Origin of the sequence: Microbacterium aurantiacum, assembly GCF_031625015.1 — a bacterium.
Lineage (GTDB): Bacteria > Actinomycetota > Actinomycetes > Actinomycetales > Microbacteriaceae > Microbacterium > Microbacterium aurantiacum.
Genome location: NZ_JAHWXH010000001.1, coordinates 907,401 through 1,020,439, shown reverse-complemented (window position 1 = coordinate 1,020,439; position 113,039 = coordinate 907,401). Strand labels below are relative to the sequence as shown.

At 70.2% G+C, this 113,039-nt stretch carries 115 protein-coding genes and 2 pseudogenes (2 of these 117 cut by a window edge); 45 read left to right on the top strand and 72 right to left on the bottom strand.

Features of this window, described 5'->3' with window-relative positions; translation table 11 throughout:
• Together KZC50_RS04865 and KZC50_RS04860 are read right to left on the bottom strand one after the other, a co-directional pair.
• Positions 1-1,930 carry the 5' portion of a bifunctional copper resistance protein CopD/cytochrome c oxidase assembly protein gene (locus KZC50_RS04865; protein ID WP_310891531.1) on the bottom strand. 47 nt of this gene lie to the left of the window's left edge, so only the first 1,930 of its 1,977 coding nucleotides appear in the window; it begins with the start codon at positions 1,928-1,930; its stop codon lies off the left edge, out of view.
• 134 nt (positions 1,931-2,064) lie between these two features.
• Positions 2,065-2,352 carry an HU family DNA-binding protein gene (locus tag KZC50_RS04860; protein WP_053546899.1) on the bottom strand — a complete coding sequence of 96 codons (288 nt, stop codon included), beginning with the start codon at positions 2,350-2,352 and terminating at the stop codon, positions 2,065-2,067.
• Between the two features lie 310 nt (positions 2,353-2,662).
• Between KZC50_RS04860 and KZC50_RS04855 the strand changes: the two genes are divergently transcribed.
• Positions 2,663-4,432, top strand: a complete 1,770-nt coding sequence (locus KZC50_RS04855; protein WP_310890809.1) for a M20/M25/M40 family metallo-hydrolase — start codon at positions 2,663-2,665, stop codon at positions 4,430-4,432.
• 78 nt (positions 4,433-4,510) lie between these two features.
• On the opposite strand, the gene rpsN is transcribed toward KZC50_RS04855, so the two are convergent.
• The 5 genes from rpsN to KZC50_RS04830 form a co-directional block, all read right to left on the bottom strand.
• Complete coding sequence (gene rpsN / locus KZC50_RS04850; protein ID WP_053546897.1) at positions 4,511-4,816, bottom strand: 30S ribosomal protein S14; 306 nt, start codon at positions 4,814-4,816, stop codon at positions 4,511-4,513.
• A gap of 4 nt (positions 4,817-4,820) precedes the next feature.
• Positions 4,821-4,991 (bottom strand): 50S ribosomal protein L33, encoded by a 171-nt coding sequence (rpmG, locus tag KZC50_RS04845; protein ID WP_005051772.1) that lies wholly within the window; start codon positions 4,989-4,991, stop codon positions 4,821-4,823.
• Positions 4,991-5,227, bottom strand: a complete 237-nt coding sequence (gene rpmB, locus KZC50_RS04840; protein WP_053546896.1) for a 50S ribosomal protein L28 — start codon at positions 5,225-5,227, stop codon at positions 4,991-4,993. The genes rpmG and rpmB overlap by 1 nt, the downstream gene beginning before the upstream one ends.
• 178 nt (positions 5,228-5,405) lie before the next feature.
• Positions 5,406-6,425 carry an HNH endonuclease gene (locus tag KZC50_RS04835; RefSeq protein WP_310890808.1) on the bottom strand — a complete coding sequence of 340 codons (1,020 nt, stop codon included), beginning with the start codon at positions 6,423-6,425 and terminating at the stop codon, positions 5,406-5,408.
• A gap of 141 nt (positions 6,426-6,566) precedes the next feature.
• A complete protein-coding gene (locus tag KZC50_RS04830) occupies positions 6,567-7,247 on the bottom strand; it encodes a DNA-3-methyladenine glycosylase (protein WP_310890807.1) in 681 nt (226 codons plus the stop codon).
• Positions 7,248-7,332: 85 nt separating this feature from the next.
• On the opposite strand from KZC50_RS04830, the gene KZC50_RS04825 reads away from it, so the two are divergent.
• Positions 7,333-8,952 (top strand): MFS transporter, encoded by a 1,620-nt coding sequence (locus tag KZC50_RS04825; protein WP_310890806.1) that lies wholly within the window; start codon positions 7,333-7,335, stop codon positions 8,950-8,952.
• Here the strand turns inward: KZC50_RS04825 and KZC50_RS04820 are convergent.
• The 11 genes from KZC50_RS04820 to KZC50_RS04770 form a co-directional block, all read right to left on the bottom strand.
• On the bottom strand, positions 8,934-10,340 hold the full coding sequence (locus KZC50_RS04820; RefSeq protein ID WP_310890805.1) for a hypothetical protein: 1,407 nt from the start codon (positions 10,338-10,340) through the stop codon (positions 8,934-8,936). The genes KZC50_RS04825 and KZC50_RS04820 overlap by 19 nt on opposite strands.
• Before the next feature lie 5 nt (positions 10,341-10,345).
• On the bottom strand, positions 10,346-11,152 hold the full coding sequence (locus tag KZC50_RS04815; RefSeq protein WP_310890804.1) for a TIGR03943 family putative permease subunit: 807 nt from the start codon (positions 11,150-11,152) through the stop codon (positions 10,346-10,348).
• The gene (locus tag KZC50_RS04810; RefSeq protein WP_310890803.1) at positions 11,145-12,167 is read right to left on the bottom strand and encodes a permease; all 1,023 of its coding nucleotides are present in this window, start codon (positions 12,165-12,167) and stop codon (positions 11,145-11,147) included. Before KZC50_RS04810 ends, KZC50_RS04815 begins: the two co-directional genes overlap by 8 nt.
• Entirely contained in the window at positions 12,154-12,567 is a 414-nt protein-coding gene (locus tag KZC50_RS04805; RefSeq protein WP_053546886.1) for a Fur family transcriptional regulator, read from the bottom strand. Before KZC50_RS04805 ends, KZC50_RS04810 begins: the two co-directional genes overlap by 14 nt.
• A 45-nt stretch (positions 12,568-12,612) precedes the next feature.
• A complete protein-coding gene (locus KZC50_RS04800) occupies positions 12,613-13,503 on the bottom strand; it encodes a metal ABC transporter permease (protein WP_310890802.1) in 891 nt (296 codons plus the stop codon).
• Complete coding sequence (locus tag KZC50_RS04795) at positions 13,500-14,330, bottom strand: metal ABC transporter ATP-binding protein (protein ID WP_310890801.1); 831 nt, start codon at positions 14,328-14,330, stop codon at positions 13,500-13,502. Before KZC50_RS04795 ends, KZC50_RS04800 begins: the two co-directional genes overlap by 4 nt.
• A complete protein-coding gene (locus KZC50_RS04790) occupies positions 14,327-15,412 on the bottom strand; it encodes a metal ABC transporter solute-binding protein, Zn/Mn family (RefSeq protein WP_310890800.1) in 1,086 nt (361 codons plus the stop codon). Before KZC50_RS04790 ends, KZC50_RS04795 begins: the two co-directional genes overlap by 4 nt.
• Before the next feature lie 154 nt (positions 15,413-15,566).
• The gene (locus KZC50_RS04785) at positions 15,567-16,937 is read right to left on the bottom strand and encodes a dihydrolipoamide acetyltransferase family protein (protein WP_236967052.1); all 1,371 of its coding nucleotides are present in this window, start codon (positions 16,935-16,937) and stop codon (positions 15,567-15,569) included.
• Positions 16,938-16,975: 38 nt separating this feature from the next.
• The gene (locus KZC50_RS04780) at positions 16,976-17,941 is read right to left on the bottom strand and encodes an alpha-ketoacid dehydrogenase subunit beta (RefSeq protein WP_310891530.1); all 966 of its coding nucleotides are present in this window, start codon (positions 17,939-17,941) and stop codon (positions 16,976-16,978) included.
• A 59-nt stretch (positions 17,942-18,000) separates the two neighbouring features.
• Entirely contained in the window at positions 18,001-19,158 is a 1,158-nt protein-coding gene (locus tag KZC50_RS04775; RefSeq protein WP_310890799.1) for a thiamine pyrophosphate-dependent dehydrogenase E1 component subunit alpha, read from the bottom strand.
• A 4-nt stretch (positions 19,159-19,162) separates the two neighbouring features.
• Positions 19,163-20,275, bottom strand: coding sequence for a histidinol-phosphate transaminase (locus KZC50_RS04770; protein ID WP_310890798.1), 1,113 nt, complete (start codon positions 20,273-20,275; stop codon positions 19,163-19,165).
• Positions 20,276-20,343: 68 nt separating this feature from the next.
• Here KZC50_RS04770 and KZC50_RS04765 point away from each other — a divergent pair, with 68 nt between their 5' ends.
• Entirely contained in the window at positions 20,344-20,733 is a 390-nt protein-coding gene (locus KZC50_RS04765) for a phage holin family protein (protein ID WP_310890797.1), read from the top strand.
• Here KZC50_RS04765 and KZC50_RS04760 read toward each other — a convergent pair.
• Complete coding sequence (locus tag KZC50_RS04760; protein ID WP_310890796.1) at positions 20,708-22,093, bottom strand: hypothetical protein; 1,386 nt, start codon at positions 22,091-22,093, stop codon at positions 20,708-20,710. The genes KZC50_RS04765 and KZC50_RS04760 overlap by 26 nt on opposite strands.
• A complete protein-coding gene (locus KZC50_RS04755; protein WP_236967047.1) occupies positions 22,090-22,413 on the bottom strand; it encodes a hypothetical protein in 324 nt (107 codons plus the stop codon). The genes KZC50_RS04760 and KZC50_RS04755 overlap by 4 nt, the downstream gene beginning before the upstream one ends.
• 111 nt (positions 22,414-22,524) lie before the next feature.
• Here KZC50_RS04755 and KZC50_RS04750 point away from each other — a divergent pair, with 111 nt between their 5' ends.
• Both KZC50_RS04750 and purB read left to right on the top strand, forming a co-directional pair.
• The gene (locus tag KZC50_RS04750; protein WP_310890795.1) at positions 22,525-23,031 is read left to right on the top strand and encodes a low molecular weight protein-tyrosine-phosphatase; all 507 of its coding nucleotides are present in this window, start codon (positions 22,525-22,527) and stop codon (positions 23,029-23,031) included.
• Positions 23,032-23,087: 56 nt separating this feature from the next.
• On the top strand, positions 23,088-24,467 hold the full coding sequence (purB, locus tag KZC50_RS04745) for an adenylosuccinate lyase (RefSeq protein WP_310890794.1): 1,380 nt from the start codon (positions 23,088-23,090) through the stop codon (positions 24,465-24,467).
• 24 nt (positions 24,468-24,491) lie between these two features.
• On the opposite strand, the gene KZC50_RS04740 is transcribed toward purB, so the two are convergent.
• The 4 genes from KZC50_RS04740 to chrA all read right to left on the bottom strand — a co-directional run bounded on the left by KZC50_RS04740 (position 24,492) and on the right by chrA (position 28,350).
• Positions 24,492-24,815: a hypothetical protein gene (locus KZC50_RS04740; RefSeq protein WP_053546875.1), complete on the bottom strand. Its 324-nt coding sequence runs from the start codon at positions 24,813-24,815 to the stop codon at positions 24,492-24,494.
• On the bottom strand, positions 24,812-25,609 hold the full coding sequence (locus KZC50_RS04735; protein ID WP_310890793.1) for an acyl-CoA synthetase: 798 nt from the start codon (positions 25,607-25,609) through the stop codon (positions 24,812-24,814). Before KZC50_RS04735 ends, KZC50_RS04740 begins: the two co-directional genes overlap by 4 nt.
• 82 nt (positions 25,610-25,691) lie before the next feature.
• Complete coding sequence (locus KZC50_RS04730) at positions 25,692-27,068, bottom strand: pyridoxal phosphate-dependent decarboxylase family protein (protein WP_310891529.1); 1,377 nt, start codon at positions 27,066-27,068, stop codon at positions 25,692-25,694.
• Positions 27,069-27,150: 82 nt separating this feature from the next.
• Positions 27,151-28,350 carry a chromate efflux transporter gene (gene chrA / locus KZC50_RS04725; protein WP_310890792.1) on the bottom strand — a complete coding sequence of 400 codons (1,200 nt, stop codon included), beginning with the start codon at positions 28,348-28,350 and terminating at the stop codon, positions 27,151-27,153.
• Positions 28,351-28,530: 180 nt separating this feature from the next.
• Here chrA and KZC50_RS04720 point away from each other — a divergent pair, with 180 nt between their 5' ends.
• Both KZC50_RS04720 and KZC50_RS04715 read left to right on the top strand, forming a co-directional pair.
• Positions 28,531-29,949, top strand: a complete 1,419-nt coding sequence (locus tag KZC50_RS04720; protein ID WP_310890791.1) for a hemolysin family protein — start codon at positions 28,531-28,533, stop codon at positions 29,947-29,949.
• Complete coding sequence (locus KZC50_RS04715; protein ID WP_310890790.1) at positions 29,946-30,968, top strand: CNNM domain-containing protein; 1,023 nt, start codon at positions 29,946-29,948, stop codon at positions 30,966-30,968. The genes KZC50_RS04720 and KZC50_RS04715 overlap by 4 nt, the downstream gene beginning before the upstream one ends.
• Positions 30,969-30,977: 9 nt before the next feature.
• Here KZC50_RS04715 and KZC50_RS04710 read toward each other — a convergent pair whose 3' ends face one another.
• Together KZC50_RS04710 and KZC50_RS04705 are read right to left on the bottom strand one after the other, a co-directional pair.
• Entirely contained in the window at positions 30,978-32,711 is a 1,734-nt protein-coding gene (locus KZC50_RS04710; RefSeq protein ID WP_310890789.1) for an alpha-glucosidase, read from the bottom strand.
• 68 nt (positions 32,712-32,779) lie between these two features.
• Entirely contained in the window at positions 32,780-32,965 is a 186-nt protein-coding gene (locus KZC50_RS04705) for a hypothetical protein (RefSeq protein WP_310890788.1), read from the bottom strand.
• Between the two features lie 14 nt (positions 32,966-32,979).
• Between KZC50_RS04705 and KZC50_RS04700 the strand changes: the two genes are divergently transcribed.
• The 3 genes from KZC50_RS04700 to KZC50_RS04690 all read left to right on the top strand — a co-directional run bounded on the left by KZC50_RS04700 (position 32,980) and on the right by KZC50_RS04690 (position 34,103).
• Positions 32,980-33,288 (top strand): RNA polymerase sigma factor, encoded by a 309-nt coding sequence (locus KZC50_RS04700; RefSeq protein ID WP_310891528.1) that lies wholly within the window; start codon positions 32,980-32,982, stop codon positions 33,286-33,288.
• A gap of 100 nt (positions 33,289-33,388) precedes the next feature.
• Entirely contained in the window at positions 33,389-33,700 is a 312-nt protein-coding gene (locus KZC50_RS04695; RefSeq protein ID WP_310890787.1) for a hypothetical protein, read from the top strand.
• A gap of 7 nt (positions 33,701-33,707) precedes the next feature.
• Positions 33,708-34,103: a DUF2256 and DUF3253 domain-containing protein gene (locus tag KZC50_RS04690; RefSeq protein ID WP_310890786.1), complete on the top strand. Its 396-nt coding sequence runs from the start codon at positions 33,708-33,710 to the stop codon at positions 34,101-34,103.
• Between the two features lie 20 nt (positions 34,104-34,123).
• Here KZC50_RS04690 and KZC50_RS04685 read toward each other — a convergent pair whose 3' ends face one another.
• From KZC50_RS04685 to KZC50_RS04670, 4 genes are all read right to left on the bottom strand, one after another.
• A complete protein-coding gene (locus tag KZC50_RS04685; protein ID WP_236967035.1) occupies positions 34,124-34,870 on the bottom strand; it encodes a YqjF family protein in 747 nt (248 codons plus the stop codon).
• A 58-nt stretch (positions 34,871-34,928) separates the two neighbouring features.
• A complete protein-coding gene (locus tag KZC50_RS04680; protein WP_310890785.1) occupies positions 34,929-36,212 on the bottom strand; it encodes a hemolysin family protein in 1,284 nt (427 codons plus the stop codon).
• Between the two features lie 138 nt (positions 36,213-36,350).
• Positions 36,351-37,373: a TerC family protein gene (locus KZC50_RS04675; RefSeq protein ID WP_310890784.1), complete on the bottom strand. Its 1,023-nt coding sequence runs from the start codon at positions 37,371-37,373 to the stop codon at positions 36,351-36,353.
• A gap of 204 nt (positions 37,374-37,577) precedes the next feature.
• Entirely contained in the window at positions 37,578-38,462 is an 885-nt protein-coding gene (locus KZC50_RS04670) for an SDR family oxidoreductase (protein WP_310890783.1), read from the bottom strand.
• 76 nt (positions 38,463-38,538) lie between these two features.
• Here KZC50_RS04670 and KZC50_RS04665 point away from each other — a divergent pair, with 76 nt between their 5' ends.
• Positions 38,539-39,318, top strand: a complete 780-nt coding sequence (locus tag KZC50_RS04665) for a RibD family protein (RefSeq protein WP_310890782.1) — start codon at positions 38,539-38,541, stop codon at positions 39,316-39,318.
• A gap of 117 nt (positions 39,319-39,435) precedes the next feature.
• Here KZC50_RS04665 and KZC50_RS15725 read toward each other — a convergent pair.
• The 7 genes and pseudogenes from KZC50_RS15725 to KZC50_RS04630 all read right to left on the bottom strand — a co-directional run.
• Positions 39,436-40,245: pseudogene (locus KZC50_RS15725) on the bottom strand (lysylphosphatidylglycerol synthase domain-containing protein); the annotation flags it as partial.
• A gap of 14 nt (positions 40,246-40,259) precedes the next feature.
• Complete coding sequence (locus KZC50_RS04655; protein ID WP_310890781.1) at positions 40,260-41,117, bottom strand: small ribosomal subunit Rsm22 family protein; 858 nt, start codon at positions 41,115-41,117, stop codon at positions 40,260-40,262.
• Positions 41,072-42,130, bottom strand: coding sequence for a glycosyltransferase family 4 protein (locus KZC50_RS04650; protein WP_310890780.1), 1,059 nt, complete (start codon positions 42,128-42,130; stop codon positions 41,072-41,074). The genes KZC50_RS04655 and KZC50_RS04650 overlap by 46 nt, the downstream gene beginning before the upstream one ends.
• A complete protein-coding gene (locus tag KZC50_RS04645; RefSeq protein WP_053547136.1) occupies positions 42,105-42,494 on the bottom strand; it encodes a 6-pyruvoyl trahydropterin synthase family protein in 390 nt (129 codons plus the stop codon). Before KZC50_RS04645 ends, KZC50_RS04650 begins: the two co-directional genes overlap by 26 nt.
• Before the next feature lie 32 nt (positions 42,495-42,526).
• Positions 42,527-43,543, bottom strand: a complete 1,017-nt coding sequence (locus KZC50_RS04640) for a zinc-dependent alcohol dehydrogenase (protein WP_310890779.1) — start codon at positions 43,541-43,543, stop codon at positions 42,527-42,529.
• On the bottom strand, positions 43,540-44,010 hold the full coding sequence (locus KZC50_RS04635; protein WP_310890778.1) for a DUF2231 domain-containing protein: 471 nt from the start codon (positions 44,008-44,010) through the stop codon (positions 43,540-43,542). The genes KZC50_RS04640 and KZC50_RS04635 overlap by 4 nt, the downstream gene beginning before the upstream one ends.
• Before the next feature lie 33 nt (positions 44,011-44,043).
• A complete protein-coding gene (locus tag KZC50_RS04630) occupies positions 44,044-44,781 on the bottom strand; it encodes a CDP-alcohol phosphatidyltransferase family protein (RefSeq protein WP_310890777.1) in 738 nt (245 codons plus the stop codon).
• Positions 44,782-44,859: 78 nt separating this feature from the next.
• Between KZC50_RS04630 and KZC50_RS04625 the strand changes: the two genes are divergently transcribed.
• Entirely contained in the window at positions 44,860-45,393 is a 534-nt protein-coding gene (locus tag KZC50_RS04625) for a hypothetical protein (RefSeq protein WP_310890776.1), read from the top strand.
• On the opposite strand, the gene KZC50_RS04620 is transcribed toward KZC50_RS04625, so the two are convergent.
• Positions 45,350-46,432, bottom strand: coding sequence for an ATP-binding protein (locus KZC50_RS04620; protein ID WP_310890775.1), 1,083 nt, complete (start codon positions 46,430-46,432; stop codon positions 45,350-45,352). The genes KZC50_RS04625 and KZC50_RS04620 overlap by 44 nt on opposite strands.
• Positions 46,433-46,535: 103 nt before the next feature.
• Here KZC50_RS04620 and KZC50_RS04615 point away from each other — a divergent pair, with 103 nt between their 5' ends.
• Positions 46,536-46,868 (top strand): hypothetical protein, encoded by a 333-nt coding sequence (locus KZC50_RS04615; RefSeq protein ID WP_310890774.1) that lies wholly within the window; start codon positions 46,536-46,538, stop codon positions 46,866-46,868.
• A gap of 108 nt (positions 46,869-46,976) precedes the next feature.
• Here KZC50_RS04615 and KZC50_RS04610 read toward each other — a convergent pair whose 3' ends face one another.
• The 4 genes from KZC50_RS04610 to KZC50_RS04595 are packed head-to-tail and all read right to left on the bottom strand — an operon-like array spanning position 46,977 to position 50,355.
• The gene (locus KZC50_RS04610) at positions 46,977-47,267 is read right to left on the bottom strand and encodes a DUF2277 domain-containing protein (protein ID WP_310890773.1); all 291 of its coding nucleotides are present in this window, start codon (positions 47,265-47,267) and stop codon (positions 46,977-46,979) included.
• Positions 47,268-47,277: 10 nt separating this feature from the next.
• A complete protein-coding gene (locus tag KZC50_RS04605; protein WP_310890772.1) occupies positions 47,278-48,162 on the bottom strand; it encodes an endonuclease/exonuclease/phosphatase family protein in 885 nt (294 codons plus the stop codon).
• Entirely contained in the window at positions 48,162-49,325 is a 1,164-nt protein-coding gene (locus tag KZC50_RS04600) for a PQQ-dependent sugar dehydrogenase (protein WP_310890771.1), read from the bottom strand. The genes KZC50_RS04605 and KZC50_RS04600 overlap by 1 nt, the downstream gene beginning before the upstream one ends.
• A gap of 10 nt (positions 49,326-49,335) precedes the next feature.
• Positions 49,336-50,355, bottom strand: coding sequence for a zinc-dependent alcohol dehydrogenase family protein (locus tag KZC50_RS04595; protein ID WP_310890770.1), 1,020 nt, complete (start codon positions 50,353-50,355; stop codon positions 49,336-49,338).
• Positions 50,356-50,474: 119 nt separating this feature from the next.
• Between KZC50_RS04595 and KZC50_RS04590 the strand changes: the two genes are divergently transcribed.
• The 7 genes from KZC50_RS04590 to KZC50_RS04560 all read left to right on the top strand — a co-directional run bounded on the left by KZC50_RS04590 (position 50,475) and on the right by KZC50_RS04560 (position 59,943).
• Positions 50,475-52,151 carry an FAD-binding dehydrogenase gene (locus KZC50_RS04590; protein WP_310890769.1) on the top strand — a complete coding sequence of 559 codons (1,677 nt, stop codon included), beginning with the start codon at positions 50,475-50,477 and terminating at the stop codon, positions 52,149-52,151.
• A 219-nt stretch (positions 52,152-52,370) separates the two neighbouring features.
• The gene (locus KZC50_RS04585; RefSeq protein WP_310890768.1) at positions 52,371-54,014 is read left to right on the top strand and encodes an ABC transporter substrate-binding protein; all 1,644 of its coding nucleotides are present in this window, start codon (positions 52,371-52,373) and stop codon (positions 54,012-54,014) included.
• Entirely contained in the window at positions 53,992-55,008 is a 1,017-nt protein-coding gene (locus KZC50_RS04580) for an ABC transporter permease (RefSeq protein ID WP_310890767.1), read from the top strand. Before KZC50_RS04585 ends, KZC50_RS04580 begins: the two co-directional genes overlap by 23 nt.
• Positions 55,005-55,868 (top strand): ABC transporter permease, encoded by an 864-nt coding sequence (locus KZC50_RS04575; protein ID WP_310890766.1) that lies wholly within the window; start codon positions 55,005-55,007, stop codon positions 55,866-55,868. Before KZC50_RS04580 ends, KZC50_RS04575 begins: the two co-directional genes overlap by 4 nt.
• A 1-nt stretch (position 55,869) precedes the next feature.
• The gene (locus tag KZC50_RS04570; protein WP_310890765.1) at positions 55,870-57,576 is read left to right on the top strand and encodes a dipeptide ABC transporter ATP-binding protein; all 1,707 of its coding nucleotides are present in this window, start codon (positions 55,870-55,872) and stop codon (positions 57,574-57,576) included.
• Complete coding sequence (locus KZC50_RS04565) at positions 57,573-58,970, top strand: NtaA/DmoA family FMN-dependent monooxygenase (protein ID WP_310890764.1); 1,398 nt, start codon at positions 57,573-57,575, stop codon at positions 58,968-58,970. The genes KZC50_RS04570 and KZC50_RS04565 overlap by 4 nt, the downstream gene beginning before the upstream one ends.
• A 130-nt stretch (positions 58,971-59,100) precedes the next feature.
• Entirely contained in the window at positions 59,101-59,943 is an 843-nt protein-coding gene (locus KZC50_RS04560; protein ID WP_310890763.1) for a GNAT family N-acetyltransferase, read from the top strand.
• Here KZC50_RS04560 and KZC50_RS04555 read toward each other — a convergent pair.
• Positions 59,921-60,604 (bottom strand): tyrosine-protein phosphatase, encoded by a 684-nt coding sequence (locus KZC50_RS04555; RefSeq protein WP_375294585.1) that lies wholly within the window; start codon positions 60,602-60,604, stop codon positions 59,921-59,923. The two genes, KZC50_RS04560 and KZC50_RS04555, sit on opposite strands and share 23 nt — an antisense overlap.
• A 290-nt stretch (positions 60,605-60,894) precedes the next feature.
• Between KZC50_RS04555 and KZC50_RS04550 the strand changes: the two genes are divergently transcribed.
• A complete protein-coding gene (locus tag KZC50_RS04550) occupies positions 60,895-61,947 on the top strand; it encodes an IS110 family RNA-guided transposase (RefSeq protein ID WP_310890761.1) in 1,053 nt (350 codons plus the stop codon).
• Here the strand turns inward: KZC50_RS04550 and KZC50_RS04545 are convergent.
• A pseudogene (locus KZC50_RS04545) lies at positions 61,948-62,651 on the bottom strand (IS3 family transposase); the annotation flags it as partial.
• Between the two features lie 254 nt (positions 62,652-62,905).
• Here KZC50_RS04545 and KZC50_RS04540 point away from each other — a divergent pair.
• Complete coding sequence (locus KZC50_RS04540; protein WP_310890760.1) at positions 62,906-63,952, top strand: IS110 family RNA-guided transposase; 1,047 nt, start codon at positions 62,906-62,908, stop codon at positions 63,950-63,952.
• Here KZC50_RS04540 and KZC50_RS04535 read toward each other — a convergent pair.
• Positions 63,922-64,263 carry a transposase gene (locus KZC50_RS04535; RefSeq protein WP_310890759.1) on the bottom strand — a complete coding sequence of 114 codons (342 nt, stop codon included), beginning with the start codon at positions 64,261-64,263 and terminating at the stop codon, positions 63,922-63,924. The genes KZC50_RS04540 and KZC50_RS04535 overlap by 31 nt on opposite strands.
• Positions 64,264-64,543: 280 nt before the next feature.
• Here KZC50_RS04535 and KZC50_RS04530 point away from each other — a divergent pair, with 280 nt between their 5' ends.
• Positions 64,544-64,744, top strand: a complete 201-nt coding sequence (locus tag KZC50_RS04530; RefSeq protein WP_310890758.1) for a hypothetical protein — start codon at positions 64,544-64,546, stop codon at positions 64,742-64,744.
• Between the two features lie 2 nt (positions 64,745-64,746).
• On the opposite strand, the gene KZC50_RS04525 is transcribed toward KZC50_RS04530, so the two are convergent.
• The 6 genes from KZC50_RS04525 to KZC50_RS04500 are packed head-to-tail and all read right to left on the bottom strand — an operon-like array spanning position 64,747 to position 70,545.
• A complete protein-coding gene (locus KZC50_RS04525; protein WP_310890757.1) occupies positions 64,747-65,481 on the bottom strand; it encodes a GntR family transcriptional regulator in 735 nt (244 codons plus the stop codon).
• A 20-nt stretch (positions 65,482-65,501) separates the two neighbouring features.
• Positions 65,502-66,584: an SIS domain-containing protein gene (locus KZC50_RS04520; protein ID WP_310890756.1), complete on the bottom strand. Its 1,083-nt coding sequence runs from the start codon at positions 66,582-66,584 to the stop codon at positions 65,502-65,504.
• Positions 66,544-67,458: an N-acetylglucosamine kinase gene (locus KZC50_RS04515; protein WP_310890755.1), complete on the bottom strand. Its 915-nt coding sequence runs from the start codon at positions 67,456-67,458 to the stop codon at positions 66,544-66,546. Before KZC50_RS04515 ends, KZC50_RS04520 begins: the two co-directional genes overlap by 41 nt.
• 8 nt (positions 67,459-67,466) lie before the next feature.
• Positions 67,467-68,303: a carbohydrate ABC transporter permease gene (locus tag KZC50_RS04510; protein WP_310890754.1), complete on the bottom strand. Its 837-nt coding sequence runs from the start codon at positions 68,301-68,303 to the stop codon at positions 67,467-67,469.
• Positions 68,300-69,217 (bottom strand): carbohydrate ABC transporter permease, encoded by a 918-nt coding sequence (locus KZC50_RS04505; protein WP_310890753.1) that lies wholly within the window; start codon positions 69,215-69,217, stop codon positions 68,300-68,302. The genes KZC50_RS04510 and KZC50_RS04505 overlap by 4 nt, the downstream gene beginning before the upstream one ends.
• A 29-nt stretch (positions 69,218-69,246) precedes the next feature.
• Positions 69,247-70,545, bottom strand: coding sequence for an ABC transporter substrate-binding protein (locus tag KZC50_RS04500; protein ID WP_310890752.1), 1,299 nt, complete (start codon positions 70,543-70,545; stop codon positions 69,247-69,249).
• Between the two features lie 209 nt (positions 70,546-70,754).
• Between KZC50_RS04500 and KZC50_RS04495 the strand changes: the two genes are divergently transcribed.
• The 5 genes from KZC50_RS04495 (at position 70,755) to KZC50_RS04475 (ending at position 75,629) form a co-directional block, all read left to right on the top strand.
• Complete coding sequence (locus KZC50_RS04495) at positions 70,755-71,768, top strand: SIS domain-containing protein (protein WP_310890751.1); 1,014 nt, start codon at positions 70,755-70,757, stop codon at positions 71,766-71,768.
• Between the two features lie 124 nt (positions 71,769-71,892).
• Positions 71,893-72,609 (top strand): PfkB family carbohydrate kinase, encoded by a 717-nt coding sequence (locus KZC50_RS04490; RefSeq protein ID WP_310890750.1) that lies wholly within the window; start codon positions 71,893-71,895, stop codon positions 72,607-72,609.
• A gap of 39 nt (positions 72,610-72,648) precedes the next feature.
• Positions 72,649-73,827, top strand: a complete 1,179-nt coding sequence (gene manA / locus KZC50_RS04485) for a mannose-6-phosphate isomerase, class I (RefSeq protein WP_310890749.1) — start codon at positions 72,649-72,651, stop codon at positions 73,825-73,827.
• Entirely contained in the window at positions 73,824-74,852 is a 1,029-nt protein-coding gene (locus KZC50_RS04480; RefSeq protein ID WP_310890748.1) for a 6-phosphofructokinase, read from the top strand. Before manA ends, KZC50_RS04480 begins: the two co-directional genes overlap by 4 nt.
• 24 nt (positions 74,853-74,876) lie before the next feature.
• Positions 74,877-75,629, top strand: a complete 753-nt coding sequence (locus KZC50_RS04475) for an HAD family hydrolase (protein ID WP_310890747.1) — start codon at positions 74,877-74,879, stop codon at positions 75,627-75,629.
• A 719-nt stretch (positions 75,630-76,348) separates the two neighbouring features.
• On the opposite strand, the gene KZC50_RS04470 is transcribed toward KZC50_RS04475, so the two are convergent.
• Positions 76,349-76,642: a hypothetical protein gene (locus KZC50_RS04470; protein ID WP_310890746.1), complete on the bottom strand. Its 294-nt coding sequence runs from the start codon at positions 76,640-76,642 to the stop codon at positions 76,349-76,351.
• 135 nt (positions 76,643-76,777) lie between these two features.
• Here KZC50_RS04470 and KZC50_RS04465 point away from each other — a divergent pair, with 135 nt between their 5' ends.
• Entirely contained in the window at positions 76,778-77,614 is an 837-nt protein-coding gene (locus KZC50_RS04465; protein ID WP_375294565.1) for a UbiA family prenyltransferase, read from the top strand.
• Positions 77,611-79,023: a phytoene desaturase family protein gene (locus KZC50_RS04460; protein WP_310890745.1), complete on the top strand. Its 1,413-nt coding sequence runs from the start codon at positions 77,611-77,613 to the stop codon at positions 79,021-79,023. Before KZC50_RS04465 ends, KZC50_RS04460 begins: the two co-directional genes overlap by 4 nt.
• A 36-nt stretch (positions 79,024-79,059) precedes the next feature.
• Here KZC50_RS04460 and KZC50_RS04455 read toward each other — a convergent pair whose 3' ends face one another.
• From KZC50_RS04455 to KZC50_RS04445, 3 genes are read right to left on the bottom strand one after another with little or no spacing between them, the layout of a single operon-like run.
• The gene (locus KZC50_RS04455; RefSeq protein ID WP_310890744.1) at positions 79,060-79,665 is read right to left on the bottom strand and encodes a flavin reductase family protein; all 606 of its coding nucleotides are present in this window, start codon (positions 79,663-79,665) and stop codon (positions 79,060-79,062) included.
• Entirely contained in the window at positions 79,652-80,689 is a 1,038-nt protein-coding gene (locus KZC50_RS04450; RefSeq protein WP_310890743.1) for a methionine synthase, read from the bottom strand. Before KZC50_RS04450 ends, KZC50_RS04455 begins: the two co-directional genes overlap by 14 nt.
• 31 nt (positions 80,690-80,720) lie before the next feature.
• A complete protein-coding gene (locus KZC50_RS04445; RefSeq protein WP_310890742.1) occupies positions 80,721-81,713 on the bottom strand; it encodes a putative oxygenase MesX in 993 nt (330 codons plus the stop codon).
• A 122-nt stretch (positions 81,714-81,835) separates the two neighbouring features.
• Here KZC50_RS04445 and KZC50_RS04440 point away from each other — a divergent pair, with 122 nt between their 5' ends.
• The 4 genes from KZC50_RS04440 to KZC50_RS04430 all read left to right on the top strand — a co-directional run bounded on the left by KZC50_RS04440 (position 81,836) and on the right by KZC50_RS04430 (position 84,241).
• Positions 81,836-82,777: a LysR family transcriptional regulator gene (locus KZC50_RS04440; protein ID WP_310890741.1), complete on the top strand. Its 942-nt coding sequence runs from the start codon at positions 81,836-81,838 to the stop codon at positions 82,775-82,777.
• A gap of 87 nt (positions 82,778-82,864) precedes the next feature.
• Complete coding sequence (locus KZC50_RS04435; RefSeq protein ID WP_310890740.1) at positions 82,865-83,674, top strand: SDR family oxidoreductase; 810 nt, start codon at positions 82,865-82,867, stop codon at positions 83,672-83,674.
• Positions 83,675-83,753: 79 nt separating this feature from the next.
• Positions 83,754-83,873, top strand: coding sequence for a DUF8730 family Cys-rich protein (locus tag KZC50_RS15720; protein WP_490390908.1), 120 nt, complete (start codon positions 83,754-83,756; stop codon positions 83,871-83,873).
• Complete coding sequence (locus KZC50_RS04430; RefSeq protein WP_310890739.1) at positions 83,873-84,241, top strand: rhodanese-like domain-containing protein; 369 nt, start codon at positions 83,873-83,875, stop codon at positions 84,239-84,241. The genes KZC50_RS15720 and KZC50_RS04430 overlap by 1 nt, the downstream gene beginning before the upstream one ends.
• A 28-nt stretch (positions 84,242-84,269) precedes the next feature.
• Here KZC50_RS04430 and KZC50_RS04425 read toward each other — a convergent pair whose 3' ends face one another.
• The 4 genes from KZC50_RS04425 to KZC50_RS04410 all read right to left on the bottom strand — a co-directional run bounded on the left by KZC50_RS04425 (position 84,270) and on the right by KZC50_RS04410 (position 88,278).
• Positions 84,270-85,205 (bottom strand): NAD(P)/FAD-dependent oxidoreductase, encoded by a 936-nt coding sequence (locus KZC50_RS04425; RefSeq protein WP_310890738.1) that lies wholly within the window; start codon positions 85,203-85,205, stop codon positions 84,270-84,272.
• 69 nt (positions 85,206-85,274) lie between these two features.
• Positions 85,275-86,081, bottom strand: a complete 807-nt coding sequence (locus tag KZC50_RS04420) for an alpha/beta fold hydrolase (protein ID WP_053546841.1) — start codon at positions 86,079-86,081, stop codon at positions 85,275-85,277.
• A gap of 227 nt (positions 86,082-86,308) precedes the next feature.
• A complete protein-coding gene (locus tag KZC50_RS04415; protein WP_310890737.1) occupies positions 86,309-87,295 on the bottom strand; it encodes an aldo/keto reductase in 987 nt (328 codons plus the stop codon).
• Between the two features lie 92 nt (positions 87,296-87,387).
• Positions 87,388-88,278 carry a helix-turn-helix domain-containing protein gene (locus KZC50_RS04410; RefSeq protein ID WP_310890736.1) on the bottom strand — a complete coding sequence of 297 codons (891 nt, stop codon included), beginning with the start codon at positions 88,276-88,278 and terminating at the stop codon, positions 87,388-87,390.
• Positions 88,279-88,422: 144 nt separating this feature from the next.
• Between KZC50_RS04410 and KZC50_RS04405 the strand changes: the two genes are divergently transcribed.
• Together KZC50_RS04405 and KZC50_RS04400 are read left to right on the top strand one after the other, a co-directional pair.
• On the top strand, positions 88,423-89,277 hold the full coding sequence (locus KZC50_RS04405; protein ID WP_310890735.1) for an aldo/keto reductase: 855 nt from the start codon (positions 88,423-88,425) through the stop codon (positions 89,275-89,277).
• Positions 89,278-89,279: 2 nt separating this feature from the next.
• Entirely contained in the window at positions 89,280-89,960 is a 681-nt protein-coding gene (locus KZC50_RS04400; RefSeq protein ID WP_310890734.1) for a flavodoxin, read from the top strand.
• Positions 89,961-90,041: 81 nt separating this feature from the next.
• Here the strand turns inward: KZC50_RS04400 and dnaB are convergent, their stop codons facing one another.
• Entirely contained in the window at positions 90,042-91,415 is a 1,374-nt protein-coding gene (dnaB, locus tag KZC50_RS04395) for a replicative DNA helicase (RefSeq protein ID WP_236966994.1), read from the bottom strand.
• Between the two features lie 557 nt (positions 91,416-91,972).
• On the opposite strand from dnaB, the gene KZC50_RS04390 reads away from it, so the two are divergent.
• From KZC50_RS04390 to KZC50_RS04380, 3 genes are all read left to right on the top strand, one after another.
• Positions 91,973-92,977: a hypothetical protein gene (locus tag KZC50_RS04390; protein ID WP_310890733.1), complete on the top strand. Its 1,005-nt coding sequence runs from the start codon at positions 91,973-91,975 to the stop codon at positions 92,975-92,977.
• Positions 92,978-93,063: 86 nt separating this feature from the next.
• Positions 93,064-94,422: a hypothetical protein gene (locus KZC50_RS04385; protein ID WP_310890732.1), complete on the top strand. Its 1,359-nt coding sequence runs from the start codon at positions 93,064-93,066 to the stop codon at positions 94,420-94,422.
• A 143-nt stretch (positions 94,423-94,565) separates the two neighbouring features.
• On the top strand, positions 94,566-95,984 hold the full coding sequence (locus KZC50_RS04380) for a serine/threonine-protein kinase (RefSeq protein ID WP_310890731.1): 1,419 nt from the start codon (positions 94,566-94,568) through the stop codon (positions 95,982-95,984).
• 70 nt (positions 95,985-96,054) lie between these two features.
• Here the strand turns inward: KZC50_RS04380 and rplI are convergent, their stop codons facing one another.
• From rplI to rpsF, 4 genes are all read right to left on the bottom strand, one after another.
• Positions 96,055-96,507, bottom strand: coding sequence for a 50S ribosomal protein L9 (gene rplI, locus KZC50_RS04375; RefSeq protein ID WP_053546747.1), 453 nt, complete (start codon positions 96,505-96,507; stop codon positions 96,055-96,057).
• Between the two features lie 11 nt (positions 96,508-96,518).
• A complete protein-coding gene (gene rpsR, locus KZC50_RS04370) occupies positions 96,519-96,773 on the bottom strand; it encodes a 30S ribosomal protein S18 (RefSeq protein ID WP_005054609.1) in 255 nt (84 codons plus the stop codon).
• 81 nt (positions 96,774-96,854) lie between these two features.
• Positions 96,855-97,367 (bottom strand): single-stranded DNA-binding protein, encoded by a 513-nt coding sequence (locus KZC50_RS04365; protein WP_053546746.1) that lies wholly within the window; start codon positions 97,365-97,367, stop codon positions 96,855-96,857.
• Positions 97,368-97,372: 5 nt separating this feature from the next.
• Positions 97,373-97,729, bottom strand: a complete 357-nt coding sequence (rpsF, locus tag KZC50_RS04360; protein WP_053546836.1) for a 30S ribosomal protein S6 — start codon at positions 97,727-97,729, stop codon at positions 97,373-97,375.
• Positions 97,730-97,911: 182 nt separating this feature from the next.
• Here rpsF and KZC50_RS04355 point away from each other — a divergent pair, with 182 nt between their 5' ends.
• On the top strand, positions 97,912-99,075 hold the full coding sequence (locus KZC50_RS04355; RefSeq protein ID WP_310890730.1) for a hypothetical protein: 1,164 nt from the start codon (positions 97,912-97,914) through the stop codon (positions 99,073-99,075).
• 18 nt (positions 99,076-99,093) lie between these two features.
• Here KZC50_RS04355 and KZC50_RS04350 read toward each other — a convergent pair whose 3' ends face one another.
• From KZC50_RS04350 to KZC50_RS04330, 5 genes are all read right to left on the bottom strand, one after another.
• Positions 99,094-100,194 (bottom strand): mechanosensitive ion channel family protein, encoded by a 1,101-nt coding sequence (locus KZC50_RS04350; RefSeq protein ID WP_310890729.1) that lies wholly within the window; start codon positions 100,192-100,194, stop codon positions 99,094-99,096.
• A 121-nt stretch (positions 100,195-100,315) separates the two neighbouring features.
• Complete coding sequence (locus tag KZC50_RS04345) at positions 100,316-101,149, bottom strand: galactosyltransferase-related protein (protein ID WP_310890728.1); 834 nt, start codon at positions 101,147-101,149, stop codon at positions 100,316-100,318.
• Positions 101,146-102,135: a glycosyltransferase gene (locus tag KZC50_RS04340; RefSeq protein WP_310890727.1), complete on the bottom strand. Its 990-nt coding sequence runs from the start codon at positions 102,133-102,135 to the stop codon at positions 101,146-101,148. Before KZC50_RS04340 ends, KZC50_RS04345 begins: the two co-directional genes overlap by 4 nt.
• Before the next feature lie 35 nt (positions 102,136-102,170).
• Entirely contained in the window at positions 102,171-103,316 is a 1,146-nt protein-coding gene (locus KZC50_RS04335; RefSeq protein ID WP_310890726.1) for a glycosyltransferase, read from the bottom strand.
• Positions 103,313-104,389: a glycosyltransferase gene (locus KZC50_RS04330; protein WP_301134237.1), complete on the bottom strand. Its 1,077-nt coding sequence runs from the start codon at positions 104,387-104,389 to the stop codon at positions 103,313-103,315. The genes KZC50_RS04335 and KZC50_RS04330 overlap by 4 nt, the downstream gene beginning before the upstream one ends.
• 149 nt (positions 104,390-104,538) lie before the next feature.
• On the opposite strand from KZC50_RS04330, the gene KZC50_RS04325 reads away from it, so the two are divergent.
• The 5 genes from KZC50_RS04325 (at position 104,539) to KZC50_RS04305 (ending at position 109,812) form a co-directional block, all read left to right on the top strand.
• Positions 104,539-105,474, top strand: coding sequence for a WcbI family polysaccharide biosynthesis putative acetyltransferase (locus KZC50_RS04325; protein WP_310890725.1), 936 nt, complete (start codon positions 104,539-104,541; stop codon positions 105,472-105,474).
• Positions 105,471-106,463, top strand: coding sequence for a hypothetical protein (locus KZC50_RS04320; protein ID WP_310890724.1), 993 nt, complete (start codon positions 105,471-105,473; stop codon positions 106,461-106,463). The genes KZC50_RS04325 and KZC50_RS04320 overlap by 4 nt, the downstream gene beginning before the upstream one ends.
• A complete protein-coding gene (locus KZC50_RS04315; protein WP_310890723.1) occupies positions 106,460-107,788 on the top strand; it encodes a glycosyltransferase family 2 protein in 1,329 nt (442 codons plus the stop codon). The genes KZC50_RS04320 and KZC50_RS04315 overlap by 4 nt, the downstream gene beginning before the upstream one ends.
• A 132-nt stretch (positions 107,789-107,920) precedes the next feature.
• Positions 107,921-109,261 (top strand): HNH endonuclease signature motif containing protein, encoded by a 1,341-nt coding sequence (locus tag KZC50_RS04310; protein ID WP_310890722.1) that lies wholly within the window; start codon positions 107,921-107,923, stop codon positions 109,259-109,261.
• A 62-nt stretch (positions 109,262-109,323) separates the two neighbouring features.
• Complete coding sequence (locus tag KZC50_RS04305; protein ID WP_310890721.1) at positions 109,324-109,812, top strand: hypothetical protein; 489 nt, start codon at positions 109,324-109,326, stop codon at positions 109,810-109,812.
• A 30-nt stretch (positions 109,813-109,842) separates the two neighbouring features.
• On the opposite strand, the gene KZC50_RS04300 is transcribed toward KZC50_RS04305, so the two are convergent.
• From KZC50_RS04300 to KZC50_RS04290, 3 genes are all read right to left on the bottom strand, one after another.
• A complete protein-coding gene (locus KZC50_RS04300) occupies positions 109,843-110,262 on the bottom strand; it encodes a DUF779 domain-containing protein (RefSeq protein WP_310890720.1) in 420 nt (139 codons plus the stop codon).
• Complete coding sequence (gene exaC, locus KZC50_RS04295; protein WP_053546732.1) at positions 110,259-111,806, bottom strand: acetaldehyde dehydrogenase ExaC; 1,548 nt, start codon at positions 111,804-111,806, stop codon at positions 110,259-110,261. Before exaC ends, KZC50_RS04300 begins: the two co-directional genes overlap by 4 nt.
• A 110-nt stretch (positions 111,807-111,916) precedes the next feature.
• On the bottom strand, positions 111,917-113,039 hold the 3' portion of the coding sequence (locus KZC50_RS04290; RefSeq protein ID WP_310890719.1) for a transcriptional regulator. Its footprint extends 242 nt past the window's final position; only the last 1,123 of its 1,365 coding nucleotides appear in the window; its start codon lies beyond the right edge, outside the window — the gene reads right to left on this strand; its stop codon occupies positions 111,917-111,919.

Below are 113,039 nucleotides of genomic sequence, written 5' to 3'. Positions count from 1 at the left end.
CGTTGTACTCCTCGAGCTCCGCGTCACCGGTGCGGTCGGCGTGCCGGTCGCTGCGCTTCTGATCGCGCGCGTCGCTGCGGCTCCACTGGATCGCCACCGTCACGGCGAGGATCAGGGTGGGGATCTCGCCGACCGACCAGGCGACACCACCGCCGATGTACTGATCCTCGAGCGGGGTCGGACCCCAGGTGCGACCCATCGAGCCGTACCATTCGGCGACCATGAGGCCTGTCTGCATCATGATCGCGATGCCGAAGAAGGCGTGCATCGCCATGACGCCGATGAGCAGCAGCAGCCGCCCGGCGTACGGCAGGCGCCACGGGACCGGGTCGACCCCGACGAGGGTGAGGGCGAACAGGTATCCGGTCAGGAGGAAGTGCGCGACCATCCACTCGTGGCCGAGGTGGTCGTAGAGGGTCCAGCGGAAGAGGTCGGTGAAGTAGAAGACCCACAGCGACCCGATGAACAGCCCCGCCGCGACGAAGGGGTTGGTGAGGACCCGGGCGACCGGTGAGTGCACGGCCCACAGGATCCACTCGCGTCCGCCGCGCGTGCCGTCGTCGCGCTTGCGGATCGCCCGCGCGGCGAGGGTGACCGGAGCGCCGACGACCAGGAGGACCGGGATCGCCATGCTCAGCAGCATGTGCGCGATCATGTGCATGCTGAACAGGTAGTGCCCGTAGACGTTGACCGAGCCGTTGGTGACCCAGACCAGCAGCAGGAGACCGGCCATCCACAGGATCGTGCGGTGGATCGGCCAGCGGTCGCCGCGACGACGCATCCGCACGACCCCGGCGAGATAGAAGAACGCCAGGAAGCCGGCGAGCATCACCCAGAGCAGGTCGATGCTCCACGCCGTGATCCAGCGCTCGGGGGTGAGCTCGGGCGGAAGCGGCGATTCCGACAGGATCTGCGCGGCGCTCAGCTCGGCGGGAAGGAGCGCACCTCCCGGGGTCGGCGTGCGTGCGAGGGCCGCCGCCGCACCGCTGGCGGCACCCATGAGCGCCAGCTCGCAGGCGATCAGCAGCCAGAAGACACGGGAGGCCGCTTCCTCGCGGAGACGCCCGATGAGCCGGGTGCGGTACCAGGCGCCGAGAGCACCGAGCGCGATGAGGGCGACGACCTTCACCATCAGGATCGCGCCGTAGGGCGAGAGGAGCGCCTCCCAGTCGAGCAGGCCGATCGCCGCCCGTACGGTCCCCGACACCGCGACGATGACGAAGGCCGCCAGCGCGATGCTCGAGTACCGCGCCAGCACCGTCGCGAGCTGCGGCTTCGGCAGAAGCGGTCGGATGAGGACCATCAGGATCAGCCCGCCGAGCCAGATGGCGGCGCCGATGATGTGCAGGATCAGCGCGGTCATCGCCTCGTGGTGGAAGGCCTCGTCTCCGGAGTGCCCCTGCGTTCCCATCGGGACGAGCGAGGCCATCGCGAGGATCGCGACGAAGAACGTCGGCGTCCACGACCGCACGGCGAAGGTGAGGATCGTCAGGACCGCACCGGCGATGGTCGTGATGAGCCACGTGCGCCCGAGCTCCGTCTCGACCAGGTAGCGGCCGAGCTGCGCGCCGAACTCCGGACCCGGTCCCACCTGCGGGTTGAAGGCGTCGACGAAGGTGAGGAATCCGGTCGCCGCCGACGCGACGGTGAACACCGCGGCGGAGACGGATGCGGCATCCAGCGCCGCCTCGAACGGACGCTCGCCGGCGCGGAGGGTGAACAGCGCGGTGATGAGGATGCCGACCATCCCGGCCGCGGCGAGGTTCACCGTCAGCTTGACGACGGGGACGCTCCAGCGGACGAACGGCCCGGGGTCGCCGATCGCGAGCGGCGCCACCGCACCGCCGTAGATCAGAGCCCAGACGAGGACGATCAGCGACGAGACGATGAGGATCGCCGGGCCCGCCAGGCGCAGCGCGCGCGGTCCGATCCCGCGGTCAGCGGGACGACGCGGCGCGGGGGCGCGCAGGGTGGGGGCGGAGGTCACCGTTCAAGCCTACGGCGGCATGCAGAAGGGGGATGCCGTGCGAGCACGGCATCCCCCTTCTGGAGGTCAGGGCGTCGTTACTTGACGGCGGCCTTCAGCTTGGAGCCGGCGGTGACCTTGACGCGCTTGCCCGCGGGGATCTTGATCTCCTCGCCGGTCTGGGGGTTGCGGCCCGTGCGCGCCGACGTCTCGACCTGCTCGAAGGCGATCCAGCCGGGGATCGAAACCTTGCTGCCCTTGGCGACCGCCTCGGAGACGGTGGAGAAGAGGGCGTCGAGCACGCCCGACACCGCGGACTGGCTCTGTCCGGTGGCGCTTGCGATGCTCGCGACGAGCTCGGTCTTGGTGATGGACTTGTCGGCCATGTGGTTGTCCTCCAGGCGACGGACGTCGCCTCTCGTTACTGCGGACGAAGGATTCGCACCTCCGTTGGTCGGATGGACCGCCTCGACAGTACCAACCACCCCCGTGTTTCCGCGGATTCACGGGCATTTCGGGCTCAATCGCCCGGCGTGTCGCCCTCATGCCGAGACTCATGTGACGCGAGTGACGGCCGCGCGGATCATTACGCTCACGTGAAAAGTGCAGGATCTGCTTTGGATTTCCTGTCTATAGACGCAGGATGTGTCGGGTGCGCACCGGAGCGCACCTCACCCCTGAAAGGCGAACTCCCCGTTGCATAAGACGCATACGACGAACACCCCGTCCTCCCTCTCCTCCCGCCGCGCGCGGACGCTCGCGGTCGTCACCGCCGTCGGCCTCCTCGGCGGCGGCGCCCTGGCGCAGCCCGCATGGGCCGCCGTGCCGGAGGGCCCGACCGAACACACGACCCTCGGCCTCACGGGCGCGCAGGTGATGACCCACCTCGCCGAGCTGGCGGAGATCAGCGAGTCCTACGCCGACGAGGGCTACCGGACCTGGAACGGCCCCGGCTACGAGGCCTCCGCCGCCTACGTCGAGCAGGCGCTCGAGGCGACCGGCGCTTTCACGGTCGAGCGCCAGGTGTTCACCGTCGACGACGTGATCGAGGGCCCCGTCACCGTGACCGTCGGCGGCGTCGCGCTCGTCGGTGGACACATGATCAACGCCGAGGGGACCGCGGAGCCCCTCGTCGGTGTGCCGCTCGCCGCCCCCGCGGAGGAGGAGGGCGGCCGGCTCGGCTGCGACCCGGCATCCTTCACCGACATTCCGGCGGGATCGGTGGTCGTGGTTCAGCGCGGCGTGTGCGCCTTCGGCGACAAGGTCGCGAACGCCACCGCCGTCGACGCCGCCGCGGTGCTCATCGCGAACAATGCCCCCGGGCTGGTCGAGAACGGCACCGTCGGCGACCGGAACACCTCTTCCGCTCCCGCGGCGTCGCTGACGCCGGAGGACGGCGCCGTCCTGTTCGATCTCATCGCGGCGGCCCAGGGTGCGGAACAGCCCGCACCGACCGCCGATGTCGTGATCGAGAAGGAGTTCGTCGCGGTCCCCACGTTCAACGTGATCGCGGAGTCCATCGCCGGCGACCCGGAGGATGTCGTCGTGATCGGCGCGCACCTCGACGGCGTCGACGCGGGCCCGGGCGTCAACGACAACGCCTCCGGGTCGGCGGCGCTGCTCGCCCTCGCCGATCAGGTGGCGGCGTACGAGTTCCCGAACGACCGCAAGATCCGCCTCGCCTTCTGGGGCGCGGAGGAGATCGGCCTGCTCGGCTCGACCCACTACGTCACCGACCTCGCCGAGAACGATCCCGCGGCGCTCGAGCGCATCTCGGCGTACCTGAACTACGACATGATCGGCTCGGACAACTACACCGTCGGTGTCTACGACGCCGACCAGTCGACCTTCGAGGCGCCCGTGACGGTGCCCGAGGGCTCCATCGCCCTCGAGGCGATCTTCACGGACTTCTTCGACGGCGTGGAGCAGCCGTGGGTCGACAGCGAGTTCTCGGGACGCTCGGACTACCAGGCGTTCATCGAGGCCGGCATCCCGGCGGGAGGACTCTTCTCGGGCGCCGACACCGTCAAGACCGAAGAGGAGGCGGCGATCTTCGGCGGCACCGCCGGGGAGCCCCTGGACAGCAACTACCACCGCCCGACCGACACCCTTGAGAACGTCAACCGGGAGTCGGTGGATGCCTTCGCCCCGGCCATCGGGTGGGCCGCACACGTGCTGGCGTGGGAACTCGTCGACGCGCAGCCTCCGGTGAGTCCCGAGCCGACCGACCCGGCGGTGCCGTCGCCGGAGCCGGAGCCGACCGGTCCGGGTGCCGAGCCGACGACCGAACCCGTCGAGACGATGACTCCCGCTCCGGCGGCAGGCGCTGGTCGCGGTGATCTGGCAACGACCGGTGGAAGCTCGGTGGCGCCGTTCGCTCTCGCGGCCGGCGTGCTCCTCATGGGCGGCGTCGTCGTGAGCGCCTTGGCCGCCTCGCGTCACCGTCGCTCCCGCACGGGGTCGTGACGCGCACGGTCGCGTCGTAGGAACGACGAAGGGCGGGTCTCCCTCGGGAGGCCCGCCCTTCGCTGTGGCGTCTGGTGCTTACCAGGACGACTTGGTCACACCGGGGAGTTCTCCACGGTGGGCCATGTCGCGGAAGCGCACACGGGAGATGCCGAACTTCGTCAGCACGCCACGGGGGCGGCCGTCGATGACGTCGCGCGAGCGCAGACGCACCGGCGAGGCGTTGCGGGGCAGCTTCTGCAGGCCCAGGCGAGCGGCTTCACGCTGCTCGTCGGTCGACGTGGGGTCGACGAGGGCCTTCTTCAGCTCGGCGCGCTTGGCGGCGTAGCGGTCGACGACCTCCTGGCGCTGCTGGTTGCGCGCGATCTTGCTCTTCTTAGCCATGTGATCAGCGCTCCTCTCGGAATTCGACGTGCTTGCGGATGACCGGGTCGTACTTCTTCAGCACGATGCGGTCGGGGTTGTTGCGGCGGTTCTTGCGCGTCACGTAGGTGTACCCCGTGCCGGCGGTCGAACGCAGCTTGATGATCGGACGGACGTCCTGTGCCTTCTTGGCCATCAGAGCTTCACACCCTTCGCGATCAGGTCCTTCGCGACCGACTCGATGCCGCGGGCGTCAATGACCTTGATGCCCTTGGCCGAGACGTTCAGCGTGATCTTGCGACCAAGCGAGGGAACGAAGTAGGTCTTCTTCTGCACGTTCGGGTCGAAGCGGCGCTTCGTCCGGCGGTGCGAGTGCGAGATGTTGTGACCGAAGCCGGGAACCGCTCCAGTCACCTGGCACACTGCTGCCATGGTGATGTCTCCTTCTGTACCGTGACACCGGACGGTGCCACCCAAGATCCCTTGTCTGCACCCCGCGAGACACCGCCGTTTCCGGCGGGGATTCGAGGAGGGGTGCGAACTGTCCCGCTGGAGTGCGGGCAGACAAACGAGGAGTCTAGCACGCGCGCACGGCGAGCCTTGATCCGCCTCAGGCGGTGAGGGTGTATCTGCGGGTGCCGGTGGGGCGTGGGGTGCGGTGGGGGTCGATCCAGGGTGGGGGGATGAGCCAGACGGTGGCGTGGATGCCGGGTCCGTCGATGTGGATGTCCCATCCGTCGGCGTGGAGGCGGTGGTGGCATCCGGTGCACAGCAGCACCCCGTTGTCGAGATCGGTCGATCCTCCGTCGCGTTTCCACCAGTTGACGTGGTGGACGTGGCACCACGCCGGGGGTGCCCCGCAGGACACGCACCCCCCGTCCCGTTCAACAAGGGCGAGTTTCTGCGCCGGACTGAACAGGCGTCTTGTGCGTCCCCAGTCGAGGATCTCGCTGCCACCGCCGAGGACGCACGGGATGATCTGGCCGTCGGCGGCGAGGCGCCGCACGGCCCCGGCAGGGATCGGTTGAGTCACACCGTCGATGGTGGCGACCCCGGTGCCGGCTTCCAGGTCGGCCAGGTCGACGCGCACCACGATCGTGGCCTGCGGGCCGGTGGGAACCTCGGTGCAGCCGATCGCGTGACGGCACAGGTCCGCGAGCGCATCGGCCTGGACCTGTCTCACCGACCGGGGGTCCCGTTCCCCGGCGTCGGTGTCGGCATCCAGCTTCCCCGTGAGGTGCAGCATCCCGGCGCGTTCCTGGAGGGTGAACGACCGGTCGGCGACACAGTCATCGTGGCGGGGGGCGACACCGTCGGGGTCCAGGTGCGCTTCCGCACGCGCGAGGAGCTTCGCGACCTGATCCGGACGAAGACCCGGCACCAACCCCACCAGCTCTTCCTCCGCCCGTTCGAGGCGTTCCGGATCCACCCGGACGGCGACCCGGTCTAACAGGGCGGTGATCGCCGCAGCCCCCGTCATCCCGAGGACACCGTCTGCGACCGCGCGCGCCACATGCGGATGCTCCGCGGGAAGCTCCTCCCCGGTCAGGGCGATGCGGGGTGCGGTCGCTTCCCCGACCTGCACCCACCGCACCGCTTCCCCCACCGTCGTCCCCACGGTGCTCGCCACCCCGGCGTCAACGCCGTCACCGGCCGGTCACCACCCGCCGCGACCAACCCCGCCAACGCCCCCGCGATGCCCTCGAGCCTTGAACTATCCATACCCGAATACTAGAACAGATCTACGACATTCGAGCGACGCAACATCTCTTCATCGTCGTTCTTCTGTATCTCCGACCTCCCGGGCTCCGCGGCCCCAGCGGAAGGGCGAGACCGTCTCGTCGCCGGGGATCCAGAAGCGCCACGGGAAGGCGGCCGTCCCCGCGACGCCGGCGACGCCCACGCGCGGCCCCGACGCCACGCCGTCGAGCGGCGCGGCGGTGAGTTCCAGCCGCGCGATCGCCCCGTTCAGCTCGGCCCCGGCGAGCGCGTCGATGCCGTCGTGCAGCGCGTGGCGCAGGCCAACCGTCGAGCCGAGGCGCCCGGGACCGCGCGCCAGGTCGCGTCCAACGCGGGCGGCCGGGCGACGCGCCCACGCGACATCCGCTCCGGCGATCACCTCGCCCGCGCGGAGGAGCACACCACCGGCGACTCCCTCGGGGCCGCAGACGACGTTCACGCACGAATGTATGCCGTGGCTGAGGTACACGTACAGGTGACCGGGCGGACCCCACATCGTCGCGTTGCGCAGCGTCGGCCCCATGCGCGCGTGTGACCCGGGGTCGGGCTCGTCGCCCGTTCCGCGGCCGTGGTACGCCTCGACCTCGGTGATCCGAACGGTCACCGCCTCGCCCGCGACCACCGTCGTCAGGTGCGCACCCAGCAGACGGGGCGCGACCTCGAGCGGCAGCGCGACGAGATCGTCAGCGAGCGCGGGTCGGACGGGAACCATCCGCCCAGGCTAGGCGAGCGGCCGCGCCCGATCTCATCCGCCGCGGGGGATGCCCTCGGCCCGGCGCGGTCGTAGCGTCCCGCGCATGGGTCGATGGTCGGTGCTCCTGCTCCTGTGCGTGTCGCAGTTCGTGATGATCCTCGACAGCACGGTGATGAACGTGTCGATCTCGACGGTCGCGTCCGACCTCGGCACCACGATCACCGGCATGCAGGCGGCGATCACCTTCTACGCCCTCACGATGGCGGCCTTCATGCTCACCGGCGGCAAGCTCGGCGACCGCTGGGGACGCGCCCGCGCCTTCCGCATCGGCGCCGTCGTCTACGGCCTCGGGTCGCTCACGACCGCGCTCAGCCCCAACCTGACCGTGCTGATGCTCGGCTGGTCGCTCGTCGAAGGACTCGGCGCGGTCCTGGTCATCCCCGCGATCGCCGCTCTCGCCGCCGTGAACTACTCCGGTCGCGAGCGCGTCGTCGCCTTCTCGGCCCTCGGCGCCGCGACCGGCATCGCCGCCGCCGCGGGTCCGCTCATCGGCGGGCTCGTCACCACATACGCGTCGTGGCGGTTCGTCTTCGCCGCCGAGACGATCGTGATGATCGTCGTGCTGCTCCTCTCCGGACGGATCAAGGATGCCGCTCGCGAGGACGCCGTCCGCATCGACCTCGGCAGCGTCATCCTGTCGGCGGGCGGCATGGCCCTGCTGGTCTTCGCCGTCCTTCAGAGCAAGAGCTGGGGCTGGATCGTACCCCTGGACCCGCCCGTCATCGGCGGGGTGACGATCGCTCCGTTCGGCGTCTCGCCGGTGGCGTACCTGATCCTCCTCGCGATCGTGGTGCTGTGGCTGTTCGTCCGCCGCCAGCGCCACCTCGAGCGCACCGGCGGAAGCCCCCTCCTGAAGGTCGGCCTGCTCGGCATCCCCGCGCTCCGCAGTGGCCTGGCGATGTTCCTGTCGCAGTACTTCGCGATCGCCGCACTGTTCTTCGTCGTCCCCGTCTACCTGCAGACGATCCAGGGCTACGACGCCCTGCAGACAGGCCTGCGGATCCTCCCGCTCTCGCTCGGGCTGATCCTCTTCTCGGTGGTCGGCTCGCGTCTGTCGACGGTGCGATCGCCGCGCCAGATCGCGCGATGGGGCCAGGGGGTGCTCGCGCTCGGCGTGCTCCTGGTGTTCGCCGCGGTGCAGCCCGACCTCGCCGGCGTGATCTTCGCGATCGGCATGTTCATCGTGGGCTCCGGCTTCGGCCTCCTCGCCTCCCAGCTCGGGAACGTCAACATGTCGGCCGTCAGCGCCGCCGACACCTCCGAGGTCGGCGGCCTGCAGGGGACGTTCCAGAACCTCGGCTCCTCGTTCGGCACGGCCCTGGTCGGATCGGTGTTCATCCTGCTGCTCACCTCAGGCTTCACCGGCGCGATCGAGAGCAGCGACCTGCCCTCCAGCATCCGTCAGCAGGTGGTCGCCGCCACCGAGACGGGCACGCCGATCCTGTCGCAGGCCGAGGCCGAGCAGGCGCTCGAGGCGGGCGGGGCGACCCCCGGCGAAGCCGCCCAGATCGCACAGACCTATGCCGAGACCCAGGTCGCCTCGCTACGGCAGGCGCTGTTCCTCGTGTTCGCCCTCGCCGTGGTCGCGCTGATGCTGTCGCGCGGCCTCCCCCGCGAGGTCGCGGCCGCCGCCGAACCGGAGCCTCAGGCGCGCGGGGTCTGACACCACGCGACCGACGATCCGATCAGCGCGACGGCCTCCGCGCCGTCGGCGATCTCGATCACGCGCGTCTCCACCCGCTCGGGGAGGGGGAGGCCGTAGGTGTCGTAGCGGTTGTCGACGGCATCCGGTGCCACCATCACCGCCAGGTACCGGGCGCTCGGCGAGACGCAGGTCTGCAGCACGGCATCCGTCGCGGCGATCTCGGCCAGCTCGGTGGCCCCTCCGTCGACCCCGACGAGGGAGACGGCCGTCCGGCCCGTCGGAGCGCCGTCCTCGAGCACCGCGCCGGTGCGGATGGTCGAGCCGTCCGGGAGAGGGGTGACCGTGGTCGCTCCGCCGAGATCGGGGTCGGGCTCGACCAGCGGCGACTCGGACGCGTCGGTCAGGTCGATCTCGACGAGCCCCTCGACCCGCTCGACGACCGCGACGGACGAGCCGCGCGCGATCCCCTCGATGTCGAGCGCCGAACCGAGAGCGGTGGCGCCGTCGCCTCCCGAACCGGTGAGGAGCAGCGTCCCGTCGAACGAGATCATCAGGATGCTGTCGGTGTCGGGCACGAACCGCCATGCCGCTACGCGCGGATCGGCGCCGGTCACCTCGACAGGAGCGGCGACGGGGTCGGTGCCGCGCGCGGACGCGATGTACAGCCGGCTCTCGCGCCCGCCGTCGGCGCCGAGATCGCGGTCCGAGAAGGTGAACCCGATGAGGTCGCCTCGGTCGGCGCTCTGCAGGTTCGACACGTAGCCGACGTCGGGAAGCGCGATCTCGCGGAGGTTCTCGCCGTCGAGGTCGGTCACGAGCAGCTCGGAGGTGCCGTCCTCGCCCTGCACCGAGATGACCAGGTGCGTGGTGGTCGCACGGAAGTCCTCGATGTGCGGATGCCGGAACACCGCCGATCCGGTGCCCTCGAGGTCGGTGCGGGCGATGACGTCCTCGTCGTCGCCGCGCTGCAGGAGGTAGGTCTGCAGCGGCGGCGTGCGGAAGGTCTCGGTGACGCTAGCGGTCGGTCCTCCACCGATGCCCTCGACGTCGTCGATCGTGACGGTGTACTCGGTGTCGTCGTAGAGGGGCAGCGTGAAGCGGACCCCGACGCTCCGCCCCGACGTGTCGACGGCGAAGGGGGTCGCGGGGGTGATGGTGATCTGCGACGGATCGACCTCGGCGAGCGACTGCGTGGTCGTGACGATCATGCGCGAGCCCGAGGTGGTCGTCGCCGCCTCGGGATCGACCTGCACCGACGTGACGCGCGGCCCCTGCATGACGGTGACCGCAGCGCCGACCACACCGAACACCGCGAGGACGCCGACGACCGCGAGCACCCCCGCGACGAACGACCGCGAACGTCGCCGGTGAGCGCGGGCGCGGCGGGAGACGGGCTCAGCACTCATGAGGCTCAGTACTCATACGGGTCAGCGGGCTCGGGGATCTCCTCGATCGACGCCGCCGCGATCTCGAGGCGCCCGTCGGATGTCGAGCGGACGGTGCCGGTGATGCTCACCCACTGCCCCGTCTCGGGGGTGTCGACCTCGACGACGGGGATGCTCGCCGGCTGCGCATCGATGACGCAGTGGGTGATGACCAGGCGGGTGAGGGAGAAGTCGCCCGACTCGCTCGGCGTCGCGAATCCCACCAGCTCCACCTCGTCGCCGGCGAACGCGTCGGGATTGGTGGACGTGGCGAACACCGCCGCCCACTCGCCTACGCCGAACGAGGCGGTGTCGCCGGTCGTGGCGAGGGTGACGGCATCCGATCCGGCGAAGAGGGGCGCGGCGCCGGTGTCGCGCGACATCGCCAGCTCCGCCGAGAGCGTCGCGGGTGCGAGGACGAGGCTCAGGACGACGACGCCGGATGCCGCGACCCCGCCGACCGCGGTCCCCACCGCACCCACCGTCGTGAGCGGGGCGGCCGGGGTAGGCGCGTGATCGTGATCGTGGTCGAGGCCATGCGGGACCGGAGCGGCCGCGTCGCCGTGGTCATGACCGTGATCAGCCTCGGCGCCGAGCGGAAGGGCGAAGGTGCCGATCGTGCCGATCAGGATGACCACCGACATCCCCGCGGCGAACCAGGCCGAGTCGGGGTTGATGTACAGCGAGATGCGCCCGGTGAACACGAGCGACAGGGTGACGACGGAGAGGATCGCGGCGAGGCCGACCCCGAGCCATCGGGTCAGGAGCGACTGGCGTCGGATGAGATCAGGCAACGAGGTTCACCCCCGTTCCGATGGCGAAAGCGGCGAGGACGACGACGACGGTGATCACCGCGAGCGTTCGAGTGGTGAAGGTGGTGCGCAGGAGCGCCAGCATCTTCACGTCGACGATCGGGCCGACCAGCAGGAAGGCGACGATCGACCCGGGCGTGAAGGTCGAGGCGAACGACAGCGCGAAGAACGAGTCGACGTTCGAGCAGATCGACACGACCATCGCCAGCGCGATCATCGCCGCGATCGACAGCGCGGGGTTGGACCCGATCGCCAGCAGCGCCTCGCGCGGCACGAGCACCTGGATCGCGCCGGCCACCGCCGAGCCGATGATGAGCGCCGGCATGACGGCGCGGAGCTCGACGACGAACTGGGCGAGGCTCCGCTGCGCACGACCGCTGGTGTCGTGGGCCGCGAGCTCGCACGTCGCACGGAAGCGATCGGTGAGCACGGCATCCGGATCCGGGTGGCGCGAGTACAGCCAGCCGATGAGGTTGGCGATGAGGTAGCCGCCGACGAGGCGGACGATCAGGATGCCGTCGTCGAAGCCGAACGCCTGGTGCGTGGTGATGATGACGATGGGGTTCACGATCGGCGCGGCAATGAGGAAGGTCATCGTCTCGGACACGCTGAATCCGCGCATGAGGAGCCCGCGGGCGAACGGGACGTTGCCGCACTCGCAGACCGGAACGACCATGCCGAGGAGCGACAGCACCGCGCGGCGCGCCCACGCCCGGCGCGGCATCCACCGCTCGATGACCCCCGGCGGCACCCAGACCTGCACCGCGATCGAGAGCACGACGCCGAGCGCGACGAACGGCAGCGACTCGATCAGGACGCTCAGGGCGAGGGTCAGTCCGTCCTCGGCGCGGGTCGGCAGGGAGGCGGAGAAGAGCGCGGGCGCGAACAGATCGATGACGAAGAGCGCGGCGACGACCAGGGCGCCGATCCCGAGCGCGACGAAGGTCTTCGTCGGGCGCGCGGGCGGCGCCGTGCGGGCCCGCTCAGTCGCCCGCACGCTCGTTCTCGGCGGCGGCCGTGCACACCGCGCACACGCCGAAGATGTCGACGACGTGCTCGGCGCGGGTGAATCCGTGCTTCTCGGCGGTGTCGTGCGCCCACTGCTCGACGTCGGTCGCCTCGATCTCGACCGTGCGTCCGCAGGAGCGGCAGATCAGGTGGTGGTGATGCCCGGTGCTGGTGCAGGCACGGTAGAGCGCCTCGCCATCCGGACTCTGGAGCGAATCGGCGTCGCCCTGGGCGGCGAGCCCGGCCAGCGCGCGGTACACCGTGGCCAGGCCGATGCCGGTGTTCTCGTCGCGCAGGAGCGCATGGAGCGCCTGGGCACTGACGAATCCGGGGGCGTCGGCGAGCGCCTCGCGGACGCGCTCGCGCTGCCAGGTATTGCGCTGAGCCATGGCGGGAAGTCTACCGGCGGGCCTTCCGAGCCGCCTGGGAGCGGCTCACGCGGCGGCCACCGCGGCGCGCGCGGCCTCGCGTCGACGCGTCACACGCCCCCGGCGTCCGCCGACGAGACGGCAGACGAGGTAGATGAGGAATGAGATCGTCGTGATGTACGGGCTCACCGGGAGCGTGCCGGCGATCGCCAGCAGGATGCCGCCCACCGCCGAGACGAACCCGAACACCGCCGCGAGCACGGGCACCGCGATGGGTCCCGTGGCGATGCGCATCGCCGCGGCCGCCGGGGTGACGAGAAGCGCCATCACCAGGAGTGCCCCGATGATGTGGACCGCGACGGCGACGATGAGCCCGAGCAGCAGCATGAACCCGAGCGAGACGACGGTGTTCGGCACCCCGCGGGCGGCGGCGGACTGCGGGTCGAGCGAATCGAACCGCAGCGGACGCCAGATCATCAGCAGCGCGACGAGGACGAGCGCGCTGATGACGATCAGCATGCCGAGCTGACCCGACGGCACCGAGACGATCTGGCCGGTGAGGAGGCTGAAGCGGTTGGCGGAGCGCCCCTGGTAGAGCGCGAGGAACAGGATGCCGAGCCCCAGCCCGAAGGGCATGAGGACGCCGATGATCGAGTTGCGCTCCCGCGCGCGAGCCCCGAGCCACCCGATGAGGGCGGCGGCGATGAGGGATCCGACGATCGATCCGGTGACGACATCCCACCCGATGAGAAGGAAGGCCGCGGCCCCCGCGAACGACAGCTCGCTGATGCCGTGGACGGCGAAAGCCATGTCGCGCTGCATCACGAAGACCCCGATGAGGCCGCCGACGAGCCCGAGGATCGCTCCCGCCCACACCGAGTTCGACACGAGCGCGAGGATCTGCCCGTACACCTCGACCCCGCCGAAGAGGGCTTCGGAGATCTCGTCCCAGTTCATCGGTGGTCCTCGTCGTGGTGGTGGTGGCTCTCCTCGGCATCCGGCGCTCCGACGACCACGAGCCGGTCGCCGGCCTGGAGGACGAACACCGGGGCGCCGTAGAGGTCGGTGAGGACCTCCGAGCGCAGGACCTCTTCGGGGGCGCCGAGGGTGAACCGTCCGCCCACGATGTAGAGGATGCGGTCGACGCGGTCGAGCACGGGGTTGATGTCGTGGGTGACCAGTAGCACCGCGGCGTTGCGCTCCTGGCGCTGGCGGTCGATGAGGGCGACGACGGCCTGCTGGTTGGCGAGGTCGAGGCTCGTGAGCGGCTCGTCGCAGAGGAGGAGGCCTGGGTCGTCGGCGAGCGCCTGTCCGACGCGCAGGCGCTGCTGCTCGCCGCCGGAGAGGAGACCCACGGGGCGGTCGGCGAACGCGGTCGCCCCGACCTCGGCGAGGAGGGCGTCGACCTTCTCGCGATCCGCGCGACGCGGGATGGGCGGACCGAACCGGTGCCCGCTGACGCCGAGGGTGACGAGGTCGCGGCCGCGGAGGGAGGTCTCGGGCGGGAGGGGTCGCGACTGCGGGATGTACCCGATGCGTCGATTGCCGCCGCGGCGGACGGGACTCCCGAGCACCTCGATCGAGCCGGTACTCAGCTGCTCGAGGCCGAGGATCGCCCGCAGGAGGGTGGTCTTCCCTGACCCGCTGGGGCCGAGGACGGCGATGAACTCGCCGGGCTGCACGTCGAGGTCCAGTCCGCCCCACAGCTCGCGCTCGGCACGCCGCAGCCCCGCACCGCGGATGCGCAGTGCGGGGCTCGAGGCCTGTTCGTGCTCGGTGCTCACTCCGACAGAGCGTCCGAGAGCGCCGTGATGTTCTCCTGCATCCACGAAAGGTAAGTCTGGCCCTCCGGGAGCGTTTCGGAGAACTCGATCACCGGGATGCCCTGCCCCTCGGCATCCGAGATGATCTGCGTGGTCTCGGCACCGCCGGTCTGGGCGTTCGCGATGACGACACGCACGTCACCGTCGGCGAGGAGGTTCATGGCCTCGAGCAGGGTGGCGGGCGGGACGTCCTGCCCCTCTTCGACCGCCTCGCTGAAGGCCTCGGGGGTGACGTTCTCGAGACCCGCGGCGGTGGCGAGGTAGACCGGGATGGGCTCGGTGACGAACACGGCGTCGCCGGCGTGGGCAGCGTCGATCTCGGCGAGCGAGTCCTCGAGGCCGGCGATGCCGTCGATGAAGGCCGCGGCGTTGGCCTCGAAGGCGTCGGCGTCTTCCGGGCGCAGCTCGGCGAACTCCTCGGCGAGCGCCTCGGCGAGGTACTCCATGGTGTGGGGGTCGTACCAGACGTGCTCGTTGAAGCCCTCGACGTGGTCGTGACCCGAGTGATCGTCGCCCTCTTCCGCGTGCTCCTCGCCCTCCGCGTGCTCCTCGCCCTCGTGGTCGTGGTCGTGGTCGTCGGCCTCGGCGGTCGCCTCGGGCTCGGCGGTCGCCTCCTCCTCCGCGTGGTCGTGGGCGGTACCCTCCTCGCCCGGCCAGTCGTGCGAGAACTCCGCGACCGTGATGACGTGCGCGTCCGAGCCGCTCGCCTCGAGCAGACCGTCGATGAACGAGTCGTAGCCTCCGCCGTTCTCGACGACGATGTCGGCATCCGCCACTGTCAGCTGGTCCTGCGCAGAGGCCTCGTACGAGTGCGGGTCCTGCGTGCCGGACGTGACGATCGAGGTGACCTCGACGAACTCGCCGCCGATCTCCTGAGTGATCTGGCCGTAGACGTTCGTCGAGGTGACGACGATGATCGGGTCCGCGACCGTGGACTCGGCCGCAGGAGTCGCGGCGGGGGCCTCACCGGAGGCGCAGCCCGCCAGCGCGAGGACGGACACGGCGCCGAGCGCGGCGGGAACGAGAAGACGTCGGGTGGTCACTCCTCGATGATAAGCATCCTGATAATCGTTATCAACTCGAGGTGGGGCCGACTCAGGACATGTTCAGGTGGGCACGCGTTCAGGTGTCACCACGCGCCGCCTCCCGCGCGCCGAGGCGGCCACACCTGCCACCCGAGCCCGCGTCACGCCGACCTCAGTCGAGGAGGAGGGCGGGTTCCTCGAGGATCGAGGCGACGTCGGCGATGAAGCGCGACATGCCGTCGCCGTCGATGACGCGGTGGTCGAAGGAGCCGGCGACCGTGGTGACCCAGCGCGGGCGCACCTCGCCGTCGACGACCCAGGGCTTCTGGCGGATCGTGCCGAGCGCGACGATGCCGGACTCGCCGGGGTTGATGATCGGAGTGCCGGCATCCATCCCGAAGACCCCGATGTTCGTGATCGTGATCGTGCCGTTCTGCTGATCGGCGGGCGAGGTCTTTCCCTCTCGCGCGGTCAGCGTGAGCTTCTCCAGCGCCCGCGCGAGTTCGCGTAGCGACAGGTCCTGCGCGTCCTTGACGTTCGGCACGAGCAGGCCGCGCGGCGTCGCCGCGGCGATGCCGAGGTTCACGAAACGACGGACGCGGATCTCGGCCCCGTTCTCACCGTCGACCCACGCGGCGTTGACCATCGGCGTCCGCTGCACGGCCCAGATCACGGCGCGCGCCATGATCAGCAGCGGCGAGACCTTGATGTCGGCGAAGTCGGGCGAGGCCTTCAGGCGCTTGACGAGTTCCATCGTGCGCGTGGCGTCGACGTCGGTCCACACCGACACGTGCGGCGCCGAGTACGCCGACTGCACCATCGCCGACGACGTGGCCTTGCGTACGCCCTTGACCGCGATCGTCTCCTCGCGGTCGCCCGCGGGTGCGGGCGCGGCGACCGGAGCGGGAACGGATGCCGGGGCGGTGCGCGCCGGGATCGACTCCTCCCGCACATCGCCCCACGCGGGCGTCTCGATGTTGCGGAATACGCTGGCCTGCGAAGCGTGCTTCACGACGTCCTCGCGCGTGACCTCTCCAGCGGGACCGGAGGCCGCCACCGCACCGAGGTCGACGCCGAGGTCACGGGCGAGCTTGCGGATCGGAGGCTTCGCGATGACGCCGACCGACGACGCGACGCGCTCGCGCGCGCTCGGCGCGGGCTTCTTCCGCCGGGACTGCACCTGTCCGCCCGTGCCGTAGCCGACGAGCACCGCGCCCTCACCCTCGGCGGCCGGCGCCTCGGCCGGGGCCCCGTGCTCGCTCTGGCCGACCGTCGCCGGCGCCGCGGGGGATGCGGCATCCGTCGCGGCGGTCACCGTGATGATCGGCGCACCGACGTCGACCGTGTCCCCCTCGGCGACGAGGAGCTCGCCGACGGTGCCGGCGAAGGGCGAGGGGAGCTCGACGAGCGACTTCGCCGTCTCGATCTCGACCAGGACGTCGTTGACGGCGACGGTGTCGCCGGGGCCGACCCGCCACGAGACGATCTCGGCCTCGGTGAGGCCTTCCCCGACGTCGGGGAGGACGAAGGTCTGCGTGCTCATACGTGCTCCTGTGTGATCGAACCGGGGCTCATGCGGTGTCAGTAGGCGAGGGACCGGTCGACGGCCTCGAGGATGCGGTCGGCGTCGGGGAGGTACGCGCCCTCGAGCTTCGCGGGCGGGAAGGGCACGTCGAAGCCGGAGACGCGGATCACCGGCGCCTCGAGCGCGTAGAAGGCGCGCTCCATGACGGTCGCCGCCACTTCGCTTCCGAGCGAGGTGAACCCGGGCGCCTCCTGCGCGTAGACCATGCGCCCGGTCTTGCGGATCGAGTCCAGCAGCGGTCCGTAGTCCACCGGCGAGAGCGAGCGGAGGTCGACGACCTCGCAGCTCGTGCCCTCGGACTCGGCGAGCGCCGCGGCCTGGAGGAGGGTCGTGACCATCGCGCCGTGCCCGACGAGGGTGACGTCGGTGCCGCGACGGACGACGCGCGAGGCGTGCAGCTCAGCGGCGCGGGCGGTGGTGTCGACCTCGCCCTTCATCCAGTACTTCGCCTTGGGCTCGAGGAAGATCACCGGGTCGTCCGACGCGATGGCGTCCTGGATCATCCAGTACGCGTCGTTCGGCGTCGACGGGCTGACCACGCGCAATCCCGGCGTGTGCGCGAAGTAGGTCTCCGGGCTCTCCTGGTGGTGCTCGACGGCGCCGATGTGACCGCCGTAGGGGATGCGGATGACGATGGGCATCGACAGCGCCCCCTCGTGACGGTTGGTGAGCTTCGCCAGCTGCGTGGTGATCTGGTCGAAGGCGGGGAAGACGAATCCGTCGAACTGGATCTCGATCACGGGACGGAATCCCGCCATCGCAAGGCCGATCGCGGTGCCGACGATGCCGGACTCCGCGAGCGGGGTGTCGAGCACGCGGCGATCGCCGAACTCGGCGATGAGGCCCTCGGTGACGCGGAAGACGCCGCCGAGGCGCCCGATGTCCTCGCCCATGAGCAGCACCCGGTCGCTGTCGGTCATCGCGGCGCGGAGGCCCGCGTTCAGCGCGCGGCTCATCGGCATCGTCGTCGGAGCAGCGGATGCGGATGCCGGGGCGGCCGAGGCCGCCGTGGTGGTGTCGGTCACGCCGTTCCCTCCTCGTAGGACGCCTCGTACGTCGCGAGCCACGCGGCCTGCTCGGCCACCAGCGGGTGCGGCTCGGAGTAGACGTGCGCGAACATCGACGACGCCTCGATCGTGCCGAGCGCGTTCGTGCGGGTGCGGACGTCGTCGGCGAGCGCCGCGCCCTCGGCGGTGACGTCGGCGAAGAACGCCTCGCTCGCCCCGCGTCCACGCAGGTAGGCCTCCATGCGCGCGAGCGGGTCGCGGCGGCGCCACGATTCCTCCTCGTCGCGGGTGCGGTACTTCGTCGGGTCGTCGCTCGTGGTGTGCGCGCCCATGCGGTAGGTGAGCGCCTCGATCGCGCGGGGGCCCTCGCCCGCGCGCGCCTCGTCGAGCGCACGGCGGGTGACGGCGTAGCTCGCGAGCACGTCGTTGCCGTCGATCGGGATGCTCGGCATCCCGTATCCGGACGCGCGCTGATGCAGAGGCACCGGCGACTGCGTGGCCACCGGGACGGAGATCGCCCACTGGTTGTTCTGCAGGAAGAAGACCTCGGGCGTGCGGTAGCTCGCCGCGAACACCATCGCCTCGTGGACGTCGCCCTGGCTCGATGCGCCGTCGCCGTAGTAGACGATGACGGCCTCATCCCGCGTGGGATCGCCGGTGCCGCAGCGCCCGTCGAAGACGAGACCCATGCCGAAGCCGGTGGCGTGGAGGGTCTGGGCGCCGAGGACCAGCGTGTAGATGTGGGTGTTGCCGTTGCGCGGATCGAACGGGTTCCAGCCGCCGTGCGTCAGGCCGCGCATGAGCCGGATGATGTCGATCGGGTCGACGCCCCGGATGCGCGTGACGGCGTGCTCGCGGTACGACGGGAAGAGGTGGTCCTGAGCGCGGGCGGCGCGGGCCGATCCGACCTGCGCGGCTTCCTGACCGAAGCTCGGCGGCCAGAGCGCCAGCTGCCCCTGACGCTGCAGGTTCGTAGCCTGCACGTCGAAGGCGCGGATGACGGACATGTCGCGGTACAGACCCTCGAGCGTCAGGTCGTCGATCGCATCGATCAGGTCGAGGTAGGGCTCTGCGGCGGGCGTCGGGGCGAAGACGCCGTCGGCGTCGAGCACGCGGACGAGGTCCGCAGGATCGTTCGCCGCCGACGCGGCCGCGTTCTCAGGCGGAGTCACCGTTCTACGCTATCCGTCGTCCGGAATGCCCCGTTGGGAGGTCTCTCACAACGGATGCCGCGATCTCTAGGACTTTGGCGACAGATTCGTGCTCTCCTACGGAGATGCGGATGCCGTCCCCGTCGAACGGGCGGACGATCAGGCCCGCCGCGTCGAAGGCCGCGGCCACGGCGAGCGACTCCGCACCGGTGGGCAGCCACACGAAGTTCCCTTGCGCCTGCGGGACCTCCCACCCGGCCTCGCGGAGTCCGTCGGCGAGCCGGTCGCGCCGGTCGGCGATCTCGCGGACACGGGTGAGGAGCTCGTCCTCGGCGTCGAGGCTCGCCAGCGCCGCGGCTTCGGCGGCGGCGGTGACGGAGAGCGGGATCGTGGTGCTGCGCGCGGCGTCCAGGATCCGCGGGTGGCCGATCGCGTAGCCGACCCGGAGGCCGGCGAGCCCGAACGCCTTGGAGAAGGTGCGGAGGACCACGACGTTCGGGAACTCCTCACCCCCGAGGACCCGCAGGCCGTCGACGGCGTCGGGGTCGGTGACGAACTCGGCGTAGGCCTCATCGAGGATGACCAGGACGTCGCTCGGCACCGCGCGGACGAAGGCGTCGAAGTCGTCGTGCCGGACGACAGGGCCGGTGGGATTGTTCGGGCTGCAGACGATGACCGCGCGGGTGCGCGGGGTGACCGCGGCCGCCATCGCGTCGAGATCGTGGCGTGCGCCGTCGGTCAGCGGCACGGTGACCGCCGTCGCGCCGGCGACGACCGCGAGCCAGGGGTAGGCCTCGAACGACCGCCACGCGTAGATGATCTCGTCGCCGGGGCCGGAGACGGCCTGCACCAGCTGCGCGAGGATCGACACGCTCCCGGCGCCGACGTGCACCTCGTTGACGGTCCGGTCGAAACGCGCGGCGAGACGCTCGCGGAGGGCCGTTGCCGTGGCATCCGGGTAGCGGTTGAACTCCACCGCGGCGGCCACTGCCTCCTGGACACCGGGGAGCGGCGTGTACGGGTTCTCGTTGCTGGAGAGCTTGAACGCCTCGGCGCCGGCCTGCCGACCCTGACGGTAGGCGGGGAGGGCGGCGATCTCCGGGCGCACGCGGACGGGGATGTCGGGGGCGTCGGTCACCCGTGCAGTCTACGAGCGCGACGCCGCACGGCGACAGGAATCGACGCCCGCGTGGAAGACTGACCGCCATGGGATTCCTCATCCGAGTCGTCGTCAATGCCTTCGCGATCTGGGTCGTGACCCTGATCCCCGCACTCCAGGTGACGGTGATCGCCTTCCCGCCGGGCGAGACGCTGCAGCTCGTGCTGACGCTGCTGCTGGTCGCGGCGATCTTCGCGCTGGTGAACACCATCATCGGAACGGTCATCAAGATCCTCGCGTTCCCGCTGTACATCCTGACGCTCGGCCTCATCGGCCTGCTGATCAACGCCTTCCTCCTGTGGCTGACGGCGGCGATCACGTCGCTGTGGAACTTCGGCCTCCGTGTCGAGGATTTCTGGTGGGGCCTGGTCGCCGCCATCCTGATCTCGCTCATCAACTGGGTGTTCGGCATCATCCTCCGCCCGAAGAAGGACTGACCGGGCCCTCCGCCCGTTCCGCGGCGTACTCGGTCGCACGGATGTCGGTGGCCGCGGCCAGCTCGTCGAAGACGTCGCGCACCGTGTCGATGCGCGGATCGGTCGACGCGTCGATGAGGGCCGCCGTCTCGGCGTAAGCGGTGAGTCGGTGCGCGGGCACCGTCGTGTCGTGGGGACCGGTGTTCGGATCGGCGCCCCGCTCGACCAGGACGCTCCCCGCCGCCCCCGTCGCCGCGATCGCGCCCCCGCCGGAGAGGGCGACCGCGGGATCGTCGGTGTGCCGCACCGACATGCTCCACGTGTCGGCGCCGACGTCCATCTCGCGGGGCGTCCCGAACGACACCAGCGTCTCGGTCGTGTACGGGCCCTCCATCGCCAGATGGCCCGTGATCATGGCGCCCTGCGAGTGCCCGAACGCGTGCACGACGTCGCCGGGTTCGGCTCCGGCATCCTCCAGCGCCTGCAGGGTCGCGGCGTACGACGCCGACGTATGACCGGTGTACAGCTCGACGTTCGAGCGGTTGTCCCACGGGTTCTTCCCACCCACCGCCGCCGTGGAGGTGCCGGCGACGTAGACGGCGAACTGCCGCGAGCCGTCGGGCATCGTGTACTTCTCCACGCGCACCCGCGCCTCGCCAGGACCCGGGATGCGGGAGGCGGCGTCGGCGAGATTCCGCGGCGGAACGGATGCCGCGCCCGCCCCGGTCGGCAGTGCGCGCACGACGACCGGCGGTGTCGCGCCGTCGAGGCGGGTTCCGGCCGGGACGCGACCCATCCCCGTCGTCCCGATGACGGACGCCAGGAGGACCGTCGACAGCCCGAGCGCCGCGCCGCCCATCACCCCCGCCTGCCAGCTGTAGTCGCTGCCGACGAGGAGACCCAGCTCCGTCGCCTGACGGACCAGCTCCCCGGGCCACATCGCGGTCCGCTCCGCCTCGGCCCCCCACGCCGCGAGGATCAGGGCGCCGTCTTCCGCACGGAGGTCGCTGATCCGCGCCGCGAGGATGCGGGCGGCGTCCGCGTCACCGGCCAGCACGGCGGCGCGATGCGCGACGACGGTCTCGACGAGCTCGTAGAGCGTCGCCGCATCACAGAGTGCCGTCGCCACCCGTTCGCCCTCGGTGACGGCATCCCGCATCCGGGACGCGAGGTCGGCCGCCTCGGCGGCCGCCGACCAGGCTTCGGCCCGCTCGGTGAACAGCATGTTCTGCAGCGGACCGAGGTCGCCCACGAGCGCCTCCAGCTCCCCGATCGCCCCGTCGAAATCCGCCGCCGTGCGCCGCAGCGTCTCGGTGTCGACGGCCACGGCGCCGCCCCCGCGGATCTCCAGCTCGCCGGCCGGGGGCGTCGCCGCGCTCACGCGCAGTCCGTCTCGGCCCGCCACCGCTGCAGCTGCAGGGCCGCTCCCGCGCTGAAGCGCACCTGCGCGAGCGTGCACGCCAGCGCGCCGACCCGGCCCGCCCACGCCGTCGCGGCCGTGTGGAACTCGCGCGCGGCCTCCGCCTGCCAATCGGTGCGCTCGCCGAGGGTCCGGGTCCGCGCGATGAGGTCGTCGAGACGCACGGCGAGGGCGTCGAGCTCGCGCACCACGATCTCGAGCGTGACGGTGGAGGGCGGGGTGCACAGCAGCGGCGGCATGCGCCCATCGTCGGCCTCGCCGCGCCCCCGCGGGTACGGCATCCGTACGACTGTGCAGACTCGGTGCGTCGAGCGCGTGTCACCGCGCCTGTGCAGGAGGGCCCCGGCGCGACGCGCGTGCGCGACCGACGCCGGCGGGACAGAATGGAGCCCATGTCCGACCCCCGCGTGGAGCCCTTCCGCGTCGTCTTCGTCTGCACGGGCAACATCTGCCGCTCCCCGATGGCGGAGGTCGTGTTCCGGTCCCTGGCGTCATCGACCGGCCTGTCGGCCCGCGTGGTGTCCTCCAGTGCCGGCACCGGAGACTGGCACGTCGGCGAGCGCGCCGATGAGCGCACGATCGACGCGCTCGCGCGCCACGGGTACGACGGCGAGCGACACCGGGCCCGCCAGTTCTCGCCCGCGGACTTCACGCAGAACGACCTGGTGGTGGCCCTGGACCGGTCGCACGAGCGGATCCTGCGCGGCTGGGCGCGCTCCGAGACGGATACCGACAAGATCGCCCTGCTGCTGTCGTTCGACCCCGCCGCCCCCTCGCTCGACGTGCCCGATCCGTACTACGCCGGCCCCCGGATGTTCGATCAGGTGCTCGGTATGATCGAGAGCGCGAGCCGGGCGCTCTTCCGGCAACTCGAACCCGCGATCCGACCGCACGTGTGAGCACGACCCGTGCGCGCTCGGTGCCGCGGGAAGAGCCTCGTCCCGACGGGAGTACCGTGACCTCTCTGCCGCCGCAGCCGCTCAGCCCCCTCGACGGTCGCTACCGCGCCGCCGTGGCCCCTCTGGCCGACTACCTCTCGGAGGCGGGCCTGAACCGCGCCCGCGTCGAGGTGGAGGTCGAGTGGATCATCACGCTCACCGATCGCTCCCTGTTCGGCACGACGCCGCTCGGCGACGACGACAAGACGCGCCTGCGGGCCCTCTACGTCGACTTCGGCGCGGACGAGATCGCGTGGCTGGCGGAGAAGGAGGCGGTCACCCGCCACGACGTCAAGGCGATCGAGTACCTCGTCCGCGACCGGCTGGACGCCCTCGGCCTCTCGGGACTCGCCGAGCTCACGCACTTCGCCTGCACGAGCGAGGACATCAACTCCGCCTCCTACGCCCTGACCGTGCACCGGGCCGTGGAACGGGTGTGGCTCCCGGCCCTGCACCGGGTCATCGACGCCCTCGCCGGCCTCGCCGACGCCCACCGCGATGCGCCGATGCTCTCGCGCACCCACGGTCAACCCGCGACGCCCACCACGATGGGCAAGGAGCTGGCGGTGTTCGTCTGGCGCCTCCGCCGGGTCGCCGCCCAGGTCGCGGGCGGAGAGTACCTCGCGAAGTTCTCCGGCGCCACCGGCACCTGGTCGGCGCACGTCGCCGCAGCTCCCGACGTCGACTGGCCCGAGGTCTCCCGCGGATTCATCGAGGGCCTCGGCATCGGATTCAACCCGGTGACGACCCAGATCGAGTCCCACGACTGGCAGGTCGAGCTGTACGACCGGATCCGTCACGCCGGCGGCATCCTGCACAACCTCGCCACGGATGTGTGGACCTACATCTCCCTCGGCTTCTTCGCGCAGATCCCCGTCGCCGGCGCGACCGGATCCTCGACGATGCCCCACAAGATCAACCCGATCCGGTTCGAGAACGCCGAGGCGAACCTCGAGATCTCCGCAGGGCTCCTGCAGACCCTGTCGCAGACGCTCGTGACCTCTCGCCTCCAGCGCGACCTGACCGACTCCACGACCCAGCGCAACATCGGCGTCGCCCTCGGCCACTCCCTCCTGGCGCTGGACAACCTCACTCGCGGGCTCGGCGAGATCTCGCTGTCGCAGCACGTGCTGGATGCCGACCTCGACGCGAACTGGGAGGTGCTCGCCGAGGCGATCCAGACCGTCGTGCGCGCGGAGATCGCCGCGGGACGCTCGGAGATCACCGACCCGTACGCCCTGCTGAAGGACCTCACCCGCGGACGCCGTGTCGGCGCGGTCGAGCTGGCGGAGTTCGTCGACGGCCTCGACATCGGCGATGACGCGAAGGCGCGCCTGCGGGCACTGACCCCGGCCGGGTACACCGGCCTGGCGGCACGCGTGGTCGACCTGGCCTGAGCGAGGCGACGCCGCGCGCGGGCCTCAGCGGGCGGGCGGGGTCTCCGGTCCGTCGGTCGCGTCCGGTTCGGGGTCGTAGAGCACCGGGCGGTCGACCGGTGTCGCCACCTGCGCCGGGTCGACGACCAGGAGCAGCAGCGAGACGATCAGCAGCGTCGCGATGAAGACGATCCCGGCGACGATGAGGGCCAGCACCAGGGCGCCCTGCGCCTCCTCGGCGGGCTTGGACTGGAAGAAGCCCATCGACACCAGCGTGACGCCGCCGGCGAACAGCGCCGCGACGAAGGCGAGCCCGACCAGCTGGAGGGGCTTCATGAGGTCACGGCGGGAGGGCTGGTTCTCGGTCACGCGGAATCCTTCGGGTCGGCCGGCGTCGGGGCGCCGGTCGCGGTGACGCCGAGAGCGGCGGCATCCGCCGTCTCGGGCGATGCGGATGCGGTCGCGGGCCGCGGGGAGAAGCCGGCGATGGCGAGGTAGACCGCCACGATCGCGGCGTAGGCGCCGAAGATGCCGACGGCGATGATGATGCCGGTGAGCGTGAAGGTCTGTCCGGCCTCTTCGATCGTGTACCGGAGGGCGTAGCCGGTGGGGACCAGCAGCATGCCGACGGCGAGGAGGATGCCGAGCACGCCGACGACGACGGCGTCGCGCGCGTCGCCGCGGGAGAGCGGGGCCACGGGGGTCGCGCCGTCGCGCGGAGTCCACGGGGCGACGGATCCTGCGCGACGCGGTGCGGCATCCGCGTCCGACGCGTCCGTGCGGGCGGCCTTCCGCGCGCGGAGGAGGGCACGCGCGCCCACGGCCAGTTCGACGGCTCCGGCGATGACGGCCCAGGCGATCACGACGATGAAGAAGCCGGCCACCGAGCGGACCGGCGGGAGGCTCGCGACGATACCCGCCACGACCGTGACGGCGCCGAGGGCGATCGCCGCACCGCGCCCGCCGGTCGGCGAGACGAGCCACGCCGCCAGGAGGAAGACGAGCCCGGTGGCGATCGCGAACCCGCTGAAGACCGCTGCGCCGACGGCGGCGGAGTGGTCCGGGGAGAAGGTGATCATCAGCGCCGCGAGCGCCGCGAAGCCGGCGCGCGCGAGCTGCACGTGGCGCACCTCGAACGTGCGGACGGAAGAAGAAGGGGTCACGGGGGCATTCCTGTGGCGGCGGAACGAACCCTTCCAGTGTAGATCGTGCGCCCGAGACGCGGCCGGCGGGCGGGAGAGAGGCTCAGCGCAGCGAATCGAGGACGTCGACGAGGAGCTCGTAGGTCGTCAGAGGCGAGATGATCGCGAAGCGGAGCACCGGCTCCCCCGCGTGCGAGCTCGGCACGACGAAGGCGCGCTGGTCATCGAGGAGGCGATCCGACCACGCCTTGTAGTCGGCCATCGTCCAGCCGTGCCTGCGGAAGACCACCACCGACAGCTGCGGGTCTCGCACGAGCGACACCTCGTCGCGGGCGCGGATGTCGTCGGCGATCCGTGCGGCGACGTCGATCCCGTACGCGATCGCGGCGCGGTAGTGCTCGGTGCCGTGGGTCGCCAGCGAGAACCACAGCGGGAGGCCCCGCGCCCGGCGGGTGAGCTGGATGCCGAGGTCCGACGGGTTCCAGTCGGGGGTGTCGGTCAAGGTGTCGAGGTACTCGGCCTTCTGCGTGTGCGCGGCCAGGGCGAGCGAGGGATCGCGGTAGATCAGCGCGCACGCGTCGAACGGGGCGAACAGCCACTTGTGCGGGTCGACGATGACCGAGTCGGCGTGCTCGACCCCGGCGAACGCGCCGCGCGCCTCCGGGACGAGCATCGCCGCGAGGCCGTACGCGCCGTCGACGTGCAGCCAGACTCCGCGGGCGGCGGTGACGTCGGCGATCGAGGCGATGTCGTCGACGATGCCGAAGTTGGTGGTGCCCCCGGTGGCGACGACCGCGAAGACGGCGTCACCGTGCTCGTCGAGCGCACGGGCGACGGCGTCCCCGTGGAGCCGCCCGGCGTCGTCGACGGGCACCGGGAGGACGTCGACGTCCATGACCGCCGCGGCGGAGGCGATCGATGAGTGCGCCTCGGCGCTGCAGACGACGAGCCAGCGCGCAGGCATCGGGCGGTCGGCCGCGCGCAGGCGCCGGCGTGCGGCATCCCGTGCCGTGACGAGCGCGGACAGATTGCCGATGGTGCCGCCCTGGACGAAGACACCGCCGGCACCCTCGGGCAGGCCGAACTCGCGCGCGAGCCAGTGCAGCACCTCGTTCTCGGCGAACACGGCGCCGGCGCCCTCCATCCACGATCCGGCGTAGACGGCGGATGCCGAGACCACGACGTCGAAGGCGAGCGCCGCCTTGCTGGGCGCCGAGGGGATGAAGGAGAGGTAGCCGGGGTGGTCGGTGGAGATGCAGGCCGGAGCGAGGACGTTCTCGAACAGGGCGATCGCCCGGCGCGCCCCGATGCCCTCCGGCGTCACCGTACGCGGGGCGAGGCGCGCGAGATCGCTCGGCCGCAGCGGCTTGTCGAGCGGGATGTCCTCGTAGAGGGCGCGGCGTCGGGCGTACTCCAGCACGTCGTCGACGACCGCACGCGTCTCGGGGGAGATCGCGTGCATGCGGTCGGGCGGGGTCATCTCGGTCATGGCGGCTCCGGTCCTCGCGACCCGGTTCGGGTCGGATCCACGGTAGCCGTGTACGGGCGGGCGAGGGAGGCGTTCAGAGGAACGCGAGTCCGACGCCGCCGACGGCACCGACGATCACCACCACCCACGGCGGCACACGCCACGAGATCAGCAGCACGAAGCAGACGAGGGCGAGCGCGAAGGACGCGGGCCCCGTCACCGCGGTGACGAAGACCGGGTCGTAGAGGGCGGCGGCGAGGATGCCGACGACGGCGGCGTTCGCGCCGCGCAGGAGCGCTTGGGCCGCGGGTCGCGTCCGCAGGGCGTTCCAGAACGGCAGCACACCGACGAGGAGGAGGAGGCCCGGAACGAACACCGCCACCAGAGCGATCGCCGCCGTCGCGAGGCCCGCGGCCCCCGGGGCGGCGAGCGCCCCGAGATAGGCCGCGAAGGTGAACAGCGGACCCGGGACCGCCTGGGCGACGCCGTACCCGGCGAGGAACTGCTCGGCGTCCACCCACCCGCCGGTGACGACCTCGGCCTCCAGCAGCGGCAGGACGACGTGGCCACCGCCGAAGACGAGCGCACCGGCGCGGTAGAACGCGTCCGCGACGCCGAGGGCCGTCCCTCCGAGGGTCGCGACGGCGATCGGGAGCCCGACGAGGAGCACCGCGAACACCGCGAGGGAGGTCGCGCCGACCCGCCGCGAGACGCCGAAGTCCAGGTCCGGTCCCGGCGTCTCCCCCGGCATCCGGCAGAGGAGAAGGCCGGCGAGCGCGCCGAGGACGATCGCGGCGACCTGGCCGAGAGTCCCCGCCACGACCAGGACCAGCACCGCCGCGCCGACGGCGATCGACGCGCGTCGGGCATCCGGGGTGAGCGACCGGGCCATGCCCCAGACCGCCTGGGCGACGATCGCGACCGCGACGATCTTCAGCCCGTCCAGGATGCCGGAGCCGATCGTGCCGCCGAAGAGGTCCGCGCCGTACGCGAAGGCGACCATGATGATCGCCGACGGCAGCGTGAAGGCGAGCCATGCGGCGAGCGCGCCCAGGGGACCGGCGCGGAGGAGGCCGAGCCCGAATCCGACCTGGCTCGAGGCGGGACCGGGGAGGAACTGGCTCAGCGCGACGAGCTCGCCGTAGCCGCGATCGTCGATCCAGCGACGGCGCGTGACGAGCTCGTCGCGGAAGTAGCCGAGGTGCGCCACCGGTCCGCCGAAGGACATCAACCCCAGCTTCAGGAAGGCGCCGAACACCTCTGCGGGGGAACCAGCGCGTCGGGGGGAGGTCACGGGCGGGACAATACCCGGTCACGGTGTCCTACAATGATCAGCATTCTCACTCGGAGGTGCATACCAGCACGTGAACGGACACTCACGCGCGGGGTCGTCGACAGACGACCCCGGTCATAGTCCGGGCGTCCTCGCCCCTGTCCCCTTTTCCTCGCGTTCGGCGCGGGGGGTGATCCTTCCATGATCACCGCACTGCTCTTCCTCCTCCTCGGCATCGTCCTGACGGCCGTCATCATCGCCGCGAACGGCTACTTCGTCGCGCAGGAGTTCGCCTACATGTCGGTGGACCGCGCCAAGCTGCGCGCGCGTGCCGACGCCGGTGACACCGCCGCTCGTCGGGCACTCAAGGTCACCCAGCGCACCTCGTTCATGCTCTCCGGGGCGCAGCTCGGCATCACCGTGACCGGCCTCCTCGTCGGATACGTCGCCGAGCCGTTCATCGGCGAGTCCCTGGGAACACTCCTCGGCGGCATCGGCGTCCCCGCGGCCGTCGGCATCACGATCGGCACCGTCGGCGCGCTGGTCCTCGCCGCCGTCGTGCAGATGATCTTCGGGGAGCTGTACCCGAAGAACCTCGCGCTGGCGAATCCCGAGCCGCTCTCCCGCGCGCTCGCGCCGACCACCCTGGGTTACCTGACGATCTTCGGATGGCTCATCTGGGTGTTCGACAAGTCCGCCGAGGGTCTCCTCCGCCTCGTCCGGGTCCAACCCGTCCACGACGTGGACACCTCGGCGACCGCGAAGGACCTCGAGCACATCATCGAGGACTCCCGCGACAGCGGCGACCTCCCCGAGGATCTGTCGCTCATGCTCGACCGCATCCTCGATTTCCCCGAGCAGGATGTCGAGCACGCGATGATCCCGCGTGTCCAGGTCGACGTGGTCCATGTCACCGACCCGATCTCCCACGTCCGGGCCCTGATGGCGGAGGCGCACACGCGCTACCCGGTCATCGGCGAACGCGACGAGCCGGTCGGCGTCGTCCATCTCGTGGATGTCCTCGGGACCGACCGGGACGACGCGCGCCCCGTGACCGCGATCATGCGCGAGCCGCTCGTGCTCGCCACCCTCATGCCCCTCCCGGATGCCTTCGGCCAGCTGACCGAGACGAAGAACGAGCTCGCCTGCGTCATCGACGAGTACGGCGGATTCGCGGGTGTCCTGACCCTGGAGGACCTCGCCGAGGAACTCGTCGGCGAGATCTCCGACGAGCACGACGCCGAGGACGGCGCGGGCGCGGTGCAGACCGCGGACGACATGTGGGAGATGGACGGCGACCTCCACATCGACGAGGTCGAGCGCGTCATCGGCGCCGATCTGGAACGCGGCGACTTCGAGACCCTGTCCGGACTCGCGATCGCCGCCGCCGGGCGTCTGCCCGAACCGGGCGACACCGTCCGCGTCGAGCTCCCCCTCCAGGGCGCCGACGTCATCGAGGATGACCACACCTCCCGCGCGCTCCTGATCGAGGTCGTGGAGCTCGAACGGCACGTCCCGCACGTCCTGCGCGTGCAACTCGTCACCGAACGGGACGCCGACCGGGAGGCATCCGAGGCCCTGAGGGACGCTGCCCACGAGTCCGAGGAGGCACCGCGATGAACGGCTGGATCGTCCTGATCGCCACGGTGGCACTCATCGTCTTGAGTGCATTCTTCGTCGTCATCGAGTTCGCGCTGCTCGGCGCGCGTCGACACCGGCTGGAGGAGACCGCCACGACCGACCCGTCGGCACGCGCGGCGCTCCGGGGCATGAACGAACTCACCCTCATGCTCGCCGGCGCCCAGCTCGGCATCACGGCCTGCACGTTCGCCCTCGGTGCCGTCACCAAGCCCGCGGTCGACGCGTGGCTCGGTCCGGTCTTCGCCTCGTGGGGTGCGCCGGAGTGGCTCGCCGGCGGCGCCGCGTTCGCGCTGTCGCTGCTCGCGGTGACCTTCCTCCACCTCGTCGTGGGCGAGATGGCCCCGAAGTCGTGGGCGATCGCGCACCCCGAGACGGCGGCGCGGATCGTCGGCATCCCGGCACGCGCCTACGTCTGGCCGCTTCGTCCCTTCCTCCTCTGGGTCAACCGGATCGCGAACGCCCTCGTGGCCCGCAGCGGCGTCGAGCCGGTGGACCGCGCCGCGGTCGGCGGCCGCGACGCCGACACCATCCGTCACCTCGTGGAGTACTCCGGCCAGGTGGGCGTGCTCGAACCGGAGCTGCGCACCCAGATCTCGCAGGTCATCGAGCTCGAGAACCTGACCCTCGGCGACATCACCGTCCCGACCACGACACCGACGGCCGTGACGACGGATGCCGATCTCGCCGCCGTGCGGGAGGCGGCGCGCCGCACCGGCCACCTGCGGGTGCTCGTCCTCGACGGGGACGGTGAGCCGCGCTCGGTCGTGCACGTACGCGACACGCTCCTGCGCGACGACACGGACCCCGTGACGACCCTCGCCCGCCCGGCCCTGCGCCTGCCGGAGGATCTGCTCGTCCACGAGGCGCTCCGGCGCATGCGCGAGGCGAGCGTCCAGCTGCTCGTCGTCGAATCCGAGGAACGCGCGATCGGCGTCGTCACCCTCACCGACGTCGTCAAGCGGGTCCTCCCCGGCGAGGCGACCGTCGGCGCCGGGTAGCGGCCTCAGTCAGGCCGCGGACTCCTCCACGCGGTAGACCACGCACTCCCACGGCCGCAGCCGCAGGCGTCCCGACGGCGCCTGCGGCGGGTCGTCGTGGTTGGCGATCACGACGCTCGCCCGCTCGACGCGCAGCTCGGCGGCATCCCTCTCCACGGTGTCGCTCGAGCAGTTGGCGACGAGGGTGAGACGGATGCCGTCCTGCGCGCGGTGGAACGCGTAGACCTCGGTGTCCTCCGGCCAGACCAGGGTGAACGCCCCGGTCTGCACGACGGGATCGTCGTGGCGGAGCGCGATGAGCCGTCGGTAGTAGTGGAACACCGACGCCGGATCGGCGCGGGCGTCCTCCGCGTTGATCCGGTCGTGGTTCGGGTTGACCTGGATCCACGGCTCGCCCGTGGTGAAGCCGGCGTGCGCCGAGGCGTCCCACTGGACGGGGGTCCGCGCGTTGTCGCGGCTGCCGAAGGCGAGGGCGCGCAGCAGCTGCTCGTCGTCGAATTCGCCGATCGCCCGCTTCTCCTCGACGTAACGCAGCGACTCGATGTCGCGGTACTGATCGAACGACGTGAAACCGGCATCCGTCATCCCGAGCTCCTCGCCCTGGTAGATGTACGGGGTGCCGCGGTGCAGGTGCAGGACCGTCGCGAGCGCCGTCGCGGAGGCGACACGGTGCTCGCCGTCGTCGCCGAAGCGGGAGACGACGCGCGGCTGATCGTGGTTGTCCCAGTAGAGCGAGTTCCACCCCGTCTCGGCGAGGCCCGCCTGCCACCGCGTGAGCGTCGCCTTGAGGTCGCGGAGGTCGAGGGGCCGGTGCTGGAAGCGGTCGCCATCGACGGTGTCGAGTCCCATGTGCTCGAACGTGAAGACCATGTCGAGCTCGGCGCGCGCAGGGTCGGTGAACAGCTCCGCGTCCTCGACGGTCGCACCGGGGGTCTCGCCGACGAGGAGCAGCGACTCCCGGCGTCCCGCGAACACCTCGCGGTGCATCTCCTGGAGGAACTCATGCAGCCGCGGGCCGTTGGCGCTCGCGGCGGTGGCATCGCCGTACAGGCCGCTTGCGACCGGGGCGTCGGAGAGCGCACCGTCCGGACCGACGTCTTTGGAGATGAGGTTGATGACGTCCATCCGGAAGCCGTCCACCCCGCGGTCGAGCCACCAGCGCATCATCGCGTAGACGGCCTCGCGCACCTCCGGGTTCTCCCAGTTGAGGTCGGGCTGCTTGCGGCTGAACAGGTGCAGGTAGTGCTGCCCGGTCTGCTCGTCCCACTCCCAGGCGGGGCCGGAGAAGAAGGAGCCCCAGTTCGTGGGTTCGGAGCCGCGTGTCCCGGGCTCGAATCCGTCGCGGGGGTCGCGCCACCAGTACCAGTCGCGCTTCGGGCTGTCGCGGGTCGAGCGCGACTCGATGAACCACGGATGCTCGTCGCTGGTGTGGTTGACGACGAGGTCCATGACCACTTTGATCCCGCGCTCGTGCAGAGCTCCGATGACCTCGTCGAGGTCGTCGAGGGTGCCGAACAGCGGATCCACGTCCTGGTAGTCGCTGATGTCGTACCCGTTGTCGTCCTGCGGGCTGCGGTACAGCGGCGAGAACCACACGACATCGACGCCGAGCTCGTCGAGATGGTCGACGCGGCGGAGGATGCCGCGCAGGTCGCCGATGCCGTCGCCGTCGGAGTCCTGGAACGAACGGGGGTAGATCTGGTAGACCACCGCGGAGGTCCACCATGCGTACTCGGCGCTCATGGCCCCCACCCTACGGGCCGACGTCGATGGCGTCCCGAAGGGTGGGGAACCGCAGCGCGCGGTCTCGATCAGGAGACGCGCGAGGGCTCGTCGTCGTTGCTGTCGTCGCCGGGAACGCCCTGCGCGAGGTCGGTGGCGTTGATCGCGTCGCGGATGGCACCGAAGGACGAAGCGGGACGGTCGACGCGGGAGGCGGCGCTTTGCGGGGCGCGCGTCTCCTCGGCGGAGGTGGTCGTGATGTCGTTGGTGGCCATGAGCCGGCTCCTATCTGGTCGGACGGTGGGAAATCAACCCCGATTCGGGGCGATTCGCGAGCGTTACGTTTGCTCCGCGAATAGGAGGGCCGTTCCGCCGGATTCGTCACGAAAAGAGTCCTGGGTGTTCTCAGCTCGCCGCACTGTCGGCGGCGCTCGACGAGCTGGCAGACGACCAGCGGCGCGCCTGGCTGCTGCGCGAGGTCGCCGACCTCAGCGACGCCGAGATCGCCGAGGAGATGACCACGAGCGCCAGCACCGTGAGAGGCTTGCTGTCACGAGCACGGAGTTCGATCACGATCCGGTTGGAGGACTGGCGATGACCCAGACTCCTCCCGAGATCCTGCACACTGAGCTGAAGGTCGTGGGGGTCAACATCGCGGTCGAAGACCTCCACGGCTACGCGTCCGACAAGGAATCGTCATGACTCTCATCACTCCCGAACCGGACGGCGGACTGGTCTCCCGTGTGCGCGCGGTCGACGGCGTCGTCGACGTGTACGGATCGCCGCTGCAGCAGATCTCCGGCATCCTCGCCGCCGCCACCGGGCGCTCCGGCGAGCGGCAGGCCGACATCGCCGTCTCGATGCGCGACGGCATCCCCCGGTTCGCGGCGCGCATCGCCACGAACCCCGAGTACGACACGCCCGAGACCGCCCGCCGTGTGGCGGACGTGCTGGCCGAGCACTCCCCCGAGGACGCGACGATCACGGTGCAGATCGCCCGCATCCACTGACGCCGCCGTGGGCCGGTCCCGATCGACCTCCGAGCCGCCGGCGGAGTCGAAGACATGCGCATCGTGCGGCCGCGAGATGCAGTGGCGCAAGAAGTGGGCGGCGAACTGGGATCAGGTCACCTACTGCTCCGACGCGTGCCGGCGTCGCGGCGTGCGGACGGTGGACACCGCCCTCGAGGACGCGATCCGCGAGCTTCTCGCCGCGCGGGCCGCGACCGCGACGATCTGCCCGTCGGAGGCCGCGCGATCGGTCGGCGGTGATGACTGGCGCGACCTCATGGAACCGGCGCGGCGCGCCGCACGCCGGCTCGTCGCCGCCGGCGAGGTGGAGATCACGCAGCGCGGCACGGTCGTCGACCCTTCCACCGCGCGCGGTCCCATCCGCATCCGTCGCGCGCGCTAGGACGTTCGACGGACTCGCTCTCAGATCCGGCGGGCCCGCGCGAAGCGGGTGACGAACCCCGGATGCCCCGCCGGCATCGCGAGCACCGAGTCCGGCGACCGCGCCGCGAGCCCGGGGAACCCCGCATCGGCGACGAGCTCGTCGTCCAGCTCGAGGAGCTCCGCGGTCCGCAACGGCCATTCCTCGTGGCAGTTCTGCGCCCACCGCGTCGCGCCGAGATGGCGCTCGTGGAACCCCCATCGCGCGGTGAGGAAGCGCGAGAGGTCGCTGTCGACGACCTCATCGCCCACGCGGACGGCGATGCGCGTGCCCGGGCCGCGCGGGCGGCCCCTCGCGTCGCGCCGGCGCGAGCGGAAGGCCACGACCGATGCCGCGGCATCCGTCTGGAGTCCGATCGACGCCCACCGGTAGGGCAGGCCGAACAGCGCCCGCGCCGCGAGCACCGGCGGGAGGTGCTCGGCCTCGAGCGTGCGGAAGACGACCCCCCGACGCCCGGCGGCGTCGACGCCGTAGGTGCGGACGTTGATCTCGGCGAAGGTTCCGAGCCACGGCACCGCGGGAAGCGGCAGGAAGCGGAAGCGCGACAGGACGAACGGCACGAGCCCCACCCATGCCGACCCGTCGAACACGTCCGGGCGGACACCCGGCGGGAGCAGCGGGGCGACCTGCGCGGGATCGACCCGCCAGTGCACGAAGACGGCGTGGCTCCACACCTGCGACAGCACTGCGCGCGAGGGCAGCGCGGGGGCGTGGGCCGGGATCGTCACCCTTCGATTCTCCGCCGGGGAACGCCGATCGGGCCGCGCGGCAGGATCGACGCGAGCGTCAGGGACGCGGGTCGCGCTCCTCGCTCACGACCACGCGCACCGACGAGATCCGTCGTCGATCGAGTCCGGTGACCTGGACGACGACACCGTCGACGTCCACGGTGTCGCCGACGACCGCGAGCCGACCGAGCTGCTCGGTGACCCACCCGGCGACCGTGTCCGACGTGCCGCGGGGCAGTGAGACCCCGGTGAGCTCCTCGAAGTCCTGGAAGTTCAGCCGCCCGTCGACATCCTCTCCGCTCGCGAGAGGCTCGGCATCCGTGTCGTACTCGTCGAAGATCTCACCCACGACTTCTTCGACGAGGTCCTCGAGCGTCACGATCCCGTCGGTTCCGCCGTACTCGTCCACCACAACGGCGATGTGCTGGCCCTCCGCACGCATCTTCGTGAGCGTCGGCAGGACCCGCGCCGTCGACGGGAAGTACGAGATCGGCCGCACGATGGCCGACAGGGCGGCCTCGGGTGAGGTGCGGACGGTGTCGAAGAGGTCGCGCACGTGGACGAAGCCCGTGAGGTCGTCGATCGACTTGTCAGCGACGGGGTAGCGCGAGAACGGGAGGTCGCTCACCTGAGCGACCGCGTCGGCGACGGTGTCGGTCTCGTCGAGGGCGACGACGTCGGGACGGGGGCGCATCACACCGCTGATCTGCCGATCGTGAAGCGAGAGCACGTCGTCGAGGATGCGGCGCTCGTCCTCGGGGAGCCCCTGGTGCGTCGCGACGATGTCGCGGATCTCCTCGTCGGTGATCTCGTCGGCGGTCTTGTGCGGATCACCGCCGAGGAGGCGCACCAGCGCGTTCGTCGACACCGAGAGCAGCCAGATGACCGGGCGCATGAGCGTGGCGAATCCGTCGAGCACCGGCGCGACCGCGTAGGCGAATTGGGCGTTGCGCTGGATCGCCAGCCGCTTGGGGACGAGTTCGCCGAGCACCAGCGACAGGTAGGCGACGAGGAGCGTCAGCACGAGCGTGGCGATCGTCAGGGCAACAGGCTCCGCGAGTCCCCACGCCACGAACAGAGGAGCGACGGACGGGGCGATCGAGGTCGCCCCGTACGCGGCCGACGCGAAGCCCGCCACGGTCACACCGATCTGCACCGCCGAGAGGAACGTGTTCGGGTTCCGCGCGAGGGAGGCGACCTTCTCACCGCGGCGGCCGCGCGCGGAGATGGCGTTGAGCTGGCTCTCGCGGAGCGTTACCAGCGCCATCTCGGTCGCGGCGAAGACGCCGCCGATCAGGACGAACGCGACGACGAGCGCGATGTTCAGCAGGAGGTCGCCCATCACCGGTCCTCCGCCCCACGAGTCGAGGTGCCCGGGGTCTTCCGGGCGCCGGATCTGTCGGGGTCGGCGGGTTCGGCGCGGTGCCGCGTGCTCACAGGACTGCTCTTTCTTCGAGTGGAGGGGAGGGATTCGGTGGCGTCAGGGACGCGGGTCGCGGGCGTCCTCGATGTCCTGCTTGACCTCGACCGGGCGACGCAGGCGGTCGCTGCGGGTCTTCGCGAGGCTCGCGATCGTCGCGACGGTGACGGTCGCGGCGATGAACAGCAGGGACAGCCAGATCGGGATCTCGGGGATCCACAGCACCGGCTCGCCGCCGTTGATGAAGGGGAGCTCGTTGACGTGCAGGGCGTGGAAGACGAGCTTCACACCGATGAAGGCGAGGATCACCGCGAGACCCTGCGCGAGGTAGATGAGGCGCTCCAGCAGTCCTCCGATGAGGAAGTACAGCTGGCGGAGTCCCATGAGGGCGAACGCGTTGGCGGTGAAGACGATGTACGCCTCGTTGGTGAGGCCGTAGATGGCCGGGATCGAGTCGACGGCGAAGATGAGGTCGACGAAGCCGATCGCCACGATGACGAGGAGCATCGGCGTGACGAAGCGTCGGCCGTCCTTCTTCACGAACAGGCGGTCGCCGTTGTACTCGTCGCTCACCGGGAGCACGCGACGGACGAACGTCATGAACTTGCCGTTGGCGGGGTCGGACTCACCGTGCGAGAAGGCCTGGCGGTAGGCGAGGAAGAGCAGCAGCGCGCCGAAGATGTAGAAGATCCAGGAGAAGTTCTCGATGAGCGCCGCCCCCACCGCGATGAATGCACCGCGCATGATGAGCGCGATGACGATGCCGATCATCAGCACCTTCTGCTGGTAGATCTTCGGCACCGCGAACCCGGTCATGACGATCAGGAACACGAAGAGGTTGTCGATCGACAGCGCCTTCTCGGTGAGGTAACCGGCGTAGTACTCGCCGCCGTACGTCCAGCCCGACACTATGCCGATGCCGACGCCGAAGAGGAGGGCGAGGACGATGTAGAACACCGACCATCGGGCGGACTCACCGATCGTCGGCGCGTGGGGCTTGCGCACGTGCGCGAAGTACTCGAAGACGAAGAAGGCGATGGTCACCGCGATGGTGATCCCCCACACAAGGGGCGTGATGTTCAAAGGGTCTCCAGACCGAGGCGTGAACGAATCGACGCCAAGGTCTTCCCCATCTCCGACGGAGACCGGCGATCCGGGAGGCGCAGAGCCTCCGTGATGACGAATCCACCGTGTCGGGGTACTCCCCTTGGACCGTGCAACAGTAGGCGAAGACCCGCGCCGATGGCTGAGAATCTCCTGTGGAGGTGACCGGCGAGGGGCGGCGGGTCAGGCCAGCTGGAAGCCGCCGTCGCTGCTGATCACCTGGCCGACCACCCAGCTCCCCTCCGGCGACGCCAGCCACGAGATGAGCGCGGCCGGGTCCTCGGGACGACCGAACCGGCCGAACGGCGTCCCGGCGACGCGCGCGTCGAGGCCCTCGAGATCGCGATCTGCGGTCTCGGCATCCAGGTATCCGGTGTTGACCGGACCGGGATCGATCGTGTTGAGGACGATGCCGAGCTCGAGGAGCTCCGCCGCGACCGTCGTCGTCACGCCGGCCAGCGCCGCTTTGCTCGTGGCGTAGGCGACCTCGCCGCGCATGGGGCCGTGGATCTGACCGGATGTCATCCAGAAGACGTGCCCGGTCGGACCCGCGTAAGGCCCGCTGCCGGCGATGCGGTCGCCCGGCCGCCGGGGCTGGGCGGGGGCGTGGTGGCGGGCGGCGAACGCGGAGGTGAGCAGGAGGGTCGCGCGGGTGTTGACGTCCCAGAAGGCGTCGAGGGTCTCCGCCGTCATGTCCAGGATGCTGCCGTCACCGCCGCTCCGGGCGTGGTTGCACACGAGGATCTCGATCGACCCGGTGATCGCGGCGGCGGCCTCGATCACCCGCGGGATCGCCGCGGCATCCGACAGGTCCGCCCCGATGTCGACGAGCTCGGCCCCGGGTACGAGCTGGGAACGGATGCCGTCCCGAACCGCGTCGAGGTCGTCGGCGCCCCACGGCTGGCCCTCGTCGTGGGCGCGGTGGTGGTGGATGACGATGTGCGCGCCGAGCCGCGCGAACGCGGACGCCACGGCGAAGCCGATGCCGCGGCGCCGGGAGACGCCGGTGACGAGGGCGGTGCGGCCGAGGAGCGGGGTGGCGGAGGCGGGGGCGGAGCGGTGGGTCACGAGGGCAGAGTGTGGCACACAGGCAGGGACGCGTCGAGCCCACCCGCAGATCCGAGCGGGCGCTTACGCTGGAAGGATGCCGCCCACCACCGCCGGAGGACCGACGCCCTCATCGGCGAGCGGCGGCGCCCCCGATCCCGACGACCGCGCCTGGCGGCAGCTCCTCGCCGGCGACGAGCCCGCGTGCGCGCAGCTCGCGGAGATCTACACACCTCTGGTGGAGGCCCGCGGCCCCTTCGCCGTCGCTCAGCTCGGCCAGAGTCTCGACGGCTTCATCGCCGCCCGCACCGGAGACGCCTGCTATGTCACCGGCGAAGAGGATCGCCGCCACCTGCATCGCCTGCGCGCCCTCGTCGACGCCGTGGTCGTGGGCTGGCGCACCGTCGCCAACGACGACCCGCGCCTGACCGTCCGCGCCGTCGCCGGACCCAACCCCGTCCGGGTCGTTCTGGACGCGTCCGCGCGCATCCCCGCGGCATCCGTTCTCCTGCACGACGGCGCCGCCCCCACGCTCTGGCTCGTGGATGCCGAGACCCCGGTCGAGACGCAGGTCGGCCCGCACGTGCAGATCGTCTGCGTGCCGGAACTGCGGTCGCTCACACCGCGCGAGATCCTCGCCGTGCTCGAGGCGCGAGGCCTCTCACGGGTGCTGATCGAGGGCGGAGGAGTGACGGTGTCGCGGTTCGTGGGCGACCACGCCCTCCGCTGGCTCTACCTCACCACCGCGCCGGTACTCATCGGCGACGGCGTGCCCGGCATCCGCTTCGACGGAGAGGATCGTCTCGCCGACGCCCTCCGCGGACCGGTCCGCCGCTTCCCCCTCGGCGCGGACCTCTGCACCGAGTTCACCTTCTGACCCACGCGCGTTCTCGGACGACGCCCGGGCTCGACGACGTTCGCGCGCCCGGCGCACCTCCCGCGCACGCGGAAGGACGCGGACGGCGACGACGACGGCACCGGGAAGGGTCGACGCGAGCGCCAGGATGCCGTAGCCGATCGACACGGTGATGCCGAGCTCGGCGGTGGAGCCGGCGAGATCGAACGCCCACGCCGACGCCGCTTCGCGCGTGCCCCACCCGCCCACGCCGAGCGGGATCGACATGCCCGCGATCGCGACCGCCGCCGTTCCGGGCAGGACGGAGAGGCTCAACGCGGGCGCCAGGGCCAGCGCCGAGACGACGAAGATCCCCGCGAACGCGGCCCACCCGGCGACGGCGAGCGCGACGACGGCGACCAGCTCGCGCGCCGACAGCTGCCGGAGCCACCGCCACGCGATCACGGAGACGAGCACCGCGATCCCCAGGCTTCCGAGCGCGAAGAGAGGGGCGGGGGCTGCGAGGGCGACCCCGGCGGCGAGGAAGACCACCGCGGTGCCGGCCAGGCGCTCCCCCGCCATCGCGGCGAATCCGCTCGCGAGGGCGCGGCGGCCGGCGCTCACGTCCGCGTCGCTGCTGTCGTCCGCGGCGCGGAGCGCGTCTCCGGCGAGCCCACCGGGAAGCACGCTGTTGAGGAAGGAGGCCTGCCAGCAGCGCGCTATCGCCGGTCCGAGCGGGATGCGGATCGCGTGATGACGCGCGACCACCCGCCAGCGGAGAGCCTGGGCGACGACGCCGGCGGCGCCCAGCGCGATGCCGATCGGGTAGGCCCACCAGGGCAGCTGCGTCACCGCGTCCACGAGCGGCGCGAGACCGAAGCGCCACACCACGACGGCGAGGATGCCGGCGGTGACCACCACCTGGAGGAGCGCGACGAGGATCAGCCGACCTCGGCCTCGACCCGGCATCCGTCCGGCTCCGCTCACGCGGTCGCGGGGAGGCTCAGGATGTCGGCGTGTCCGACGTGGACGACGAGCGCGCCCCGGTCGATCTGGGCCTGACGCTCCTCGCGCCAGGCGGTGACGAGGTCGGCGAGCGCGGGGTCGTGCTCGATCGCCACGTCGGCCCGATCGTGGAGGTAGCGCTGCACGAGCGCCGCCTGCTCGGCGGCGTCCAGACGCCACGGGGTCTCGGCGACCCGCACCCGCTGTCCGCGCTCACGGAGGAGCCCGGCGACATGGTCGACGGCGTCCGGACCGAGGAGGTCGTCGCGCCGCTGATGGGCGTCGAAGGCGTCGGTGATCGCGGTGTCGGCGGGGTGCGGCGGGTCGATCGACACCGCACCGGTGACGCTGAGGCTGAGGAGCGCCGCGGACCCGGTCCGGGCGATCGCGTCGACGAGGACGGCGGCATCCGCCGGGGAGAGGAGATCGAGGAGGGCGGCGCAGGTGAACAGCACGGGGCCCTCGTCCTCGGCGACGATGTCGGGGAGCTCGGCGACCGTGGCGATCCGACGCGTGAGCGAGGAGACCGAGGTCGGCGCGACGGGATCGACCGCGTCGATGAGATCGGCGTCGTGGTCGACGAGGATCCAGTGCTGCTCGAGCGGCACGAGGCGGTCGGCCAGCCACGCCTGGTTCGATCCGGTTCCGGCGCCGACGTCGATGACGCGGACCGGGGCGTCTTCCGCGCCGAGCGCGGCCACGGCTTCCGCCACGAGCGGGAGCGCCGCCTCGCGGGCGGTGTGATCGGCCTGGCGCCGCAGCGACAGCCAATCGGCGGGGACGGGACGGCTCACCATCGGAGCAGGTCCCGCAGCTGCGTCGCGGCGTGCGGCCATCCTCGAAGTCTAGACCGGGCATCGGATGCCGCGGCCCGCCAGGCGGCCCGGAGATCGGCGTCGTCGAGCCAGCGCGCGAGCGCGTCGGTCCACGCGTCCGGCTCGTCCGCGGGGAGAGCGAGGCCGGGGAGGGATCCGCCGGCGTCGGTCCCAGCGGCGAGGGCTTCGACCGCGCCCGTGCCCGAGGCGACGAGCGCCGGGATGCCGCGGGCGAGGGCCTCCGTCACGACCATGCCGTAGGGCTCGACGAGCGAGGGCAGCAGGAGCAGGTCGGCCTCGCGCCAGACGCGCTCACGACGACGCCCCGTGACGGGTCCGACGACGCGCGCGCGATCGGCGCCGAGCGCCTCGACGGCGGCCTCGACCTCGGCGACGTACGGATGCGCGTCCCGCGCGGGGCCGGCCACGACGACCTCCCAATCGCGCGCGCGCAGGGGGGTGAGCGCCGAGAGGGCGAGGAGCGCGTTCTTGCGCGGGGTCACCGCGCCGAGGATCAGCAGGCGCGGCGGCGCGCTCCCGGTGGCAGGGTCAGCGGCATCGACACCCGGTCGCACGACCTCCGCCGCGATGTCGTAGCGCGCCCGCAGGTCGTCGCGCGCCCACGCGCTCGTGCAGAGCACCAGGTCGGCCGCCTCCAGCGCCGCCCGCTCCCCGCGCGCGAGGGTGTCGGCATCCGCGTCGGAGAGACCGGATTCGGCGGGCAGCGGGAGGTGGACGAGGATCACGACACGGATGCCGGCCGCCGCGGCATCCGCGATCCGATCCGGAGCCGCGCACGCCACGATGCCGTCGACGACGACCTCCCGCGCCGAGGCGAGGGCGTCGGCGAGGGCGTCGAGATCGTCCTCCGTCGGGCGCGGCCAAGCCCCGGGGACGCGGCGTTCGACAACGGCGACGTCGTCCGCGCGGAGGGCCGCGATCATCGCGGCGTTGTAGGCGCTTCCGCCGCTCGGACCGCCGAGGTCGGCGGGGACGACGAAGACGCGGTCAGCGCCCAGCGACGTCGAGGTCATACGTCACCCACGCGTCGGGGTGCTCGCGCACGACGATGCCGATGCCGGTGATGCCCGCTGCCGGGTCGAGCCGCTCGGCGAGCGCCCGGGCGATGTGCGCGGCGACGGCCTCGGTGGTGCTGAGCGTGCCGGCGAACGCGGGGTGCTCGTCGAGGTTCGCGTACCGCAGCGGGTCGAGCACCTCGGAGAGGTGCCGGGAGGCCTCGCCGATGTCGATCACGACCGCGTGGTCGTCCAGGCGCGGGCTCCGCCAGGTCGCCTCGACGACGAGGGTCGCGCCGTGGAGACCCTGGGCGGGGCCGAAGAATTCGTCGGGCAGGCTGTGGGCGATCATGACGTGATCGCGGACGGTGAGTCCGAACATGGTGTCCTCTCGGAGGTCGGGGCGGGTCGGGTTCAGGGCGAGTCGGGGTAGGCCACGACGACGCAGCCGGGGCCGATGCGACCGTCCTCCAGCGCGGCGTAGGCGTCGTCCATCTCGTCGAAGGCGACGTCGGCCGCGATGAGGGTGTCGAACGCGGGGTCCGCGAGGAACTCCAGCGCGGTCGCGAGACGGGCGGCCGGGTCGCGACGCGCGCGCCGGGCGGCGCCGATCCGCGACACCTGGCTGGCGGTGATCCGCAGTCGGCGGGAGTGGAAATCCTCCCCGAGCGGTACGCGGGGTTCGCGCGCACCGAACCACGACATCTCCACGAGCTCCGCCTCGTCGCCGAGGAGTGCGAGGGCGGCCGCGAGCCCGGACTCGGATGCCGAGGCGTGGAAGACGAGGTCGCAGTCGCCCGCCGCGTCCTCGGGCGCCACGGCGTCGAGCCCCGTCTCGGCCAGCTGCCGTCGGCGTGCGGCATCCGGATCCACGATCTGCAGCCGGGCGAGGGGGAAGCGGCGCAGGAGCAGGGCGACCGCCCCGCCCACGAGACCGCCGCCGACGACGGCGATGCGGTCGCCCGCGCAGGGCGGCGCGTCCCACAGCGCGTTGAGCGCCGTCTCCACCGTGCCGGTGAGCACCGCGCGGCGCGAGGGGACGGCGTCGGGAAGGGGCGTGAGCATGGACGCGTCGACGACGTAGCGGTCCTGGTGCGGGTGCAGGCAGAACACGCGACGCCCCACGAGGTCGGCGGGTCCGTCCTCGACGACACCGACGGAGAGGTAGCCGTACTTCACCGGGAAGGGGAAGTCGCCCTCTTGGAAGGGCGCGCGCATACGCGCGTGCTGCGAGGGCGGGACGTCACCGCGGCGGACGAGCAGCTCGGTTCCGCGACTGATGCCGCTGTAGAGCGTCCGGACGCGGGCCTCCCCGGCGCGCGGAGACGGCAGGGTTTCGAGCCGGATCTCGCCGGCGCCGGGCGCGACGGACCAGTGGGCGCGCGCGGTGTGCCCGGCGTCGGTGGCCCTGTCGGTGTCGGTGTCGGTCACGCGACGACCGCCGCGGCCACGCCCGACCACACTTCTTCCGCACCGGAGTGCCCGACGAGGAACGTGAAGACGCACGCGACGACGCCGGCCACGGAGGCGAGGATGCCGGTGACCCGCTCGGCGATAGAGCGACCGCGCGCGGGCGTGCCCCGAGCCGCCGCCCGGTGAAGCAGCACGGCCTGGACGTACCACGCGACCGCGAGCACGCCGAAGACGATGGCCGCGGCGAGCGCGGGGTCGGCCCACGCCATGTGCTCGTACGGGGTGCCGACGATCTCGGCGAGAGCCGACCCCGAGCGGTGGGCGACGAAGAACGAGACGGTTCCCAGGAGCGCGAGCACCGCACCCACGGCGCCCACCTGCACGCGCACCCGCGCCCAGAACACCGCCGTGATCACCAGCACCGCGGCCAGCGGGACCAGCACGACGGCGGCGTGAACGACAAGGGGGTGAAGGGGCAGATCCATGACTCTCTCGTCCGGTCGGGGCGGAAAGCGGGCTCAGGCGCGCTCGAGCGCAATGATGTCACGCCCGAAGGACGCCGCCAGGAGCACCAGCGCGATCACGGCCGACGCGGCGGCGATGGGCACCGGCACGATCGGGATGAGCGCGATCAGAAGAGCGACGCCCTGGATCGCCGCGACCGTGCGGCGGAAGGAGCTGTAGGGGAGGTCGCCGCGGAGCTTCGGGCGGATCCAGGATGCCACGACGAAGACGTAGCGCATCACGCCGATCGCGAGCACCCACCAGCCCACCGTCGGGGCCGCGAGGATCGACAGCACCAGCAGCAGCGCGGCGTCGGACTCCATATCGAGGCGGGCTCCGGCATCCGTCGCCGTTCCGGTGCTCCGCGCCACCCATCCGTCGATCGCATCGAGGAGGAGGGCCGCGCCGATGACGGCCCCCACCACCCAGGTGCGAGCGGGGAGGCTGCCGGCGAGGACGAGGACGGTCGCCGCGGCGACGACGCCGGTGAGTCCGACACGGCCGAGGGTGACCCGGTCGGCCGGGGTGACCGCGCGCGGGCGGCGCCGGAGGATCGACACCGCGGCGACGCCGGGGACGATGAGCGCCGCGACCATCGCGAGGAGGATGACCAGGCCGTGCGGCGTATGCAGCAGGGCCCAGAGCGCCGCCGCGGCGAGCGGCACGAGGACGACCACACCGGCTTCGGCGACCCCGCCGAAGCGCGCCGGGCGCGCCGCCGAGGGGGCGTTCGCGAGGCGCAGCTGGGTCATGCAGTCACGATAATGCGGCCCGAACGGGGCAGGGCCGATCGAGGGGGATCTTTACCCGGGGGGTGCGCGAGGTCTACAATGCGCTCGCCCGCCCGGATCACGGGCAGCGGAGAGGGACCGATCATCGCCCGCATCGCACTGCGACCGCTCGACCTCGTCGACGTCTTCGTCTACCTCGTCGTGCTCGGGACCTTCATCCAGCTCTTCCCGGCCGTCATCTCGGAGAGCTTCCTCCTCGCGCTCCTCACCGCCGTCCTGCTGAAGGTCGTGCTCGAGGCGGTCCTGTGGGTGAAGACGCGCCTGCTGCGGGGCATCCGTTCGCCGTCCGGCGCCCTCGCCCGGACGATCCGGATCGCAGCCCTCGTGCTCGTGCTGCCGGGGAGCAAGTTCCTGGTGCTGGAGCTCGTCGACCTCGTCTTCGGCGACGCCGTGCGCCTCGGCGGGTTCTTCGCCGTGACCGCGCTCATCATCGTGCTGATGCTCGCGCGCGGGGCCGCGCGGCGGCTGTTCGAGCGGGAGGGACCCGGTGTCTCTGCCGGAGCGGATGCCGCTACCGGAGCGGATGCCGTTACCGGAGCGGCACCGGGACGTCCGAGCCGCCCTCGACCGTGAGGCGCGCGCCCATCTGCACCAGCTGCGGGGCGGCGGTGAACCCGCCCGCGAAGATCGCCTGACCCTGCCCGAACACCGGCGAGCGCATGAGGAGGTCCTGCGGGACGAAGCCGAACGACTCGGCGAGCGCGGCGAGGTCGTTCGGGGCGTTCATGCGCATCAGCGCGACGTTGTCGCATTGCGACAACGCGTTGGGGTGCACCTTCGACGGCCGCTGCGTGGACAGCACGAGCCAGAGCCCGAACTTCCGCCCCTCCGCGGCGATCTGCACGATGCGCTCGGTCAGCAGCCGGTCGGCGGGCGTCTGCGGATCCGGCGAGCAGAGGTTGTGCGCCTCGTCGATGACGATGAGGCGCGGCCGGCGCTGCTCGCGGTTCTGCCACAGGTGGTCGAGCACCGACAGGGCCGCGGCCTTGAACTCCCCCGGCTCGCGGAAGGCGCCGAGGTCGAGGACCGTCGCGTCGTGCTCCTCGTCGATGACGTCGGAGGCGTCGCGTCCGCCCCAGGCCCAGATATCCCAGTCGAGGATGCCGAGGTTCTCCAGCCGCATCGCGAAGCGGCGGCGGTCGGGGTCGTCATCTCGGCGAAGCCAGCGCGCGAATTGCTCGGGCGTGGGGGTGTGGCCCTGGACCTGCTCGCTGACCCGCAGGGCCATGTTGAAGAACTCGGGATCCATCACCGGATCCAGGCGCATGATCGCCGCGCGGCTGCGGGTGGGAAGGTCGACGAAGCGGATCTTCAGCGGCTCGTCGCCGCCGGGACCCAGGACACGGATGCTGCGCGAGGCCCACGCGGACGCGGCGGCGGGATCGGCATCCGTCCGTGTCTCGCCGAGTCGGGCGAAGTCGGAGTTGGGATCGAGGATCACCACCGGCAGACGCGTCGCGCCGATGAGCTGCTCGAGCACGACCCCGAGCGCGTAGGTCTTGCCGGACCCGCTCTGCCCGCACCAGAACGTATGGCGGTTGAACTTCGTCGGCAGGAGCTCGGCAGGGTCGCCGGAATCGACCTGGGTGCCGATGATCAGTCGCGGATCCACGGGTCTCACGCTAGCGAAACCGGGGGTCGATGCCCATAGGATCGCACCGGGTCGCACCGGATGGATCCGGATGGATCCGACGAGCTCCGACGAAGGGGACGACATGACCACGCCCGCACCGATGCCGGCGCCCGCGCGCCCGCGGCGCCGCCTCGACGTCCTCGGCCTGATCGCCGTGATCGTCGCCGCCCTCGTGCTCCTGCCGTCGCTGGCGGTCTTCCTCATCGGGCTGATCCCCGAGATGAACGCGATCTGGTGGCTCGGGATCGTCCTGCTGCCGTTCCTCGCGATCGCCGGGATCATCGCCCTGGTTCTGGGCGTGATCGGGGTGATCGTGGCCGTGCGGCGCGGGTCACGCTTCGTGCTGTCGATTCTCGGCGGTGTGCTCGGCATCCTGATGCTCGTGCCTCTGGCGCTGATCTACCTCGGCCCCTGACCCCCGGGTTCTGCCCGCGAGACTGCATCTTCCCGCCGAGACTGCGTGCGCGGCGTGCAGTCTCGACCGGAGGATGCAGTCTCGGCGTCAACGGAGCGCCACGGCGGGTCAGGCGGTGCGGATGCGGACCTCGCGCTCCATGCGCTTCTCGTGACGCTCGCGGCCCTTCACCGCCTCAGCCTCGCGATTCTTCGGCGGGGCGGCGGTCACTAGGTCGTCGAGGAGCCGGCGTGTCGCCGCGGCGATCTCATCGATCGCCCGGTCGAACGCCGCCTCGTTCGCCCGCGAGGGGCGGGTCGACCCGCTGACCTTGCGGACGAACTGCAGCGCGGCCTCGCGCACCTCGTCATCGGTGGTGGGCGGCTCGAAGTTGTGGAGCACGCGGATGTTCCGGCACATGCCGCCGACGCTACTCCGCCGGATGCCGCCGCGAAACGCCGCCGGTGTCCCCCGGTCCGCGAGAGGAACGGGACGGCGGCGGGAGGCGGAGGGCGGCCTGCACGGGGAGGTGGTCGGACGGCCAGCGGCCGCGCACGGCCTCGCCGTTGATCGCAGCGACGTCGACCTCGATCCCACCGCCGACCAAAAGCCAGTCGATGCGACGGGCGTCGGCGCGGGGCCGCCGGTAGTTCGGCCGCGTCCCCCACTCCGGGGTGCGGCGCACTGCCGCTCGCGACCACGCGTCCGCCAGCAGGCTGTCGCCGAGGAGCACCCGGAGCGGACGCGACCCGGCCCCGGCGTTCAGGTCCCCGAGCACGACGGCCGGCCGCCCGGCCTCGACCACCATCCGACGGATCTGCTCGGCCGACCGCACCCGCGCGAGCGGCGAGACGTGATCGAAGTGGGTGTTGACGACGTCGCACACCGATCCGGTCGCCCGGTCGCGCAGGGTCGCGACCACCGCGGTCCGCGGCGCCGCGGCGAACCATCCGCGAGACCCCGGCACCTCGGGCGTCTCCGACAGCGCCACCTGCCGATGCGCGATAATCTCGAACCGCGCGGTGTCGACGAAGATCGGACACCCCTCGCCGCGGCCCTCGCGCTCACGCCCCCGCCCGAGACGCCGATAGGTATCCCCGAGGGCGAGGGCGACGGCATCCGCCTGATCCGGCATCGCCTCTTGAATGCCGAGCACGGCGGGTCGCTCGGCACGAAGCATCTCGGCCACGAGCGCGCGACGGCGCTCCCATCGATCGGCGACCGGGCCGCCCGGGCGCGACGAGCGCCTCCGGATGTTGAACGTCATGACGTGGATACCCGGCGCGGCGACGGGACCGATCACGGGGAGCACCATCAGCCGACCGCCACCGTCAGCAGCCGATCGTCGCCGTCACGCGGTCCCGCGCCACGGCCGTCGGTGTTGCCCGTGAGGATCCACAGATCCCCGTCCGGCGCGGCGACGACGTCGCGGATCCGCCCGAGCTCCCCGACGTAGTACTCCGTCGCCGTCGACGGGTCGGCGACCGGGACGGCGCGCACCCGCTCGCCGCGAAGGTTCGCGATGAACACGGTGCCCTCGATGACGGCGATGCCGCTCGGGCTCGCCTCGGCGGTCGACCACTGCTGGACCGGGTCGACGAAGTCCGCCCCGCCGCCCTGGCCTTCCACGACGGGCCAGCCGTAGTTCGCGCCGGGGGTGATGATGTTGAGCTCATCCCACGTGTTCTGCCCGAACTCCGACGCGAACAGTGTGCCGTCCTCCGCCCACGCGATCCCCTGCGGGTTGCGGTGCCCGAGACTGTAGACGAACGAATCGGGGAACGGGTTGTCCGCCGGAACCGCGCCCTCCGGCGTCATCCGCAGGATCTTCCCGGCGAGCGAATCGCGGTCCTGCGCGAGATCGGGCACGTTCGCGTCACCGGTCGTGACGTAGAGCATCCCGTCCGGGCCGATCGCGATCCGTCCCCCGTTGTGCGTGCGGGCGGAGGGGATGCCGTCGAGGAGGGTCTCCGCGTCGCCGAGCGCGAGCGACCCCGGCGCTCCGGACACGTCGAACCGCTGCACGCGGTTGCCGTCCGGTCCGGTCGCGGACACGAAGAGGCCGTCGTCGCCGTCGGCGGCGATCCCGAGGAGTCCGCCCTCGCCGCCGAAGACGACGCCCGGCACGGTGCCGACCACGCGCGTGGTATCGCCGACGATCTCGCGGATGTCGCCGGTGTCGCGTTCGCTGACGAGCACCGTCTCGCCGACCACGGCGACCGACCACGGCGCCACGAGGTCCGCCGCGACCGTCATGGGTTCGCCCTGCGGCACCACCGCCCGCGCCGCCGACTGTCCCGTCGGCAGCGGCGTCGAGGACGGAGACACGGATGCCGAGACGGTAAGCGCGGCATCCGTCTCCGCCGTCCCTCCCGCGCACCCCGCGAGCACGAGTGCTCCCGCGACGAGGACGGCGAGAGCGCCGCCGAGACGACGGCGGGCGTCACGGCGAGAGGACGAGGACCGACCCGCGACCATCACCTCGCCCTCAGACCGTCAGCAGGACTTTGACGGCCCGACGCTCGTCCATCGCGCGGTAGCCCTCGGCGGCCTCCTCGAGCGGCAGCACGAGGTCGAACACCACGCCCGGGTCGATCTCGCGATCCCAGATGAGCTGGATGAGATCGGGGAGGAAACGACGCACCGGCGCGGGACCGCCGTGCAGGTGCACGCCCGAGAAGAAGAGCTGGAACCCGTCGATCGCGACGTCGTGCGACACCCCGACGAAGCCGACGTGGCCGCCGGCGCGGGTCGCGCGGATAGCCTGCATCATCGCCTCCTGGGTGCCCACCGCCTCGATGGTCGAGTGCGCGCCGAGTCCACCGGTGAGCTCCTTGATCCGGGCGACGCCCTCGTCGCCGCGCTCCTCGACGATGTCGGTGGCGCCGAACCGCCGCGCGAGGGCCTGCCGATCGGCGTGCCTCGACATCGCGATGATCCGTTCGGCGCCCAACTCCTTCGCGGCGAGGATGCCGAGGAGCCCCACCGCACCGTCACCGACGACCGCGACGGTCTTGCCGGGGCCGACCTCCGCGGCGACCGCGGCGAACCAGCCCGTGCCGAGGACGTCGGATGCCGCCAGCAGCGACGGGATCAGATCCGGGTCCGGCTGCCCGGGCGTCGCCACGAGCGTGCCGTCGGCGAGCGGGATGCGGGCGTACTCTGACTGTGCGCCGCCCGGGGCGCCCGGCTGCCGGTGCACGCAGTGGGTCTGATAGCCGGCGAGGCAGATCTCGCAGGTGTTGTCGGAGGCGAAGAAGGACCCGACGACGAAATCGCCGACCGCGACGGTGCGGACGTCCGCTCCGACCTCGGTCACCGTGCCGACGTACTCGTGCCCCATCGGCTGATGATCGACCGGCTCCGCGCCGCGATACGGCCAGAGGTCGGAGCCGCAGATGCAGGTCGCGGCGAGCTTGATGACGGCATCCGTCGGCTCGACGACCGTCGGGTGGTCGCGGTCTTCGACCCGGACGTCGCCGGGGGCGTGCATGATGACTCCGCGCATGGGGAACCTTTCGTGAGGAGGGCGAGGGAGCCGGCCGCAGAGACCGCGCTGCAGCAGCTGGGAGAAGAGGACGGCACCCATGGGTCGAGTCTGCACGCCGGAGCGGCCATGATGGGCGGATGGACGCAGACGTCATCGTCGTTGGCGCGGGCCTGGCGGGCCTCGTCGCGACCAGCGAACTCGTCCGCGCGGGCAAGCGCGTGGCGATCGTCGAGCAGGAGAACGGTCAGAACCTCGGCGGGCAGGCCTTCTGGTCGTTCGGCGGGCTCTTCCTCGTCGACTCCCCCGCGCAGCGCCGCCTGGGGGTGAAGGACTCGTTCGATCTCGCGTGGCAGGACTGGCAGGGTTCCGCCGGCTGGGACCGCCTCGACGGCGATCACCCCGAAGACGAGTGGGCGCAGCGGTGGGGGCGCGCGTACGTCGAGTTCGCCGCGACCGAGAAGCTCCCGTGGCTGCGGGAGCACGGCATCCGCTTCGCGCCTGTCCTCGGCTGGGCCGAGCGCGGCGACGGCACCGCGGGCGGTCACGGCAACTCCGTCCCCCGGTTCCATGTCGCGTGGGGGACGGGCACCGGGATCTCCGAGCCGTTCGCCGACCGGGCGCGGGATGCGATGGCCTCCGGCCTCGTCCGCCTGCACTCGCGCCACCGGGTCGACGGGCTGATCGTGGAGAACGGCGCGGTCGTCGGGGTAAACGGTACGCGGCTCGCGCCAGACGACGCCGCGCGCGGCATCCGTTCGAATCGCGAGCCGATCGGGGCGTTCGAGCTCCGCGCGCAGGCGGTCGTGCTCGCCACCGGCGGCATCGGCGGCGACCACGACCTGGTGCGGAAGTGGTGGCCCGAGCGCCTCGGGACGCCGCCGCGCTCGATGGTCACCGGCGTCCCGCACCACGTCGACGGACGGATGCTCGACATCGCCGACGCCGCGGGTGCGCGCCTGGTCAACCGCGACCGCATGTGGCATTACACCGAGGGCATCCGCAACTGGGATCCGATCTGGCCGGGGCACGCGATCCGCATCCTCCCCGGACCCTCGTCGCTGTGGCTCGACGCGCGCGGGCGGCGCCTTCCCGCGCCCGGCCTCCCCGGCTACGACACGCTCGGGACGCTGAAGCTCCTGCGGACCACCCCCGACCTCGCCGAGTTCGACCACTCGTGGTTCATCCTCACCGAGAAGATGCTCGAGAAGGAGTTCGCCCTCTCGGGGTCGGAGCAGAACCCCGACATCACGAACCGCGACTACCGCCTGCTGATCAAGAGCCGACTCGGCCGCGGGGCGCCTCCCCCGGTGCGGGCGTTCCGCGACCTCGGCCCGGACTTCGTCACCGCCACGAGCGTGCCCGATCTCGTGGCGCGGATGAACGCGCTCACCGACGATCCGATCCTCGACGCCGATCACATCGAGCGGCAGATCCGCCAGCGCGACGCCGAGATCGCCAACCCGTTCTCGAAGGACCAGCAGGTGATCGGCATCCACAACAGCCGCCGCTTCCTCGGCGACCGCCTCACCCGCACGGCGAAACCCCACCGCCTCCTCGACCCGAAGGCCGGCGGTCTCGTCGCGGTGAAGCTGCACATCCTCACCCGCAAGTCGCTCGGCGGCATCCAGACCGACCTCGAAAGCCGCGTGCTCGCCCCGGACGGATCACGGATGCCGGGGCTCTACGCCGTCGGTGAGGCCGCGGGCTTCGGCGGCGGCGGCGCGCACGGCTACAACGCGCTCGAAGGGACGTTCCTCGGCGGCTGCATCTTCACCGGCCGCGCCGCGGGGCAGTCGCTCGTCGCGCGGCTCTAGGCGGGGGCGCGCGCGGCGCGGGCGGCGTTCATGTGGCAGTACTGGCCGCCTCCCCCACGCTGAGGCGGCCACAACTGCCACCCGAACGGCGCATGACGCCGGATGACGCGGAATGACACCGCGTGACGCCTTTCGACGGCGTGTGTCGGCGCGGATCGAGGACGACGCCCGGGTTCTTCACACTCGGGCTGAACCTGTCCTCCGTACCCGGGAACACCGATGCCCTCTCGCCGTCACCGCCTGCTGCCGCTCACCGCCGCCGCCGCGTCCCTCACCCTCCTGACCCTCACCGCCTGCAGCACGGGCGCCGCCGCGCCCGTGCCGGATGCCGCGCCCGTCGAGGGCGGCACGATCGTGTACGCGCACCAACAGGAGCCCTCGTGCATCTTCGGCGGCTGGATCGAGCAGGCCTACATCTCGTACCAGGTGCTCGACAGCCTCTTCTCCCTCGACGAGGACGGCGAGGTCGTGCCGTGGCTCGCCGAGGAGTGGGAGGTCTCGGACGACCGTCTGACCTACGAGATCACCCTCAAGGAGGGTGTCTCTTTCACCGACGGTTCCCCCGTGGATGCCGAGGCGATCGCCTACAACTTCGACTACTGGGTGAACGGCGGCAACAGCACCGCCGCGGTCTGGCTCGGCGGATACTACGACCGCGCCGAGCCGGTCGACGACCTCACCGTCGCGGTGCACCTGTCGCGCCCGTACACGAACTTCATCCAGAACCTCACGCAGGGGTACTTCGGCATCCAATCGCAGGAGGCCCTGGAGACCCGTACGGACGAGGAGAACTGCGCGGCGCCGATCGGATCGGGCGCATTCACGGTCGAGGAGTGGAACCGCGGGCAGAACGTCATCCTCGCCCGCAACGAGGCGTACACGTCCTGGCCGGCCAATGCGCAGCACACCGGGCCCGCGCTCGTCGAGAAGGTCGACTGGCGGTTCGTCTCCGACCCGACCACGCGGGTGGCGGCGCTGCAGTCCGGCGAGGCCGACCTCATCTACGACGTCCCGGCCACCTCGTGGCAGAGCCTCGACGATGCGGGCTACACGCTCGAGAAGTACGTCACCGCCGGTCGTCCTCAGCAGATCTCCTTCAACACCGTGCAGGGACCGTTCGTGGACGAGGACGTGCGGAAGGCCTTCGCGTACGCGCTCGACCGCCGCACCATCGTCGAGACGATCGGGCAGGGCGTCATCCCGTTCGAGGGGAACGGCGCGGTCAGCCAGGCGACGCCCGCGTACAGCCAGGCGGCAGCCGACACCTACGACTACGACCCCGCGCAGGCGGTGGCGCTGCTGGAGGGAGCCGGCTGGACCGAGGTGAACGACGAGGGGCATCGCGTGAAGGACGGCGAGGTCCTCGAAGCGCTCCTCCCGTACGGCGCGGGGTCCATCATCAACACCGACGGCGCGTCGATCCTCCAGGCGGTGCAGGAGCAGGCCAAGGCCGTCGGGTTCAAGGTGGAGCTCCTCCCCCTGAGCACCGCCGAGCTCTGGGGCGGGAAGTACAGCACCCCCGACGCGTACGACCTGTCGGTCGGGTACTGGACGGCCATCAATTCCGGCATCCTCTACATCAACTGGCGTCCGAGCACGGAAGAGAACCCGAACTACTCCAACAGTTCCTTCTACGCGGATGCCGAGCTCGAGGCGCTGATCCTCGCGGCCAACTCCGAGCCCGACGCCGAGACCCAGGCCGATCTCTACGCCCAGGCCCAGGAGCTCATCGCCGACCGCGCGACCTCGATCGGTCTCTACGCGCGCCTCAGCACCCTCGCGGTGAGCCCCGGGCTGCGGGGGGTCTGGCAGGAGAACGCACAGGGAGGACCGACGTTCTATGACGCTCACTTCGTCGAATGAGGCGGTGGCCGGGGTTCTCGGGACCCCGGCCACCCGCCCCGCGGGCGACCCCGCCCGCCGCATCCGCGCGGTCCTCTCCGCCTTGGTCCGAGCCCTCATCGTGCTGTGGGGTGCGGCGACCGCGGCCTACCTCGCCCAGCTCGCCCTGCCGGGAGACCGCGCGACCGCGATCCTGAACATCCGCACGGGTCAGGCGCAGCAGCGCACCCCGGAGGAGCTCGCGCCGATCATCGCGCAGTTCGGCCTCGATGATCCCGTGATCACGCAGTATCTGACGTATCTCGGCGATCTCGTGCGCGGCGACCTCGGCACCTCGTACCAGCAGTTCCGTCCCGTCGGGGACATCATCGCCGAGCAGCTCGGCGCCACCCTCGCCCTGACCCTCTCGGCGATCGCCCTCTCGTGGATCATCATGGTGCTCTGGGTGACCCTCACCGCCGGTCGTGGACCGCGGGTCCGGTCGCTCGGCTCCGGAGCCGACACTCTGGCGGCGGGACTCCCGCCGTACTGGCTCGGCATCCTGCTGCTCCTCGTCTTCGCACTGCAGCTGCGCTGGTTCCCGGTGATGGGCGGCACCGGGCTCGCCGGCCTCGTGCTCCCCGCGCTGACCCTCGCCATCCCGCTCGCCGGGTTCATGGGGCAGGCCACGCGCACCGAATTCGAGAAGACACTGCGCCAGCCGTTCATCCTGAGCGCCCGGCTCCGCGGCGCCGGCGACCTGAGCGTGCGCCTCCGGCACGTCCTGCGCCACGCGGCCCTCCCCGCCCTCACGCTCACGGGCTGGGCGCTCGGGGCGACGATCTCGGGCGCGGTCATCGTCGAGGCGATCTTCTCCCGCCCCGGGATCGGCGAGACCCTCGTCGCCGCGGTCGGATCGCAAGACCTTCCCGTCGTCACCGGCATCGTCGTGCTCGTCGCCCTCGTCTACGTCGTCGCGAATCTGCTCGTGGACCTGCTGTACTCCGTCGTCGACCCGAGGATCACCACGTCATGACCGTCTCCGACATCGCCCCGACCCGTCCCGGCGCTCCGGCTGATCGGAAGAGGACACGCCGACCGGCATGGGGGCTCATCGTCTCGCTGGTCGTCCTCGGCCTGTTCGCCCTCGCCGCCGTCGCGCCCGCCGTGCTGGCGACGCACTCCCCGACCGCGCAGGACTTCGCCAACGCGCTGCGGCCGCCGTCGGCGCAGTTCTGGTTCGGCACCGACGAAGGAGGACGCGACCTCTACAGCCGGGTCGTCTACGGCACCCGGGAGTCCCTGCTGATCGGCGTCGGCGCCGCGGGGCTCGCGATGGTGATCGCGGTCGTGTTCGGGTCGGTCGCCGCACTCGGCGACCGGGTCACCGCAGCCGTCGTCAACCGCGTGATCGAGGTCGCATTCGCGTTCCCGATCCTCCTGTTCGCCCTGCTCATGGTCGCCATCCTCGGGCCGTCCGCGGGGACGGCGATCCTCGCCGTGGGCATCAGCACCGCACCGGGCTACGCGCGCATGGTGCGCGGTCAGATCCTCGCCGAGCGGAACGCCGGCTACGTCGAAGCGGCCCGGGCGCTCGGCCACCCACGCGGCCGCATCATCGGCCAGCACATCCTGCCGAACGCCATGCGGCCCCTCGTCGCCCTGTTCACGATGTCGATCGGGCAGTCGATCGTCTGGGCGTCGGGACTCGCGTTCCTGGGACTCGGCGTCGCGCCGCCCTCCTCGGAGTGGGGAGCGCTGCTGGACGCCGGCCGCGCGTACCTCCTGCAGGCGCCGTGGCTCACCTTCATCCCGGGAGCCGTGATCCTCGTGCTCGCCCTCGCCGCGACCACCGTGGGCCGCCGCATCCAGAACCACCTCGAGAAAGCGCAGTGACATGACCCTTCTCGGCATCAGCGAGACCAGTGACCTCGCCCGAGCAGACCTGCCCGAGCCCCGCCTCGCGGTCGAGGGTCTCACTGTCGGGTTCACGCGCGACGGCCGGCACCGCAGCGTCGTGCGCGACGTCAGCTTCTCCCTTCCGGCCGGTCACTGCCTGGCGATCGTCGGCGAGTCGGGGTCGGGCAAGAGCGTGACCGCCCGCACCCTTGTCGGCCTCACCGGCGAGGGGTCGGTCATCGAGCGCGGCAGCGCGCGCCTGGACGACCTGGACCTGACCCGGCAGTCGGAGGCCGGCTGGCGCGGCATCCGGGGTCGGCGCATCGGGTTCATCCAGCAGGACGCGCTGGTCTCGCTCGATCCGCTGCGCCCGGTGGGCGCCGAGATCGACGAAGCCCTGCGCCTCCACGGTTGGGGCGACCGCGCGTCGCGGCGGCGCAAGGTCGTAGACCTCCTCACGGATGTCGGGGTGCCCCGCCCGGAGCTGCGCGCGCGTCAGCGCCCGGGCCAACTCTCGGGGGGCCTCCGCCAGCGGGCGCTCATCGCCTCGGCGCTCGCGTGGGATCCGGATCTCGTGATCGCCGACGAGCCGACGACCGCCCTCGACGTCACCGTGCAGGCGCAGGTGCTCGATCTCCTCGGCGACATGAAGCGCCGCGGCACGGCCCTCCTGCTCATCAGTCACGACCTGTCCGTGGTCGCCGAGCTCGCGGACGAGATCCTGGTGATGCAGGGAGGCGACGTCGTCGAGCAGGGACCGGCGGAGGCGGTGCTGCAGCGGCCGCGGCATCCGTACACCCGTCGACTGATCGCGGCCGTCCCGAGCGGGCGGACCCGCGGCGAGCGCCTCGCGCCCGACACCGCGACGCCTCCGGACCTGCACCTCGTGCGCGCGCACACCGACACCGCGCGGGTCGATCCGGTGCTCGCCGCGCGCGGGCTGACGCGCCGCTTCACCGCGCCCGACGGGTCGCGCACCGTCGCCGTCGACGACGTCTCCTTCACCCTCCGCCGCGGCGAGACGCTCGGGATCGTGGGTGAGTCCGGGTCGGGCAAGAGCACGACGGCGCGGATCGCCCTGGCCCTCGAGGACGCCGACGAGGGGGAAGTCACCCTCCTCGGTCGAGCCTGGTCGGCCGTGCCGGAGCGCCGCCGCAGAGACCTGCGCCGACGTATCGCGGTCGTCTATCAGGATCCGCTGAGCTCGTTCGATCCGCGGTGGAACGTGGAGCGCATCCTCGTCGACGCGATCGGCGCCGATGTGCGTGGTCACGCCGCGCGACGCGCCCGCGCCGCAGACCTGCTGGCGCAGGTCGCCCTGCCTCCGGAGACCCTTGACCGGTCTCCGATCCGCCTGTCCGGCGGTCAGCGGCAGCGGGTCGCGATCGCCCGGGCGCTGGCGACGTCGCCCGAGATCATCGTCCTCGACGAGGCGGTGTCGGCCCTCGACGTGTCCGTCCAGGCGCAGATCCTCGACCTCCTGGTCACGCTGCAGGACGAGTACCACCTGAGCTACCTGTTCATCTCGCACGATCTCGGCGTCATCCATCACATGAGCGACCGGGTGCTGGTGATGAAGGACGGGCGCGTGCTCGAGGAGGGCACGTCCGAGCAGATCTTCACCGATCCGCAGCATCCGTACACGCAGGAGCTCGTCCGCTCCCTGCCCACCCTCGACGACCCCCGGAACGGAGTCCCCGCATGACCATCCCTCTGCACTTCAACGCCTTCGTGATGAACACGAACTCCCACATCCAGCACGGCCACTGGCGCCGCCCCGAGGCGCAGCAGGTCGACTTCGAGAACGTCGACCTCTGGATCGATCTGGCACGCCTACTGGAAGAGGCGAAGTTCGACGCGATGTTCTTCGCCGACGTCACCGGGCACTACGGCGACGCGGATGCCGACTTCGAGGTCTACGCCCGGCACGGTCTGCAGATCCCGAGCAACGATCCGACCGTGCTCCTCGGCGCCCTCGCGGTCTCGACGCGCGAGATCGGGCTCGCCCTGACCTCGAACGTCGCGCAGAACCACCCCTACAACTTCGCCCGCCAGGTCTCGACTCTCGACCACATCTCGCGCGGACGCATCGCGTGGAACATCGTCACCGGCACCCAGGACAACGGTGCGCGCAACTTCGGCCTGCCGCAGCTGACCGATCACAGCGAGCGCTACCGCTGGGCCGAGGAGTACGTCGACGTCGTCTACAAGCTGTGGGAAGGGTCATGGGACGACGGAGCGGTGCTGAAGGACAAGGCGTCCGGCGTCTACGCCGACGCGACGAAGATCCACAAGATCTACCACGAGGGCGAGCGCTACCGCGTCGAGGGCCCGCACCTGCCCGCCCCATCGCCGCAGCGCACACCGCTGCTGTTCCAGGCCGGGTCGTCGGCATCCGGGCGGGAGTTCGCGGCGCGCAACGCGGAGGCGACCTTCATCATCGCCCCGACCCCGGAGATCGCGCGTCGGCAGATCGAGGACACCCGCCGCCTGGCGGTCGAGGCGGGACGCGAGCCCGGTGACATCAAGTTCTTCCAGGGGCTCAGCTTCATCATCGGCGACACCGAGGAGGAGGCCCGCGAGAAGGCCGCCGAATACGACCGCTACTCGAGCACCGAGGGGTACCTCGCGCACTCGGCGCTGGTCGACAAGTTCGGCCGCGTGTACGACCCCTCGACTCCGATCAAGGACATCGACACGAACACCGCACGCGGATTCCTCTCGTGGGTGTCGCAGGCCGTGACCGATCGCGAGCCCCTCGTGGGTGACGTGGCGATCCTGGGTCGCCGCAACTCGCGCGTCATCGGCACACCCGAGCAGATCGCCGATCGTCTGGCCGAGTGGCAGGCGGCGGGGGTGGACGGCATCAACGTCATCAACTGGGTGCTGCCGGGGTCCTTCGAGGAGTTCGCTGAGAAGGTCCTGCCGGTGCTGCGCGAGCGCGGGCTGGCGCAGTCGGAGTACGGCCCCGGCCCCCTGCGGCAGAAGCTCTTCGGCGCGCCGCTGCTCAACGACCGGCACCCGGCGGCGAAGTACCGCGGTGCTTTCGCCACCGGGGCTCGGACGTGGGAAGAAGCGCGCGCCCTCAGCACCGTCTGAGCCTCGCGTTCGGCGCGTCGTTCAGGTGGCGCTTGTAGCCCCCTCGTCGCGCGCGAAGGGGCCACGACCGCCACCCGAAACGCCACCACCGCCGCTACCGCGCGGGACGGCGCGGCGGTAGCGTCTGCCCATGGGGTTCGAGGTCGGCATCGCCAGCGTCACGGAGGTCGCGCTGATCGCGGAGTGGGCAGCGCGCGAGGGCTGGAATCCGGGCCGCACCGACGCGCAGGCCTTCCTCGTCGCCGACCCGCACGGTTTCCTCGTCGGCCGGCTCGACGGCGAACCGGTCACCTCGATCTCCGTCATCCGCTACGGCGAGACGTTCGGCTTCCTCGGCATGTACATCGCGCGCCCCGATGTCCGCGGGCGCGGCTTCGGCTTTCGCACGTGGCAGGCGGGCATGGAACGGATGTCGAGCCGCACCGTCGCCCTCGACGGCGTGGTCGCGCAGCAGCCGAACTACCGGCGTTCGGGGTTCCGCCCGGCGTGGACGACCACGCGGTTCGAGGGTGCTCCCCCGGTCGCCGACCCACCGGCCGGCATCGGTCTGGTCGACGCACGTGCGGTGCCGTTCGACGCGCTGGCCGCGTTCGACCACCGGCACTTCGGCGCCCCGCGCGACGCGTTCCTCGCGGCGTGGATCAGTCTCCCCGAGCGTCACGCCCTCGTCGCGATGACGGATGCCGGGATCGTCGGGTTCGCGGTGCTCCGCCGGGCGCAGGCTGCCGCGCGTCTCGGCCCCGTCTTCGCGTCCGATGCCGAGGTCGCGACCGCGCTCGTGAGCGCCCTCGCCCACGAGAGCGGCGCGCAGAACGTCGCCGTCGATGCCCCCGGGATCAACCCGCGCGCCGCCGCGTGGGCGGAATCCCTCGGCTGGACGCCCACGTTCGAGACGGCGCGGATGTACACCGGCCATGCCCCGACGATCGACACCGACGGGCTCTTCGGGATCACGAGCCTGGAGCTCGGCTGACGGCATCCGGAAGAACGTGCCCGCGCCAGGTCGTCACCGCGCGGACCGCGGCGTCATCGAGGCCCGCGTGCCGGAACCAGTTCTCGACATCGAGCTGGGCGTAGACCGCGCGGAACGCAGAGTCGGCGGTGTGTCCGTGGGCGTCGAGCACCTCGAGGCGCCGCTCCACGTCGAACGACCGCTCGTGCAGCGCACTCATCGCCCCCGCGTTGGCGAACGAGGCGAGGTAGTCGGCGAGCGCGGCGTCACTCGTGACCTCGACGGCGCGCAGCAGCACGGCCGCGACGAGGCCCGTGCGATCCCACCCCGCCCCGCAGTGGAACAGGATGCCGCCCTCCCGCGCGGCCGCGATCGCCTCGATCACACCGGCGAGGCGATGCGGCAGCTCGCGGAGATGCGCGTCGTAATAGAGAGGCGTGCCCCACCGCCCGTCCCGCTCGAACTCCTCCCAGAAGTCGCGTTCGTCGCCGTCGAGGTCGATGCGGAGAACGGTCAGGTCATCGGGAACGGCATCGGTCACTTCGTCGGGACGCCGGAGGTCGAGGACCGTGCGCACGCCCGCCTCCCGCAGCGTCGCCCATCCCCTCCCCGTCACGCGATCGAGGTTCTCGGCGCGGAAGAAGACGCCGTCGGGCGTCAGCGACCGCTCGATCCAGACCACGATCGCGAGTCGCAACTCATGCCGTGTGGCCCAGCGCTGCTGGTTGAGGACGTTCGTTTGAAGAAGCGACCAGAAGCTCTGTGACACTCGGAGCATGCTGCGCGGCAAGGTGGTGTCGGCTGACGTGACCCTCAGAAACTCCGACCCGCTGGTGTCCTCATTAGAGATCCGTCCGTCAGCCGCACCGCCGACCTCGATGGCTTGATTAGGAGCTTGTCCCTTCGGGTGACTCATCACAGAGCTGCCTCATCCTCGGCGGAATCCGTATCCGCTCGAAGAGGAGAATCGAAATGCTCACTGATCTCGTCGACCATGTGCTCGGCGTTGACCCTGACCGTGACCGCATCACCGTCGCCGTCGTGGCCGCTCGAACCCAAGGTGTGGTCGCGTCGAACACATTCCCGACCACGCCGCGGGGCTATCGCGCGGCTCTACGCTGGGCTGCTGAACACACCGAGCAAGGTCGGCGCGCCTGGGCGATCGAAGGCGCCGGCGGCTACGGCGCAGGCCTCGCCGCTACGCTCACGGCGGAAGGCGAGCATGTCGTGGAGTTTGACCACCCCAGCGCGCGCCCCTCAAAGGACGGCGCGAAGACGGATGCTCTCGACGCGATCCGCGCCGCACGCGAGACGCTCGGCAGAACTTCGTGGGCAACTCCGCGGTCACGCGGTGCTCGAGAAGGGCTCCGCACGCTGATCACCGCGCGGGACAGTGCCAAGGTCGCTCGCATCTCGGCCATCAACGTGCTCAAAGCGCTCATCGTGACCTGCCCCGTCAAGCTCCGTGAAGAGCTCCGGCGGCTTCCGTTGGGCCAGCTTGTCAGCCGATGCCAGCGGTTCCGATTCGACACTGCGACGGACCCCGAACTCGCTGCGACGAAGCTCGCCATGCGAAGCACCGCGGCCCGCATCCACCACCTCACCATCGAGTGCCGAAACCTCGAGAAGGCGATGGAACCGATCGTCGCTGCGCTCTGCCCGCGACTCCTCACCGAACCTGGCGTCGGGGTGCTCGTCGCCGCGCAACTTCTGGTCTCCTGGTCCCATCCAGGCCGATGCCGGAGTGAAGCTGCGTTCGCGCGGCTCGCTGGCGTTGCCCCGCTGCCGGCGACGTCAGGACAGACCCAAACCCGGCACCGGCTCTCACGCGGCGGCGACCGACAACTCAACCGCGTGATCCATACCGCCGTCCTCACCCGCGTTAAGACCGACGCCGGGACCCGTGACTACCTAGCTCGACGAGTGGCCCAGGGCAAAACGAAGCGAGAGGCCATGCGTTGCCTCAAGCGCTACTACGCACGCCACCTCTTCCGACTCCTCGAAGCCGCGCCAATGACCACTTGACACTGATAGGAGCATCTCCATCGCCGCGTTATCGCCCGCCGCGCCGACGCGGCCCATTGAACCGACCACGCCGTGGTGGTGCAGGGTGCGGATGAGTTTGCGGGCGCGAAACTGGGATCCTCTGTCCGTGTGGATTACGCAGCCGGCGACGTTCCCGCGCCGTGCGACGGCGTTGTTCACGGCGTCAACGGCCAGACGAGCCTTCAATCGGTCGCTGATCGAGTACCCCACGATCCGGCCCGAGAACACGTCCTTGATCGCGCAAAGATAAAGCTTGCCTTCACCGGTCTTGTGTTCCGTGATGTCGCTGAGCCAGAGCCGGTTCGGGGCGTCCGCGGTGAACTCCCGGCGCACGAGATCATCGTGAACGGGCGGACCGGGACGTCTGCCCTTCCCCCGACGACGTTTCCCGAACGCAGACCACCACCCGTTGTCACGGCAGATCCGCCAGCCGTCCGCTCCGCCATGACCTCGCCCGCGTCGCGGGCCTCGTCGAGGAGGAACCGGTACCCAAACTCCGGGTCGTCGAGGTGCGCGTCGAACAACGCGTTCGCACGATACGCCGCGACGAGTTCGGCATCGGTGATGGGGTTCGCCAGCCACCGGTAGTAGGGCTGGCGAGAGAGCTTGAGCACCCGGCACGTCACCGCGACGGGAATCCCGTCGGCGGCGAGCTCGGTCACGAGCGGGTAGAGCTGTAATGGTTTCTGGCGGGCCTGCGGCCGGCTGACAGGCTGAGCCATGGCTCGGTCGTGTGACTCCGGGTAGAACCGACCCGCCGCTCGCGGCGGTGTCTTGAAAAGGACGTGTCCGCGACCGTGCTGCGGCTCGGCCTGCCCGCGCAGATGCCTTGATCAGAAGCTTGTCCGCCCGTGATGGCGTGACTCATTACAGATGTGTCTCTGAGCGACCCCACCCGAGCCAGCCCGCCGAAGTGCTGACATCCAGAGGAGCTCGCATGACCACAGTCGCCGATCAGTTCGAACACGTCGTCGGCATCGACACCCACGCCCGCACACACACCTACTGCCTCGTCGAGACCCACACCGGCAGCATCATCGACACGGCAACCTTTCCCACCACAGCTGCCGGCACCAACCGCGCGATCTCCTGGATCGCGCGGCGCTCACACGGAACGGCGACACTCGCAGCCATCGAGGGAACGTCCTCCTACGGCGCGGGCATCGCGGCGGCGTTGGCTGCGAGCGGGTTCGAGGTCACGGAGATCCGACCGATCACCAGACCGTCACGCGCCCGCACCGGGAAGTCCGACCCGATCGACGCGGAAGCCGCCGCGAGAAGCGTGATCAGAGAAGACCTCGCCAAGCTCGCCCAGCCACGCCGAAGCGGGGATCGCACGGCGCTGCGCGTACTCCTGGCTGCCCGTGCGCTCGTCGATCAGCAACGCACCGCGAACCGCAACGCCCTCACCGCACTTGTCCGCAGCATCGACCTCTCGGTCGACGCCCGCAAGCCGCTCACAGACGCCCAGATCGCGACGATCGCAGCCTGGCGCACGAGTCGCGACGAAGGTGTCATTCGGGTGTTCCGCGAAGAGGCGCGGCGACTCGCCAGAGCCGTTCTCGAGCAGACCGAGGTGCTCCGAGAGAACCACCGCCAGCTCGCGCAGCTCACGGAAGCACTGGCGCCGGGGCTCCAGTCCATCCCCGGGGTCGGAGCCGTGACCGGCGCGATCCTGGTCGCGGCATACTCCCACCACGGCCGCGTTCGATCGGAAGCTGCGTTTGCCGCCCTCGGCGGCATCGCCCCGCTGCCCGCATCATCGGGCAACACCACCCGCCACCGCCTCTCCCGGTCCGGCGACCGCCAACTCAACCGCGCGGTCGACGTCGTCGTGCGCACACGCCTGAGCTACGACCCCGCCACCCGCGAGTACGCCTCCCGCCGCAGAGCCGAAGGACTCTCAAACCGCGAGATCCGCCGCTGCCTGAAACGCTACGTCTGCCGAGCCCTCTACCGCGAACTACGCACCCGCATGACTTGACACGAGGCATAGAAGCGTCCTTTTCCCGGCAGGTTCGCCCGCGACAAATACGCCGCCGCGCGCCGCAACACCTCGACCTCTTGCTCGAGCAGCCGGATCCGCTTCCGCGCCTCCCGCAGCTCCGCTCCCTCGGAGCGCGTCACACCGGGCTTTGCACCCTCCTCGACCGCGGCGCGCCGCATCCACTTCGTGAGAGTCATCGGGTGAACACCGAAGTCGGTCGCGATCTGCTCGATGGTCACACCGGGCTCGCGGCTCCTGGCGACGCGCACGACGTCGTCACGGAACTCGCTCGGGTAAGGCTTGGGCACGATGACATCCTTCCAGGGCACCCTCCCGGGCAACCCAACTCAAATGTCGCCTACCGGCGCAGCAGACCCTCGTAGCTTCCGTCGGCTTGCGCCTCCCGCAACACCAGGCACATCGGGCGAAGACATCTTCTAATGAGCTGCGACCATAGCGCTGCGGCACCCGGCGTGACACGCCTCGCGCCGGTGACGCTGCCGATGTTCCCCTGAGCGCCTTGCACGACGAACACGTCTGGGACGCGATCGACGATCTCGAGGTCACCCACCCCTGCGGAGCCCCACCGTGCTCGACATCGTCGCGAACGCCCCTCACGCGCACGCCCTACAGCGACCGCTCCGGATGATCACGGGCGCGGCGCCTCGGTCGCCGGCGACCATCGAGCGCCTCGAGGAGCTCGCCGGCGCGCCGATGCGCGCGTACGGCCTCACTGAGGTCTACGGCCCGTACACGTTCATCCCGAGTGCCGTGCGCCACGCGGGATGAACCTAACGTCGGCGAATGACGTTGAACGCGATCTCGCTTCCCCGGTGGTAATCCTCGGAGTAGAGCACCCGCTGGCCGGAGCTGGTGAGACACTGCTCCTCCGTCAACAGCCACGGTCCGAGCCCGTCCAGCGCGTAGCGTGTCTGCACGGATTCGGGGAGGTCGACGGCGCTGATGCGTGTCGCTGCGGACACGACGCGGTGCCCGTGCAACTCGAGTGCGAGATTGATGGACGTGCTCCAGTCACGGTGGCTCACCGGGCCCGGAAGAAGGGCGCGAGGGATCGTGTTCACGCTGTAGACCATCGGCCTGTCGTCGCCGTAGCGAAGCCGCTCCACTCTGATCACCAGACTTCCCGGCTCGAGCCCGAGCGCCGAGGCCGCGGGTTCGGCGACCGGAGTCTCCTCGACCGAGAGCACAGCGGTGGTGATCTCCATTCCGCGGTTCGCCAGGATGTCGGCGATCCCTTCGTATCGCGTCACGGGTCGCTCGACCTGAAGGCTTCCCAACGCGGAGACGAACCGTCCGTGTCCCTTGATGGCGTAGAGCAGGCCGTCATGCTCGAGACGCTTCAAGGCTTCACGTGTCGTCGACCGCGCCACACCGAAGAGTTCCGATAGTTCGGCTTCGGTGGGCAGTCGATCGCCCGGCTGTAGGCGCCGGGATGCGATGTAGGTGGTGATCTCCTCGTGGAGCTGTTCCGGCGCTCCGACCCCGAGGGCAGGATCCTTGCTCAACGTCCGGCCTCCAGTGGTTGTCACGATTCCTGCAGCTTCGTATCTGGTTGAGAGTAGTTGAAAGTCTCGATCGAGATCCTCCGCTTCAGCGCGATGCCCTCGACGACGGCGTGCAGTGCAACGGTTTCGGCAACGGCACGCGCGATGCCCTCGACCGCGGGAACACTGAGAATCACGACACCCGACTCTTGAAGCTGGTTCTGACGGTCATCGGCCACCGCCGTGACCGCAAGCGTCGGCACTCCAGCCCGGGCGAGCTCTTCCGCGAGGACGAGTTCTCGGCCGTCTCCGAGGAAGATCACCCCGGATGTGCCGCTAGCGGACTCTGCGGGACCGTGCAGATACTGATAGGTGTCGAAGGCGGCCCCAGGAAGACCAAGCGCCTCCCGAAACAGCAACGCCCCCTCTGCCGCGGAACTGAACGAGTACGAGTGCCCGACGAAGTCCGTCGAGCTGACCGCCTCGAAACGCTCCGCGATGGCCGACGCCGCCTCGAGACTTCGAGCCAGCACCTGCTGGACCAGATCGGGCAGCCCATCCTCGTCGATCGCGACGGACGGATGGCCGGCGCGTCGAAGCAACGCGGAGTACGCGACGAGTGTGCCGAGGTACCCGATCGAGTAAGCGGCGGAATCGTCGACCCCACCGAGGCTGATGACCGTGTCCACGACGCCCGCGATGGCCTGGTCCGGGAAGTTCGTGATTCCGATACGCGCGCCCGTGCGTGCACGCGCCGAGAACTCCAGCGGTTCCGGGCTGCGTCCGGACTCGGAGACGACGACATAGTGGTCGCCTGCCTGGCAGTCGGCGGGCATCGCGAGGAGCTCTCGCGGCGTCTGGCTTGTGGTGCGAACTCCGACCGACGTGAGCGCAGCCGTTAGAGCATGACTGGAGTTCGTCGATGCACCCATGGCGAGGATTGCGACGGTCTGGCCGGGAAGCCAAGGATCGATCGCCTGCCCGTCGAGTGAATGGTTGATGCTGGCGATCACGCGCGGCAGCTCGTCGGGCTGCCGCCGGATGGCGGTCGCGAACGGGAGGTACTCCATGGTGATTCTCTCTCTATCGGTTGACGAACAGGTTGCGTGCGAGACGGATGGCACCGGCGACCGGCGGCTCCGCGAGCACGTGGAGTCGGTGAGTGGGGAGGAGGCGGTGCAGATGCGTCGCGAGGCTGTGTTCGATTCGCGGCTGATTGACGATGACGCCGCCCGTCGCGATGACGTCCAATCCCCGGGCCCCTCTTCGCACGACGTGTGCGACCAGCTCCGCCACGCGGTGTGCCTCACGTTCGATGACGCGGCACGCCTCCTGGCTGCCGGCATCCGCCGCTTCGAAGACGAGCGGAGCAGCCGCCGCCCACCGGTGGATCGAGGCTCCCCGGGTGAAGGCGTCGGAGAGGTCGTGCACGTCCTCGGCGACGAACTCCGCCATCATCGCCCGACCGAGCATCTCCGGGGGCAGTCCTTCGTCGTGACGCCGGAGCACGCGCTTGACGGCCTCCCGCGAGAGTGCCGCTGCGCTCCCCGGGTCCGACAGCATCCAACCGTGTCCGCCGGCGGTGATCGCGGTTCCTGAATCCGTCGCGCCCACCACGATGGATCCCGTGCCCATCACGATCGCGATGCCCCGGTCGTGACCCGCCGCGGGCACGATCAACTCAGCGTCGTTGAACACGGCGACGCGCTGGCCGTGTTCCTTTCGGACTGCGGCTTCGAGTGCGTCGCGACGCGAGTCGCTGTCGCACCCGTGCGCTCCCATCACCAGGGGGTCGTCCGGGCGCACACCGAGCCGCGCGAGCGTGAGCGCAAGCGCCCCGATGCGCGTGGTGTCCGATGGGTCGTCGACGTCTCGCCACACATCGGTGGCGATCACGAGGTCGCGCGTTCCGGAGCGGTCGACGACGCGTATGTGCGTCTTCGTTCCGCCGACGTCGATGCCGACGACGCGCTCATCCGGGTGTTCCGTGAGTTGCATGGCCCTGATCATCCCTTCAGTGCGCCGTCGGTGAGTCCGCCCACGACACGCTTCTGCATGAACACGAACGCGATGATGAGCGGGAGACCGGACATGACGACATGTGCGAACACAAGGTTCCAGCGCAGGCTCTGCGCCGAGCTGTTCGCGAAGGTGTATAGCGACAACGGGAGTGTCTGGGTCGAGACGCCGGTCAGCAAGAACTGGGCGAAAAAGAAGTCGCCCCAGACGTTGATGATGAGCATGATCGCACCGACGAGCAGGATCGGTCGCGTGAGCGGCAGCAGGACACGGAAGAAGACCTGCGTGCGCGAGGCCCCGTCGATCGCGGCCGCTTCCTCCAGATCGATCGGCATACTGCGGATGAACCCCGTGGTGAGGAAGACGACGATTCCCAGGCGCGTCCCGATGAGCACCAGGATGTAACCGAGCGTGGAGCCATCCAGCTGAATCGTCCGCAGCAGGAAGATCGTCGGGATGAGGGTCGGCGGAATCAGCATGGAGAGTGCGATGAGGTAGAACGCTCCTTGCGCCCACCGCGACCGGTGACGGGCGAACACCCAGGATGCGGCCGCACCGATCATCAGGACGATGATGATCGTGGGGATGCTGACCAGGAGGCTATTGCCCAGTGCCTGCAGATAGCGCCCCTCGACGAAGACAGCCGTGTAGTTGTCCAGGACCGCGAAGTTGGACGGCAGCGCCAGGTCGAGGGAGGCAGCATCCCCGGCCGGCTTCAACGAGTTGACGACGACCATCCATATCGGCACGATCACCCACGGAATCGCGAAGAGGGTCAGTGCGGTCACCCGCAGCGAGTTCAGGAGTGCGTCTCGACGCTTCATATGCGGGCCTCTCTCCGGCGGAGGTACCAAACGAGCGGCACGGCGATCACCACGACGAGGAGGGTGACCATGAGCCCGAGGGCGCTTCCGGTGCCGAAGTTGCCTTGCGCCCATTGCAGGCGCAGTTCGACGAAGAGAGCCCGGGTGCTGTCGCCGGGGCCACCTCCCGTGCTGGCCTGGATGACGTCATAGGCGCTGAACGCGCCGACGAAGGTAGAGACGACGTTGAAGGTGAATGCCGGAGCGAGCAGGGGGAAGGTGATCCGCCAGAAGCTGGACCAGCCATTGGCTCCATCGAGCTTGGCAGCCTCGAGCACCTCCCCGGGTACGGAGTTGATGCCGGCGATGTAGACGAGGGTAGTCAAGCCGATCCATTTCCAGGCGTCCATGAATGCGACGGCGGCCAACGCGGTGGCGGGTTCACCTAGCCAGGCCCAGCCGAACCCCGGGACGACGACCGAGATCGCGTCGTTCACGGGCCCGTCCGGCTTCAGCAATCCCCGCCAGATGTAGCCGACAGCGAGCGGGGAGAGGAGCACGGGAAGGAAGAAGAGAGATCGGAAGAGTCCGTTCAATGGCGTGCTGCGCCGGAGCGCGTATGCCAGGGAGAGCCCGATCACGTTCTGGAAGATCATGGCGACCACCGCGTAGCCCAGCGTGACCGCGAGCGGATGGAAGAGTCGCCCCTGCTTGGCGAGGAGCTCGAAATTTCCCAGCCCATTCCAGGAGATGTCGCTGGAGTACGTCGTCCAGTTCGTGAACGCGAAGTAGAGATTGAGCAACTGCGGCAGGACGAAGAAGATGCCGACCATGATGTAGGCCGGGACCGCGAAGCGACGCAGACCCGCGCCCAGCCCCTGCCGGGGAAGACGCGATGTCTTCCCCGGCAGGAGCGCGGTGCGTGTCGACGTCACGATCGAGACGCGACGGGTGGCGGGCCTTATCACCAGCCGTCGAGTCCCTGCGCCGTGGCTGCGGTCTCCAGTTCGGTCTGCAGTTGGTCCGCGACCTGCTGAGGTGTCGCCTGTCCGGCGATGAGCTCCGACATCTGAACGACGATTCCGTTCATCGCTCCCGGCAGGTCGGTCTGCATGAGTGCCCGCAGCGGCCCTTCGTCATAGGAGTTCTTGATGTCGATCATCAATCCCGTAGCCGACTCCGGGTCCGGCGTGCCGACGATGACCGGGAACGTGCCCGACTCCTCGATGAAGGTCGGATAGTGCTCGCCCGTGGCGAACCTGACGAACTCGCGCGCCGCCGCCTGGCGGGCGTCGTCGCCGGTCCTGGGAAGCAGGTAGCTTCCGGGAATGCCCGGCTGGATGAACGCCGCCTTGGTCGATGCTCCGACGGTCGTGAACCCGATCGTCTCGTCGACGAGTTCGGCGTCCCCGTTGGCCGCGTCCACGTACACCGGCGCAATGTTCGAGTGGATGAGCTGGTAGGCCGCTTCGCCCGCGAGCACGTCGGCGACCGAGTCCTCGAACGTGGCGGTCGAGATGTCGCTGCTCATGCAGCCATCCGCCAGGAGCTGGGCGTACACCTCGAAGCCGGCGAGCAGCGGCGAGTCCTCGTCGGCCACGGTGACCTCGCGTGCCACGACGTCAGCGGTCCACGACTCGTCGGCAGAAGACGTCCCGTACAGGAGCGGCAGTGAGGCGGTTGGCCAGCCCGACCCACCCGCTTCGGCGAGCGTCGTGACTCCGGCGGCGGACAGCGTCGCGCACTGCTCGCGAATGGCGTCGACCGTCGTGGCGGGCTCGAGGCCATTGGCGGCGAGGACGTCCTTGTTGTAATAGACGCCCCATACCTCCGGGAAGCTCGTGATCGCCGCGTAGACCTTGCCGTCGGTCCCTCGTCCGCTTCCGTCGTACAGCTCACCGGATGCGTCCACGAACTCCTCATCCGAAAGATCGAGGAGGTTCTGCCCCGGGTTGAGCATCGAGATGTAAGACGACGTGGGGGCGAACTCAAGGATGTCGGGCCGGTCGCCCGTCGCCCACTTCGCCAGCACCGCATCCGCGTAGCCGTCGGAACTGATGGGAACGAGCTCGACCTTGTTGCCGGAGGCCTGCTCATACGCCGAGTAGACGTTCATGAGTGCATCCGATCCCTGGGTGTTGTACCACACCGTCAGGGTGACGCCATCTCCAGACTCCGCCGGCTCGGACGAGCATCCGCTGAGGGCGACGGTCACCCCGAGCACGGCCAGGAGGGGGAGTGCGGAACGAATTCTGTGTTGCAAGGTAGTCCCTTTCATGTGAACGGCGCCGACCCCGCGGTGGTGCATATCTTCAGCGAAATGCGGTGCGCCGGTTGGTTGTCGGACAAGCTATAACAAGTCTGACCGCCACGCAACCGCTCATGACACTTGCTCGGAGATTGCGACATTTGCACCGTGAATGCTATAACTCGTACCGACCTTGTTGTCAGACATCCAGAGATCGGACAGACATGCTGAACTTCGACCCAGATCACTACCTCTCCGTGGAGAATGGAGCTGTCGGTCTTGCCAGGCCGCTGCGCGACGCAATCCGCGCGCTCCTCGAGGGAGGCGCCGAGAACGTCTTCTTCGCCGGTTCGGGCGGCGTCGCACTGCTGGGAATGCCTGCCGCACGACTGCTGCAGAGCCGCTCGTCCTTTCCGACGTTCGTCGAAATGGGCGCAGAACTGGTCCTCGAAGGAAACGTCAACCTCACGAGCAACTCCATCGTCATCGCCCCGTCGGTGTCGGGAACCACGAAGGAGGCCGTCGCCGCGTTGGACTACGCACGGGCGCGCGGAGCGAAGGTCATCACTCTGACCGGCACGTCGGGAACACCGCTGGCGGAGAACGCTGACATCAACTTTCAGAACGACTGCGCCGACGACACTTCCAGCGAGAACTTCCTGCTGCAGACGATGCTCATCGCGCTGGCCATCATGGACGTGCGCGGGGAGATCGCGGACTACGACCGCATCGTCGCCGAGCTGGAGACGTTGCCTGCGCTGCTCGTCGACGTCAAGCGCCAGTTCGAGCCGCGGGCAGCCGAACTCGCCGACGAGATGCGCGACGCTCAGCACCATCTCGTATGCAGTGCCGGGTCGAGCTGGTACGAGGCGTGGTATTACGCGATGTGCATCCTCGAGGAGATGCAGTGGATCTGGACCCGCCCCATCCATGCTTCCGACTTCTTCCACGGCACGCTCGAGCTCGTCGAGCCGGGAACCAGCATGATCCTGCTCAAGGGCGAGGACGCCAACCGCGCTCTCGTGGAGCGTGTCGAACAGTTCGTCCCCACGATCACCGACGGACTCCGAGTGATCGACAGCCGCGACTTCGCTCTTCCGGGGATCAGCGCAGACGTGCGGGCCCTGATCTCCCCGATCGTCTTCGCTGCCGCACTCGAGCGGCTGAGTGCGCACCTCGAAGTCGTCCGCGATCACCCCCTGACGACGCGGCGGTACTACCGGCGCATCGCATACTGAGCTCGAACCAGGGACAGCCCGAACGGAGGCGTACATGACGCGCGGAAACACGACCGGCGATCACCCGTGGCACATCGCCGTCGTCGGCGACAACACGATCGATCGGTACGTCGACTCGTCCATCGTGGGGGGCAACGCACTCAACGTCGCAGCCCAGCTCACGCTCGCCGGCCACACGGCGGGGTATTGGGGGGCCGTCGGCACCGATCCGCTCGCCGATGTCATCCGCATGGCCATGAACAGAATCGGGCTGTCCACTCGAGGCGTCGTCACGATGAGCGGCTCGACCGCCGTCACCGATATCGCCGTTCTCCCCGACGGGGAGCGCGTGTTCGAGCGGGAAGAGTTCGGTGTGACTGCCGAGTTCTTCCCGTCGGAACGCCACCTGGACGCCATCGCGGAATGCCAATGGATCCACATCGGCATGCAGCCTCGCGCGAGCGATCTCAGATCTGCGATCCGTGCTCGCAATCCGCGCGCAGTCATCAGTCAGGACATGTCGGTCTCGTCAGGTTTCGACGATCTGGACGTTGCCTTCACCTCCGGCGCGATGCTTCAGGGAATCGAGCCGCGCGAAGCGATCAGACGACACCTCAGCGCGGGTGTCACCACGTCGATTGTCACCCTCGGCTCCCAAGGAGTGATCGGCTCGGATGGCGACGACTTCTCCTTCCTGCCGGCGAAGCACATCGATGTCGTGGACGCGACCGGCGCCGGCGACAGCTTCATCGCAGGCTTCATCGCGGCCATGACACAGGGGGCCACGCTCCCGGAGGCGCTGGAGTCCGGCACCCGACTCGCCGCCACCACCTGCGGGCATCGCGGCGGATGGCGCCAATGAACACGATCATTCCATCGACCTGACCGGGAGCAGACCACCGTGCTTCGCCTTTTCGGCCATTCCAAGAACTACAGCTGGGGTTCCCCGGATGCAATCCCCCGTTTCATCGGAACCGAACCCACCGACGAGCCCCTCGCGGAACTCTGGTTCGGCGCCCATTCCTCGGGTCCGACGCTCACCGATGATGAGTCTTCCCTCTCGGAGCACATCGCCCGAGACGTGGACGGGACTCTCGGCCCCGACGTCGCTCAGCGCTTCTCCCACCGCCTTCCCTACTTGGTCAAGCTCCTCGCGCCGGCGTCGGCGGTGTCACTCCAGGTCCATCCGAATGCGACGTACGCGGCGGCGGGATATGCCGCGGAGCAACGGGAGCAGGTTGAGGCTGCGAACCGAACGTTCTCGGACGCGTTCCACAAGCCCGAGATGCTCTTCGCTGTCACCCCCTTCGAAGGGCTGATCGGGTTCCGCGACCTCGAAGCGATACAGGCCACCCTGGCGAGGTTCACGCATCCTGCACTGCGCCCCGCCGCGGACCTGATTCGCCGAAGCCCGGCCGATCTGAAGGAAGCCTTCGGGTATCTCTCTCGCCTGGGGCGCGATGACGTCGCCGGCATCGTGCAGGAGTCGTCCCGCGTGGGATCGAGCCACGACGACAGTGTGGCCGGTATCTCCGCGCTCGCCGCGCAATACCCAGGAGATCCCGGCGTGGTCGCGTCCGTGCTCCTCGATCGGGTCGTCCTCGCTCCGGGGGATGCTGCGTTCGTGCCGTCGGGCGTCGTCCACTCCTACCGCTCGGGACTCGCGGTCGAGGTCATGGCGAACTCGGACAACGTCTTCCGTGCGGGCCTGACACGTAAACGAGTCTCGCTTCCGCAGGTCCTGGACAATCTCCTCACCGATCCGCCCCGCGTCTTCCGTGCACCGGGCGACGGGACCGCAAGCTACGACATCGATCCCGGAACGCCGGAGTTCGCCATCAGTCACATCTGGGTGGATGGCGACCATCGCACCCTTCCCGCCTTCGGGCCGAAGCTGGTCCTGTGCCTGAACGGCGAGGTGTCGCTCGTCTCGCGAAGTGGCGAGATCGTCCTCACGCGCGGGCGCGCTGCCTTCATTCCGCACGCGGACGGCGCCGTGAGTACGCAGGGCGCGGGATCCGTGATCGTGGTGCGCACGCCGGCAGCGCGGGATCTGCCGCACGAAGGAGGGAGCAGATGAGAATCGGGATCCTCACCTCGGGTGGAGACTGTCCCGGTCTCAACGCCGTCATCAGAGGTGCCGTCCTGCACGGGGATCGCGCATACGGAAGCGACTTCGTCGGATTTCGCGATGGGTGGCGAGGGCTCATGGATGCCGACTTCGTGCCGTTGGACCGACACAGCGTCCGAGGCCTCTCCAAGCAGGGCGGAACCATCCTGGGGTCCTCGCGAACGAATCCCTTCGACGGACCGCGCGGCGGTGCAGTCAACGTCTCGGCGGTGTTGACGTCCCATCGCATCGACGCGGTCATCGCTATCGGCGGAGAGGGGACGCTGACTGCGGCGCGCCGCCTCGCTGACGCCGGGCTCCCGGTCGTCGGCGTTCCCAAGACGATCGACAACGACCTCGCGGCGACCGACTACTCCTTCGGCTTCGATACCGCGGTGGAGATCGCAACAGAAGCGGTCGACCGGATTCGAACGACCGCTGAATCACACCGGCGCTGCATCGTCGTCGAGGTCATGGGCCGACACTCCGGTTGGATCGCGCTGCATACGGGCATGGCAGCCGGCGCTCACGCCATCCTCGTGCCCGAGAAGTCCGTCTCGATCGAACAGGTGTGCGTCTGGGTGCAGGCTGTACGCGATCGTGGCCGAGCACCCATCGTCGTCGTCTCGGAGGGCTTCGTCATGGAAGGAATGTCGGAACCCCATTCGCACAAGGGTCTGGATTCTTTCAACCGTCCCAGGCTCGGGGGCATCGCGGACGTCCTCGCACCGCTCATCGAAGAGAGGACGGGCATCGAGTCGCGCTCGACTGCTCTCGGCTTCGCTCAGCGCGGGGGCGTACCCAGCGCTTACGATCGGGTGCTCGCCACCCGTCTGGGTGTGGCATCCACCGACGCGGCAGAGCGCCATCAATGGGGCACGATGGTAAGTCTCAAAGGAACCGAGATCGTCTCGGTCAGCATGGCCGAGGCGACAGCGACACCCAAACTCGTCCCTCTCGCACGCTACGAAGAAGCTGCACTGCTCTTCGGCTGATATCGACGGAGGAGCGCGAGAGAGATGCACACCGAAGCTGTCATCTTCGACTTCGACGGAACCCTGGTGCAAAGCGAGCACATCAGCATCGAGCTGGACCGCCGGCTCCTGGCCGAACACGGCGTGCGCTTGTCCGCTGACGACATCGCTGCTCGCTTCGTCGGGAGCACCAAGGAATACCACCAGACGGAGTTGCGCCGCCTGCTCGGCGCACAGCCGGACGTGGCGACAGTGACGCGCTATGCGTCCCTCTTCGAGACCATGTTCGACGAGGTGCAGCCCACACCCAACGTCGTGGACACCCTGGCGACGCTGAACGCGCCGACGGCGATCGCCTCGAACAACTCGGGGCACCGGATACGCCGTACCCTCGATCGCCTCGGCCTACGCCACCACTTCGGCGATCACATCGTCGCGCGAGAGGATGTCTCCCGGGGAAAGCCGGCGCCCGACCCGTACATCCGCGCCGCGGAGATGCTCGGCGTCGATCCGGTGAACTGCCTGGCCGTCGAGGACTCCCTGCCCGGCATACGCGCCGCGCTCGCCGCCGGCATGACGGCCGTGGGCCTCGTGAACCCGTACACGACCACGGAGCAGATCGTCGCTGCAGGTGCGTCCGCCATCACCGACATGGCCGATTTGTTCACCGCGGGGTGCCCGGGTGAAGCCGCGTTGCGCGGCGTGCTCCCATACGCCCCAGGCGAACGGAAGCTACGGGCGGAAGATCGTGGTCATCTCCTCCCGCTGATGTCAGAGAAGATGCCTAGGGGGTCGTGAGCGCGCCTCATCGCGGCAAGCGTGGCCGCCTGCCGCCCGTTCCACGCACGAGCCATCTCGTCGGCGGCGTTCGCGGCGGGCGTGGCGTGCAGCGCGAGCAAGACCGCGCTCGGTTCGCTCGTGAAGTCGTTCGACACCCGGGGCGGGCCGGATGGCGTCCGAGCATGCCATCTGTGCCCCGTCACGGTTGATCGAGTGCTGTCAGGCAACGGCGCTGCATACCGCTCGCACCTGTGGCATGACGCGTGCGAAGTCCTGTCGGATCGGGCTCGCACTCGAAGACTTCAGGACTTCCGCGACGCCTGACAGCCCGGGTCTATGCGCCGTGGAACTGCGGGAACATACCGCCTCGCCCGGTCCCGTTCCATCTCAAATGTGGGCCAGGCGTGGGCACAGGCCAGCTTCACGGCAAGAGAGAAGCCCCGTGATCCCAGTGTTTACTGGGGATCTCAGGGCATCGGATGTGTCGGTGACGGTGACGGTGGGATCTGAACTGCTGCCGGACCCATATGGGAGACACGCGCTAGCGTCACCAGCCGACACGGCGCGTACGCCGTCGCGGAACCACAACGACGGCAAATAGAGGCTGCCTGCCGACCCATGATTCTCGGCAAGCGTGCGCGCAGTGGTCGAGACGAGCGGCGTTGGCATCGGGGACATGACCGTCCTGCGACAATACCTCGACTACTTTCAGTAGCTCGGGGTAGGAGCGGTCTGGCTCACCCCTCCTTCACCTCCCCAAGCCGCGACTGGACGTATGGCGTCGCCGACGTCCTGCGAACTGAACTCGAGCTGGGCGCGGCCGGCTCCACCTGCTGATCGTCGGCGAACTGTTCGCGGATCAGCGCACGCGCGATATCCGCGTCGAGCGGGACCTGATCGGTGCACATCAGCTCAGCCTGTAGAGGCGAGCGTTTCACGACGCCGCGCGGCGTCACGCCCACCGATCCCGGCCGCGCCCGCGCCCTCCCGGCGAAAGTTAGAATCGCGTCACACCCCATCGCGTGCGGCATCCGCCGTCCTCAGGAGTCGGAGTCCTGCCATCGCCGTTTTCCGCGCACCCGCGTCGTCCCCCCGCGGAGGCCGCCATCTCTGAGCACGCCGGGGCAGTCCCCCGCACCGGACCGGCCGTCGCCTGGCACGCGCTCGTGCGCCTCATCCACATCTCGCGGCCCGTGCTGTGGATCAACACGATCGGATCGGGCGCGGTCGGCATCTGGCTCACGGGCGTGCCGTTCGATCTGCGGGCGCTTCCGATCCTCCTGTGGCTGACCCTGCCGTTCAACCTGCTGATCTACGGCGTGAACGACATCTTCGATCAGGACACCGACGCGCTGAACTCCCGCAAGGGCACGATCGAGGGCGCGCGCATCCATCCGCACGAGGTCCGCCTGATCGTGTGGGCCGTCGCGGCGCTGAACATCCCGTTCCTCATCTACTTCCTCGTCACCCTCCCCCTCCCGGCGGTGGGGCTGATCGCGATCTACGCGGGCGTCTTCGTCTTCTACTCCGCCCCGCCGCTGCAGTTCAAGCGGAGGCCGTTCCTCGACTCGCTCAGCAACGCCGCCTACGGGATGCCGCTGCTGATCATGCCGATCGCCCTCGGCGCAGCGCCCGTGTGGCCGGCGATCCTGGGCCTGTTCGCCTGGAGCATCGCCAAGCACGCGTACGACGCCGTGCAGGACATCGACGAGGACCGCGAGGCGGGCATCACCACCACCGCCGTCCGGCTCGGCCCCCGCGGTACGGCGATCTGGAGCGGTGCCTGGTGGATCGTCTCCACCGTGCTGTTCGCCCTCATCAGCCTCCCGGTCGCCGCGGTGAACCTCGCCATCTCGGGGGTCCTCGTCGTGTGGATGATGGTCCGCCCGACCCCTGCGACGGGGCGGCGTCTGTACCCGCTGTCGATCGCGTTCCCCTACATCGCCGGTTCGGTCGCGAGCGGTCTGCTGCTCGCGGCCATGTTCTTCGGGCTCTACCCGTGAGCCGCATCGTCGTCGTCGGCGCCGGTCTCGGCGGGCTCGCGGCATCCGCTCTCCTCGCCCATGCCGGGCACGACGTCACCCTCCTCGAGTCGCGCGAGACCGTCGGCGGCAAGAGCCGGCGCCTCGATGTCGGCGGCGAGCGCATCGACACCGGGCCCTCGCTCGTCACGTTCCCGGGGGTGTGGGAGCGACTCCTCCACCTCCTCGACTCGGGACCGCGCCCGATCACCGGGGTCGCCGACCTCGAGCTGGAGCGCCTCCCCGAGGTCGGTCGCTACTACTACGACGGCGAGGACGTGACGCTCCCCGTCCCGCCGGAGCACCCCTGGTATCCGGCGTGGAAGCGCTTCAGCGACCTCCACGCGCCGCTCGCCGACGATGCGACCGCGCTCCTCGTCGCCGACCCGCTCGACCGGTCGTCCCTGCCGGCGCTGCGGCGGCTGCTGGCCGTCTACGGCCGGCGTCTCAGCACGACCGCGTACCTCGACAGCCTCGAATGGATGCCGGAGGGGCTCCGCGAGATCATCGCCATCCACACGCTGAACGCCGGCGTCTCGCCCGCCCGGACGCCTGCGCTGTACGCGAGCATGCCGGCGATCATGGCCGCGTCGGGGGTCTGGGTGCCGCGCGGCGGCGTGTACGAGATCGTCCTGGCGCTGCAGCGCCTCGCCGAGGCGGCGGGGGTCGACATCCGCACCGGCGCGGCCGTGACCCGCATCGACAGCGGACGGGTCACCACGACGGATGCCGCGTACCCCGCCGACATGGTCGTCAGTGGTCTCGACGCCGACCGCCTCGACGCGCTCCTCGGCCGCGACCGGCCGCGGAGGTCATCACAGACCCTGTCATGCTCGGCGGTGGCGATCTACGGGGTGCTGACCGATCCGCTCCCCGAGACCACCTCCGCGCACAGCGTCATCCTCCCCACCAAGCCCGCCGCGCTGTACCGGAGCCTCGCCGCGGGCGACGAGCCCGCCGACACCATGGCGTTCGTGAACCACTACCGCGCGGGCGAGATCTACCCCAACGACCGGAGCACGCTGGGCATCCTCCTCACGAGTCCCGCCGACGGCGCGGAGTACTCGCTGGACCACCCGTTCGTGCGCCGCGAAGTCGAGCGCATCTCGCGGACGATGGGCCTCGACGCCCCGCTGACGGATGCGATGACCGACATCGTCGTGCTCGACCCGCGGTACTTCGGCACGTTCGGCGAACCCCACGGCGCCCTCTACGGCACGGCGCGCCCGCTGTGGATGAGCGGCCCGTTCCACCGGCCGGCGCAGCACGACCTCCGGACGCCGTGGCTCTGGCGGGTCGGCGCCTCGGTGCACCCCGGCGGCGGCATCCCGGCCGTCCTCGGCGGGGCGATGATGACCGTGTCCAAGCTCCTGGCGAAGCACCCCGCCTGAGCGGGGGCGCCCCGGTAGCGGGCCGTCGAAGCGGCCTCAGCCCTCGAGGCGGGAGCCCTCGCTGAGGCGGTGCCAGCTGCGGTTGTGATGCACCAGGGCATCGCCCGGCTCCCCGGGTGCGACGTCGCGTTCGATGTGGGACTGCAGCGCGTGCGCGGCGATCACGGTCGACGTGCCGGCATCCATGCGGTTGATGACCGCGCAGCGCACCCACGCGCGGACGCCCCGGTACACCGGCTCGCCCGTGGTCAGGCGTGTCCAGCGGCTTTCTTCGGCGAAGCGATCGACGCCGCTGGTCGCGCCGAGCCTCGCGAGGTCGATGTCGTCGGCGTCCAGGAGGTGGACCACGACGGTTTCGGCCCGCGCGAGGGTCGCAGCAGCCGACGACAGCGTCGAGATCGAGAAGATCAGCAGCGGCGGATCGGCGCTCACCGACGCCACCGACGTCGCCGTGAGCGCGACGGGTCCGTCGCCGGCATCCGCCGTGATGACGGAGACACCCGCGGGATGACCGCGGAAGAGCGCCTTGAAGTCCTCCGCGGGGAGCGAGGTCGCGAATCCGGCCTTGGTGACCTCGGCGGGTTCGAGGGGATGCGACGGCGCCCACGCGTGGGGCGACGAGGCGTTGTCAGGACTGGGCACCGGCGATCTCCTCCCGAACGATGCGGGCACCTGCGCTCAGTGCGCTGAGCTTGCCGAGGGCCACATCCCGAGGCAGAGGCGCCATGCCGCAGTTCGTGCTCGCAACGAGCTTATCCGCGTCGACGAAGGTCAGCGCCCTCCGGAGGGTGTCGGCGACCTCTTCCGGTGTCTCGACGGTTTCGCTCGCGACGTCGATCGCCCCGAGCATCACCTTCTTGCCGCGGAGGATCTCGATGAGGTCCATCGGGACGTGCGAGTGCTGGGATTCGAGGGAGATGGTGTCGATGCTCGAGCGCTGGAGCAGCGGGAACGACTCCTCGTACTGGCGCCACTCCGACCCGAGGGTCGCCTTCCAGTCGTTGTTGGCCTTGATGCCGTAGCCGTAACAGATGTGCACCACGGTCTCGGCGCGGAGCCCCTCCGCCGCGCGTTCGAGGGCCGCGACCCCCCAGTCGCGGACGTCGTCGAAGAAGACGTTGAAGGCCGGCTCATCGAACTGGATGATGTCGACCCCGACGGCTTCGAGCTCCCTCGCCTCCTGATTGAGGATGCCGGCGAACTCCCACGCGAGCTTCTCCCGGCTCTTGTAGTGCCGGTCGTACAGGGTGTCGATCATCGTCATCGGGCCGGGAAGGGCCCACTTGATCGGCTGATCGGTCTGCTGACGGAGGAATCGCGCGTCGTCGACGAAGACCGGCTTCGGCCGGCTCACCGCGCCGACGACGGACGGAACGCTGGCGTCGTACCGGTCGCGGATGCGGACCGTCTCGCGCTGCGTGAAGTCGACCCCGTCGAGATGCTCGATGAAGGTCGTCACGAAGTGCTGGCGGGTCTGCTCGCCGTCGCTGATGACGTCGATGCCGCGGCGGGACTGCTCGGCGGCGACGATGCGGAGCGCATCCTGCTTCGCCTCCGCGAGCTGGTCGCCGTCGAGCTTCCACGGTGACCAGAGGGTCTCGGGCTCGGCGAGCCAGGAGGGTTTCGGCAGGCTGCCGACGAGGGAGGTGGGGAGGAGGGTGTTCATATCAGTGGGTCTTCCGAGATCGATCCGGGTGTCATCCGACGGGGGCGGGGCGGGCCGCGGCCCAGCGCTGGAGCTCCGCGCCGTGCGGCCTCACGAGGTGCTCCTCCGCGAAGGCCCCCTGGACGACGGCGAGCCGGCTGCGCTCGTCGCGGTCATAGGCGATCAGCGTGCGCGAGTAGTCCTGCTGATCGAGGGTCGGGCGGTAGACGTCGGCGGCGGCGGAGTTGGCGTTGTAGATCTCCGGGCGGTAGATCTTCTGGAACGTCTCCATCGTGCTGATCGTGCCGATGAGCTGCAGGTTCGAATAGTCGGCGAGCAGGTCGCCGCGGAAGTAGAACGCCAGCGGCGCCTTCGCCCCCGGGGGCAGGAAGTAGCGGGCCTGGAGCCCCATCTTCCCGAAGTACGCGTCGGTCAGCGACGGCTCGTCCTGGCGGTACTCGACACCGAGCACCGGGTGGTGGTTGCCGGTGCGCCGATACGTCTTGCTGGTCGAGACGCTGATGCAGATGACGGGCGGCGCCGCGAAGCGCTCCTCGAACGCCGCGGAGTCGACGAACTCCTTGAAGAGGCGCCCGTGCAGAACACCGAAGTCCTCCGGGATCGTGAACCGTCCGGCCGCCTCGGTGGCCGCCGGCAGGGCGATGCTGAAGTCGTAGTCGCGGATGTAGGAGGAGAAGTTGTTGCCCACGATGCCGTGGTGGCGCTCCCCCGTCCGCCGATCGACGATGAAGACGTCGAGCACCTCGAGGAGCGGGAACTCGCGATCCTCCCCCTCCGAGGCGAACCGGAGTCCGACGGAGACGATCTCGAGCTCGACCGTGTAACGGTCGCCCTCGGGGTTGTCCCAGCGGGCGAGATCGTTGAAGCGCCGGTCGATCATCGTTAGCGCGTTGCGGAGGTTCTCCCGACGGTCGTCGCCGCGGGCGAGGTTGGCGAAGTTGGTGGTCGCCCGGGTCCCCTCAGCCGGCGCGTAATCCTCGTCGAAGCGGGTGGTCGTCGTGGTGAACGTGAACGTGGTGGTCATGGCGGTCGATCCGTGGCTCGTTCGGCCGGGCTCGGCCTTGCGGAGGTCAGTGGTCCATCGTGCAGGCAGAGAGAAGCTATCGAGAAACCATCCCCGACTATCCGGATCTATAGGATGCCGCTATGGCTCGCGGATCGGACAGCGTCACGTTGCAGCACCTGCGGTACTTCATCGAGGTCGCCGCGGAGGGATCGATCACCGCAGCGGCCGACCTCCTCTACGTCGCGCAGCCGACGATGTCGGCCGCGATGAAGGACCTCGAGGCGCGGGTCGGCCGGACACTCCTCCTCCGCTCCGCGCGGGGGGTGACGCTCACCGCCGACGGGACGGAGTTCCTCGGGTACGCGAAGCAGGTGGTCGAGCAGATGTCCCTCCTCGAGGAGCGGTACATCGGGCGCCCGCCGTCCCGGCGCCTGCTCGCGGTGTCGGCGCAGCACTACTCCTTCGCGGTCGACGCCTTCGTCCGGATGGTGCGGGCGAGCGACGCGGCGGAGTACGACTTCTCGCTCCGCGAGACCCGCACGTGGGACATCATCGAGGACGTCCGGACCCTGCGCAGCGAGCTCGGCATCCTGTACCGGAACGACTTCAACGGCAACGTCCTCGACAAGCTGCTGCGCGACGCGGGGCTCGTCTTCCGTCCGCTCTTCCTCGCGTCGCCGCACATCTTCATCTCACGGAAGAACCCGCTCGCCACGCGCGATCGCGTGACGCTGGACGACCTCGTGGACCTGCCCCGACTGACGTTCGACCAGGGTGCGAACAACTCCTTCTACTTCGCGGAGGAGATCCTCTCGACCCTGTCGAGCGCGCGGGAGATCCGGGTCTCGGACCGCGCGACCATCTTCAACCTCATGATCGGCCTCGAGGGGTACACGATCTCGACCGGCATCATCAGCGACGACCTCGACCCGGAGATCGTCGCCATTCCGCTGGAGGTCGACGAGCGCATCGAGATCGGGTGGATCGGTCGATCGGCGATCCCCCTGACCGATCAGGCCGAGTCCTACCTCGCCGAGGTCCGCACCGTCGTCGCCGAGTTCGGCGTGACGCTGCTGGGATGAAGGTCGGGCGCCGCGTGTCGCCCTAGCGACCGCGGTCGCGGCCCGCAAGACCCCGCCCGCGAAATACTCGCGGGTTACCGTCGCACCATGACCGACACCTTCACCCCCCGGTACGCCATCGTCACTGCATCCGACTCCGGCATCGGGGCGGCGACCGCCATCGGCCTGGCGGAAGCGGGGATGGATGTCGGCATCACCTGGCACTCCGACCAGGATGGCGCGGAGGCGACCGCCGAGGCCGTGCGTGCGCGCGGCGCGCGAGCGGTGGTAATGCAGTTCGACGCGACCGACCTGGAGGGTGCGCCGAAGGTGATCGACGCCCTCGCCGACGAGCTCGGCGGCGTCGACGTCTTCGTCAACAACGCCGGCGGCGGCACCGGCGGGCCCTTCCTCGACATCGAACTCGAGGAGTGGCGGAAGATCGTGAGCCTCAACCTCGACGGCGCGTTCGTCGGCATGCAGGCGGCTGCCCGCCGCATGGTTTCCGCCGGTCGCGGCGGGCGGATCATCGCCATCACGAGCGTCCACGAACACCAGCCGCGGGTCGGAAGCTCGGCCTACGTCGCGTCCAAGCACGGCCTCGGTGGCCTCGTGAAGACGATGGCGCTCGAGCTCGGCCAGCACGGGATCACGGTGAATTCCCTCGGGCCTGGTGAGATCGCCACGCCCATCAATGACATGGACGCGGAGGATGCCGCGACCACGCACCGCGCCGGCGTCCCCCTCGGTCGTCCCGGCGAGCCGGACGAGATCTCCGCCGTCGCCGCGTTCCTCGCCTCCCCCGCCGCCTCCTACGTCACGGGAGCCAGCTGGGTGATCGACGGCGGCATGCTGCAGATGGGCCCGCAGGCCGGGTCTCACCTCACCTCCGACGACTGGCGCAGCGCCGGCGACTGACGGTCTGCCGGACTCCACTCCGCGTTAATACCCCCCGGGGTATGTTACGATCCTTGCGAACCGACGTGAGGGAGAAGCAATGTGCGCTCGTGTGACGTGTCATCAGTGCGGCAAGGCGACCTGGGCCGGGTGCGGCCAGCACGTGGAGGAGGCGCTTCAGGGCGTCCCGGCGGATCAGCGTTGCCAGGGGCACGCGTGATGCGTCGCCGTCTGCGAGCGTCAGCGGTCGGAGCAGCCCTCGTCCTCGCCGCGACGGTGAGCGGGTGCGCAGCCGCCGCATCCCCGTCGATCGCCCTCGATGAAGACACCGTCATCGTCGACGTGCGCACCCCGGCGGAGTACGCCGACGGTCACCTGGACGGTGCCGTCAACATCGACCTCCAGTCCGCCGGATTCGAATCGACCGTCGCAGCGCTCGACCCCGAGGACGAGTACGTCGTCTACTGTGCGTCGGGCAACCGGTCCGCGCAGGCGGTGGCTGTGATGGAAAACGCGGGACTCTCCGTGACGGATGCGGGAGGCATCGCCGCGGCCGAGCGGGCCACGGGACTGCCTGTCATTCCGTGAGATGAATGAACGTGCGGCGCCGGGCCGCTCAACTCCGATCAGAGGCGAGAGCGAGGCCCAGGGCGTGGCCTGACTCCCACGCAGTGCGCACCGCGGAGCGATCGCCCCACGCGTCACCGCAGGCCGAGATCCCGGGCCCGCGGTGGAACGGCGCGCCCTCGGTCTGCGCCGGGCGTGCGAACGTCCAGCGGTGGGCGAAAGACTCCGCGGGATCGACATCGATGCCCAACGTCGTGCGGGTCGCCGCGACGACGACGCGAACGGCGCTGGCCGGATCGGCGAGGTGGCGTCGTGCGAGATCGGGCGTCGTGTGGACCACGAGCACCGGCGCACCGTCACCGCGGCGGTCCCCATCGTCGACGATGAAAGCGATATCGGGGTGGCCGTCGACGAACGCGCCATGCAGGTCCTCGGGCCACTGGCGCGCATCCCATCGCAGCGCGACGGCGATGACCGGCTCCCAGTCACCTCCGGCACCAGGCGCGTTCTCGCTCAGGCGCGCCGCCTGCGGTCCGGGCATCGCGAGGACGACCTCTCCGGCGTCTTCGCCGTCAACGCGGTACGGCTCGACCTTCTCGATCGTGGTCTCGAGCCGAACGTCGAGGCCCTCTGCGAGATCCTCCGCGAGTGACCGCAGACCGCGGGGCGCGGCCCAGCGCACGGGCCCGCTCTTGCGGGTCTGGGCCCCCTCGGCGTCGACCACCCAGAAGGTGTCGGTCCAGGGCCGGGCGAGGCCGCGCTCCTGCCAACCTGCGACGACTTGCGCGAAGGGTGTCGACTCGGCGACCACGAAGTACGACGCGCCGAGGTCGACGGGCCGATCCCACAGCGTCCGGCTCGCGAGGCGACCGCCCACACGGCGCCCGCGGTCGAGGACCCTTACGGACAGTCCTCCGGCCTTCGCCGCGCGTGCACACGCGAGTCCCGAAATGCCGCCGCCGACCACCGTCACATCCACTGCCATACGCCCATCCTCCCGTGCGAACACCCGGGACGGGCTCGACCCACGTCGTGCGTCGGGAGGTGGGCGCCGTCAGTTCTCGGCGTCGCGGAAGAACTCCAGCCCGGCCGCGCGGAAGTCCCGGGATCCCGGGGTGTTGAAGTGGTGCCGGCCCGGGATCTCGACGAATGTGCCGTTCGGGGTCGCCTCGGCGAGGCGTAGCGACCGCGGCAGGATCGCGTCCTCGCTGCCGGTGGCGAACAGCACGGGCTGCTGCGGAGGTCGACCAGGATCGGGGTCACCGTCCTCGCCGAAGCGCATCCCCTCGGCCAGCGCGACGAGAGCTGTGAGATCGTTCCCCGCCACTCGCTCAGCCAGGGTCACGTAGTTGCCGGTGACCTTGTCGGTGACCGGCGTTCCGTCTGCGACGTAGGCCTTCGCCTGATCGAGCTGAAGGCGCGCCAGAGGCGTGCCGTCCGGGATGCCGCCGAGAACGGCGCGGGTCAGCAGCTGCGGGCGATCGACGGCGAGCTGCCATCCGACGCGGGCTCCGAGGGAGTACCCGAGATACCGCGCCGAGTCGATCAGGTAGGTGTCGAGCACCGTGGCGAGATCGTCGATGAATGCCCGCATCTCGTACGCGCGGGGGTCGTGCGGCTTGTCGCTCGCCCCGTGCCCGCGCTGATCCACGCCCACGACGCGGAACCCGGCCCGGGTCAGGTCGCGCACCCAGCCGGTGCTCACCCAGTTGTCGCGGCAGCTCGACGAGAATCCGTGCACGGCGAGCACCGTCTCGGCATCCGGATCCCCCCACGAGTACGTGGCGATGCGATAGCCCTCGCCCACCATGACGTACTGCGGATCGGGCATCTCCGTCAGCGGGCGCGGTGCGGCATCCATGCGCCCATTCTCGTCGTCGCGGTCGCTGTCATCGGCTCTCACCGGTGTGCGGATGTAAGTTCCGCGGACAGATGTCCCGGCTAGGCGGCTTGAACGGCCCTAGATGTCCGTGATCGGCACGTGGGATTCCGAGGAGAAGTGTCCCAAATCGCACTGGGCTCAGTTGTCGTCGTGGTCGTGAGGATTGACGCGCGTTCTTAGCAGCCAACAGTGATGTTGAGTTGCCGTCAGAAGCCGCCGGCGGGGCGGACCTGGTAGTGCTCTTCGAGCGCGGTGACTTCTTCCGGGGTGAGGTCGATGTCGACAGCGGCGGCTGCGTCGTCGAGGTGGTGGGGCTTGGTCGCGCCGATGATCGGTGCGCTGACGACGGGGTTGTTGAGCACCCACGCCATCGCGATCTGCGCCATAGACACGTCCCTCTCCTCGGCGATCTTCTGCACGGCATCGATGACGGGGCGGTCGCGTTCGGTGTCGGCGAAGAAGCTGTTGCCCACCGGGTCGTCGGAGGAGCGCTGGGTCTGCTCTCCGGCGGGGCGGGCGACGCGGCCCTTGGCCAGGGGGCTGTAGGGGATGCTGCCCACGCCCTGGTCGGCGAGCAGGCCGAACATCTCTCGCTCCTCCTCGCGGTAGAGGAGCGAGTACTGGTCCTGCATGGACACGAACCGGGTCCAGCCGTGCAGGTCAGCGGCGTGCTGCATATTGGCAAACTGCCACGTCCACATCGCGGACGCGCCGATGTAGCGGGCCTTGCCGGCCTTGACGACGTCGTGCAGGGCTTCCATCGTTTCCTCGATCGGGGTTTCCGGGTCGAATCGGTGGATCTGGTACAGGTCGACGTAGTCGGTGCCGAGGCGAGTTAGGGACGCGTCGATCTGCTGCATGATCGCCTTCCGTGACAGGCCGGCGACGCGCAGCCCCGGACCGCTGCCCGGGGTGTCGCCGAAGTGGGCTTTGGTGGCGAGGACGATATCGTCGCGGTTGGTGAACTGACGGAGCGCCTCGCCGACGATGCGCTCGGAGTCGCCGTAGGAGTAGACGTTCGCGGTGTCCCAGAAGGTGATGCCGAGCTCGAGCGCCTGCCGGAAGAACGGCAGCGCGTCATCCTTGGGGAGAGACCACGGCAGGTGGCCGCTGGCTGGGTCACCGAAGCTCATGCAGCCCAGCGCGATGCGGCTGACTTGCAGACCGGAGTTACCGAGGCGGGTGTACTTCATGGCGTGAATCCTTTCGATGGGCACGACGACGACAGCCGGTGCGGCTGGGGGTGTCGGACGGGGGCATTGGAGCGGGGGCGAGGCCGCCACTGTCACTGGGTTGTGGTGGGTGCCGCGGTCGGGGTGGTGCTGGCGGTCCAGCTGGCGAGGACGCGGAGACGTTCTTCCGACACGGAGGCGGGCTCGGTGACGTAGGTGATGATCGTGATGTCCGGTTCGCTGGCGAGGGTGAGCGCTTCTCCGGTGACCTCGACCTCGCCGACCGTGGGGTGGTGCAGGGTCTTCGTGGCGCTGGTGTGCAGGCGCACGTTGTGGGAGGCCCACCAGGTACGGAACGGGTCGCTGCGGGTGCTCAGCTCACCGATGAGATCGGTGAGGGACCGATCGAACGGGGTGCGGCCGGCTTCGATGCGGAACGCGGAAACCATGTCGCGGGCGACGCGCTCCCAGTCGTCGTAGAACTCCTGCGAGGACGGGTCGAGGAACAGGTACCGGGCGAGGTTTGCCGGCTCGTTCCCGTTCGGGACCAGGCCCGGCATGAGGGCGGCGCCGAGCTGGTTCATCGCGATGATGTCGGTGCGTCCGTTCCGGGCGTACGCGGGCAGCCCGCTCATCCCGTCGAGGATGCGCTGCACCCGGTTGCTGGCGCGGATCTTCGCGGGGGTGCGCTTGGGTGCGGGGCGGGTCAGGGCGTGCTCGGCGTTCGCGGCCCGGGCGAGGTCGAACAGGTGCTGCTCTTCGGACTCATCGAGCTGCAACGCTCGTGCGACGGCGTAGAGGACGGATTCGGAGACGCCGGCGAGCTTCCCGCGTTCCATCCGGTTGTAATACTCGGCGCTGACCCCGGCGAGAGTGGCGACCTCCTCGCGGCGCAGGCCCTTCACCCGCCGGCCCGTCGTGGAGGCGGTGAGGCCGGCAGCTTCGGGGCTCAGGCGGTCGCGACGGGTGCGGAGGAAGTCGCTCGCTTCGGTTCCGGTGTCCATATCGCAAGCGTAGGTCGGGGCCGGGACCACGAGACAGTCACTGGCAGTACACCAAACAACGCTGCCTGTTCCACGCGAAGGAACCTCTGTTGGATGGAATCACCGGCAGAACCGCAGCCGGTCCGCTTCTTGGAAGGAACGCTCATGAGCACCATCCCCACCGTCACCCTGAACACCGGCGCGACGATGCCGCAGCTCGGCTTCGGCGTGTTTCAGATCCCCGCTGAGGAGACCGAGCAGGCCGTCACCGACGCGATCAAGGCCGGCTACCGGCTCATCGACACCGCCGCCTCCTACGGGAACGAGGAAGCCGTCGGCCGTGGCATCGCAGCCAGCGGTGTACCCCGCGAGGAGCTGTTCATCACCTCGAAGCTGTGGATCCAGCGCCGCGGCGAGGAGGGTGCCCGCGAAGCGATCACCACGTCCCTGCAGAAGCTCGGCCTGGACTACCTCGACCTGTACCTGATCCACCAGCCATTCGGTGACTACTACGGAGAGTGGCGTGCGCTCGAGCAGGCCCACAAGGGCGGCCGGCTCCGCGCGATCGGTGTCTCCAACTTCGCCTCCGACCGCCTCGTGGACCTCATCGCGTTCGCCGACGTCGTGCCCGCGGTGAACCAAATGGAAACGAACCCGTTCCACCAGCAGGTCGACTACCAGGAGCTGCTGCACGCCGAGGGCGTGCAGCTCGAGGCGTGGGCGCCATTCGCCGAGGGCAAGAACGACCTGTTCACAAACCCGGTCCTGACCGAGATCGGTGATGCGCACGGCAAGTCCGTCGCGCAGGTTGTGCTCCGCTGGCTGGTCCAGCGCGGTGTCGTGGTCGTGTCCAAGTCCGTCAAGCCCGAGCGCATGCAGCAGAACCTCGACGTCCTCGACTTCGAGCTCACCGACGAGCAGATGGCGAAGATCGCCGAACTCGAGGCGGGCGAGTCACTGTTCTTCTCCCACGTCGACCCCGACATGGTCCGCTGGCTCACCGGCCGCGCCGAATCGTAAGCATGCCCGTCCCGCAGCCCACCCGCAGGCAGCTCCTGCGAACCGCCGCGGCCGGCGCCATCAGCGCCGCCGCGGCAGGGCTGCTGGCCGCCTGCACCACCCCCGAGACCGAAGGCAGCCCCGTGACCACGCCCGCCACCCCCGCGCCCAGCAGCCCGGTAGCGACGTTGCTGGTCTACTTCTCCCGCCCCGGTGAGAACTACTGGAACGGCGGCCGCCGCACCCTCGACGTCGGCAACACCGAGATCCTCGCGAACCTGATCCGCGACCAGATCGACTGCGACGTGTTCCGAATCGAGGCCGCCGAGGCGTACTCGGACCGCTACGACCCCACCGTCGCCCGCAACGTCGATGAGCAGAACGGCGACGCCCGCCCCGCGATCGCAGACGCCCTACCCAACCTGAGCCTGCATGACCGGGTGCTGATCGGCAGCCCGATCTGGAACGTGCAGCCGCCGATGATCATGGCGACTTTCGCCGAACGCGCGGACCTCACAGGCAAGGACGTCTACCCGTTCGTCACGTACGCCGTCAGCGGCCTTGGCAACACCGAGTCGTTCTACCGTGAATTGAACACCGGGGCCACGCTCCACGGCGGTTTCGCCGTCCGCGGGGAAGACGTCCGCGACAGCGGCACTACCGCCACCGTTGAGCAGTGGCTCCGCAGCGCCGACCTGCTCTGATCTGCCCGTGACTGCAAATGTCCAGAAAGACACTTCGGGACATTTGAACTCGGAATTGGACATGATCAGCCGGAATTTACATCAGCCGAAGTCGCCGACGGCCATGTCGGTGAAGCGCGAGAAGTGGCCCTGGAAAGCGACGGTAACCGTGTCGGTCGGACCGTTTCGGTGCTTCGCGACGATCAGGTCGGCCTCGCCCGCGCGAGGGCTGTCCTTCTCGTAGGCCGCCTCACGGTGCAGCAGGATCACCATGTCGGCATCCTGCTCGATGGAACCCGATTCACGCAGGTCGCTGATGGCGGGCTTCTTGTCGGCGCGCTGCTCGGGACCACGGTTCAGCTGCGACAGCGCGATCACCGGCACCTGCAGTTCCTTCGCGAGGAGCTTCAGCGCACGCGAGAACTCCGAGACCTCTTGCTGACGCGACTCGACGCGCTTGCCGCTCGTCATGAGCTGGAGGTAGTCGATCACGACCATCTTGAGTCCGACGCGCTGCTTGAGCCGCCGGCACTTCGCCCGGATCTCGACGAGAGTCATGTTGGGACTGTCGTCGATGTACAGCGGGGCATCGTTGATCTTGCCGCGGACGGAGGCGATCGTCGTCCAGTCGCGGGAGTCGAGCGTGCCCTTGCGCATGTTCTGCAGCGGGACGGCAGCTTCGGCGCTCATGAGGCGCATGGCGATCTCGCTCCGACCCATTTCGAGCGAGAAGAAGATCGTCGGCTGGTTCGCCTTGATCGCTGCAGCGCGGGCGAAGTCGAGCGCGAGCGTCGACTTACCCATGGCGGGACGGGCGGCCACGACGATCATCTGGCCGCCGTGGAGGCCGTTGGTCAGCGCATCGAGTCCGGAGAAGCCGGTCGGGATGCCGGTCATCTGGCCGTCCCGACCGCGAGCGGCCTCGATGTCTTCGACCGCCGCATCGACGGCGACGTTCAGCGGGACGTAGTCTTCGACCGCCTCAGCGCCGGTGACGGAGTAGATCTCGGCCTGCGCGGTGTTGACCAGGTCGAGCGCCTCGCCTTGCCCGGCGTACCCCATCTGCACGATGCGGGTGCCCGCCTCGACCAGGCGGCGGAGGAGCGCGCGTTCGGAGACGATCGACGCGTAGTAGCCGGCGTTCGCCGCGGTCGGGACGATCGAGGTGAGGGTGTGGAGGTAATCCGCTCCCCCGGCACGCTGCAGCTCGCCGGCCTTGATCAGCTCGTCCGTGACGGCGACGACGTCGGTCGGCTCGCCGTGCGAGTACAGCGTGAGGATCGCCTCGAAGATGACCTCGTGCTTGGGGATGTAGAAGTCGGTCCCGCGAAGCGACTCGATGACGTCGGCGACGGCATCCTTCGACAGCATCATGCCGCCGAGCGCGCTCTGCTCCGCGACGAGGTCGTGCGGTGGCGTGCGCTCGTACTCTCGGGGTCCGCCCAGTCGCTCTTCCGAGATGTCTGCGATCGACATGTGCGCTGTCGTCCTCCTCGAGAAGGGGTGCGGGTGGTGGAGCGAAAACCGTGGATTCGCGGAAGCCGCGAAAGTGAGCAGGCCACCGGGACGGCGTGCCTCGATGACCGAACCCCACGGTATGAAGGGGGTCCGACATCCGCAAACACCCCTGTGGATAACTGTGTGGAGAACTTGCGGGAAACGCCGTCACGCCTGTGAACAACACCTGTGGACAAAACCCGTGGATATCTTGCAACCCTCCCGCGGCTAGCCCTCTGACCAGGCTTTTTCTGTTTCACAGCCTGTGGAGAAACTCCGGGTTGAAGCAGGCGTTGAAGGTTTGATGTGCTGTGTGGACCTGTGTACAAGTCGACACGCCCGACACACGCCTCGAGTTGCATTCACGGGCATGGAGACCCGCGGCCGGACACCCGCGCAGCGGCGCCATCCTTCCCCCTTTTCAGAAGAAAGGGATAGACAACCCACATCGCCGCGAGTAACGTCGCCGACCCAGGCACCCTCTCGACCGCGTCGCGTTCGCGACGCGCGACGCGCATCCGTCTCAGGAGGTGAACGTGGAAGCGACGCACTCGACACGGTCGAGGACGCTCCGTCTGGCACTCGCCGGCTGCTTCCTCGCGCTCGCCTGGCTGACCCTCTCCCTCGTGGCGACCTCGGTTCCTGCGCACGCGGATGACGGAGAACGCGATCGCCCTGGTCTTCTGGGTGCCGTGGTGGATGTCGTCGATACCGCGGCGGACTCCGTGACGGGCACCGTCGACGTCGTCGGCGGCACCGTGGGCGGAGTCGCGGAGTCTGCCGTCGAGGTCGCCCCCGCGCCGGTCGCCGAGCCGGTCTCCGCGGTCGTGGAGACGGTCGGCGAGGTAGCGCAGCCGGTCACTCAGCCGGTTGCAGAGGTCGTCACCGGTGGAGCGGTCGAGTCGATCACCGCGCCGGTCGTCGATCTCGTGACCGAGGTTCCGGTCGTGGGCACCGTGGTGACCGGCATCGGAGCGGATGACGCCGTCGCCGACCTGAGCAGCACGGCCGATCGGTCCCTCGGCGCAGTCGTCGAGACCGTCTCCGACACCGGCGAATCCGTCGGCCTTCCGCCGGTCGCTCCTGCAGCCCCCGACATCGATCCCGTCACTCCGGCGCCGACGACTCCGCCGATCGCTGAGGACATCACGAACGGTACGGGCACGGTCGACGTCCCGAGTTCCGGCGCTGAGTCGCTGCCCGTCGTGGCCTCGTTGCCCGTAGGCGTCGTGTCGGCCTCGTCGTCGATGCCCTCCGTGACGTCCGCTTTCGCCGCTTCTCCCGACGCGATCTCTCCCGCCGTTCCGACGGCGGCGTCCGTCGTGTCGGGCGCAGACTCCTCCCCCACGACCTCCTTCTTCGCCGGAGGCCTCTGCCTCCCGGCGGCAGCATCCGGACCGGGTGGCACCGGTCCGGGCGTCCTGGCCCTCGCGGCGCTCGGGCCGCTCGTCGCACACCGTGCCTGGGTGCGACGCGGTCGACTCGAGAACCACGCGACGCCACCGGCGCCCCTCTTCGCCACCGACGTCTCCCCCGACTGATCGCGGCTCCGCCGCTCCCGTTGCGGCACCGCATCCATCGCGCGCCGATGCGCGCTCAGATCAGTCAACTTTCAGGAGAGACAACCATGAACACCATGCTCACGCGCGCCCTGTGGGGCACGCTTCTGGCCGGCGGGATCACCCTCGCCGGCGGCGCGGCGGCGAACGCCGTCGAGCTCCTCGGAGACACGACCGGCGAAGACGGGCTGCTCTCGGGCACCCAGGCCGTTCTGAACGTCGATCTCCCCGTCACGATCGGGGGCAACGCCCTCTCGATCATCGGCGACGCGACGTCGGTCGACGCGGAGACTGCAGCACCCACCGCCGAACCGGCGCCGGTCGTGGCCGAGACCAGCGGTCACGACAGTGTGGGAGGCGGTTCGCAGGCGATCATCGACGTCGATGTTCCGGTCACCGTCGGCGGCAACGCCGTGTCGGTGACCGGGGACGCCACGACGGTCGATGCCGACACGGGAACGGATGCCGCGCCCGCGGCACCGGTCGCGCAGGAGCCTACGGCGGAGCCCGTCGCCGACGCTCCGGTGGTCGGGGTCACGGACGGGTCGGACTCGATCCTCGGCGGGACCCAGGGCATCGTCGCCGTGGACGCACCCGTGACGGTCGGCGGCAACGCCGTCTCCGTCATCGGAGACGCCACCACCGTGGACTCCACCACCACCGGCGGCACCACCGGACACGGAGGCGGACTCCTGGGCATCACCGACGGATCGGACTCGATCCTCGGCGGCACCCAGATCCTCGCCCCCATCACCGCACCCGTCACGGTCGGCGGCAACGCCGTCTCCGTCATCGGAGACGCCACCACCGTGGACTCCACCACCATCGGCGGCACCAACGGGAACGGACACAGCGAAGGCGGACTTCTCGGCATCACCAACGGATCGGACTCGATCCTCGGCGGCACCCAGATCCTCGCCCCCATCACCGCACCCCTCACCGCCGGCGGCAACGCCGTCTCCGTCATCGGAGACGCCACCACCATCGGCGCCGTGACCGGTACCCCGGGAACGCCTGGCGAGCCCGGAACGCCCGGTGAGCCCGGCACCCCTGGAACGCCCGGCACCCCCGGAACTCCGGGCACCCCCGGAACCCCCGGTGAGCCCGGCACCCCTGGAACGCCCGGCACGCCCGGTGCTCCCGGCACACCCGGAACCCCCGGTGCCCCCGGCACCCCTGGAACGCCCGGCACGCCCGGTGCTCCCGGCACACCCGGAACCCCCGGTGCCCCCGGTGGCTCGGGCACTCCGGGCACACCTGCGGGCGCGGCGATGCCGACCGGCATGCCGGCGAGTGCGGCATCCGGATCCGGGTCGATACTGGCGGCGACCGGGGTCGCTGAGCTGCCGATCGTCCTGATCCCGCTGGCTGTGCTGCTCATGCTCGCGGGTGTGGTCGCGACCGCCACCCGTCGACGCACCGTCTGAACGGGCGGGGAGGGTCGGCACCGCCTGAGCCGGCCCTCCCCGATCCCGACGCCCGCGCGCAACCCCCGTGACCGGAACCGATCCACCCCGTAACGTGGATCGGTATTCGTGCGCGCGCACCTGATCGCAGAGAGGAGTCGTCGATGACGAATCCCCCGTCGCATCACGACCCGCAGATCGGCACCACCCTCGACGGCCGGTACACCCTCCTCGAGCTCGTCGGCGAGGGTGGGATGGCCAAGGTGTTCCGCGCTCACGACCGCACGCTCGAACGCACTGTCGCGGTGAAGGTGCTTCGCGGTGCCGCCGGCGACGCCGAAGTCATCGAACGGGCCCGGTCGGAGACGCGCCTTCTGGCCTCCCTCAATCACCATGCCCTGGTGACGCTGTTCGATGCCCGGATCGACGACGACGCCGGCGGCTATCTCGTCATCGAATACATCCCGGGCCTGACCCTCCGCGATTTGATCGCGCAGGGTCCGATCGACCCGACGGAGCTGGCGGGCGTGGCGGTCGACATCGCCGACGCCCTCCACTACGCGCACGACGCGGGCATCATCCACCGCGACATCAAGCCCGGAAACGTCCTCCTCACGCGCTCATCACGCCCCGGACGCACGTGGCGCGCCAAGCTCGCCGACTTCGGGATCGCTCATCTGCTCGACTCCGAGCGCCTCACCAACCCCGGTCTCGTCGTCGGCACCATGGCCTACCTCGCTCCGGAGCAGGCCCAGGGCGCCCCGCCCGCGCCTCCCGCCGATGTGTACTCGTTCGGCCTCCTGCTGCTCGAATCCCTGACCGGGAAGCGGGCGTTCGACGGCGCGGAGGGAATCGCCGCGCTCACCGCGCGCCTGACCTCGGCGCCGGAGATCCCCGCCGACCTCCCCGACGACTGGCGGACGCTCATCGAGCGCATGACCGCCACCGACCCGGGCGCGCGGCCGACGGCGCTCGAGGTCCTGATGACCGCGGAGGCGCTGCCCACGGATGCTGCGGCGTTCGCCCGCTCGGAGGACACCGTACCGATGCCCGGTGCGCGTCGGATCCCGGCCATCCCTGCGGTCCCGGCGGATGTCGCGGCCGGCGCCAACGAGACACGCTCGGAGACGGGCCGGACCGCCGTCATGCCCTCACCCACGCCCGCATCGCCCGGAGGCGCACCAGCGGCGAAGCGGGAACGTCGACGCCGCCGTCCGGCGATCGTCCCCATCGGCATCGCAGCGGGAGTCGTCGCGGCGATCCTCACGGTGGGGGGGATCTGGTGGGGCAACGCCGCCGGCACCCCCGTCCCCGCGAGCACGCCCGCTCCCGCCGTGGAGGTGCCGGCGGAAGAGACTGATCCGGAGGACACCGCGGTGGTGGAGGAGTCCCCTGCCCCGGCGGCTCCTGACGTGGTGGAGGAGCAGCCGGTCGTAGAGGAACAGCCCGTCGTGGAGGAACAGCCCGTCGTGGAGGAACAGCCCGTCGTCGAGGAGCAGCCCCAGAACGACAACCGTGGCCCGGGCAACAACTCCGGCAAAGGGAACGAGAAGAAGGAGGAGAAGGGCAACGGCAAGCCCTGATCCGAGAACGACGGATGCCGCGGACCCGAAGGTCCGCGGCATCCGTTCTGCTCTGCCGAGCCGTCGTTGATTATTTCGCGGCGACGACCTGGAGCGTGATCACGGCGGTGAGGTCTTCCGCGAGGCGAACGGTCGCCTCGTGCTCGCCCACCGACTTGATCGGGGAGGTGATGTGGATCTTGCGCTTGTCGAGCTCGCCGAGGCCGGCGGTCTTGACCGCGTCGGCGACGTCGGCGGTCTTGACCGAACCGAACAGACGACCCTCGGCGCCGGCCTTGACGGCCAGACGGACCTTGTTCGACTCGAGCGTGTTCTTCAGAGCCACGGCCTCTTCGCGGTCGTGGATCACGCGGGCGTCGCGAGCGGCGCGAATGGACGCGACCTGCTTCTCGCCACCGCGCGACCACGCCACTGCGAAGCCCTGGGGGATGAGGTAATTACGGGCGTACCCGTTCTTGACCTCGACAACGTCGCCGGCGCCACCGAGCCCGACGACCTCGTTGGTGAGGATGAGCTTTGCCATGTCGGTTCTCCTTAGCGGCCAGCGCCGGCGTAAGGCAGGAGCGCCATTTCGCGCGCGTTCTTGATCGCCTTGGCGATCAGACGCTGCTCCTGCACCGAGACACCGGTGATACGACGGGCGCGGATCTTCCCGCGCTCCGAGATGAACTTGCGAAGAGTGGCGACGTCCTTGTAGTCGATGACGCCGACGCGGATCGCCTTCGCGGGAGCGGCGTTCTTCGCGCCCTTCCGCGGCTTGCGGCGGTCGCCGGTTGCCTTTCCAGCCATGTGTGTTCCTTTACTTCAAGAGGGAGATCGGATGCCTCGACGCGACGCATCCGGTGATCTGTCGATCGTGCGATCGAGGGATCAGAAGGGGGTGTCGTCGCCGTAGGTGCCGGGAGCGCTCCACGCGTCAGCCCCGCCGGCGTTGCCGGAGTTGCTGTTGCCGCCGGCCGAACCGGGGGTCGACCACGGCTCGTCGGCGACCTGCGCCTGACGGGCCTGACCGCCGCCACCCGACGCACGCGTGACCTGGGCGGTCGCGTAACGCAGGCTGGGGCCGATCTCGTCGACCTCGAGCTCGATCGAGGTGCGGTTGTTGCCTTCGCGGTCCTGGTAGTTGCGCTGCTTCAGACGACCGGTCGCGATGACGCGGGAGCCCTTCGTCAGCGAACCGGCCACGTGCTCGGCGAACTCGCGCCACACGCTCGCGCGGAGGAACAGCGCGTCGCCGTCCTTCCACTCGTTGGCCTGACGGTCGAAGGTGCGCGGCGTCGACGCGATCGTGAAGTTCGCGACGGGCAGCCCGTTCTGCGTGTACCGCAGCTCGGGGTCAGCCGTGAGGTTTCCCACCACGGTGATGATCGTCTCGCCGGCCATCGGACTCAGGCCTTCGCAGCCTTGGCGGGTGCGGCAGCCTTACGGGCGGCCTTGGCCTCGGCGCGCTCCTTCTCAGCGGCGACCTGCGCGATGGCCTCCTCGGCCCGGAGGACCTTGGTGCGCATGATCTGCTCGTTGAGGTTCAGCTGACGGTCCAGCTCGGCGGTCGTCGCGCTGGTGGCGGTGAAGTTGACGACGGCGTAGATGCCCTCGTTCTTCTTCTGGATCTCGTACGCCAGGCGGCGACGACCCCAGATATCGATGTTCTCGATCGTGCCACCGTCGGTCGTGATGACCTTGAGGAACTTGTCGAGGGCCACGGGAACCTGGCGCTCGTCGATCTCGGGGTTCAGGATGAGCATGAGCTCGTACTGGTGCGAGTGCGTCACTAACCCACCTCCTTCGGACTAGAACGGCTGCCGGGCATTTCCCGACAGCAGGAGGGTGTGTTGCACGTCATCCGAGGACGCGCGCGAGTGCACGGTCATGCGGACAACCCTCCTATGGTAGCGGATATGCCTTCCCCGCGCGAAAGGATGCCGTCGTGACCGCGTCACCGTCCCCGACCGGGGTGTTCGATCCCCGCCCGCTGACCGACCCGGTCGACCGCGCCGCCGTGCGCGCGCACGCGGCGGCGCGGCGGGAGCGGGGCGCGTCGACGGGCGGATTCCGGATGCCGCAGATCGTCGGCGTGATCCTCGCCGTCGTGTTCGCCGGGTTCTTCGTGTGGATCGGCGCGACGATCCTCTCCGCGGTGCTGTCGGTCTTCTTCGGCATGGGAAGCGGCGCGCTGACCGACGTCCTGCTCGTCCTGGTGGGCGTGGGCATCCCGGTGCTTGCGATCGCTGCCTTCGTGGGCGCCGTGGTGGTGATCGTCTACCGCACGTACTTCGGATCGGCCGCCCGCGCGTACCGCCTCGACCGTTTCGCGCAGGCGAACGGGATGAGCTTCGTGGGGGAGGTGTCGGCGCCGCCGCTGCCGGGCATGATCTTCTCGCTCGGTCGTGCCCGCAGCGCCGACGACGTCCTGCGCGGCGAGCGCCCGCGATGGGTCGAGTTCGGCAACTACCGCTACACGACCGGATCGGGGAAGAACAGTCGCACCCACCGCTGGGGGTACGTGGCGGTGAAGCTCGACACTCCGCTGCCGCACATCGTCCTGGACGCCGTGGGCAATAACGGGCTGTTCGGCTCGAACCTCCCGCAGTCGTTCGAGAAGGAGCAGCGCCTGGGGCTCGAGGGCGACTTCGACCGCTACTTCTCGCTGTACTGCCCGACCGGGTACGAGCGGGATGCGCTGTACCTGTTCACGCCGGATGTCATGGCGCGCTTCATCGACAACGCCGCCGCCCTCGACGTCGAGATCGTCGACGACTGGCTGTTCCTCTACTCGCACCGCTCGTTCTCGACGCTCGATCCGGCGACGTGGGCGTGGCTCTTCTCGGCGGTCGGCGCGCTGCTGGACAAGCTCGACCAGTGGGCGCGGTGGCGCGACGACCGTCTGGCCGCGGAACGTGCGGCCGGCGCCGCCGGCGCTCCCGCGCACGACTCGCTGCCGTTCGCGACACCCCTGGAGGGGCTTCGCCCGCCGCCCGGCGTCGCCGCTCCCGGAAAGCGACTGCGACGCCGCTTCTCGTGGCTGTCGATCGTCGCCGTCGTCGGCCTCGTGCTCTTCTGGCTGCTCGAGGTGGTCTGGAACGCCTTGTAGCGCTCAACCCAGTCCCGCTCAGGCTTCGGGGATCGGCTGCTCGCGCACCCGCATCGCGCCGGCCCCTGAGGGCTCCTCGCCGATCTGCACGCGCTGCAGGGGGAGCGCCTCGGGGTGAGCGGTGCGGACCCACTCGGCGAGCTTCTCGCGCACGAGGCACCGCAGATCCCAGAGCTGGCCGGAGTCGCTGGCGCTCACGACGACGCGCACCTGCAGCATCCCGCCGACGGCATCCGTCACCTGCACGCTGTGCGACGCGCGGTCCCACAGCTCGGTCTCGGTGAGGATCCGCTCGAGCTCACCGCGCATCTGCTCGACCGGCACGCGCCAGTCCAGATCGAAGTAGACCGTGCCGAGGAGCGCCCGGCCGAGCTTCGTCCAGTTCTCGAAGGGATTGGTCGTGAAGTAGGTGCAGGGGAGCACGAGGGTCCGCTGATCCCACAGCTCCAGGACGACGTAGCTGAGGGTGATCTCGTTGATCCGACCGAACTCGCCCTCGACCACGACGACGTCGCCGACGCGGATCGCCTCGCTGAAGGCGAGCTGCACCCCGGCGAAGAGGTTGCTCAGCACCGACTGGGCGGCCAGGCCCGCGACGATCGACGCGATGCCGGCCGACGCCAGGACGCTCGCGCCGACCGCACGCACCGCGTCGAAGGTCATGAGGATCGCTCCGGCCGCGACGACCACGATCACCACGATCACAAGGCGTCGGACGATCTGCAGCTGCGTGCGGATCTTGCGGGCCGAGAACGTGTCGCTCTCGACGAGGCGGTAGCGCTGGCTGCCGCTGTCGATGAAGAAGAGGAACAGCTGAGCGAGCAGCCAGGCCCCCGAGATGATGATCAGGATGCCGAAGACGTGCGTCAGTCCGCCGCGGAGGTCGTCGTCCACCGGCAGCGCCGACATCGAGACCGCGAGCGCGAGGATCAGCAGGGTGATCCGGAACGGCCACCGCACGCGTTCACTGAGCCGGCTCGCCCAGCTCTTGCGCCGCCCGATCAGGTTCAGGGCGACGGCGACCACGACCATGACCGCGATCACGACGGCCAGGGCGGCGCCCGCGACGATGGCGAATCCGGTCCAGGTCTGCCAGTTCTGCTCGATCTCTTCGGTCACGCGTGTCCTTCCGGGGTGATGCGTCCACGGTAGAGCCCCGCCCCGGGGAGGGGGCAAGCGGACGGCGGCGATATCGCGCGACGCGAACAGACACGCCGTGAGGCGGCGTGCGAGGCGCGCGTCACGACGCCCGGCGCCACCCGTCGCCGTCGCGCTCGATCGCGCCCGCCGCTGCGAACGCCTCCAGCCAGCCCTCCATCGGCCACGTGCCCCAGCGCTCGGCGAAGATCCGGCCGTTGCGGAGGATGTCGTCGAGGTGGCGCCACGGCGGCGTCCCCGATGGATGCCACTGGTGGTACGCGTGCGCTCCGCCGACCCAGGTGAGGGCCACGCCGCGCTCCCGGGCGCGGAACGCGAAGTCGGTGTCTTCGGCGCCGTAGCCCTCGTAGGCCTCGTCGAATCCGCCGATCCGCTCCCATACCCGCGGGGTGACCGCGAAGGAGAGCGACCAGAAGAGCGCGTAGTCCGTCGGCGCGGCGTGGGCCAGGGCGCCGGGAGCCGGATCGGGCCGTGCGGGGTGCGGGCGGGTCAGGGCGGGGAGGTCGGCGAGCGCGTTCGGGCGCTGCACGCTGGCGAGGTAGGTCACCGGGCCCGCGAGGAGGTCGTCGGGGCGCCGGCGCGCGGCATCCGTGGAGAGAGGCAGGAGATCGGGTCCGGGCAGGCAGTCGACGTCGAGGAAGAGGAGCAGGTCTGCGCCGGCCTCGATCGCGCGGCGGGCGGCGGCGTTGCGCGCGGCGCCGACCCGCATCCCGTGGGCGCCGGGTGGGAGGTGGAGGACGGTGGCGTTCCCGACTTCGTGCGGCGCCGCGTCGTCGAGCCAGACCTCGATGCGGAGGAGGTCGATCCCGGCGGCGGACGTCTCGCTCTGCGCCTCGCGCAGGAAGCGCCGCTGCCGGTGCAGGTGCGCGAGGCGCGCGGACGAGGCCGTCGTGATGACGGCCACCCGCGTCGTCATGACGCCTCCTCGATGGCCCGGGCGGCACGCTGCGCGGCGCCGGTCACGCGCCACGACGTCCAGTCGGGCGCGCCGGAGACGCATGTCGCGGCCCGCTCGATCAGGTCGGCGAGATCGTCGGAGGAGACGGTGTCGGGTGCGGTGAGCGCGAGGCCGCGGGCGGCGATGACCCGCGCGGTGTGCCGCTGCTCATCGAAGGGCCGGTCCTGCGCGATGACGACCGCGGCGACGCCGGCGGCGGCGAGGTCGGCGATGCTGTTCTGCCCGGCGGCACTGACCACGACTGTGCTCCGCCGGAGCGCCGACCACACGTCGTCCACGCGATCACCGTCATCCCGAGCGCCCGCGAGGTCGGTGAGCCACCCCCGCGCGTGCAGGGCGGCGACCGTCGCCTCCAGCCGCGTGACGTCCACGGTCCGGCCGAGGAACAGGGCACGGTTCGCGCCGCGCGCGGGATCCTCGCTCCTCGCGCCGGAGACGCGACCGTCGAAGCGCGAGATGCCCCCGACGTAGGCGACGCGGTCACCGCGGTCGCGCAGCGCGGCGGCGTCGATGACGCCCTCCGCCCACGGGGCGACGATCCGGTCGGCGAGGTCGTAGGCGAGTCGGTGCGGCGCGTCGGTGCGGTCTCCGGGCTGGGCCATCACGACCGTCCGGACCCCGAGGAGGCGCACGAATGCGGTGACCTCGGCGCTGACGTCGACGACGAACGTCGACACGTCGTTCCCGGCGATCCACTGCGCGATCGTCGCGAGGCGCGCGCGGTGCCCGGGATGTCCGAGCGGCACCCAGTGCAGGGCACCCCGCGCCGTCGGATCGAGCTGCGCCGGATCGACCTCCCCGCCGTCGGGCGTGGGGATCGGGTCCGCGTCGCCGTCGAGCCGCACCCAGGTGATGTCGGTGGGAAGCCCCTCGGGGGCCGCGAGGCTGGAGAACACCGTGACGGGTTCGGTGAGGTACGGCTGCACTGCGCGCATGCGGGTCATGTGTCCGAACCCGTGATGGTGGACGTACCAGCCGATCATGCGCCGACCTGCGCGACGGCTTCGGCGGCGAGACCGCGATGAGGAGCATCGGATGCCGCGTGGAGGAGCACCCGCTCGACCTCGCGCTGTCGGTGCGCGAGCGAGTAACGCGCCTCGGCGGCGCGGCGGACCGCGCGCCGGGTCGCGATGTCGGCGCCCGCCGCCGCGAGCGCAGACGCGGCCCGCGAGAGGGCGACGACGTCGCCGGCCGGGACGACTGCGGTCCCGGGCATCCGGGACAGGACTTCGCGGATGCCGCCGGAGTCGAACGCCGCGACCGGCGTGCCGGTGGCGAGGGCTTCGGCGAGGACGAGGCCGAACGGCTCCGACCACACCGGGGTCACCAGCGCGACCGCCGCCGCGCCCACGAGCGCGTTCAGTTCGGGCTGGCGCAGAGCGCCCGCGTAGCGCGCGTCCGGCCCGAGGAGGGGGCGCACCTCACGCGCGAAGTACCCCTCGTCGCCGATGCGTCCGGCCAGGACGATACGGGCACCTGCGGCGCACGCCGCTCGGATGGCGAGGTGGGGTGCCTTCTCGGGGACGATGCGTCCGGACCACACCCAGTCCGAGCCGCCCGCACCTGCCGTCCAGTGGTCGGTGTCGACGCCGTTGGGGATCACGATGGCATCGATACCCTCGGCCGACCACGCCTGCGCGGTGTACTGGCTGACGGCGAGGAATCGGTGGGGTGCGCCGCTGAGGGCGGCGGCGGCGACGACCATGTCGGGCAGCGGCGGGGTGTGCAGCGTCGTGACGACCGGGATGCCGAGCGTGCGACTCCACCGCACCGGCGCGCCGTGCAGGCTGTGGTTGTCGACGACGTCGATGCCTCCGTCGCGGGCGATGTGGTCGGCGACGCGGGCGAACGCCGCCGCCATCGCCCGCCGGTGTCCTTCGGGGTACTCGCTGTCGGAGGCGTCGGCCGCGCGCGTCCAGCGTGGGCTCGGCAGGTGAAGCGAGGGGTTCGGGCCGAGCAGGTCGGACCCCGCGGCCGCGCACAGCACGACCTCGTGGCCGCGGCTGCGAAGCCACCGCGCGCGATTCCAGACGACGGCCTCGAGCCCTCCGGCGTGCGGCTGGCGCAGCGCGTGTCGTTCCGGAGCGACGAGCAGGACGCGAAGGGGGATCCGCGCGACGCTCACGCGCTCCACCGCTCGGCTCGCGCGACGCGCTGGAGGGCGTCGCGATAGAGCGCGGTGTGCGCGTCGCGGACGGTCTCCCGCTCGGCGAGGCGGTCGTGACGACGACGTTGCACGTCGTCGCGCCGGTTCGTCGACCGGCGGCGACGGGCCTCGTCGACCGCCGCCACAAGGGTCTCCGGGCGGTCGAGGTCGATCGCGAGGAAGTCGGACGGATGCTGTGCCCCGACGCTCCCGACGGGCGTGCCGGCGACGGGCGTCGCCAGATCCCAGCAGAGCTCGACCCAGCCGGAGTGGGTGCCGTGACGGTAGGGAAGCACGAACAGGTCGAGTTGCGCGATCCATCGCTCGACGGCGGCGTCGGACAGCCGGCCGACGCGTTCGATGCGGACCCGATCGCCGGCCGTCGCGATGACCCGCTCCGCGAGCGCCGTGTCGCGGACCCGGTCGTTCATGAGGACGACGACGTCGACCTCGGCGCCGACGAGATCGGCGACGACGGCGAGGGCCCGCACCGCCCCGAGGGCGTCGATGTTGGGACGGAGGTCGCGCACGTGCACGCCGACGCGGACGGGGGACGCGGCATCCGTGACGGGCGAGTCGGTCGCGTGCGTGCCTGTCGGCGCGTCCGGTTCTCCGGTCAGCACGGTCGGGTGGGGGAGGACGGTGCACTCGCGGTTCCAGCGTCGGCGGACCTCGTCGGCCGCGGCATCCGTCAGCGTGATGAGGTGATCGGCGGCCGGGACGAGCGTGTGGAGGATCGCGCGGTACGGCGCCTGGTCGGTGAGCTGGGGGTTGTCGAGGTCGTGCACGGTGTAGACCACCGGGCGCCCGGCCCGGCGCGCGGCGGCGAGGCCGGCGGCGATCTCGTCGCTGTCGAACGACTCGAGCCCGAAGTGGAGATGCAGGATGTCGAACTCGGTCGCGTTGGCGTCGATCCACGCGGGGGTCACCGTCTGCGGCGGCCACCACTGCCCGGCGGGTGCTCCGGGTACGGGCGGATCGGGCAGCAGGTCGACCGTGGCCGGGTCGACCGCGGCCCGGACGTAGGGGTGCTGCGACGGCACGGAGGCCACCCGGATCCGAGAGGGACTGCGGAGTGTGATGTCTGTTCCTTCCTGCGCGCCGGACCCGCGCGCCGCCCACCTCTAGCGCACGGTCGGACAGACCGCAATCCGCAAGGGGAAAAGGGGGACGCCGGAACCGGCGAGGTAGGTTTCACATCATGAGCGGCGCCACGGATATCCCCTACGGGATTGCGGAGATCGACTCCGCGATGCTAGGGCGGAGAAGGCATTACGGCGCCTTCTTCGGGCTCGATCCGCTCCCCGCGCGCTTCGGTGTCGTGGTCGGCAACTGCCAGGCCGAGTCGCTGCGCATCGTGCTCGATGCGCCCGGGCGACCCCTCGTGCGCGTGCCGCCGGTGCACGAGATGTCGGCGGCCGAGGCGGACCGCCTGCACGAGGTCGTCTCTCACGCCGCGTACGTCGTCAGCCAGCCGATCCGCCACGATTACCGGGATCTGCCGCTCGGCACCGCGCAGCTTGCGGGGTCGCTCGCCGCGGGCGCGCGACTGGTCACGGTCCCGTCCGTGCGCTTCACCGGACTGCACCCGTTCCAGGCGGCGATCCGCGTACCCGGAGTGGAGGGCGACCCGCCGCTCGTGGCGTACCACGACGTGCGTCTGCTCGCGGAGGTGGCGGGCTCACCGATGGGGCCGATGCTTCCGCCCGACGGCGTTCGGGCCGTCGCCGACGACGCCCTCGCCGAGCTCCGACGCCGCGAGGCCGATATCGACGTCCCCGTGTCGGACCTGTTCTCGCCGCTCACCGCCGACCACATGCGCACGGTCAATCACCCCGGGAACGCCGTGTGGCTTCCGCTGGCCGCGCGCGTGATCGATGCCCTCGGCCTCGAGGGGGAACCAGCGGATCCCAGTCGCCCGCTCCTCGCGTCGGTGCGGGCGCCGCTCGAGTCCTGGATCGTGGAGGCGTGGGACCTGCTCGACGCCCCGCGCGATCACTGGCTCGTCGACGGGGCGCCGGTGACGACGGATGCCGTGCGCGAGGCGCATCGGGCCTGGTACGCCGCGCACCCCGGCTTCGTCGACGCCGCGATGGCGCGGCTCGCGCCACTCGTACGCCGCTGGAGGACCGCGTGACCGCGCGGGCTGCGCGGGGCGGGGCTGCCCCGGTGATCGTCACCGATCCCGGTCCGCACGGCGTCGCGGTGCACGGGCGGGCGTTCGCGCACGCGGTGACAGCCCTCGATCCCGGCGTGACGGTGTGTGCCCGGGGCGACCTTGCCCGTATCCCGCCGGGCGTTCCTCTCCACGCGCAGTTCACCGATCGGCTCTGGGCGGGGAGCCTGGAGGAGGCGCTCACCGCGTTCGAGGCGGTCGCCGATCGGCATCCGATCTCCGTGACCCTGCACGATGTGCCGCAGGAGTCCGACGGCGAGCGCAACCTGCCGCGGCGCCGCGCGGTGTACGCGGCGGTCGCCGCGCGCGCCCGGGGGGTCGCCGTCAACAGCGCACACGAACGCGCGCTCCTCGCCGAGCACGGCGTGTGGGATGGGGCCGTCGCGGTCATCCCGCTTCCCGTGGGCGCGCCGGCCTCCGGGGAACGCCCGGGTGCGGACGGATCCGTCGGGGTGCTCGGCTACTTCTATCCCGGCAAGGGGCACGATGAGGCGGCCGAGGCGGCGGCCGAGGCCGGGGTGACGCGACTGACGGTCCTCGGGCGCGCGTCCGACGGGCACGCCGACGATCTCGCGGCGTTCGTCGCGCGTGCCGCGGCGTCGGGCGTCGAGGTCGAGGTCACCGGGTGGCTCGACGACGAGGCGATGGCGGCGCGCTGCCGCGCGGTGTCTGTCCCGGTGATCGCGCATCGGCACGTGTCCGCGTCCGGCTCGCTGTCGTCGTGGATCGCGTGGGGACGCCGCCCGGTCGCCGTCGAGAACCGGTACATCACCGAGATGGCGGCGCTCCGGCCGGGGACCATCGCGGTGACGGCGGCCGATCGCCTGGCCGACGGCATCCGCTCGGCGATCGATCAACCGGAGACCACGTGGCACGGGGTCGCGCCGCTGCCGATGGACGCGCGCGACGTCGCCGCTGCGTACCGGGCGTGGTGGGGAGAGCTGACGTGACCGGTGGCGGCCCGGTGGCGTCGGGGATCGTGCCCGGCAACCGATGGGATCTCGTGGGCGACGCGCGCCCGGCCACGCCACCTCGGGTGTCGGTGATCGTCGCCCACTACGACCAGCCCGACGAGCTCGCGCGGACGCTCGCGGCGCTCGCCGCGCAGGACCACCCCGCCGATCGGCTCGAGATCATCGTCGCCGACGACGGGTCGCCGCACCCGGTCAGCGTTCCCGCCAGGGTGCGGGTCGTCCGGCAGGAGGATCGCGGGTTCCGCCTCGCAGCGGTGCGGAACCTCGGCGTCCGCGCGAGCACCGGCGACATCCTGTGCTTCCTCGACGCCGACACCGCGCCCGAGCCGGGGTACATCTCCGCGCTGACCCGGCTTCCCGCTCTGCTTCCGGATGCCGTCACAGTGGGCCGACGGCGCCACGCCGACCTGGCGGGGGTGCCGGTACAGACGCCGGTCGCGGAGGCCGTCCGCGGGCGCGAGCTCGCCGAACCCGCGTGGCTCGCCGATGCCTACGCGCGGTCGCGGAATCTGCTCGACGCCGACGACCGCTCGTATCGGTATGTCATCGGCGCGGTGATCGCGTGTTCCCGGCGGCTCTTCGACGACGTGGGTGGCTTCGACGAATCCTTCACCGCGTACGGCGGCGAGGACTGGGAGTGGGCGCACCGGGCGTGGCAGGCGGGCGCGATGCTGGCGCACGTTCCGGATGCCATCGCCTGGCACGACGGACCCGAATGGGCAGGGCGCGAGGGGTCGGACCGCGAGCGCGCCAATGCGCAGACGCTGCGGCTCGCGGCATCCGTTCCGGTGTCGGGCTCGGCGGGGTTCGGGGTGCGGCGGAGCGTGCCGGATCTCGCCGTGCACCTCACCGGCGAGCACAGCGACGCGTCCCTGTTCGTGTGCGTCGATTCGATCCTCGCGACGTTCCCGCACGCGGTCGTCGTGCTCGACGCGGAGCCGGCGGTCGAGGCGCTGCGGTCGGATGCGCGGGTGCGGGTGCGGGACGGGGGCGAGTCGGGGGGCGGCGCCGTGGATGCGCGGGTGACGTGGACGCTTGACCGGCCGATGCTCGTCGACGATGCGGCGGGTCTCGCGGAGTGCCTCGCGGCGCTCGGAAGCGGAGAGGTCGGGACCATCGAGGTGGAGTCGAGCGGCGGGGTTCTGCGCTCCCGTCGCGCAGAACGTCGCGCGGCGCGATTGTGCACCGAGGTCGGATTCACCTCGGTGCGGCGACGGGTTCCCGGCATCCATCCGCTGCGGCCGGATCCGCACGTCGAGGCCTACGTCGGCGGATGGGGTTCGCTCGACGCGTTCGTCTGAGCGACCTGCGGCGCGGTCGATGCGGGCGTCTCGATCGTCGTCTTTTTGTACGAGAATTCCCTCTGCTGCTCTGGTCAATGTCGTAGCTCTGTTCTATACTGAGGGAACGGAACGCGATCGAGACGAGAAGCCATGAACGACCCCCTCGAGCCGGATGAGGCTCACCGTCGGAAGACGCGGGCGTTCCGGCAGCGCGTGGAGGCGTCCTTCGCGGCGGAGGCGAGGATCCTCGCCGAGCGGGCGGAGATCTACGCCGAGGCGTTCGCGTACACGCAGGAGCAGACCGCGAAGATCCCCTCGGCCACCTCGAGGGAGCGCGACATGCCTCTCCGGGCGATGGCCGCGGAGCTCGGTCCGGCAGTGCACGTCGACGACCGCACGATGCAGACGCATCTGTTCGAGGGGCACCGGCTCCACACGGAGTTCACCGCGACGTGGGAAGCATGGCGGGACGGGAAGATCCAGAAGGCGCACACCCGGGTGATCGTCGAGTTCGGCGCGGAGCTGCACGATCCCGCGGCCCGAGCGGCCTACGAGAACGACGTGCTGGCCTACGCGGTGAAGACGACCGTCGGGCGGGTGAAGCCCTACGCGCAGCAGGTCGCGGACAAGCTCAACCCCGCCACCGTTCAGGAACGGCATGACGTCGCGGTGTGCAAGCGCCGGGTGTGGGTGGAAGACCTGCGCGACGGAATGTCGATGCTCGGTGTGATCGGGCCGTCGTCGGAGATCCACGGGATCTACGACCGCACCACCCAGCAGGGTCGGGAAATCAAGGCGACCGACCTGCGGGCACGGCGGGAGGCGGCCGGGCAGCCGGTCCGGGACGAGGGCGAGCCTGTGTGGTTCGACGAGCGCGGCCTGGATGAGATCCGCGCCGACGTGCTCATGGACATGCTCCTCACCGCCACCCCGACCATCGACCCCACCGGCGGAGGGCTCGGGGCGATCCGCGCCACTGTGCAGGTCAGCATCCCGGCCACAACCCTCGCGGGCACGACGTCGGGTGGGGCGGAGCTGAACGGCAAATGCGCCATCGACCCGACGACGGTGCGAATCCTCACCGGCAACGCTCCCGGCTTCGACCGGGTGTTCCTGCACCCCGTCACCGCCGAAGTCCTCACCACCGATCGGTACACCCCGACCGCGGGCATCCGAAGGTTCCTACAGGCCCGGTATGTGCGGTGCGCGTTCCCCGGCTGCCGGCGACCGGCGATGCGATCCGAGATCGACCATCACCAGGAGTACAGCAAGGGCGGCAAAACCAAGGGCGACAACCTCGGCCCGTGCTGCACCCGCCACCACGTGACCAGGCATGCCGCGGGATGGACCGTCGAACAACTCCCCGGCGGAAGACTGCGATTCACCGCCCCTTCAGGGGCGGTCTACATCGAAGACCCACCACCTCGAGTGATGTTCCTCCCCGACCCCGAACCCGAGCCGGAACCGGAACTCGCGAACGCTCCCTTCTGATCTCGACGTCCGACGCGCCAGCTGCGTCAAGATGGCCCGCGAGGCGTGCAAGGCTGGGGCGCATGAACCGCGCTCAGAAGATCACGGTCACGGTATCGGCCGTCGTCGCAGTGGCCCTTGGTGCCGTCGCGCTTCCCGTGATCGCGCAGATCGGCCAGACGGTGTCGTCGACGGCCGCCGGCGTAGACAAGATGTTCTCCCCAGCCGCTCCGGGGGTCGCCGGGGCCGATGTCGCGACGGCGGAGGTCGTCAGCTCTTCCACCGACGTCGAGCGCAACGAGGACGACTGGTTGAACCGGCCGAAGTCGCACCTCAGCTGCGAGCGGTACACCGACCACGGCGAAAGTGTCTTCGCCAGCGGGGAGATCCTCGAGACCGTCGGCAACCAGGTCCTCACCTACCGCGTCGTGGAGGGCGACACTCTCATCGGCATCATGGAGCGGTTCTGCACTCCGTCGACGGCACACATGTCGGCAGTCGTCAACGGCGAAACGTACTCAGCGGCCGCGCACTTCCACCCCGGCGTCGTACTGTCCCTCCGTAACTACTGATGCCGACCCACACGTCGCACCTCCAGTGACCTAGCGGGATTCGGTCTGACTCTCCGTCCGGGGCGCCAGACCGAAGTGGATGAGCTCCGGGTCGGTCAGCATGCGCGAACGGATGAGGAACCGCATGCCGGTCGGACCCTCGACGCTGAAACCGGCACCGCGGCCGGGAACGACGTCGATGGTGAGGTGCGTGTACTTCCAGTACTCGAACTGCGACTCCGACATGTAGACCTCGATCGGATCGTCGAGACCGGCATCGATGGTCCCGAGGAGGACGTCGCTCGGACCGGTCAGGAACATCCCGACCGGGTAGCACATCGGGGCGCTGCCGTCACAGCATCCGCCCGACTGATGGAACATCAGCTTCCCGTGCTGAGCGGTGAGGGTGCGCAGCAGGGCCGCCGCCGCGTCGGTGACGGCGACCCTGCTCGGAGTGGGCTCAGTGCTCAAAAGAAGCCCATCGCGCCTTCGGCGTACGACACCAGCAGGTTCTTCGTCTGCTGGTAGTGATCGAGCATCTTCAGGTGATTCTCGCGCCCGATGCCGGACTGCTTGTAGCCACCGAACGCCGCGTGCGCCGGGTACTGGTGATAGGTGTTCGTCCACACGCGACCGGCCTCGATCGCGCGACCCGCACGGTAGGCGATGTCACCCGAGCGGCTCCACACACCGGCACCGAGACCGTAGAGGGTGTCGTTGGCGATGTGGATCGCGTCGTCGAAGTCATCGAACGACGTGACAGAGACGACCGGACCGAAGATCTCCTCCTGGAAGATCCGCATGTCGTTCGTGCCCTCGAACACCGTCGGAGCGATGTAGTACCCCTCACTGAGGTCGCCGCCGAGGTCGACGCGCTCCCCACCGGCGAGCAGCTTGGCACCGCCCTCCTTACCGATCTCGATGTACGACAGGATCTTCTCGAGCTGGTCGTTCGACGCCTGCGCACCGATCATCGTGGCCGGGTCCAGCGGGTTTCCCTGCACGATCTTCGACACCCGGTCGAGGCCGTCACCGAGGAATCGGTCATACATCGACCGCTGAATGAGCGCACGCGAGGGACACGTGCACACCTCACCCTGGTTCAGCGCGAAGAACGTGAAACCCTCGAGCGCCTTGTCGTAGTAGGCGTCGTTCTCGCGCGCGACGTCGTCGAAGAAGACGTTGGCGCTCTTGCCCCCGAGTTCGAGCGTCACCGGGATGAGGTTCTGCGAGGCGTACTGCATGATGAGGCGCCCGGTGGTGGTCTCACCGGTGAAGGCGACCTTCCGGATGCGCTTGTGCTGCGCGAGCGGCGCCCCCGCCTCGATACCGAAGCCGTTGACGATGTTCACCACACCCGCCGGCAGCAGGTCGCCGATGATCTCGAACAGGAACAGCAGGGATGCCGGGGTCTGCTCCGCCGGCTTGATGACGACGCAGTTGCCCGCGGCGAGCGCCGGAGCGAGCTTCCACGTCGCCATGAGGATCGGGAAGTTCCAGGGGATGATCTGCCCGACCACACCGAGCGGCTCGTGGAAGTGGTACGCGACGGTGTCTTCGTCGAGCTGGCTGAGCGACCCCTCCTGCGCCCGCAGAACGCCGGCGAAGTAACGGAAGTGGTCGACGGCGAGCGGGATGTCGGCGGCGAGCGTCTCGCGGACGGGCTTGCCGTTCTCCCACGTCTCGGCCACGGCGATCTTCTCGAGGTTCTCCTCGATGCGATCGGCGATCTTGTTGAGGATCACCGCGCGCTCGGCGGGCGTCGTGCGCTTCCACGACTCGAACGCCTTCCAGGCGACATCCACGGCACGGTCGATGTCTTCCACGGTTCCGCGGCCGACCTCGCAGAACGGCTTCCCCGTGACGGGGGAGATGTTCTCGAAGTACTGGCCTTTCACCGGCTCGACGAACTCGCCGCCGATGTAGTGGCCGTAGCGGGAACGGTACTCGGCGACCGATCCGCGCTGTCCGGGGGCGGCGTAGACGCTCGAGACGCCTTCTTCGACGATGGTCATGCTCTCTCCTCGTGTCCTCTTCGACAGGGGGCGCGACGGGCGATGTCGCGCGGTGCGTCGACGCTACGTCGCGGAACGTTGCATCCCGTTGCAACGGTGAGCCGGGCTCATCACCCGTGCGCGGCGAGCCGCTCCAGGCGCGCCACGAGCGGAGCGCGCTTCGGGGAGCGGGCCGGGAGCATCCGCAGACACAGCTCCAACAGCTCCGCGTCGTCGTGCCCGAGGTCGGTGTCGGCGAAGGCGAGGAGGACGTCGACGCTCGCCTCCGTCATCAGCGCGTCGCGAAGCGAGGTGCGCACGGTCTCGCGCACCTCGGCGACCCCCGGCGCGACCGAGTCGGGGAGGACGTCGCCGTGGAAGGCGGCGAGCGCCACCCGATGCGCGCCGCGGTGCAGGAGCGACAGCACCTGGTGGGCGTCGGTCTCGAGCTCCACCGTCAGCCGGTAGGGCCGCGACGCCGGCACGAGGGCGGGCACCGTGCGTTCGAGCGCGCGGCGGAGCCGCACCATCTCGGCGCGGAGGGTGACGGCGGAGGAGCCGGCATCCTCTCCGTAGACGAGGTCGCCGAGGCGCTCCGCCGACAGGCCCTGGCGGTGGGTGGCGAGGACGAGAAGCAGCTCGGCGTGCCGCGGCGACAGCTCGGTCACCGTCTCCGTCCCCTCCCGGGCCACCTCCAGGAGCGCACGGTCGCGACCGAGCACGCGCAGAGTGAACCGGTCGGCCTCGGTCGTCCGCGCGGACGGGCGGGACGAGGGTGGCCGCGACGACGGGCGCGACGCGCGGGCGGCGTCCTGTGCTCGAGCCCGCAACCGGGCGACGAGGAGCTCGCCCTCCACGGCGCGCACCGTGGCGTCCACGAGGAGCTGGGCCTGAGGCGTCACGGCCTCGGCCTCCCCGGTCACATCGATCACCCCCAGGATGCGGCGCGTCTCGGGATCGTGGACGGGCGCCGCCGTGCACGACCAGGGCTGCACGAGCCGGTTGTAGTGCTCGGCGCCGCGGATCTGGACCGACCGGTCGAGGCGGAGCGCCGTGCCGGGTGCGGCCGTGCCGACGGCATCCTCCGACCAGTTCGCCCCCTCCACGAACCCCATGTCCCCCGTGAGGGAACGCACGCGCCGATCGCCCTCCACCCAGAGCAGGCGCCCGGCGGCGTCGCCCACGGCGACGGCCACTCCCGAATCCTCCGGCGTCCCGGGGAGGAGGAGGGCGCGGACCATGTCGATGACGGAC

Bases quoted from the DNA above. Each gene is read 5' to 3' on its own strand.
- KZC50_RS04585 (WP_310890768.1), top strand. From the start codon at position 52,371: ATGCCCTCTCGCCGTCACCGCCTGCTGCCGCTCACCGCCGCCGCCGCG.
- KZC50_RS04570 (WP_310890765.1), top strand. From the start codon at position 55,870: ATGACCCTTCTCGGCATCAGCGAGACCAGTGACCTCGCCCGAGCAGAC.
- KZC50_RS04590 (WP_310890769.1), top strand. From the start codon at position 50,475: ATGGACGCAGACGTCATCGTCGTTGGCGCGGGCCTGGCGGGCCTCGTC.
- KZC50_RS04430 (WP_310890739.1), top strand. From the start codon at position 83,873: ATGCGTCGCCGTCTGCGAGCGTCAGCGGTCGGAGCAGCCCTCGTCCTC.
- KZC50_RS04560 (WP_310890763.1), top strand. From the start codon at position 59,101: ATGGGGTTCGAGGTCGGCATCGCCAGCGTCACGGAGGTCGCGCTGATC.
- KZC50_RS04730 (WP_310891529.1), bottom strand. From the start codon at position 27,068: ATGACCCCGCCCGACCGCATGCACGCGATCTCCCCCGAGACGCGTGCG.
- KZC50_RS04715 (WP_310890790.1), top strand. From the start codon at position 29,946: ATGAACGGCTGGATCGTCCTGATCGCCACGGTGGCACTCATCGTCTTG.
- KZC50_RS04475 (WP_310890747.1), top strand. From the start codon at position 74,877: ATGCACACCGAAGCTGTCATCTTCGACTTCGACGGAACCCTGGTGCAA.
- KZC50_RS04830 (WP_310890807.1), bottom strand. From the start codon at position 7,247: ATGGTTCCCGTCCGACCCGCGCTCGCTGACGATCTCGTCGCGCTGCCG.
- KZC50_RS04410 (WP_310890736.1), bottom strand. From the start codon at position 88,278: ATGGACACCGGAACCGAAGCGAGCGACTTCCTCCGCACCCGTCGCGAC.
- KZC50_RS04575 (WP_310890766.1), top strand. From the start codon at position 55,005: ATGACCGTCTCCGACATCGCCCCGACCCGTCCCGGCGCTCCGGCTGAT.
- KZC50_RS04720 (WP_310890791.1), top strand. From the start codon at position 28,531: ATGATCACCGCACTGCTCTTCCTCCTCCTCGGCATCGTCCTGACGGCC.
- KZC50_RS04710 (WP_310890789.1), bottom strand. From the start codon at position 32,711: ATGAGCGCCGAGTACGCATGGTGGACCTCCGCGGTGGTCTACCAGATC.
- dnaB (WP_236966994.1), bottom strand. From the start codon at position 91,415: ATGTCGATCGCAGACATCTCGGAAGAGCGACTGGGCGGACCCCGAGAG.
- KZC50_RS04310 (WP_310890722.1), top strand. From the start codon at position 107,921: ATGAACGACCCCCTCGAGCCGGATGAGGCTCACCGTCGGAAGACGCGG.
- KZC50_RS04605 (WP_310890772.1), bottom strand. From the start codon at position 48,162: ATGGTGCTCCCCGTGATCGGTCCCGTCGCCGCGCCGGGTATCCACGTC.
- KZC50_RS04440 (WP_310890741.1), top strand. From the start codon at position 81,836: ATGGCTCGCGGATCGGACAGCGTCACGTTGCAGCACCTGCGGTACTTC.
- KZC50_RS04625 (WP_310890776.1), top strand. From the start codon at position 44,860: ATGCGCTCGCCCGCCCGGATCACGGGCAGCGGAGAGGGACCGATCATC.
- KZC50_RS04800 (WP_310890802.1), bottom strand. From the start codon at position 13,503: ATGAACTGGGACGAGATCTCCGAAGCCCTCTTCGGCGGGGTCGAGGTG.
- KZC50_RS04595 (WP_310890770.1), bottom strand. From the start codon at position 50,355: ATGCGCGGAGTCATCATGCACGCCCCCGGCGACGTCCGGGTCGAAGAC.
- rplI (WP_053546747.1), bottom strand. From the start codon at position 96,507: ATGGCAAAGCTCATCCTCACCAACGAGGTCGTCGGGCTCGGTGGCGCC.
- KZC50_RS04780 (WP_310891530.1), bottom strand. From the start codon at position 17,941: ATGCCGATGAGCCGCGCGCTGAACGCGGGCCTCCGCGCCGCGATGACC.
- KZC50_RS04415 (WP_310890737.1), bottom strand. From the start codon at position 87,295: ATGAAGTACACCCGCCTCGGTAACTCCGGTCTGCAAGTCAGCCGCATC.
- KZC50_RS04325 (WP_310890725.1), top strand. From the start codon at position 104,539: ATGAGCGGCGCCACGGATATCCCCTACGGGATTGCGGAGATCGACTCC.
- KZC50_RS04340 (WP_310890727.1), bottom strand. From the start codon at position 102,135: ATGACCCGCATGCGCGCAGTGCAGCCGTACCTCACCGAACCCGTCACG.
- KZC50_RS04680 (WP_310890785.1), bottom strand. From the start codon at position 36,212: ATGGGCGACCTCCTGCTGAACATCGCGCTCGTCGTCGCGTTCGTCCTG.
- KZC50_RS04540 (WP_310890760.1), top strand. From the start codon at position 62,906: ATGACCACAGTCGCCGATCAGTTCGAACACGTCGTCGGCATCGACACC.
- rpmG (WP_005051772.1), bottom strand. From the start codon at position 4,991: ATGGCCAAGAAGGCACAGGACGTCCGTCCGATCATCAAGCTGCGTTCG.
- KZC50_RS04445 (WP_310890742.1), bottom strand. From the start codon at position 81,713: ATGACCACCACGTTCACGTTCACCACGACGACCACCCGCTTCGACGAG.
- KZC50_RS04665 (WP_310890782.1), top strand. From the start codon at position 38,539: ATGCCGCCCACCACCGCCGGAGGACCGACGCCCTCATCGGCGAGCGGC.
- KZC50_RS04495 (WP_310890751.1), top strand. From the start codon at position 70,755: ATGCTGAACTTCGACCCAGATCACTACCTCTCCGTGGAGAATGGAGCT.
- KZC50_RS15720 (WP_490390908.1), top strand. From the start codon at position 83,754: ATGTGCGCTCGTGTGACGTGTCATCAGTGCGGCAAGGCGACCTGGGCC.
- KZC50_RS04405 (WP_310890735.1), top strand. From the start codon at position 88,423: ATGAGCACCATCCCCACCGTCACCCTGAACACCGGCGCGACGATGCCG.
- KZC50_RS04635 (WP_310890778.1), bottom strand. From the start codon at position 44,010: ATGGATCTGCCCCTTCACCCCCTTGTCGTTCACGCCGCCGTCGTGCTG.
- KZC50_RS04450 (WP_310890743.1), bottom strand. From the start codon at position 80,689: ATGAACACCCTCCTCCCCACCTCCCTCGTCGGCAGCCTGCCGAAACCC.
- KZC50_RS04400 (WP_310890734.1), top strand. From the start codon at position 89,280: ATGCCCGTCCCGCAGCCCACCCGCAGGCAGCTCCTGCGAACCGCCGCG.
- KZC50_RS04550 (WP_310890761.1), top strand. From the start codon at position 60,895: ATGCTCACTGATCTCGTCGACCATGTGCTCGGCGTTGACCCTGACCGT.
- KZC50_RS04470 (WP_310890746.1), bottom strand. From the start codon at position 76,642: ATGCCGCACGCGATGGGGTGTGACGCGATTCTAACTTTCGCCGGGAGG.
- KZC50_RS04645 (WP_053547136.1), bottom strand. From the start codon at position 42,494: ATGTTCGGACTCACCGTCCGCGATCACGTCATGATCGCCCACAGCCTG.
- KZC50_RS04860 (WP_053546899.1), bottom strand. From the start codon at position 2,352: ATGGCCGACAAGTCCATCACCAAGACCGAGCTCGTCGCGAGCATCGCA.
- KZC50_RS04655 (WP_310890781.1), bottom strand. From the start codon at position 41,117: ATGGCCGCACGCCGCGACGCAGCTGCGGGACCTGCTCCGATGGTGAGC.
- rpmB (WP_053546896.1), bottom strand. From the start codon at position 5,227: ATGGCAGCAGTGTGCCAGGTGACTGGAGCGGTTCCCGGCTTCGGTCAC.
- KZC50_RS04765 (WP_310890797.1), top strand. From the start codon at position 20,344: ATGGGATTCCTCATCCGAGTCGTCGTCAATGCCTTCGCGATCTGGGTC.
- KZC50_RS04420 (WP_053546841.1), bottom strand. From the start codon at position 86,081: ATGGATGCCGCACCGCGCCCGCTGACGGAGATGCCCGATCCGCAGTAC.
- KZC50_RS04345 (WP_310890728.1), bottom strand. From the start codon at position 101,149: ATGACGACGCGGGTGGCCGTCATCACGACGGCCTCGTCCGCGCGCCTC.
- KZC50_RS04820 (WP_310890805.1), bottom strand. From the start codon at position 10,340: ATGAGTGCTGAGCCCGTCTCCCGCCGCGCCCGCGCTCACCGGCGACGT.
- KZC50_RS04565 (WP_310890764.1), top strand. From the start codon at position 57,573: ATGACCATCCCTCTGCACTTCAACGCCTTCGTGATGAACACGAACTCC.
- rpsR (WP_005054609.1), bottom strand. From the start codon at position 96,773: ATGGCTGGAAAGGCAACCGGCGACCGCCGCAAGCCGCGGAAGGGCGCG.
- rpsN (WP_053546897.1), bottom strand. From the start codon at position 4,816: ATGGCTAAGAAGAGCAAGATCGCGCGCAACCAGCAGCGCCAGGAGGTC.
- KZC50_RS04785 (WP_236967052.1), bottom strand. From the start codon at position 16,937: ATGAGCACGCAGACCTTCGTCCTCCCCGACGTCGGGGAAGGCCTCACC.
- rpsF (WP_053546836.1), bottom strand. From the start codon at position 97,729: ATGCTCATCCTGAACCCCGAGATCGACGAGCGCCAGGTTCCCGTGGCC.
- KZC50_RS04825 (WP_310890806.1), top strand. From the start codon at position 7,333: ATGGGTCGATGGTCGGTGCTCCTGCTCCTGTGCGTGTCGCAGTTCGTG.
- KZC50_RS04480 (WP_310890748.1), top strand. From the start codon at position 73,824: ATGAGAATCGGGATCCTCACCTCGGGTGGAGACTGTCCCGGTCTCAAC.
- KZC50_RS04705 (WP_310890788.1), bottom strand. From the start codon at position 32,965: ATGGCCACCAACGACATCACGACCACCTCCGCCGAGGAGACGCGCGCC.
- exaC (WP_053546732.1), bottom strand. From the start codon at position 111,806: ATGACCATCGTCGAAGAAGGCGTCTCGAGCGTCTACGCCGCCCCCGGA.
- KZC50_RS04385 (WP_310890732.1), top strand. From the start codon at position 93,064: ATGAACACCATGCTCACGCGCGCCCTGTGGGGCACGCTTCTGGCCGGC.
- KZC50_RS04695 (WP_310890787.1), top strand. From the start codon at position 33,389: ATGACTCTCATCACTCCCGAACCGGACGGCGGACTGGTCTCCCGTGTG.
- KZC50_RS04380 (WP_310890731.1), top strand. From the start codon at position 94,566: ATGACGAATCCCCCGTCGCATCACGACCCGCAGATCGGCACCACCCTC.
- KZC50_RS04750 (WP_310890795.1), top strand. From the start codon at position 22,525: ATGTCCGACCCCCGCGTGGAGCCCTTCCGCGTCGTCTTCGTCTGCACG.
- KZC50_RS04805 (WP_053546886.1), bottom strand. From the start codon at position 12,567: ATGGCTCAGCGCAATACCTGGCAGCGCGAGCGCGTCCGCGAGGCGCTC.
- KZC50_RS04600 (WP_310890771.1), bottom strand. From the start codon at position 49,325: ATGGTCGCGGGTCGGTCCTCGTCCTCTCGCCGTGACGCCCGCCGTCGT.
- KZC50_RS04365 (WP_053546746.1), bottom strand. From the start codon at position 97,367: ATGGCCGGCGAGACGATCATCACCGTGGTGGGAAACCTCACGGCTGAC.
- KZC50_RS04630 (WP_310890777.1), bottom strand. From the start codon at position 44,781: ATGACCCAGCTGCGCCTCGCGAACGCCCCCTCGGCGGCGCGCCCGGCG.
- KZC50_RS04510 (WP_310890754.1), bottom strand. From the start codon at position 68,303: ATGAAGCGTCGAGACGCACTCCTGAACTCGCTGCGGGTGACCGCACTG.
- KZC50_RS04615 (WP_310890774.1), top strand. From the start codon at position 46,536: ATGACCACGCCCGCACCGATGCCGGCGCCCGCGCGCCCGCGGCGCCGC.
- KZC50_RS04435 (WP_310890740.1), top strand. From the start codon at position 82,865: ATGACCGACACCTTCACCCCCCGGTACGCCATCGTCACTGCATCCGAC.
- KZC50_RS04580 (WP_310890767.1), top strand. From the start codon at position 53,992: ATGACGCTCACTTCGTCGAATGAGGCGGTGGCCGGGGTTCTCGGGACC.
- KZC50_RS04515 (WP_310890755.1), bottom strand. From the start codon at position 67,458: ATGCAACTCACGGAACACCCGGATGAGCGCGTCGTCGGCATCGACGTC.
- KZC50_RS04650 (WP_310890780.1), bottom strand. From the start codon at position 42,130: ATGACCTCGACGTCGCTGGGCGCTGACCGCGTCTTCGTCGTCCCCGCC.
- KZC50_RS04305 (WP_310890721.1), top strand. From the start codon at position 109,324: ATGAACCGCGCTCAGAAGATCACGGTCACGGTATCGGCCGTCGTCGCA.
- KZC50_RS04755 (WP_236967047.1), bottom strand. From the start codon at position 22,413: ATGCCGTACCCGCGGGGGCGCGGCGAGGCCGACGATGGGCGCATGCCG.
- KZC50_RS04610 (WP_310890773.1), bottom strand. From the start codon at position 47,267: ATGTGCCGGAACATCCGCGTGCTCCACAACTTCGAGCCGCCCACCACC.
- KZC50_RS04425 (WP_310890738.1), bottom strand. From the start codon at position 85,205: ATGGCAGTGGATGTGACGGTGGTCGGCGGCGGCATTTCGGGACTCGCG.